Source organism: Streptomyces sp. NPDC001933 (genome assembly GCF_042890955.1).
In the GTDB taxonomy this organism is placed as follows: domain Bacteria; phylum Actinomycetota; class Actinomycetes; order Streptomycetales; family Streptomycetaceae; genus Streptomyces.
In genome coordinates this window covers 363,784-462,795 of record NZ_JBIASS010000006.1, presented here as the reverse complement: position 1 = coordinate 462,795, position 99,012 = coordinate 363,784, and the positions used below count along the sequence as shown (strand labels likewise).

Sequence of the window (99,012 nt, the reverse complement as noted above, 5' to 3'; positions counted from 1 at the left end):
CACGGTCGTCACGACGGTCGTTGGAGCGGAAGCCACCCGACGGACGGTCGTCACGACGGTCGCGGTTGAACGACGGACGGTCGTTGTCACGGCGGTCGAAGGAGCGGCCACCACGGTCGTCACGACGGTCGTTGGAGCGGAAGCCACCCGACGGACGGTCGTCACGACGGTCCCGGTTGAACGACGGACGGTCGTTGTCACGGCGGAAGCCACCGGACGAACGGTCGTCACGACGCTGGAAGCCACCACGGTCACCACCGCGGTCGTCCCGGCGATCGTTGGAGCGGTAGCCACCACGGTCGCCGCCACGGCTGTCCCGGCGGTCGAAGTTGCCCCGGTCGTCGCGACGGTCGTCACGGGCGGCGGGCTGCTCCGGCACGGAGACGGCGGCCTCGATCGCGGCCTCCGCCTCGGCGGCGACCTCGGCCACGGCGGCCTCGGGGTCCTCGCCCCGCTCGCGGGCGGCACGGGCGACGAGGCGGTCGGCCTCCTCGCGCAGCTCACCGGCGCGGCGCTGGACGCGCTCCAGCTGCTTGGTCAGGTCGGCGACCTCGCGCTCGGCCTGCTTGGCGGCGTTGTTCGCGGAGTCGGCCTGGACCTCGGTCAGCGAACGGGCACCGGTGATCTCGGCGACCTCGGGGTCGAAGGCGCCCGCGCCGCCGACGATGTGGCGCGAGGCGTCGACGCCCGCGTCCTCCATCAGGCGGAAGATCTGACGGCGCTGGTGCGGCAGCGCCAGCGAGACCACGACACCGGACTTGCCGGCGCGGGCGGTACGGCCCGAGCGGTGCAGGTAGTCCTTGTGGTCACCGGCCGGGTCCACGTTCAGCACCAGGTCGATGCCGTCCACGTGGATACCGCGGGCGGCGACGTCGGTCGCGACGAGCGCGTTGACGTAGCCGTCCTTGAAGTCGGCGAGCACCCGGGTACGGGCGCCCTGCGTCATGCCGCCGTGCAGCGCGTCCGCCTTGACGCCCGCCTCGACGAGCTGCTCGGCGATACGGTCGGCGCCCAGCTGGGTGCGGACGAAGATGATGGTGCGGCCCTTGCGGGCGGCGATGGCGGAGGTGACCGGCGCCTTGTCCTTCGGCTTCACGACGAGGACGTGGTGCGTCATGGTCGTGACGTTGCCCTGGGCGCTGTCGACCTCGTGGCTCACCGGGTTGTCCAGGTAGCGCTTGACCAGCGTGCCGATCTCGTTCTCCATCGTGGCGGAGAAGAGCATGCGCTGACCGCCGACCGGAACCTGGTCGAGCAGCTCGGTGACCTCGGGCAGGAAGCCCAGGTCGGACATCTGGTCGGCCTCGTCGAGGACGGCGACCTGGACGTTCTCCAGGGAGCAGGCGCCCCGGTTGATGATGTCGCGCAGCCGGCCCGGGGTGGCGACGAGGATGTCGACACCGCGCTCCAGCGCGTAGATCTGGTTGCCCATCGACGTACCGCCGCAGACGACCTTCATCTTCAGGCCGAGCACGTCGCCGTACGGCTGAAGCGCGTCCGCGACCTGCATCGCGAGCTCACGGGTCGGGGTGAGGATGACCGCGCGGGGCTTCTTCTTCTCGGTGTGGCCGCCGGCCAGCGTGGCCAGGGTCGGCAGACCGAAGGAGAGGGTCTTGCCGGAGCCGGTACGGCCACGGCCCAGGATGTCCTTGCCGGCCAGGGCGTCCGGGATGGTCGCGGCCTGGATCGGGAAGGGCGCCGTCACACCGTTCTGCGCGAGCTTGCGGACGATGCCCTCGGGCAGACCCAGGTCGGCGAAGGTGATGGTCGGCTCGGCGTCCGCGTCGGCCTCTGCTTCGGCCTCGGCGGAGTCGATGTCGGCCTGCTCGGCCTGGGGGGCGTCGGCCTCGACGGAACCGGCGGACTCGGCGATCACGGCCTCTGCGGCCTCGACGAGCTCGTCGTTCTCGATGTTCTCGGGCATGACGGTGTGGTCAGAACTGGAAATTGACATGCGAAATGCGAAACCTTCCGGAGTCTCGGCACGCGCCCGTAACTCCGTGATTCGCAATTTCGACCGCCTCAATGCGGTCCAGCCACGGCAAGGGAGAGTACGCGCCACACGGCGCGCTTCTGTTTCGGCGCCGGGCAATGGGATCAAACGATCTACTACCATACGCACTCCACCCCACATCGCGCAAACCGGCCCTCTCCCACCCCCCGCTAGACCGGCCCCACCTGCGGCGATACCTCGGGAGTCCGCAGCGGACGCGACACCTCCGACGCCTCCATCGCCTCGTTGCGGAGCTGTGCGGCCGGCGAGGCGGACGGCTGCGGCGACGCCTCGGAGGGCTCCGGCTCGGGCGTGTCCGGCGGCTCGGGGGTCGCCGGCCCGGACGGCGTGGGCGAAGCGGGCTGCTCCGGCACCCCGGGACCGGGCTGCGAGGCGGAGGGCGTCGGCACCGGACCACCCCGGCCCGGCTCGGCGCCCCCGCCCTGCTCCCCGCCCGGCCGTACGTCACCGGGGGCGGCCGGGGCCCCGGCCGAGCCGCTCGGCTCCGGCGACTCGGCGACCTCCCGCTCGGAGTGCGCCTCGGCCCTGCCGCCACCACCACGGACCCTGCCGGTACCCGCCACGGTGCCGCCGTCGGGCCGGGCGGCGCTCCCTGCGTGCTCGGGCGACGGAGAGGGCGACGGTGCCGGTTTCCCCCCGTCGTCGCCGATGCTCATGCAGCCGGTGGACGCGGCGACCGTCGCGGCGACGACGGCCGCCCATCGGACGGGGACGGACAACTGGCGCACGAGAGGCACCTCCGGGGGTACGAAGAGGGGGCGGAGCGGTACGGGAGAAGAGGGGGGCTCCGTGCCCAACTCCCTTTGTCCCACCGGGGACACGCCCCACTCCCGTCCCGCACACCACCCGCACGCCTCCCACGGCGTTTCCGCACGCACACCACCGAGCGGGCTGCGGCTCCGGCGGGGAGCGGTCCGGCGGGGAGCGGTCCGGCGGGGAGCGGTCCGCTCACCCGTAGCCGAGCGCGTGCAGCCTCGCGTCGTCGATACCGAAGTGGTGGGCGATCTCGTGGACGACCGTGATCTCGGTCTCGGCGACGACGTCCTCGCGGGACTCGCACATCCGGAGGGTCGGCCCGCGGTAGATGGTGATCCGGTCCGGCAGCACCCCCGCGTACCACTCGCCGCGATCGGTCAGCGGCGTCCCCTCGTACAGCCCGAGCAGCTCGGGATCCCCCGGGTCGGGCTCGTCCTCGACGAACACCGCGACGTTGTCCATCAGCCGCGTCAGCTCCGGCGGGATCCGGTCCAGCGCCTCGGCGACCAGTTCTTCGAACTCTTCGCGCGTCATCTCCAGCACCCCGCCATTGTCCCGTACCGACGGTCCCGGCGCCCCGGTCCGGACGGCCCGTACCAACATCTCCGCGACGGGGCAGGCACCCCTGCCGGGTGCTCGCGTAAACCGTTTTGGCGATAGCCGCCGCCATCCCATATGCTTCTCACGTCCCCGACGCGCTGGAAAGCGCGCAGGTGGGCCCTTAGCCCTCATCGTCTAGTGGCCCAGGACGCCGCCCTTTCAAGGCGGTAGCACGGGTTCGAATCCCGTTGGGGGCACGCTTAACCGTGTGCGAGACTTGTCTCGCACATTAGCTTGGTCCTGTGGAGCAGTTTGGAGTGCTCGCCACCCTGTCAAGGTGGAGGCCGCGGGTTCAAATCCCGTCAGGACCGCTGCAGCCCTTATGAGCTGCGTGGCTGGGTAGCTCAGTTGGTACGAGCGATCGCCTGAAAAGCGATAGGTCGCCGGTTCGATCCCGGCCCCAGCCACCACCCGAAGGCCCCGTCCGGTGGACGGGGCCTTCGCCGTGTCAGACCTCTTCCCGGTCCGCCGGGTTCACGCCCGCACGGCCGCGCCACGCCCGTACCGCCAGAACCAGCAGCACCACCGCGGCCACGGCCACCAGCGCCATGGCGTCCGGCACGTGCTCGCCGATGCGCTGGGTCCACTGCTCCACGGCGAACGAATCGTCCACGTCCAGCAGTCCGGGCAGCGCCGTCGTCCCGTCGTACGCGAGGAACAGCGCGCCGAGCGCGATGAAGAAGAGCCCGGACAGCAGGGTCGTGGTGTGCAGCTCGAAACGGCCCAGCCGGAAGGCGCGGCCGCGCAGCCAGGCCCGTCGGCCCAGGTCGAAACGTTCCCAGAGCAGTGCGAGCAGGAAGAGCGGGACCGCCATGCCCAGGGCGTAGACCGCGAGCAGCAGTCCGCCGTAGACCGGGCTGCCGCTGACCGCCGCCACGGTGAGGACGCTGCCGAGGATCGGGCCCGCACAGAAGCCGGCCAGCCCGTAGACGGCGCCCAGCGCGTAGACCGATACGGCGGTGGTCGGGCGGATCCGGCCGCTGAGGGCGGCGATCCGGCGCGAGGCGAAGCCCAGGCCGATGATCTGCGCGATGCCGAGCGCGATGATCAGCCAGCCCGCGCCGAGGACCAGCGCGTCGCGGTGCTGGTAGAAGAGCCGTCCGGCGTACGAGCCGGCGGCGCCGAGCGGCACCAGGGTGGTGGCCAGACCGGCGTAGAAGATGCCGGTACGGGCCAGCAGGCGCGAGGCGGAATCGATGGAGTAGGCGAAGAAGGCGGGCAGCAGCAGCGCGCTGCACGGGCTGACCAGGGCGAGCAGCCCGCCGAGGAAGGCCGCGAAGTAGCCGATGTCAGCGGTCACTTCGCATCGTCCCCGGAGCCCTGGGAGCCCTTGCCGCTCTCGGCGGCCTTGCTGCTCTTGGCGTCATCGGTGTTGCGGGCCTGCTCGGCCGCCGCCTCGATGGCCGAGGTGAAGGTCTCCATGGGCTGGGCCCCGGCGATCGGGCGGCCGTTGATCAGGAACGACGGGGTGGACGTCGCGCCGATTCCGTACCCCTGTTCCTGGTCCTTGCCGACGGCGGCGGAGGCGGCGGCGCTGTCCGCGTCGCGGGCGAACCGGTCGAGGTCCGCGACTCCGGCCTGCCGGGCGAGCTCCTTCAGGCGGCCCTTGCCGAACCCCTTCTCCTTGGCCCCCTCGGCGTACGCGGCGGCGTGGAACTGCCAGAAGCGGTCCTGCTGCCCGGCGGCCCAGGCGGCGCGGGCGGCGGCCTCGGACTCGGCGCCGAAGATCGGGAAGTTGCGCCACTCGATGCGCAGGGTGCCGTTGTCCACGTACTTCTTGACCAGGGCGGGTTCGGTGTCGCGGGCGAACTTGCCGCAGTAGCCGCACTTGAAGTCGGCGTACTCGATGAGGACCACGGGTGCGTCGGCGCGGCCCTGCGCGAGTTTGTCGCCGGCGTCGCGACGGGCGAGCTTCGCCAGCTCCGGGTAGACGCCGGCGTCCGGGTCGGCGGTGACATCGGCGACCGAGGAGGAACCGGAGCCCGAGTGGTCGGGGGTGGTGGCCTTGTAGGAGACGAAGCCGAGCAGGGCGGCGGCGAGGACGACTCCGGCGCCGTAGATCACCGGCTTCCTGGAAGCGGGCTTGCGCGAGGACGTGGACGGGGACTTGGACATGCGGAACTCCGTGCTGGTGAGGCGGAAGGGAAGAGGGTGGCCGGGCGGGCGGGCCGGCTACACCCTCAGCACGGAGAGTTCGACGGGAGTGGGGGCGGCGGGCGCGGGGGTGCGCAGCTTCAGCCGCACGGGTGGGTGGACCGGTCCGGGCCCGGTGGCGGCGGGCAGGCCCCACTCGGCGAGGCCGGGGGCCTGGTCGTACGCGGCACGGGCCCGGCCCGGGAGCGCGGGCGTGTCGTCGGGCTTTCTCGTCCTGCCGCATCCCGGCGTCGGATGCCGGTCGGAGTCCGTCGCCACCACCGGGGCGTCCGTGTCCGCAGGGCCGTCCGAGCTGGCCGTGGTGGCGGCCACGACCATGGCAGCGGGCGAGGCACCGCCGCCGGTCACCGCCGTCGCCGGTCCGCAGAACAGCCCCAGCACCACCGCGAGCACCGCCGTCAGGCAGCACCACTGCGTACGGGACACGGCGACCGGCCTTTCCGGACAGGGGCAACGGGTGGTCAGCTGCCCGAAATGGTACGTGCTGTGATCCCGCGGCTCCGCGCGGTGCCCGGGTGGTGACCCGGACCGCACGAAATATGTTCGCCGTTCGTCGGGCCCGGGTGAGATCCTGGGCTCCGTATGTCTACTTCCTTCGCTGATCTCCAGAACCGGCTCGGAGAGATCTCGCTCCGCGATGCGCACCGGCTCGGCCGCCGTCTCGAAGGGGCGCGCCGCATCCGTAAGCCCGAGGCCAGGCAGTCCGTGCTCGACGAGATCGCCGCCGAGGCCGCAAAGGCGGCCGAGCGGCTCTCGCTGCGTGCCGCGCGGATGCCCGCCCTGTCGTACCCGGAACAGCTCCCGGTCAGTCAGAAGAAGGACGAGATCCTGGAGGCGATACGCGACCACCAGGTCGTGATCGTCGCCGGGGAGACCGGCTCCGGCAAGACCACACAGATCCCGAAGATCTGCATGGAGCTGGGGCGCGGTGTCCGGGGCATGATCGGGCACACCCAGCCGCGCCGGATCGCGGCCCGTACGGTCGCCGAGCGCGTCGCGGACGAGCTGAAGACGCCGCTGGGCGAGGCGGTCGGCTGGAAGGTCCGCTTCACCGACCAGGTGAACCCCGACGCGACGTTCGTGAAGCTGATGACGGACGGCATCCTGCTCGCCGAGATCCAGACGGACCGCGAGCTGCGCGCCTACGACACGATCATCATCGACGAGGCCCACGAGCGGTCGCTGAACATCGACTTCCTGCTCGGCTATCTGGCCAGGCTGCTGCCCAAGCGCCCGGACCTGAAGGTCGTCATCACCTCGGCGACGATCGACCCCGAGCGGTTCGCGCGCCATTTCGGCGAGGCGCCGATCGTCGAGGTCAGCGGGCGTACGTATCCGGTCGAGGTGCGGTACCGCCCCCTCCTGGAGGAGGAGGGCGACGACTCCGACCGGGACCAGATCACCGCGATCTGCGATGCCGTGGACGAGCTCCAGACGGAGGGGCCCGGCGACATCCTGGTCTTCCTCTCCGGCGAGCGGGAGATCCGCGACACCGCGGACGCGCTGAACAAGCGCAACCTCCGCCACACCGAGGTGCTCCCCCTCTACGCCCGGCTCTCGCACGCCGAGCAGCACCGGGTCTTCCAGCGCCACACCGGTCGCCGGATCGTCCTGGCGACCAACGTCGCCGAGACCTCGCTGACCGTCCCCGGCATCAAGTACGTGATCGACCCGGGCAACGCCCGGATCTCCCGCTACAGCCACCGCACCAAGGTCCAGCGGCTGCCGATCGAGCGGATCTCGCAGGCCAGCGCCAATCAGCGCAAGGGCCGTTGTGGTCGTACGTCGGACGGCATCTGCATCCGGCTGTACTCCGAGGACGACTTCCTGACCCGTCCGGAGTTCACCGACCCGGAGATCCTCCGTACGAACCTGGCCTCCGTCATCCTCCAGATGACCGCGGCCGGCCTCGGCGACATCGAGAAGTTCCCCTTCATCGACCCGCCGGACCACCGCAACATCCGCGACGGCGTCCAGCTCCTCCAGGAACTCGGTGCGCTCGACCCGGACGAAAAGGATCCGAAGAAGCGGCTCACCCAGCTCGGCCGGAAGCTCTCGCAGCTGCCCGTCGACCCGCGGCTGGCCCGCATGGTCATCGAGGCCGACCGCAACGGCTGTGTCCGCGAGGTCATGGTCATCGCCGCCGCGCTCTCCATCCAGGACCCGCGCGAGCGGCCCTCGGAGAAGCAGACCCAGGCCGATCAGCAGCACGCCCGCTTCAAGGACGAGACCTCCGACTTCCTGGCGTTCCTGAACCTGTGGCGGTACATCCGCGAGCAGCAGAAGGAGCGCGGCTCGTCCAGCTTCCGCCGGATGTGCAAGCAGGAGTACCTGAACTTCCTGCGCATCCGCGAATGGCAGGACATCTACGCGCAGCTGCGTACGGTCGCCAAGCAGATGGGCATGCAGATCGAGGATCCCTCGGCGGGCACAGACGCCCCCGAGCAGTCGGTGCACACCTCGCTGCTGGCCGGGCTGCTCTCGCACATCGGGCTGAAGGACACCGAGAAGAACGAGTACCTGGGCGCCCGCAGCGCCAAGTTCGCGATCTTCCCCGGTTCGGCGCTCTTCAAGAAGCAGCCGCGGTTCGTGATGTCGGCCGAGCTGGTCGAGACGTCCCGGCTGTGGGCGCGGGTCAACGCCAAGGTCGAGCCGGAGTGGATCGAGCCGCTGGCCCAGCATCTGCTGAAGCGCACCTACAGCGAGCCGCACTGGGAGAAGGACCAGGCGGCGGTGATGGCGTACGAGCGGGTCACGCTCTACGGGGTGCCGATCGTCGCCCAGCGCAAGATCAATTTCGGCCGGATCGACGCCGAGACCTCCCGCGATCTGTTCATCCGCAACGCCCTGGTCGAGGGCGACTGGCGCACCCACCACCAGTTCTTCCACGACAACCGCAAGCTCCTCGGCGAGGTCGAGGAGCTGGAGCACCGCGCCCGGCGCCGCGACATCCTCGTGGACGACGAGACGCTCTTCGACTTCTACGACCAGCGGATCCCCGAGCACGTGGTCTCCGGGGCGCACTTCGACTCCTGGTGGAAGCACAAGCGCCGGGACGAGCCGGACGCGCTGGACTTCGAGCGCTCGATGCTCATCAACGAGAAGGCCGGGGCCGTCACCAAGGACGACTACCCGGACTCCTGGCGCCAGGGGAAGCTGAAGTTCAAGGTCACGTACCAGTTCGAGCCCGGCGCGGACGCCGACGGTGTGACCGTCCACATCCCGCTCCAGGTGCTCAACCAGGTCACCGCCGAGGGCTTCGACTGGCAGATCCCCGGCCTGCGGGAGGAAGTGGTCACCGAGCTGATCCGCTCGCTGCCCAAGCCGATCCGCCGGCACTACGTCCCCGCGCCGAACTACGCGGACAAGTTCCTGGACCGGGCCGTACCGCTGCAGGAGCCGCTGCCGGTCACGCTGGCCCGGGAGCTCCAGCGGATGGTCGGTGTCCCGGTCTCGGCCGACGACTTCGACCTGAGCCGCGTCCCGGACCACCTGAAGATCACGTTCCGGATCGTCGACGAGCGGCGCCGCAAGGTGTCCGAGGACAAGGACCTGGAGGCGCTGAAGCTCCAGCTGCGCCCGAAGGCCCGTCAGGCGCTCTCCAAGGCCGCCGCGGCCACCGCGGGGCCCTCGGGCGAGTCCATCGAGCGTTCGGGCCTCACGGACTGGACGATCGGCACGCTGAACCGCGTCTTCGAGACCCGGCGGGCCGGTCAGCCGGTGAAGGCGTATCCGGCGCTGGTGGACCAGGGCGGGACCGTCGCCGTACGGCTCTTCGACACCGAGGCCGAGCAGTTGCAGGCGATGTGGCTGGGCACCCGGAAGCTGATCATGCTGAACGTCCCGGTGAACCCGGCGAAGTTCGCCTCCGACAAGCTGACGAACCAGCAGAAGCTGGCCCTGTCCCGCAATCCGCACGGCTCCATCCAGGCCCTCTTCGAGGACTGCGCGACGGCGGCCGCCGACCGGCTGATCGGCGCGCACGGCGGGCCTGCCTGGGACGAGGAGTCGTTCCGGAAGCTGTACGACAAGGTGCGCACCGACCTCGTCGCCCTGACCGAGCACACGGTCAAGCAGGTCCAGCAGGTGCTGGCCGCCTGGCAGGCCTGCGAGCGGCGCCTGAAGGCCACCAGCAGCCTGGTCCTGGTCAACAACGTCACCGACGCCCGGGACCAGCTCGCGGCCCTGATGCCACCGGGGTTCGTCACGAAGACCGGACTGCGCAGGCTGCCCGACCTGATGCGCTATCTGGTCGCCGCGGACCGCCGGCTCCAGCAGATGCCGACGGCCGTCCAGCGCGACACCACGCGCATGGAGAAGGTCCACGAGATGCAGGACGAGTACGCCTGGCTGCTCGAACAGATGCCGCAGGGCAGGCCCGTACCGCAGGAGGTCCTGGACATCCGCTGGATGATCGAGGAGCTCCGGGTCAGCTATTTCGCCCACGCGCTGGGGACGGCCTACCCCGTCTCCGACAAGCGGATCGTGAAGGCGATCGACGCGGCGGCGCCGTGAGGCGGCCCCGGACGGGCGGCTTCCGCAACCGTGACGGAGCCGCCACCCACAGTGAGTTCGACCGCACCCTCTGACCTGCTGTACAGTCTGGTTTCGCAGCCAGCCGCAAGGAAGGCAGCGAAAACCTGGTCCTGTGGAGCAGTTTGGAGTGCTCGCCACCCTGTCAAGGTGGAGGCCGCGGGTTCAAATCCCGTCAGGACCGCAGTAACGAAAGCCCGGATCCTTCTGGATCCGGGCTTTCGCGCGTCTTGACTCGGGCAACCGCCGACGAGTACTCAGACAGCAGAGGCCGCCCCTGATTTCCCGGCGCGGGGCGGCGGTCCACCGGGAGGTGGCGCGCATGACAACGTCCGCCACGCACGAGACCCGCGCGCTCCTGCGCGCCCATCTGGCCGCCTCTTCCGGCCGCCCCCATCTCACCCGCCACTGCGCGGTCTGTCATCGGCTCCTGCGGCTCGCCATGGAGCCCGCGACGGCCCGCCGGACCTATTCCGCCCCCGAACCGCCGGCCCCGCGCACAGAGCGCCTGGAGGGCACCCCCGGGGCCGAGGACGAAAGTCCCTCGGGTGAGTGACCAATGGCGGGGCTTTTCGCTTCCCGGCGGTGGCAGGCTCGTACTTGGCAAGACTCTCGCAGTGTGACGGGAGTCACCGAAAGAGTTTTGAGAAGGGGTGACTTTACACCCTTCCTACAACTGGCGAATTTAATATGTGCAATTGCACCACCCGGACGGGAGTACCGCGAGACCATGTGAACCGGGCTCGCCCGGCCTCCCCGGGCAGTCCGGAACAGTCCCGCACAGACCCGCTCAAGCCCGCACGGCACCCCGGCCGGACCCGACCGGACGCGCGGTTTCCGGCGCTCCCGACAAGGGCCCCGCGCGGCCCCGGGGCGGGGCCGCGCGAGCACAAAAAAGATCGCGCTGGACCCGGCGGAGTCCAGCGCGATCGAACGACGCACCCGTATTGCACAGGTATGGCGCCCGTTGGGGCGGGCGCCCGTCATTTGGAGCTATGGGTGGGCCTGTACGGGTTGGGGGACCCGGAAGCCCGGTTGTTCTGCGGCGACAGGGGGTGTGTCAGGCCTCGCTGCGCTGCTGCGGAATACCCGCAAGCAGTGCGCGGACCTCTGCCTCGCGGTACCGGCGATGTCCACCGAGCGTGCGGATGGACGTGAGCTTGCCGGCCTTGGCCCAGCGGGTAACCGTCTTCGGGTCCACGCGGAACATCGTGGCAACCTCAGCCGGGGTCAGCAGCGGCTCGGCATCAGGGGTGCGAGCGGTCATGAGCGGCCTCCTCGGGAGAACCGAACCATCTCGGTTCTTTCCTCTAAATTCTGCACCTTGACCCGCGTTGCCCGAAATGGCGGACGCGGGCCGAGTCGGTTATAGGACGAACGGCTTGTCCTCGGCACTACAACTACACCATCCGTCCAGCCACGTCGGCCAAACCGATGGAATTGCCCTCCCAGGTGTTCATCAGCGACGGAAGCCGATGGACCATGCCATAGCGGACAGTCACTCCGCCGTGACGATCAGTCACAGAGCGATCAGGGGCCATCAGACCCCCCATAGAGTGCAATGCAGAGCATTCCGCCCTTAGTTGGACGGACGGAGTCCTCCCCGGGCTCCTTGTCCTATTTTGGCATGAGGAGTAGGGAAGGGCGCAAGAGCCCAGTTAGTGCTATCCATCACGCTTGAGGCAAAGGCCCGGTTCGGGACGTAGGTCCTAGGACCACAGAAGTACCGTTCCGCCTCTTTGTTCTCACGCGTCACACAGCACACAGGGACAGACGCAGAAACCGCGCGGTCAGTTCGCGAACTGACGATCTCTCACGGCCCGCCAGCGCTCCGCCAGCCGGCCGTACGCCTCGCTCGCCCCCTCCGTGTCACCGGCCTGCAGCGCCGCGATGCCCTCGGCCACATCGGCGGCCGACCGGTCCCCGGCGAGCTCCTTCGCCGGCAGCGCGTGCACCAGGCCCGCGTAGTCCAGCTCGACCAGCGCCCGGGGATGGAACTCCTCCAGCCAGCGCCCGACGTCCACGAGCCCCTCGGTCAGCGGCCCCTCGTCCACCGAATCCCGCAGCGCCCTCAGCGCGCGGGCCAGCCGGCGACGGGCCTGCACCATCGGCGTCCGGTAGCGCAGCACGGGCCCCGCACCGTCCTCGCCCGCCGCCGCGTACTCCCGCTCCTCGTCGGAGAAGAGCACGAACCACCGCACCGGCACCTGCCACACCGAAGTACGGATCCACGGCCTGGCGTCCGGATTCCGCTCCGCCCACCGCTCGTGGTCCGCGACCGCCTGCCCCCGCACCACCGGCGGCAGCACCGCGTCGAGCACCGGCCCGGGGAACATCTCCGCCAGCTCCTCCAGCGCCAGCCAGCCGCGCAGCCTGGTCCGCCACGGACAGACGCACACCACCCCGTCGACCTCGGCGACGAAGGCGTCCGCGCTCTCGTGCACCGGCACGGCGACCGGCGGCGTGGCGGCCAAGTCGGCGAGCGAGCGGCGCAGTTCGTCCTGGGCCGTGGGGGTCCGGGTCCGCCCGGCGTACCGGGCCCAGTGGGCACGCTCGGGCTCCGGGAAGGCGGCCAGGGGCTCGTACACCCGGAGGTAGGACGCATAAGGGACGAGCACCGAAGACACCACCGACATGCAGCAGATCGTGTCACGCCCGTACTCCGCAGGGGGGTGATCCTGGGCACGGGAACAGATCTACGTCCAGGTAGGACTTACGCTCTTGCCCAGTCGGACCAGCCATGTCGGCCGGTCCGCGGCCCTCCCCACCTTCAGGAGGGTCTTCGCCGCTTCGTACTTGGGAGTCACCACAGTGACCGATCTGACCGACGGCGTCCTGCACACCCTGTTCCAGTCCGAACAGGGTGGCCACGAGCAAGTCGTGCTCTGCCAGGACCGTGCCAGCGGCCTCAAGGCCGTCATCGCCATCCACTCCACCGCCCTGGGCCCGGCCCTCGGCGGCACCCGCTTCTATCCGTACGCCTCCGAGGAAGAGGCCGTCGCGGACGCGCTGAACCTCGCGCGCGGCATGTCCTACAAGAACGCCATGGCCGGTCTCGACCTCGGCGGCGGCAAGGCCGTCATCATCGGCGACCCCGAGCAGATCAAGTCGGAGGAACTGCTGCTGGCCTACGGCCGGTTCGTGGCCTCGCTCGGCGGGCGCTACGTGACCGCCTGCGACGTCGGCACCTACGTCACCGACATGGACGTCATCGCCCGCGAGTGCCGCTGGACCACCGGCCGCTCCCCGGAGAACGGCGGCGCCGGCGACTCCTCCGTCCTCACCGCGTTCGGCGTCTTCCAGGGCATGAGGGCCTCTGCGCAGCACCTCTGGGGCGACCCGACGCTGCGTGGCCGAAAAGTGGGGGTCGCCGGAGTCGGCAAGGTCGGGCACCACCTGGTCGAGCACCTGCTCTCCGACGGTGCGGAGGTCGTGATCACGGATGTGCGGGAGGAATCCGTACGCCGGATCACCGACAAGCACCCCGGCGTCGCCGTCGCCGCGGACACCGAGGCGCTGATCCGTACCGAGGGTCTCGACATCTACGCGCCGTGCGCGCTCGGCGGTGCGCTGAACGACGACAGCGTCGCGGTGCTCACGGCCAAGGTGGTGTGCGGCGCGGCCAACAACCAGCTCGCGCACCCCGGCGTCGAGAAGGACCTCCTGGACCGCTCGATCCTGTACGCACCGGACTACGTGGTGAACGCGGGCGGGGTCATCCAGGTCGCCGACGAGCTGCACGGCTTCGACTTCGACCGGTGCAAGGCCAAGGCGTCGGAGATCTTCGACACCACGCTGGCCATATTCGCACGTGCGAAGGCTGACGGCATTCCGCCGGCCGCAGCGGCCGACCGGATCGCCGAGCAGCGGATGGCCGAAGCGCGCCGCCGCTGACGGTGACGGACGCATCACCACGCGTCCGTACCGCCCTGTGGTCCCCCGACCCGCCGACCGGCGAGACAAGACTCACGCCGGTCGGCGGGTCGCGTGCCAAGAAGAGGTTAAAATCGCAGTTGACCAGCGAGGACGGGGCTTCTCGCCGGTCTCCTTCCGGGGCGCGTGATGCGGGCGGCGTACCGTATGGCCGCGGAAGCAGGTACCGTTAAAGCCCTACGGGCACGGTCTCTCATCCGAGGGTCCGTCCTGAAACATGAACGCGTGTCAAGACTCTGGGGCCGTCGAGCCCCGTCACCGAGGGGGTCGAGCCATGGGGCGCGGCCGGGCAAAGGCCAAGCAGACAAAGGTCGCCCGCCAGCTGAAGTACAGCAGCGGCGGGACTGACCTGTCGCGTCTGGCCAATGAGCTGGGCGCATCGCCTTCGAGTCAACCACCGAACGCAGAGCCGTTCGAGGACGACGACGAGGAAGATGACCCGTACGCACAGTACGCGGATCTGTACAACGACGACGAGGACGAGGACGAGGACGACAAGTCCGGTCCGTCGTCACAGCGCCGCGGCGCTTGACCTCGCGCTGACACATCAACCCGGTCCGGGCCTGTCCCGGACCGGGTTCTGTGCTGTCCCGGCCCGGTCCGGCCGCTCACGCGGAATCCGGTTACCCGATTCTTCTCCCCGGCCGCCGGAACTGCTGGAGCTCCGGCGGCCGGGCAGGTAGCGGCCATCGGGTCGCCCCGGTGTGCCCGCCTCGTGTCTATCGCGCGTATCCGCCGACGAGCTCCGCGCCCGAGGTGTGTGCCCCGCGCTCGGTGATCTCGCCCGCGACCCAGGAATCGATCCCGCGGTCGGCGAGGGTCGTCAGTGCCGCGTCCACGGACTCGGCCGGGACGATCGCGATCATGCCGACGCCCATGTTCAGCGTCTTCTCCAGCTCCAGCTGCTCGACCTGTCCGGCCTTGCCGACCAGGTCGAAGACCGCGCCGGGGGTCCAGGTGGAGCGGTCGACCGTGGCGTGCAGTCCGTCCGGGATGACCCGGGCCAGGTTGTTGGCCAGGCCGCCGCCGGTGACGTGGCTGAAGCCGTGCACCTCGGTGGTACGGGTGAGCGCCAGGCAGTCCAGCGAGTAGATCTTGGTGGGCTCCAGGAGCTCCTCGCCGAGCGTGCGGCCGAACTCCTCGACCTGGCGGTCCAGCGACCAGCCGGCCCGGTCGAAGAACACGTGCCGGACGAGCGAGTACCCGTTGGAGTGAAGACCGGACGACGCCATGGCGATCACGGCGTCCCCCTTACGGATACGGTCCGGGCCCAGCAGCCGGTCGGCCTCGACCACGCCCGTTCCGGCGCCGGCGACGTCGAAGTCGTCCGGGCCGAGGAGGCCGGGGTGCTCGGCCGTCTCGCCGCCGACCAGGGCGCAGCCCGCGAGGACGCAGCCCTCGGCGATGCCCTTCACGATGGCCGCGACACGCTCGGGGTGCACCTTGCCGACGCAGATGTAGTCGGTCATGAAGAGCGGCTCGGCACCGCAGACGACCAGGTCGTCGACGACCATGCCGACGAGGTCGTGGCCGATGGTGTCGTACACGCCCATCTTGCGGGCGAGGTCGACCTTGGTGCCGACGCCGTCGGTGGCGGAGGCGAGCAGCGGACGCTCGTAGCGCTTGAGGGCCGAGGCGTCGAAGAGTCCGGCGAAGCCGCCGAGGCCGCCGAGGCCCGCGACCTCGGGGCGCTGCGTCTTCTTCACCCACTCCTTCATCAGCTCGACGGCACGGTCGCCGGCCTCGATGTCGACGCCCGCTGCCGCGTAGGAAGCACCTGTTGTCTCAGACATTGCCTGGGATCTTTCGTGTGGAAATACGGGGCTGGTGGCCGGAGGTGTGCGGCTGGGCCGTCACGGACGACGCAGTGCGTCGGCCGCGGCGGTCGCCGCAGGGCCTGCTGCCAGCTCGGTCTCCAGCAGCTGCTTGCCGAGCAGCTCCGGGTCCGGGAGTTCCATGGGGTACTCACCGTCGAAGCAGGCGCGGCACAGGTTGGGCTTGGCGATCGTCGTCGCCTCGACCATGGCGTCGAGCGAGATGTACGCGAGCGAGTCCGCGCCCATCGACGTGGAGATCTCGTCGACCGTCATGCCGTTGGCGATCAGCTCGGCGCGGGTCGCGAAGTCGATGCCGAAGAAGCAGGGCCATTTCACCGGCGGGGACGAGATCCGGATGTGGATCTCGGCGGCACCGGCCTCGCGGAGCATCCGGACCAGTGCGCGCTGGGTGTTGCCGCGGACGATCGAGTCGTCGACGACCACCAGGCGCTTGCCCTTGATGACTTCCTTGAGCGGGTTCAGCTTGAGGCGGATGCCCAGCTGCCGGATGGTCTGGGAGGGCTGGATGAAGGTCCGGCCGACGTAGGCGTTCTTCACCAGACCGGCGCCGAACGGGATGCCGCTGGCCTCCGCGTAACCGATGGCGGCGGGGGTGCCGGACTCCGGTGTCGCTATGACCAGATCGGCCTCGACCGGGGCCTCGGCGGCCAGCTTGCGGCCCATCTCCACCCGGGAGAGGTAGACGTTGCGCCCGGCGATGTCGGTGTCGGGGCGGGCCAGGTAGACGTACTCGAAGACGCAGCCCTTGGGCTTCGCTTCCGCGAACCGCGAGGTGCGCAGGCCGTTCTCGTCGATGGCGACGAGCTCGCCCGGCTCGATCTCGCGTACGAAGCTGGCACCGCAGATGTCGAGGGCGGCGGACTCGGAGGCCACCACCCAGCCGCGCTCCAGCCGGCCGAGGACCAGCGGGCGGATGCCCTGCGGGTCGCGGGCGGCGTAGAGGGTGTGCTCGTCCATGAAGACCAGCGAGAAGGCGCCCTTCACCTCGGGAAGCACCTTGGCGGCGGCCTCCTCGATGGTGAGCGGTTTGCCGTCCTCGTCGGTCTGGCCGGCGAGCAGCGCGGTCACCAGATCGGTGTCGTTCGTCGCGGCGACCTGGGTGGCGCGGCCGTCCTTGCGGGGAAGGGCGGCGACCATCTCGGCGAGCTTGGCCGTATTGACCAGGTTGCCGTTGTGACCCAGGGCGATCGAGCCGTGCGCGGTCGCACGGAACGTCGGCTGCGCGTTCTCCCACACCGAGGCACCGGTGGTGGAGTAGCGGGCATGGCCGACCGCGATATGGCCCTGGAGAGATCCCAGAGACGTTTCGTCGAAGACCTGCGAGACCAGTCCCATGTCCTTGAAGACCAGGATCTGGGACCCGTTGCTCACTGCGATGCCCGCGGACTCCTGTCCACGGTGCTGCAGGGCATACAGTCCGAAATAGGTGAGCTTGGCGACCTCTTCGCCCGGAGCCCAGACACCGAAGACGCCGCAAGCGTCCTGGGGGCCTTTCTCTCCGGGGAGCAGGTCGTGGTTGAGTCGTCCATCACCACGAGGCACACCACCGAGTGTAGGCGAGATCGACCACTGGTCCGAATTCGAGATACCGGCCCGGACCACCGGGGAAGCGTCCCCGGGAACGGTCCGAGGGGGGTTCCGGCCGGTCACGCGGAGTGATCATCCTCGGGGTTCGGTGGAGTACGGATCGGGCCACGGGGCGGCGGTCGCCCGGATCAGCGCCCGGTTACCGTCGAGTTCCGGCCACTCGGGCCACGGGGTCCACCGGGCCGGATGGTGGCGCTCGGTGAGGTGGTCGGTGGTCCGGTGGGAAGTCCGACCGAACGCGCGTTTCGTGGCGAGCCTCACACCGCGATGCGCGGGATGCGGTCCTCGATGCCCACGATGCGCCCCTCCGGCCCACGGGGTGCGGCCTGCCGATCCACGGAGTGCGGCCCGCCGGCCCACGAGGTCCGCAGTGCGAGACCGCCGTTGACTCGCGCATGTCCGGTTGGCAGGCTCCAGCACCATGCAGACCCGGCCCCTCGGTGACCGCTCGGTCACACTCGTGGAGCGCCGCCACGTCGATCTGGGACGTGTCGCGAGCGCCATCTGTCGCTGCGCCTGACTCCGACGGCGCGCTCTCGGCTGCCTCTGGCCTCTGCGTCTCCCCGCTCTCGCGGTGGTTCGACACGGCTTTCACGGCTCTCACCTATCCGTCGCGCGCCGCCCTGCCCGCCTTCGCCGCCGCGCGCGGCCGAGTCCTGCACCGGAGCAGTCATGCCTTCTCGTCATGCGAACAACCAGTCCAACAATTCCGATCGGTCCCTGACCAGGCGGGCCTTCGGGACCGCTGTCGGCGCGACCGCCGCCACCGCCGCCGTCGGCCTCCCGGCAGCCGCCCCCGCGGCAGCCGCCGAACCCGTGGCCGGCCGGATACAGGAGCGGCCCTTCCGGGCGGCCCGTGGAAAGCACGCCCGGCGGCCCAACATCCTGTTCATCCTCGGCGACGACCTCGGCTGGGCCGACCTGTCCTCGTACGGGTCGCCGGACATCCACACCCCCGACCTGGACCGGCTCGGGCGCCAGGGCGTGCGGTTCACCGACGCCTACTCCGGGTCCGCCACCTGCTCCCCCACCCGGTTCAGCCTCTACACCGGGCGCTATCCGGGCCGTACGAAGGGCGGGCTCGCCGAGCCCATCGCGGACCGGTCGGTGGGGCTCGAACCCACCCATCCCACGCTCGCCTCGCTGCTGCGCGGCGCCGGATACGCCACCGCGCTGATCGGCAAGTGGCACTGCGGCTATCTGCCCGACTACAGCCCCACCAGGTCGGGCTGGGACGAGTTCTTCGGGAACTTCGGCGGGGCGCTGGAGTACTACTCCAAGCTCGGCCTCGGCGGCGAGTACGACCTGTACGAGGGCGACTCCGAGTACAAGGACCTGCGCTACTACACCCGGATCCTGACCGAGCGGGCGAGCGAGTACGTACAGCGCGACCACGAGCGGCCGTGGCTGCTCAACCTGAACTTCACCACCCCGCACTGGCCGTGGATCGCGGAGGGCGACACGGCCGAGAGCGCGGAGATCGTCCGCAGGATCAAGGAGGGCGGGCTCGGGGGGCTCTTCCACGCCGACGGCGGCTCGATCGAGAAGTACAAGCAGATGGTGGAGGACCTGGACCGTTCGGTCGGCGAGGTGCTGAAGGCGCTGAAGAGGTCCGGGCAGGAGGAGGACACGCTCGTCTTCTTCGCCAGCGACAACGGCGGCGAGCGCTTCTCGTACCAGTGGCCGCTCTCCGGCAACAAGAGCTCGCTCCAGGAGGGCGGCATCCGGGTTCCGGCGGTGCTGCGCTGGCCCGCCAGGATCGATCCGCACCAGGTGAGCGATCTGCCGGTGTTCTCGCCCGACTGGACGGCAACCCTGCTGGAGCTCGGCGGCGCCCGGCCGGACCCGGCGTATCCGCTGGACGGCGTCAGCCTCGCCGGATATCTGCTGCGGGGCGAGCAGCCCCGGGAGCGCGATCTGTTCTGGCGGGTGCGCGGGGAGCGGGCGCTGCGCCGGGGCGACTGGAAGTACTACCGGGGCAAGGGCGGGAAGGACCAGTTGTTCCAGCTCGCCCACGACCAGCGCGAACAGGCCGACCGGGCGGCCGCCGAACCGGAGCTGCTGGCCGAGCTGCGGGCGTCCTGGGAGCGGACCGACGCCGGACTGCTGCCGTATCCGAAGGGGGCCTGAGCGGGACGGCGCGCGGTGGCCGGTCCCGTACGCCCTCACCCCATCAGGGGCAGCAGGGCGGCGAGGTCGGCCCGCTCCCCGCTGGCGCCGACCTTCGCCTCGTCGAGCGCCCGCGCCCACTCCGTACGCCCGGTGGCGAGTCGGATCCAGGTGAGCGGGTCGGTCTCGACGACGTTGGGCGGCGTACCCCGGGTGTGTTTGGGGCCCGGCACGCACTGGACGACGGCGAACGGCGGGACCCGCACCTCGACCGAGCCGCCCGGCGCCTTCTCCGCGAGGGCGTCGGCGAGCAGCCGGGTGCAGGCGGCGAGTGCCTGTCGGTCGTACGGGATGTCGAGGCCGGCCGCCTCGTTCAGGTCGTCGGTGTGCACGACGAGTTCGACGGTACGGGTGACGAGGAGGTCGGCCAGCCGCATCACCCCGACCCGCGTCGCCACCAGCCGCTCGTCGCCGGCCCCGGGCACCAGATCCTCGAACCGCCCCGCGACCTCCTCGTACAGCGCCTCCAGGTCGGGACGGTCCACGGCGAGCGTCCTGGTGTCGTCGGCGATGCCGGCCGCCCGGTCCGCGGTCGCGAGCGGCCACTGGACGAGCGTGAGGCCGGCTTTCGCCGCGGCGGGTTCCGGCAGCTCCAGATGCCGGGTGAGGCCGGAGAGCGCCATGGTCAGGTGTACGGCCAGTTCGCGCACGGTCCAGTCACCGAGCCGGGTCGGCTGCGCGAGCTGTTCGGGCGTCAGGGTGCGGACGGCTTCCCGGACATGGGTGAACTGGGCCAGCACCGCGGCACGGGTCTTGACCGGGTCGTAGCGGCGGGCACGTTTCTGGGACGGCGGCATGTCCGCGAGCCTAAGTGCTGCCGAGCGGGGCGGGCGGCCTCAGCGCCGGATCGCGAAGTCGCCCAGGCCGCCGGCGAGCAGGGCGAAACCGCGCTCGGCGAGCGCGGCGGCGTCCGCGGCGATCGCGTCCGCCGAATCCCCCGCCAGCAGCCGCTGCTGGTTCGCGTGGATGAGGGCATTGCGGGTGCCGATCAGCTGGGCGCCCGCGACCCGCGCGATGGCGGGCTCCTCCCCCTCCTCGACCAGCACTTCGGCGAGCAGGTCGAAGGAGCGCATGGAGAACGCATGGGCCCGGGTGAGCAGCGCCGGGGTCTCCTGGATCAGCCGGCGCACTCCGAGTACCACCGGCAGGTCGCTCATTCCGACCGAGGGATCGCGCTGCTCGACGGCGGCCAGGAACTGTCCGCGCACGGCGGCCAGGGCGGATTCGCCTGGGGCCCGGTCCCGTACCGTGCGCGCGACATCGCCGACGTGCTCCTCCATGGGAGCGAGGACCAGGTCCTCCTTGCCGGCGAAGTAATTGAAGACGGTCATCTTCGATACCTCGGCCGCCTCCGCGATCTCGGCGACCGAGACCTTGTCGAAGCCGCGCTCGGCGAAGAGTTCGGTGGCCGCGGCCAGCAAGCGGTGCCGCGTCTGGAGCTTCTTTCGCTCGCGCAGGCTCATCCCCTCGGTCATGGCGTCACTGTACCAGGATGAATGTTGATCTCAGATTAATTATTGACTCGATACATTTTTATGGGCCATGGTGGTGCCCGGCCACAGCGGCACCACGCCGCTCCGGAGGGGGAGCCCGTCATGCCCACAGTCAGATCAGCAGCCATGACCCACCGTCAGCGCGTCATAGGGTTCGTGCTCTGCATCGCCACGATCCTGCTGGCCGTGCTCGACACGAACATCGTCTCGGCGGCGACCGTGCCGATCGTCAGTGATCTCGACCCGGTGCACGGCGTCGACAAGATCCCCTGGCTGATCGCCGCCTATCAGCTCGCCGCGACCGCCGCGCTGCCGCTCTACGGAAAGCTCTGCGACGTGATCGGCGCCAAGAAGGTCTTCATCGCGACCGTTCTGGCGACCCGGCTGCCGTCCCGGCGGGAACCGGAACCGAAGCCGGAACCGGAGCCGGAAGCGGCGGACGCCAATACCGCCGAATTCACCACGCCGCAGCAACCGACGGAGCCACTCACGCCGCTCCACCGATGAAAACGGAATTCCGCCGGAATTTCCGCACCTGACGATACGAGGACGGACCCGCCCATGAACAGGGCGGGGCCGTCCTCGTCAGGAACGGGGTACGTCAGGCGAGCAGAGCCGGAATGGTCGCCTCGTGCGCCGTGCGCAGCTCGTCCAGCGGAATGCTGAACTCACCCTGCACCTCGATCTCCGCGCCGTCCACGACACCGATCCGGGCGACGGGCAGACCCCGCGCACCGCACATGTCGTTGAAGCGGAGCTCCTCGCTCCGCGGCACCGAGACGACCGCGCGCCCCGCCGACTCGGAGAAGAGGAACGTGAACACGTCCAGACCGTCCGGCACGACCAGCCGGGCACCCTTCCCGCCGCGCAGGCAGGACTCGGTGACCGCCTGGATCAGACCGCCGTCGGAGAGGTCGTGCGCCGCGTCGATCATGCCGTCGCGGGAGGCCGAGATCAGGATCTCGCCGAGCAGCTTCTCGCGGCCCAGGTCGACCTTGGGCGGCATGCCGCCGAGGTGGTTGTGAATGACCTCGGACCAGGCCGAGCCGCCGAACTCCTCACGCGTGTCGCCCAGCAGGTAGAGGAGCTGGCCCTCTTCCGCGAATGCGACCGGCGTACGCCGGTTGACGTCGTCGATCACGCCGAGCACGGCCACGACCGGCGTCGGGTGGATCGCCGTCTCACCGGTCTGGTTGTACAGCGAGACGTTGCCGCCGGTGACCGGGGTGCCCAGCTCCAGGCAGCCGTCCGCGAGACCACGGGTGGCCTCGGCGAACTGCCACATGACGTCCGGGTCCTCGGGCGAGCCGAAGTTCAGGCAGTCCGAGATGGCCAGCGGCTTGGCGCCGGAGGCGGCGACATTGCGGTACGACTCCGCCAGCGCGAGCTGCGCGCCGGTGTACGGGTCGAGCTTGGCGTACCGGCCGTTGCCGTCGGTCGCCATGGCCACGCCCAGGTTCGACTTCTCGTCGATCCGGACCATGCCGGCGTCCTCGGGCATCGCGAGCACGGTGTTGCCCTGCACGAACCGGTCGTACTGGTCCGTGATCCAGGACTTCGACGCCTGGTTCGGCGAGGCGACCAGCTTGAGGACCTGCTCGCGCAGCTCCGCGCCGTTCGCCGGCCGGGCCAGCTTGCCCGCGTCGTCGGCCTGGAGCGCGTCCTGCCAGGACGGGCGGGCGAACGGACGGTGGTACGTCGGGCCCTCGTGGGCGACGGACCGCGGCGGCACGTCGACGATCTGCTCGCCGTGCCAGAAGATCTCCAGCTGGGAGCCCTCGGTCACCTCACCGATGACGGTGGCGATGACGTCCCACTTCTCGCAGATCTCCAGGAAGCGCTCGACGTGCTGCGGCTCGACGATCGCGCACATGCGCTCCTGCGACTCGCTCATGAGGATTTCCTCGGGCGAGAGGGAGGAGTCGCGCAGCGGCACGGTGTCCAGCTCGACGCGCATGCCGCCGGATCCGGCGGAGGCCAGCTCGGACGTGGCGCAGGAGAGCCCGGCGCCGCCGAGGTCCTGGATGCCCGCGACGAGCTTCTCCTTGAAGATCTCCAGGGTGCACTCGATGAGGAGCTTCTCCTGGAACGGGTCGCCGACCTGGACGGCCGGGCGCTTGGCCGGGCCGGTCGACTCGAAGGTCTCCGAGGCCAGCACGGAGACGCCGCCGATGCCGTCGCCGCCGGTGCGGGCGCCGTAGAGGATCACCTTGTTGCCGGGGCCCGAGGCCTTCGCCAGGTGGATGTCCTCGTGCTTCATCACGCCGATGCAGCCGGCGTTGACGAGCGGGTTGCCCTGGTAGCAGGCGTCGAAGACGACCTCGCCGCCGATGTTCGGCAGACCCAGGCAGTTGCCGTAGCCGCCGATGCCCGCGACGACGCCCGGCAGGACGCGCTTGGTGTCGGGGTGGTCGGCCGCGCCGAACCGCAGCGGGTCGACGACGGCGACCGGGCGGGCACCCATGGCGAGGATGTCGCGGACGATGCCGCCGACGCCGGTGGCCGCGCCCTGGTAGGGCTCGATGTACGAGGGGTGGTTGTGCGACTCGACCTTGAAGGTGACCGCGTACCCCTGACCGACGTCGACCACACCGGCGTTCTCGCCGATGCCGACGAGCATCGCGTCGTTGGCGGGGACCTTCTCGCCGAACTGCTTGAGGTGGACCTTGCTGCTCTTGTACGAGCAGTGCTCGGACCACATCACGGAGTACATGGCGAGCTCGGCGCCGGTGGGACGGCGGCCCAGGATCTCGCGGATCCGGGCGTACTCGTCCTCCTTGAGGCCGAGCTCCTTCCAGGGCTGCGCGACGTCCGGGGTCTCGGCCGCGTGCTTGACCGTATCCAGGCTCATGCGTTGACCAGCTTCTTGATGATCGAGGTGAAGAAACCGAGACCGTCGGTGCGGCCGGTTCCGATCAGCGGCTCGACGGCGTGCTCCGGGTGCGGCATCAGGCCGACGACATTGCCCGCGGCGTTGGTGATGCCGGCGATGTCCCGCAGCGAGCCGTTGGGGTTCATGTCCAGGTAGCGGAAGGCGACCCGGCCCTCCGCCTCCAGCTCGTCGAGCACCCGCTCGTCGGCGACGTAGCGCCCGTCCATGTTCTTGAGCGGTACGGAGATCTCCTGGCCCGCGGAGTAGTCCGAGGTCCAGGCGGTCTCCGCGTTCTCGACGCGCAGCTTCTGGTCACGGCAGATGAAGTGCAGGTGGTTGTTGCGCAGCATCGCGCCGGGCAGCAGATGCGCCTCGGTCAGGATCTGGAATCCGTTGCAGATGCCGAGGACCGGCATCCCCGCCTTCGCCTGCTCGATGACGGTCTCCATGACCGGCGAGAAGCGGGAGATGGCTCCGGCCCGCAGATAGTCGCCGTAGGAGAAGCCGCCCGCCAGGATGACCGCGTCGACCTGGTGCAGGTCCTTGTCGCGGTGCCACAGCGATACGGGTTCGGCGCCCGCGACCCGCACGGCCCTCAGGCTGTCCTTGTCGTCGAGCGTGCCGGGAAAGGTGACGACTCCGATACGAGCAGTCACTTCGACTCCTCGGCCTTCTCCACCTTCACGGTGAAGTCCTCGATGACGGTGTTGGCGAGGAAAGTCTCGGCCATCTCGTGAATACGGCCGAGGGCGGCGTCGTCGACCGGCCCCTCTACCTCGAGCTCGAAACGCTTTCCCTGACGTACGTCCGCGATTCCCTCGAAGCCGAGACGGGGCAGTGCACGCTGCACCGCCTGTCCCTGCGGGTCGAGGATCTCGGGCTTGAGCATGACGTCGACTACGACGCGTGCCACTGGCACTCCCGGTGGTGGTGTGGTGCGGCTGTTTCTCCGGGGGGCTCCCCAGACCCCCGCAGGTCCCCTCAGCCTACCTGGCCAGAAATTCTACGCGGGTAGATATCAAGAACCTTGATCACACCCAGATATCGGACGCGACAACACATGGGGAAAGTCCTGCAAAAAAAATCCCCACCACCAGCACACATAGAAGGCTGACACGCGGAGGTAATTGCGTGGACTTCACAATGCGGCACCCACCGCTGTACAAATGATTACCGGGGAATGCAGCATCGACCCTAAACAGTCGGCAACCGTCGACGCCGTATCCGCCTACCAGCCGGAAGGCCGGTATCAGCGCACACCTGACGCGCCGATACCGTAGGAAAGGACCGATATCCGTGGCTCAGCGCGTAGTGGTCACGCTCTCCGACGACATCGACGGGGGAGCAGCGGCGGAAACGGTCACCTTCGCCCTGGACGGGAAGTCGTACGAGATCGACCTCAATACGTCCAATGCCAAGAAACTGCGCAAGGCCCTCGCGCCGTACATGGCGGCGGGCCGAAAGCAGACAAACGCCGGCAAGCACGGCAGGACGCCCGTGTCGTACCGGCACACTTCCCTCGCTCCCGACCCGGCGGCCGTGCGCGCCTGGGCGCGCTCGCACCAGATGGAAGTGCCGGCCCGCGGCCGGATCCCCAAGAAGGTCTACGAGGCGTTCCGCGAAGCGAGTTGACGGGCCGACAGGGCCCCCGGCACCCCCGTCGGCGACACCCTGCGGGCACCGACTTGCGCTACACCCCCGCAGGTCGGCTAAAGTCTGGAGCACGCCGAGGGGCAAGGCCGCAAAGCCGAACCTCACGCAGCGTGCGGGTGTAGTTCAGTAGCAGAACATCCCCCTTCCAGGGGGAAGGCGCAGTGTGCAATTCCTGTCACCCGCTCTGCATCGTTCTTATCGACCACTCCGGTGGATCGGGTAGAGTGATGCTCGCACCGCCCGACGAACTCCTTTCGAGGAGTACAATGAGCGGCAGCAATGCGGACGTGGCTCAGTTGGTAGAGCATCACCTTGCCAAGGTGAGGGTCGCGAGTTCGAATCTCGTCGTCCGCTCTTGATCGAATTGAAGGCCCTGGTCGATATCGACCAGGGCCTTCGTCGTGTCTGCCCTCACATGACGTTTGTCATGAGCAGTGATGACAGCTCGCACTGATCCCGTCGCCGGTCCCGCGGAAATCTGTAGTCATGACCAGCGACGACATCCCAGGCAACCGCGCGGACCGGACCGTGGCACCCGACGCATCCGCTTCCGTCTCCACATCCGCATCCGCTTCCGCTTCCGCTTCCGACGTGACCGCCTCCGGTGCGGTGATCGAGGCGGCCGGCGTGCGGCGGCGTTATGCGGGCGGCTTCGAGGCCGTGGCCGGTGTCTCCTTCTCGGTGGCGCGCGGCGAGCTCTTCGCCCTGCTCGGTACGAACGGCGCCGGGAAGACCTCCACCGTCGAGCTGCTTGAGGGCCTGGCCGCGCCCGACGCCGGCACGGTCCGGGTGCTCGGGCACGACCCGTTCCGCGAGCGCGCCGCCGTCCGGCCGCGGATCGGGGTGATGCTCCAGGAGGGCGGCTTCCCGTCCGAGCTGACGGTCACCGAGACGGTACGGATGTGGGCGGGCTGCACCAGCGGCGCGCGCCCGACCGGTGAGGCGCTGGAGCTGGTCGGGCTCGGCCACCGGGCGCGGGTGCGGGTCAAGCAGCTCTCCGGCGGCGAGCGGCGTCGTCTCGACCTGGCGCTGGCCCTGCTGGGCCGGCCCGAGGTGCTGTTCCTGGACGAGCCGACCACCGGGCTCGACGCCGAAGGGCGGCGGGACACCTGGGAGTTGGTGCGCGAGCTGCGGGACGGCGGCACCACCGTCCTGCTCACCACGCACTACCTGGAAGAGGCCGAGACGCTCGCCGACCGGCTGGCGATCATGCACCGGGGGCGGATAGTGACGGCGGGCACCACCGCCGAGGTGACGGCCGCCCGCCCCGCCCGCATCCGGTTCGAGCTGCCGGAGGGAGTGCCGGCGGCCCGGCTTCCGCTGGGGCTGCGGGCCGCCGCCGAGGGCCACCGGATCGAGATCCGTACCCACCGCTTGCAGGAGTCCCTGGACGAACTGCTGACCTGGGCAAGGGAGTCGGACGTCCGGCTGCTCGGCCTCGATGCCCGCTCGGCCTCGCTCGAAGAGGCGTTCCTCGACATCGCGCAGAGCGCGTCGGAATCCGAAAAGGTGGCTGCGTGATGACGACCACGACGACCGGCACGACGACTGGTGCGACCAGCACGACTGGTGCGACGACCGGCACGGCAGGAACGAGCGCAACGGCCGGCACTACGCTCCGGGGCCGGCTGACCGCTCTCGGGCGCGCCGAGGTCGCCCTGCTCGCCCGCAACCGGACGGCGGTGTTCGTCTCGCTGCTGATGCCCGCCGCCATGGTCCTTGCGATGAAGTCGACGCTGAAGCAGTCCGTTCTCGACGGGACCGGCCTGTCCGTCGCCGCGGCTGCGCTCAGCGGCGGCATCGGCATCGTGCTGATCCAGGCCGTCTACATGAACCTGGTCTCGTCCTATGTGGCGCGGCGCGAGGACCTCGTCCTGAAGCGGCTGCGTACCGGCGAGGTCACCGACCGGGAGATCCTCATCGGGACCGCCCTTCCGTCGGTCGCGCTGGCCCTGGCCCAGACCGTGGTGATCGTGGTGGCGGGGACGGCCTTCTTCGGCCTCGCCGCGCCGCAGCGGCCCGAACTGCTCCTGGCGGGCCTGCTGCTGGGCGTGGTGCTGCTGGCGGCACTGGCCGCGGCCACCTCCGCGGTGACCCGCACCGTGCAGACCTCGCAGCTCACCACCCTCCCGCTCTTCTTCATCTCGATGATGGGCTCGGGGCTCTTCGTGCCGCTGGAGATCATGCCCGGCCCGATGGCGTCCGTGTGCGAACTGCTGCCGGTCACCGGAGTGATGACACTCGTGCGGACGGGCTGGCTGGGCGGGACCGGCGGCTCCGACCTGCTCGTGGCCGCTGTGACCGGGCTGGCCTGGACCGGGTTCGCCGTGTTTGCTGTGCAGCGGTGGTTCCGCTGGGATCCGCGACGCTGAGGGGGACATGCCGTGTCGGTGCTCATGCGGGGCTGGCGCCGCAGTTGGCAGAAGCGCAGCAAGCTGGAGCGGATCGATCTGTACTCGCGGGTGACCCTCTCGGTGATGCCCTGGCTCTTCACCTTTACGTGGCAGCTGGCCCCCTTCGAGTCGGACATCCGCCATGCGCCGCTGCCGATCGCCCTGGGCGTGGCACTGCTGCTCGTGAGCCTGGTGCAGTGCCTGCTGAGCAACCGCAACGTCCAGCTGTCGTTCGCGCACTATCTCGGCACCGCCGTCTTCCCTCGGCGGCGGCAGCTGCCGCCCCTGGTGCTGCTGATGGTGAGCCTGGGGCTGCTGGCGACGATGGCAAGGATGGACGGGATCGACGATGCCGGCCTGCTCATCATGCTCTCGAACGCGCCGGTGGCGTTCGCGATAACGCAGACCCTGCTGGTGCCGGTCCGCACCTTCCTCGTCCAGTCGCTGACCGTCACCGCGCTGGGCGTCGGCGTCTTCGCCGCGGTCGGGGTGCGGGGCGGGACACTGGCCGGGGTGGTGCCGGCCTCGCTCTTCGGCTGCGTGCTCGTCCTGATCTCCGTACGGCCCAGCGCCTGGAGCCTGAGTGTGATGTGGCAGGCCGAGGAGGCCCGGGATCTTCAGGCCCGGCTCGCGGTCGCCGAGGAGCGGCTGCGGTTCGGGCGGGACCTGCACGACGTACTGGGCCGCAATCTCGCCGTGATCGCGCTGAAGAGCGAGCTGGCCGTGGAGCTGGCCCAGCGCGGCAGGCCGGAGGCGGTGGACCAGATGGTCGAGGTGCAGCGGATAGCCCGCACCTCGCAGCAGGAGGTGCGCGATGTCGTACGGGGATACCGGGAGGCCGATCTGAGTACGGAACTGGCCGGCGCCCAAGGGGTGTTGAGAGCGGCCGGGATCGGGTGCGAGGTGACGGGCGACGCCGGCGACCGGCTGCCCGCGCCCGTGCAGTCCGCGCTCGGCTGGGTCGTGCGGGAGGCGGCGACCAATGTGCTGCGGCACGGTGATCCGCGCCACTGCACGATCCGGCTCAGCGCCTCGGCGGACGCGGTCGTGCTGCTGGTGGAGAACGACGGGGCGGCGGTGGCCGACGCGGGGCAGGGCGGGAGCTCCGGGGCGGGCGACGGCTCCGGACCGGGCGGTTCCGGGCTCGCGGGGCTGCGGGAGCGGTTGCGGGTGGTCGACGGTTCGCTGGACGCGGGCCCGGCGGGGAACGGCCTGTTCCGGCTCACGGCTACGATCCCGCTCGGCCCGGGAGCGTCTCCGCTCGGCGCGGGGGCGGCGTCTTTGGCCCGCCTCGACAAGCCGCCTGCTGCCCGGGAGGCACCCGCCCTTCAGGAGGAACGACGATGACGACCGTACGGGTGCTGCTCGCCGACGACGAGCACCTGATCCGGGGCGCGCTGGCCGCGCTGCTGGCTCTGGAGGACGACCTCGTGGTGGTCGCGGAGGCCGCGACCGGCCCGGAGGCGCTGGCCATGGCTCGGGCCCACCGGCCCGATGTGGCGGTCCTCGATCTGGAGATGCCGGGCGCCGACGGTGTGAGTGTCGCCACATCTCTGCGGGCCGAACTGCCCGGCTGCCGGACGATGATCGTGACCAGTCACGGCCTGCCCGGACACCTCAAGCGGGCGCTCGCGGCGGGCGTGCGGGCCTTCGTGCCGAAGACCGTCAGCGCCCGGCAGCTGGCCGGGATCATCCGCACCGTGCATGCCGGAAACCGTTACGTGGACCCGGAGTTGGCGGCTGACGCGATCTCCGCCGGGGACTCTCCGCTGACCGCGCGGGAGACCGAGGTACTGGAGCTGGCGGCGGACGGGGCACCCGTCGCGGAGATCGCGGAGCGGGCTTCGCTGTCGCAGGGAACCGTACGGAATTACCTCTCCGCGGCCGCCTCGAAGCTCGGAGCGGAGAATCGCCATGCCGCGGTGCGTCTCGCACGGCAGCGCGGATGGGTATAGTGGTTCTCGCGCTTCGGCGCTTGCGGACGTAGCTCAGTTGGTAGAGCGCAACCTTGCCAAGGTTGAGGTCGCCAGTTCGAACCTGGTCGTCCGCTCGGTTCAGCAAGAAGCCCCCGGCCTTCCGGCCGGGGGCTTCTTCGTGTTCGCCGGGCAGTCCTACTGCCAGGGCGTACCAGTGAGGAGTTCGTACGCCTCCAGGTACTTCGCCCGGGTCGCGTCCACGATCTCCGGGGGCAGCGCCGGCGGCGGCTGCTCGCTCTTGCGGTCCCAGCCGGAGGCCGGCGAGGTCAGCCAGTCGCGTACGAACTGCTTGTCGTAGCTGGGCTGGGCCCGGCCCGGCTCCCAGGTGGCCGCGGGCCAGAAGCGCGAGGAGTCCGGGGTCAGCACCTCGTCCGCGATGATCAGCTCCTCGCCGCCGTCGGCGGTGGGCGCGAAGCCGAACTCGAACTTGGTGTCGGCGAGGATGATGCCGCGCTCGCGCGCGATGTCACGTGCCCTGCCGTAGACGTCCAGCGTGGCGCTGCGCAGCCGGTCGGCGGTCTCCTCGCCGATCTGGCGGGCCACTTCCTCAAAGCTCACGTTCTCGTCGTGGTCACCGACGGCCGCCTTGGTGGCGGGGGTGAAGATCGGTGCCGGGAGCTCGGAGCCGTCGACGAGTCCCTCGGGCAGCGCGAGACCGCAGACCGTGCGGGACTCGTTGTACTCGACGAGGCCGGAGCCGGTGAGATACCCGCGGGCGACGCACTCGACCGGGACCATCCGCAGCGACTTGCAGATCAGGGTGCGGCCGGCCCAGTCCGCGGGGGCCCCGGCGGGGAGCTCCGTGGACAGGACGTGGTTCGGTACGAGATCGGCGAGCTGATCGAACCACCAGAGCGAGAGCCGGGTGAGCACCCGGCCCTTGTCCGGGATCTCGGTCGGCAGGACCCAGTCGTACGCGGACATGCGGTCGCTGGCGACCATGACGAGGTCGCCCGCCTCGTTCCGGTACAGGTCGCGCACCTTGCCGGTGTGCAGGTGGGTGAGGCCCGGGACCTGCACCGGCTCGGGCTTTTCTACAAATCCGGACACGCTGCCTCCGCGTAGGTTGATCCAGGAGTCGTTCCGATTCTCCCGTATCGGGGTGCGGTGGGATGGAGCGGGGGCGTCCGTGGCGCCGACTTCCGTGACCCCGGCCCGCGTTGTGGCGAGCCGGGTTCAGTCGCGCTTGCAGATGCGGTCGAGGAGGTTGGCGGTGGCCCGCTGGATGCGGGCGTCCACATGGCCGGGGCGATCCAGCGCCGGGGACCAGGCAAAGGTGCCCGAGGCGAAGACGATCGCCCCGGACGGGGCGCGGTACACGGATGTCTCCTGGTGGCGTTTGACGCCTTCGCTGTCCAGGTACGGGGAGTGGGCGAGCAGGATGCGGTTCTCGTGTTCGGGGAGCGCGGTGCGCGGGAAGTAGCGGTCGGCCTCTCCGGCGACCAGGCCGTCGAGCTCGTCGCCCTCGCCCGCGCCCGTCGCCTCCCAGAGCCAGTGCTCGGCGTTCCGTACGACCAGGGGGTGCGGATCGGGGACCCGGCCCGCGTACTGGATCCCGAGGAGCTGCTGCTCGGGGCGGTCGATCTCGCGCCACAGGGCGGGTTTCCCGGGGCCGCGGCGCTTGCGGCAGGTGAGCAGGCGGTCCGGGACGCCGGAAGGCGACGGGGAGAGGCTGACCTGCCAGTACATGGTGTTGGCGGAGAGGAAGACCAGCGAGGTGCCGCCGTCTCGGGCGCTTTCGACCGTACGGCGCATCGGCACCGACCAGTACTCGTCGTGGCCGGGGAAGACCAGGCCCCGGTAGCGGGCCGGATCGACGCGGCCCGCGTGCAGGTCCCGGGTGTCGGCGTACGCGAGGTCGTAGCCGTACCGCTCGGCCCAGCGGATGAAGTCGTAGGCATGACCGACGTGGAGCGGCAGGCCGGCGCCCGCGTAGGGGCGGTCGAAGGAGACGGTGACCGCGGCGTCCTCCTCGCCCAGGAGACAGCCCTGCTCGTCCCAGGCGTGGTAGAGGCTGGCGCCGGTGCGGCCGTCCTCCGGATAGAGGTTGTACGCCTGCCAGGTGATGTCCGGCAGGACCAGCAGCAGATCGGCCGGCTGGTCGTCGCGGACCGTGAACGGGATGTGGGAGCGGTATCCGTCCACGGTGGTGAGCACGGCGACGTACGCGCCGATCGACCAGTACGTGGGGATCTGGAGCCGCCAGGACTGCCACCAGTGGTGGCAGGAGACCGTGCGGTCGGCGGTGAGCGGCGCGGGCTGGACGATGCCGGAGAGCCGGGGGCTCGTGGTGATCTGGGCGGCGCCGTCGCCGCCGTAGTGGCCGATGCGGTAGATGTCCACGGAGAACTGCTGGGGCGGGTCCACGGTGATGTGGAAGTCGATCGCCTCGCCGGGGGCCGCGGCCCCCGTGGAGATGAAGCCCTTGATCTGACGGTGCACGTCGTCGGCCGTGCGCGTGCCGCCGTCGGGGGAGCGGGCCAGGGCGGGGTCGGCGTACCAGGGGACGACGTGCCCGGTGTCGTCGAAGTAGTTCTCGCTGCCGCGCAGCCAGGGCAGGGGGCCCTGGCCGAAGGGGTCGGAGACGGCATGCGCGAGGGCACCCGACTCCCATCGTCGAATCTGCTCCGTCCCCATACCGTTTCCCTCCCTCAAGTCCCCCGAGACAACAGTGGATGGTCGGTGGCCGACGGGCGGTCCTTGGCGGTCGATCGCCCGTGGTCATGCGTCATCAATGCGCCAACAGCGATGCGCCGACCGTCAACGTCAATCCCCAGCACATCACATAACGCACGCACTCCGTCACCGTTCGTCGCGAATTGACGTGAACGGAACGTAATATTCCGGACGTTGGGGTGTCTGTGGTGCTTGTGGTGTGACAGCCGGGGCCTGTGGTTCAGACGAGGCGGACGGGCTTGTCGGTGCGTACACCGATGGAAGCGAGCCAGGACCGCAGCGGTTCCGCGTCCCCGTCCTCGACCAGACTCAGGACCGGACTGCCCAGGTCCGCCCGGCGCTCGCCGTCGATCAGCAGTGCGGGGCCGTCGAGCCAGTCGAGTCCGGGCGCCGCGCCCGCCGTGTCCACCGCGGCGCAGCAGACCATGGCCGCGACGTGGTCGGCGAGCAGCTCCGTACCCGTGCGGGGCGGCTGGAGCGGGAAGAGCGGGAGGGGGTCGGGGCCCCAGACGTCCAGGACGTCCCCGTCCGGGCCGGCGGCGGACGGGGCGCCCGCCCGGCCGGAGGCGGCCGCGGCCCGGTGCTGCTGGGCCGCGGCCTCCTCACGGGCCACTGCGGCGCTGATCCCCGCTGCAAGTTCCTCGCTGCCCCCGGCCCGGTCTGCCAGATGCTCGACGACGCGGGCCAGCGTGGGCATCCCGGCGTCGACGGAGCAGACGACGGGGCGGGAGGGGGCGCCGGGACTGCCAGGGGTGGGACCTGTCGTGGGCGCGGCAGGGGTGCCGGGGATGTTGCTGGAGGGTTGGCGGTCGTCACGCGGGGCGCGGGAGCCATCGAAGCGGTCGGGGGTGCCGGGGCTGCCGGGGGTGGGATCTGTCGTGGGCTCGGTGGGTGCGCCCGGCAGGGTAGGTGCGCCAGCCGGGGTGGGTGCGCCCGGCAGGGTAGGTGCGCCGGCCGGGGTGGGTGCGCCCGGCAGGGTAGGTGCGTCGGCCGGGGTGGGTGCGGAAGTCATCGCGTCGAGGACGCGGTGCAGGCGGGCGGCCTCGATACGCCACTTACGGTCGACGACCTCTTCCGGGTACTGCTGCCAGTCGACCGGCGACCAGTCCGGACCCGTACAGGCCGGGCCGCCGTGGAACAGGCGGGCCGCCAGCAGCGAAGCCGCCTCGTCGGCCGCGCCCGGCTCCTCCAGGAGGTCGCAGGCGGGGCGCTCGCCGAGCCGTGAGGCGAATCCGTCGGCGAGCCGGTCGCGCCGGGACAGCTCGGTGAGGGCGGACACCACGCCCGCGTCCAGCCGGGACGGCCAGCGGCCCATCCGCCAGGCGGGCAGGGCGACCCGGGTGAGCAGCCGGTCCCAGCCCGCGTAGGCGAGGCCGACCTGCTCCTGGGCGACGATCCGCAGACCGTAATCCACACCCTGTGCACGGACCGACGCCGCGGCGGCGACGCTCCGCTCCATCTCGGCGGCGTGGTCTCGGCAGCTGCGCAGCAGCAGCCTGGCGATCCGGCCGACGAAGGCGCGGGGCACTCTGCGCAGCCCGGCCAGCGGACCCGGCACGGGCGCGGCGGCGTCGGCGACCGCGCCGTCGAGTCCCCGTAGGAAACGGCGGGCGGCGGCTATGTCGGGATGCGCGGACGGGCCGGTGCCCGCGACGACCGGGGCGAGCACCGCCCGTAGCTCGGCGACCCGCATCCACCACAGGAACGGCGAACCGATGACCAGCACCGGAGCCGCCTGGATCCGGCGGCGCGACCGGGCCGCGGAATGCGCGGCCAAATCGGGGCCGGTGCCTGCCAGGAGCTGCGCCGAGGGGTGGGTGCGGTCCTCCAGCCAGCTGTCGCAGTCGGGCGTCAGGGCTATCGCCGAGGGCGCGGGAACCCCGAGCCGGTCGGCCAGGTCCTTGACCAGGCGGTAGAGATCGGGGGCGGCCTTCTCCGGGAGCGGGACGGTCGGGCTGACCGCCGGCCTCGCCCGTACGACCGCGACCGCGACCGCTGCGGCGATGACCAGCACGACGACCGCGAAGGCCGTCACGGCCCAGCGCGCCGTGTCCCAGCCGCTGCCCACGGCGAGGCCCTGGGCACCTGCCACGAGCAGCACGACGGCCACCGCCGCCGGCAGGATCGCCGCGGCTGCTGCCCTGCCGCGGATGCGCAGCACGGCGTGAGCTCGGGCACGCGCACTCAGCGCACCCAGCTCCTCACTTGTACCGGTACCGGACACGTCCGGACGTCACCCCCTCTGCCCCCGCGGCGGTGTTGTTCACTCCCCCACTGTGGCACCCGTCACTGACAGCGCAATGCCAGTGGGCCAAGTGCCGGAATGCTTGCGCCGCACCCTAGTTGGGGCCTCGGCGGGCGTCATCCGGATGGCGCAGCCGTCACTCGATGGAATGGCTTTGGGTAAAGGTGCTGACGCGCCGCTGTCCATGGGGCAGCGGCGCGTCGGTGCTTGTCAGCGCGTCGCAGGCACGCCGGTGCGTGCGACGCGGAGAGGCGTACTGTCGGCTCCCGGTCCCTCCGGAGCCCCGGAGGGCGGGATCAGCCCTCTGCGGCCTTCCGGGCAATGTCCGTACGGAGGTGCGAGCCGTCGAGGCGGATGCGGGCCGCCGCCGTGTAGGCGCGCTCCCGGGCGCCCGCGAGGTCCTTGCCGGTCGCGGTCACGGACAGCACCCGGCCGCCCGCGCTGACGATCGTGTCGCCCTCCCGCCTGGTGCCCGCGTGCAGGACGTACGCGTGCGGGGCGTCCTGCGCCACCACGTCGTCGAGCCCCTCGATCGGGTCGCCCGTGCGCGGCGTGCCCGGGTAGTTGTGCGAGGCGATGACCACGGTGACGGCGGCGTCGTCGCGCCACTTGAGCGGGGGCAGCTCGTCGAGCGTGCCGTTGGCGGAGCCGAGCAGGACACCGGCCAGCGGGGTCTTCAGGCGGGCCAGGACCACCTGGGTCTCGGGGTCGCCGAAGCGGGCGTTGAACTCGATCACCCGGACGCCGCGCGAGGTGATCGCGAGGCCCGCGTACAGCAGCCCGGAGAACGGGGTGCCGCGGCGGCGGAGTTCGTCGACGGTCGGCTGGAGCACCGACTCCATGACCTCGTCGACCAGCTTGGGGTCGGCCCACGGGAGCGGGGAGTACGCGCCCATTCCGCCGGTGTTCGGGCCCTCGTCGTCGTCCAGGGCGCGCTTGAAGTCCTGCGCGGGCTGGAGCGGCAGCACGGTGGTGCCGTCCGTGATCGCGAAGAGGCTCACCTCGGGGCCGTCGAGGAACTCCTCGATGACCACGCGGTCGCAGGCCAGGGCGTGGGCGCGGGCCGCCTCGACGTCGTCGGTGACGACGACGCCCTTGCCGGCGGCGAGACCGTCGTCCTTGACGACGTACGGGGCGCCGAAGGCGTCGAGGGCGGCATCGATCTCGGCGGGGGTGGTGCAGACGTAGCTACGGGCGGTCGGGACGCCGGCCCCGGCCATCACGTCCTTGGCGAACGCCTTGGAGCCCTCCAGCCGGGCCGCCTCGCCGGAGGGGCCGAAGCAGGGGATGCCCGCGGCGCGCACGGCGTCGGCGACCCCGGCGACGAGCGGCGCCTCCGGGCCGACGACCACCAGCTCGGCGCCCAGGTCGGTGGCGAGGCGCGCGACGGCGTCGCCGTCGAGGGCATCGACCGGGTGCAGTTCGGCCACCTCCGCGATACCGGCGTTGCCGGGAGCGCAGTACAGAGCGGTGACGTCGGGGTCGAGGGACAGAGAGCGGCACAGGGCGTGTTCGCGGGCGCCGCCGCCGATGACGAGGACCTTCACGGGGTGCAGCCTAGCCGCCGGGGCGCGGCGCCCTTGACGGACGCCGCTACGTGGACACCCCGGGCCGCCGCGGCGGGAGCCACGGCCCGCCGGAGCGCGCCCCCGCCGTTCGCCGCTGCTCTCCGCCATTCGCTCGCCGCTATTCGTTGGTGAACTCCTCGACGACCGTGGCACCCAGCTCGCGGACGATCAGGTCGTGCCCGGAGAGCGCCGAGTCGACGAGGTCCGGGTCGTCGGCCTCGGGGGTGTCGTCCTCGGGGGCGACCGCACGCGGGGGCTCGGGCGCGGAGTACTGCTGTTGCGGTGGTGCGGAGTACGACTGCGGAGCGGGCGCCGCGGCGGGTGCGGAACCCGGCTGCTGCGAGTGGCCCTGCTGAGGCTGGTGCTGCTGGTGCTGTTGATGCGGAGAAGCGGCCGGCCGGGACTCGTAACTCTGCTGGGGCGCAGGGGCCTGGTACTGCTGCGCGGGCGGGGCGGCGGGGCGGCCCCCGCCGGCCTGCACAGGTGCGCCGACGCCGCCCGACGGGTCGACGACGGCCTCGATCTTCCACTGCGCGTTGAACCGCTCGGCGAGTGCCTGCCTCAGCACTTCCTCGCTGCCGCTGCTGGCGAAGTTGTCACGCGCGCCCGCGTTGAGGAAGCCGATCTGGAGGGTGGTGCCGTCGAAGCCGGTGACCTGGGCGTTCTGACTGAGCAGGATCCAGGTGAAGCGGCGGCGGTTCTTCACCGCCTCCAGGATGTCCGGCCACATGTTCCGCACCTGGCCGGCGCCCTGGGTCATTCCCGGGCTCGGCTCGGCGGCGGGGACCGGCGCCGAGGGCGCGGCCTGGGCCGGCGCGGCGGCCGGGGCGGGCTGCGGGACGGGCGACTGGCCCGGGGCGGAAGCGGTCGGCCAGCCGCCGGGGCGCCGTCCCGATTCCGGGGCGGCGGCGGTGGGCCAGGCACCGGGGCGCTGACCGCCCGCGGGAGCCGGGGCCGCCTCGGCGGGCGGCTGCGGTGCCTCGGGGGCCGCCTGCGGTGCCGGGACGGGGGCGGGCGGCGCCGCCTGGACCGGTGCGGGAGCCGGGGCCGGGGCTTCGCCCCGTACCGCCGCGCGCGCGACGGCCGGGCCCGTGCCGGGCTGCATGACGGGGGCTGCGGGCGCCATGGGTACGGGTGCGTGGGCCAGCGCCTCCGGACCGGGTACGTACCCCATGGCGGGCCCCGGGCCCGTGGTCGCGAAGGAGGCGCCCCGCTCCAGCCGGTCGAGCCGGGCCTGCAGCGAACGCTCGTCGTCGAAGGCCGCGGGCAGCAGCACCCGGGCGCAGATCAGCTCGACCTGGAGACGCGGCGAGGTCGCCCCGCGCATCTCCGTGAGCCCCTCGTTGACCAGGTCGGCGGCGCGGCTCAGCTCGGCGGCGCCGAAGACGGACGCCTGGGCCTGCATCCGCTCGACGACATCGGCGGGGGCGTCGATCAGCCCCTTCTCCCCGGCGTCCGGCACGGCGGCCAGGATGACCAGGTCGCGCAGCCTCTCCAGGAGGTCCGCGACGAAACGGCGCGGGTCGTTGCCGCCCTCGATCACCCGGTCCACGACCTCGAACGCCGCGGCCCCGTCGCCCGCCGCGAAGGCGTCCACGATCGAGTCGAGCAGCGAGCCGTCCGTATAGCCGAGCAGCGAGGTCGCCATGGCGTATGTCACACCGTCGTCGCCCGCGCCGGCCAGCAGCTGGTCCATCACCGACATCGAGTCACGCACGGACCCGGCCCCGGCCCGCACGACGAGCGGCAGCACGCCGTCCTCGACGGGGCTGTTCTCCCTGCCGCAGACCTCGGCGAGGTAATCGCGCAGCGTCCCCGGCGGCACGAGACGGAACGGGTAGTGGTGCGTACGCGACCGGATCGTGCCGATGACCTTCTCGGGCTCGGTGGTCGCGAAGATGAACTTGAGGTGCTCCGGCGGCTCCTCGACCACCTTCAGCAGGGCGTTGAACCCCGCCGAGGTGACCATGTGCGCCTCGTCGATGATGTAGATCTTGTAACGACTCGACGCGGGCCCGAAGAACGCCTTCTCCCGCAGATCACGGGCGTCGTCCACGCCACCGTGCGACGCGGCGTCGATCTCGATCACGTCGATCGAACCCGGTCCGTTGCGCGCGAGGTCCTGGCAGGACTGGCACTCCCCGCACGGCGTGGGCGTCGGCCCCTGCTCGCAGTTCAGACAGCGGGCCAGGATGCGCGCGCTGGTCGTCTTGCCACAACCGCGCGGACCGCTGAACAGGTACGCGTGATTGACCCGGTTGTTCCGCAGCGCCTGCTGCAGCGGTTCAGTGACATGCTCCTGCCCGATGACCTCGGCGAACGACTCGGGGCGGTAGCGGCGGTACAGCGCAAGGGACGACACACATACGAGGTTATCCGGGCGGACCGACAACCGGCCCCGGACCGGTCGAAGCCCCGCCCCGCACACCCGGGAAGCGCAGGGCCCGGAAACCGCAAGGCCGGACCGCAGGCCCCGGAACCCCCGGAAACACAAGGGCCCCCCACGCACCCGCCAGAGCCGACCTACCCTTGCTGCCTTCCGGCCCTGGGGGAGTTCAGTCAGATAGCGCCACGTGAGGGGCTGACGCCCACCTTAGCCGATCCCCACCCCTGCCGGTCCACTCCCCCCACCTCCGGAACCGCCCCGGACGACCGCGGAGCGAGCCCGAACCGATCTCAGGGGGAACGGGTTCGCGAGCACTCCTCAACGTCTTGTATTGTTTGCCGCGGAGGATTCGCCTAGTGGCCTAGGGCGCACGCTTGGAAAGCGTGTTGGGGGCAACCCCTCACGAGTTCGAATCTCGTATCCTCCGCCAGTGCCTCACCGGGCACGTTGTCGAAGGGCCCCACCGTTCGCGGTGGGGCCCTTCGACGTGTGTGGTCTCAGTTTTGGTCTCAGTTGCGCGCTGGACCGCACACCTGACCGCCAAGCAATCGGTTGCCAGCCACCCGCGGGCCGCCGCCACAACGTCGAACGCCTGATCATCCAGGATGAGCTTCGGCAGAATGGCGACGTTTTCCAGGTTCACCGCCGCGTCTCCCCACCGACGCCTGCGGTCTCGGCAGAGGGAAGGAGGAGGGCGCCTCACGCAGAGCCCAGACTCGATGCGCATCCAAGCTTCGGATACTCAATGACCCTCTGGAGATCGCCAACAAGCATGCCCCGGACAAGCTCTTCGTCGCCGATGGACTTCACGTAGTCGTCGAACTCCAGCGGCTCCGACGCACAGAGGGTCTCGGCGTCGGACCACAGCTTGCGGACGGTTGCAAACGACCCTCGTTCCAAGTAGGGCTTGGAGATCAGCATCACCGTCGTCGGGTGGCGTCGGCGGCGGCGAGGACCTATCGGGAGAAGGTGACGTTCTGCCCGGTGTTACCGGCCTCCGGTTCCAGCAGGATCACCTCGCGGGGACGCCGAGGTCGATGGCGTGCTCGCGGAAGTGAACGGCCTCGCCGCGCGGTAGGACCTTGGCGGTGGTGGGGCGGTTGCCGCCGACGAAGACCAGGGTCAGGAACAGCCCAGCGCGGTACAGCTCGGCGGAGTGAGTGGCGGCACCGAGGTCGTGGCTGCCCAGCCCGGTCGCCACGTCGCCCTGCGGTCCGGCAGCCCCGGCCCAGCTCACCTCCCGGCATAGCCGCTATCCATCGTCCAGCTGATTGATCAGGCGCAGGCCGGTCTCATTTCTGGTCTCGTTCGGACCCGTTCAGCACCGCCCGACATCCGCCCGAACCCTCATTCCACCGCAGGTCAGGACACGGCTGGACCCCTCAGAACCCCCATACGAACATTTGGAAAGCGTGTTGGGGGCAACCCCTCACGAGTTCGAATCTCGTATCCGCCGCAGCCGCCTGGACAGCTCACCACCGGGGGAGTCCGCACCCATACGGCGTCCACGGATCGCAGAGGTAGGCCATCCTGAAACCTGCGGCGGATCTGCCGGCTGCCATGGTTGCGAATCGCGAGGTGTCCCAGCATGAAGTCCGGATCGACGCTGGCGACGTGGCTGGGCAGCCTCGACGGATGTCGCCTGGCACGCGTGCTCGAAACGCGGAGAGACGCCACGGCCGCTCCGGAGCCGCGCTCGGTGGGGGAACTGGCCGACCGTCTTCAGCGCCCGGGATCGGTGGCGCTTGTCCTGCCGCAGCTCGCACTGCCGCATCTCCAGGTCGCCGAAGCGCTGGCGACGCTGCCTGCGCCCGCGTCGCGCGATGCCCTGGCGGAGCTGCTGGGAGTCGCGGACGACGACACCACCCGCGAACTGGAAGCCGTGCTGGAGACGCTGGCCGATCATGCTCTGGTCTGGCCGGACGGTGCGAAGAAGCTCCGCATGGCCGGACCGCTGCGGCAGGCGTGGGACGCGCCTCTGGGACTGGATGCCCCGCTGGAGCTACTGCTCGCGGGCACGACCTCCGACGAACTGCGCGGCATGCTCGCGGCACTGGGCGTCAAGCCGCCGGGCGGCAAGTCGCAGCGGCTGGCCGCCCTGGTGGAACACCACAGTGCCCCGGAGCGGATCGTCTCCGTGGTCGGCAAGGCCCCTGCGGCGGCCCGGAAGCTGCTCGAAGGCCGAGCCGGGGCCGGGCCGGCGCGGCCCCCGCGGTTCATCATGTTCGGGAGCCCGGGCCCCGATCTCGAACCGGGCGCTCGATGGGCACTGGAACGGGGACTCCTGATCCAGGACCGTCACCGCTACGGCCAGGCCCGTATGCCTGCGGAGGTCGCGGTCGCGCTGCGCGGGCCCGGCTGGCGTGCGCCGTTCCAACCCGTCCCGCCTTCCGAGCGATCGGCGTCCGTCACCCCGGCGGAGGTGGACCGCGAAGCGTCGGCCGCGGCCGCGGCGTTCGCCACCCACGCCGCCTCGGTCCTGTCGGCCTGCTCGACCACCGCGCCGGCCCGGCTGAAGTCCGGCGGGATCGGTGCGCGTGAACTGGCCCGGATCGGCAAGGCGGCCCAGGCCGACGACGCCGTCGTACGCCTCACCCTGGAGACCGCGTATGCAGCCGGGCTGCTGGCCCGGGACGGCGATCGTGTGGCCCCCACCGAGGCTTACGACGCCTGGGCGGAGCATGAACCTCCGGAGCAGTTCGCCGTACTGCTCCAGGCATGGCGGAACCTGCCGCTCACCCCCACCCAGGCGCGTGACGAGAGCAACAAGGCTCTCCCCGCCCTCGTCGGCGCACCGCCCTGCAACGGCTGTGTGCATGCCCGCCACGGGCTGTTGGCCGCAGCCGCGCGGCTCCCGGCAGGGCACGGCGTGCGGGTCGCGTCGGATCTGGGGCCGCTGATCGCCTGGTACCGCCCCCTCGCCGACTCGTCACCGGACGGACCGCCGTTCGCCACCGTGATCCGCGAGGCCGAACTCCTCGGCGTACTCGCGCGAGGCGCCCTGTCCACCATCGGCATCCACCTGCGGACCGGCGACGCCGAGGGGCTGGGAATCGAGTGCCGACGGCTGCTGCCCGCCGCCACCGCGACGGCCCGGATCGGCGCAGACCTCACCGCTGTCGTCACCGGCACACCGTCCGCGCGGCTGGCCGCACTCCTGGACTCCGTCGCGGACCGGGAGGCCAGCGGCACGGCGTCGGTGTGGCGGTTCAGTGCCGACAGCGTCCGCCGGGCTCTGGACGCCGGCCGTACCCACGAGGACATCACGGCCGACCTGGCCGCTGTCGCCGCCGGGCCACTGCCACAACCGCTGTCGTACCTGATCGCCGACACCGCACGGGGCCACGGGCGGGTACGCATCGCCCCCGCCTCCTGCGTCCTCCACGGCGACGAACCCGCACTCCTGGCGGAGCTCACCGCCCACCGCGGGCTCACCAAGCTCGGACTACGACAGCTGGCACCGACCGTGCTGATCAGCCGCAGCCCGATCGACGCGACTCTCGCCGCGCTCCGGGCCGAGGGATACGCCCCCGTCGCCGAGACCGCCGAAGGCACGGTACGCATCGAAAAGGCCCGGCCTCGGCGGGCCGGCGCTGCCGTTCCGGCTCCGCGCGGCTCCAGGGCGAGGGGCGGGGGCCGGAACGCCACGAGCACGGCGAAGGAATCCGCCGCCTTCGACCCGAGCACCTTGGCGGTCCAGCTGCTGACGGCCCCGCCTGCACCCGAACCGGCGCCACTCGACGGTGGAGTGCCCTTCGCCACGGACACCGAGGAGATCGTCGCGGGATGGGCGAAGCACCTTCCGTACAGCGACGTCCGCCAGCTCGCTCATGCCATCGACGCCGGTCAGGCCATCACCGTCGAGTACGTCGCAACCTCGGGCAGCCGGACCGTGCGCACCCTCAGCCGCCTGGACCTCGATCCGCCCTACCTCGAAGCCTGGTGCCACCTTCGGGACGCCGAGCGCGTTTTCACCCTCTCCCGCATCCGCAGTGTCATGAGCGTCGCACCTGAATGAGGAAGAATACTATCGACAGCGATACTATCTCTGTCGATAGTATTATTCATGGGAGGCTTCCATGCGGCGCTTCATCGGACGGGATCGCGAGCTGAACGTGCTCGGCAATGCCTTGCAGTCGGTTCACGATGCCGTCGGGTCGGTGAAACCGGGGCAGTGCATCCTCATGCGTGGACGGCGGCGGGTCGGCAAGTCCAGCCTCGTCGAAGAGTTTCTCCGGCGCACCGAGGTGCCGTACCTGTTCTTCACCGCGGCGGGCGGCACGGCGGAAGACGAGCTGACGGAGTTGCTCGACGCCGCCGCAAGATCCACCCTGCCGGAGCGGGAACTGTTCTCGGAGGAGGCTCCAGAGCAATGGAATGCGGCATTGAGGCTGCTCGCGGAGAGCCTTCCCGACGACAACCCGAGCGTGGTCGTCATGGACGAGGTTCCGTACCTGATGGACCGCATCGACGCCTTCGAGGGCATGCTCCAACGGGCATGGGACCGTCTGCTCAGCCGCAAACCCGTGCTCCTCCTCCTGGTCGGGTCCGACCTGTCGATGATGGAGGTGCTGAACAGCTACGACCGCCCCTTCCATCAAAGGGGCCGGGAAATGGTCGTGGGGCCGCTGAACCCGGCCGACATCGGCGAGATGCTCGGTCTTGAGCCGGCGGCCGCCTTCGACGCCGCCCTGATCACGGGCGGACTTCCGCTGATCTGCGCAGAGTGGCGGCCCGGGGCCGACGTCCGGGAGTTCCTCCGCGACTCGCTGGATAACCCGATCTCGGCGCTGCTGGTCTCCGCCGAGCGGTCACTGGCCGCGGAGTTTCCACCACAGGCGATGAGCAGGGAAGTCCTACGGGCCATCGGAAGCGGGGAGAGGACCTTTACCAACATCGCTCGCGCGGCGGGCGGTATCGCCCACACCACTCTCACCCGAGCCACTGACGTCCTGGCCGAGAAACGGGTGGTGGCAGCCGAGCTGCCCCTCTCGCTGAGGCCGTCGAAGGAACGCCGCTACCGCGTGGCCGATCCCTACCTCCGTTTCTGGCTCGCATTCCTGGATCCGCACATGGCGGAGATCGAGCGGATGCGGGGAGACCTCACACTGAGCCGGATCCAGGAGCAGTGGACGAGCTGGCGTGGCCGTGCGATCGAACCCCTCGTCCGGGAATCCCTCGCCCGCCTCCTGCCGGACGAGCTCCTGCCCGCCGCCCCCGCGATCGGCGGGTACTGGACCCGCAGCAACGACGTCGAAATCGACTTGGTCGGCGCCGACCGGCAGCCCGTGGCCAAGGAGTTGCTCTTCCTCGGTTCGGTCAAGTGGCTGGAGAACTCCGCGTTCGACAGCCACGACCTGGCCGCGCTCCAGAAGCACCGAGCCGCGATCACCGACGAGCCGGTACCGCTCGTGGCGGTCTCGCGCAACGGGACGATCTGTTCCGGGCTCCAGGCAGCGTACGGGCCCGAGGAACTGCTGGGCGCCTGGCGCAGGGCGTGATCAGGGGCCGACTCCTGCGGTTGCAGTTCTGGTTGCAATCGCCTCCGCCCTGACCGTACGAACATTTGGAAAGCGTGTTGGGGGCAACCCCTCACGAGTTCGAATCTCGTATCCTCCGCCATTGCTCTCACCGGGCAATGCGTCGAAGGGCCCCGCAGCTTGCTGCGGGGCCCTTCGACGTTCGTGCTCCGCGGCGGGTTCAGCGGCACAGGGCGGTGTCCACGACGCGTTCGAGGGTTCGCCGGCCCGGCTCGTCGGTGAGCTGCGTGGTGACCGTGACGTTGGCGGCGCGGCCGTCGTCGGTGGCGCCGCCCCGGGTCTCGTAGCCCGGGAAGCTGCCGCCGTGGCCCCAGGAGAGGCCGCCGCACGGCAGCGGCCTGCTGACCAGGCCGAGTCCGTAGCGGGCGCCGGGGCCGAAGGTCGCTTCGGCGGGGACGGTGGAGCGCATCCGGGCGAGCTGGGCCGGGGGCAGGAGGCGGCCGGCCAGGAGTGCGCTGAAGAAGCGGTTGAGGTCGGAGCCGGTGGAGATCATCTGGCCTGCGGCCCAGCCCCAGGAGGGGTCGATCTCCGTGATGTCGCGCAGCGGTCCGTCCGCCGATTCCCGGTAGTAGCCGTGGGGGTGCGGCTCCCGGATGGTCACGTCGCCGGGGGCGGGGAAGTAGGTGTGGCGCAGCCCGATGCGCTTGATGACGCGCCGGTCGATCTCCTCGGCCAGGGGGCGGCCGGTGACCTTCTGGACGATCAGGCCGGCAAGCACGTAGTTGGTGTTGCTGTACTTCCAACTCGTCCCGGGGGCGAAGTCGGCCGGGTGCCGGAGGGCTGTGGCGAGCAGTTCGCGGGGGGCGTAGTACCGGACGTCGTCCCCGAGGTGGTTGCTGTAGTTCGGGAGTCCGCTGGTCTGCTGGAGGAGCTGGCGGACGGTGATCCGGCGCCCGTCGATCCCCTCCCCGCGGACGAGGCCGGGCAGGTAGGTGTCGACGTCGGCGTCCAGGGCCAACCTCCGCTCCGCGACGAGCTGGAGGACGACGACCGCGACGAAGGTCTTGGTGTTGCTGCCGATGCGTACCTGCCCGTCCCTGGGCACCTTCGAGCCGGTGGCCAGGTCGGCGACTCCTGCCGTGTAGGTGCGGGTGTGGCCGTTCCGGTGCTTGACGCTCGCCAGCGCGGCCGGCATCCCGCCGTCTCGCACCAGTGCGTCCAGGGGCTGCTGGACGGCGTCCGGCCTGGCGGAGGCGGATACGGAGGCGGATGCGGATGCGGATGCGGATGCGGATGCGGGCGGGACGAGGGTGCCCGGTGTCATGACGGCGATGGCCATCGCGGCCGCGGTGGTCAGGGCCCGTCGCCGGGTGCCCTGTCGGCGGCCGGGCGAGCGAAGTCCTTGCCGTGTCTGCGCACGCATGAGTCAACTCCTGGGGAATCGCTGGATCGTTGGATCGCTGGGCCGTTGGATCGCTGTTCGGGTTGCGGGCGCGGGTTGCGGGTTGCGGGTTGCCCGTGCGTGGTTCATCCGCACAGCGCGCGGTCCACGGCGTCCTTCACGTGCTGCACTGCCGCCTCGTCCGTCGGGATGCTGGTGACCGTGACGTTGGCGGCGCGGCCGTCGTCGGTGACGCCGCCCCGGGTCTCGTACCCCGGGATGTCGCCGCCGTGGCCCCAGTAGACGCCGCCGCACGGCAGCGGCCTGCTCGTTAGCCCCAGCCCGTAGCGGAGGCCGGAGGTCCCGGCGGGAACGGTCGTGCGCATCTCGGCGAGCTGGGCCGCCGGGAGGAGGCGGCCGGCCAGGAGCGCGGTGAAGAAGCGGTTGAGGTCGGAGTTGGTGGAGATCAACTGGCCTGCCGCCCAGCCTGCGGAGGGGTCGATCTCCGTGAAGTCGCGCAGCGGTCCGTCCGCCGGGCTGCGGTGGTAGCCGTGGGGATGCGGCCCCCGGATGGTCACGTCGCCGGGGGCGGGGAAGTAGGTGTGGCGCAGCCCGATGCGCTTGATGACGCGCCGGTCGATCTCCTCGGCCAGGGGGCGGCCGGTGACCTTCTGGACGATCAGGCCGGCCAGGACGTAGTTGGTGTTGCTGTACCCCCATGTCTCGCCCGGAGCCGCGTCGGCCTTGTACCGGAGGGCGATGTCGATCAGCTCGCGCGGCTCGAAGTACCGGTGCCGGAGCTCGTCGTCGTCGATGTGCATGCCGTACTCGGGGAGTCCGCTGGTGTGCTGGAGGAGCTGGCGGACGGTTATGCGGCGCCCGTCGATCCCCTCCCCGCGGACGAGGCCGGGCAGGTAGGTGTCGACGTACGCGTCGAGGCCGATCTTCCCCTCGCCGACCAGCTGCAGGACCACGACCGCCGTGAACGCCTTGGTGTTGCTGCCGATCCGAATCCGACCGTCCCTGGGCACCTTCGAGCCGGTGGCCAGGTCGGCGACTCCCGCGGTGTAGGTGCGGGTGTGGCCGTTCCGGTCCTTGACGCTCGCCAGCGCGGCCGGCATCCCGTCGCCGCGCACCAGCGTGTTCAGGGCCTGCTGGACGGCGTCCGGCCTGGCGGTGACGGTGGTGGTGGCGGCGACAGAGGTGGAGGAGGCGGGTGGGGCGAAGGCGGCCAGTGTCATGGCGCCGATGGCCATCGCGGCCGCGGCCGACACGGTTCGTCGCCGCCCGCCGCCGCCGCGCTGCCTGGTCGAGGTACGAAGGCCCTGCTGGTTCCGAGCACGCATGAGTCAACTCCCGGGAATCGTTCGGTCAGGGCACGATCCTGGTTTCCGGGGACCCTCGACCGCATCGCGGCAAGGCGGGAGAAAACGCTCCCCCGATCGGGGGAGGCTGCCGGTGGGCCGCCCGGTGATACTGACGCCCATGACCTGGGGAATCCGGCCGCTGCTGCGCGGCTCCACGTACACGGGTGTGCTGTTCGCCTATTGCGGCGCGCTGGTGAGCCTTCCGCTGCTGCCCTTCGCCCTGCTGCCCGCGGCGTTGTGGCCGTCCGCACCCGAGAGCGTGCAGATCGTCCTGGTCCTGCTCGTCTGGGCGGCTCTGGTCGGCTCGGCCGGGCTGGTGCGCCCCGTACGGCGGGCGCTGGTCGTGGCCGCCCGTCGGTTGCTGCGGGTGCCGCTGCCGGATCCGGTGGCCGGTCGCCGGACCTCCGGTTCACCCGGCCTCGACCGCTGGCGGACCCCGCTCTGGCTGGTGCTGCACGTGGCCGTCGGGTGGATGGGGGCGCTGGCGAGCGGGGTGCTGTTCGTCATGGGCATCGCGCTGCCGGGGAACTGGATCGGCGGCGAGGCGCGGCTGAGCCTGTTCGGTACGTCGGTCCAGGCGTCGGGCGGGTGGAGCTGGGTGATGGCGGCCGTGTTCATCGTGCTGGCGGTGGCCATCTGCGTACTGGTGACGAAGGCCCTGCGGTGGTCGGCGCCGCGGCTGCTGGGGCCGTCGGCGGCCGAACGGCTCGCGCTGGCCGCCGAGCGCGAAATGCTGCTGGCCGAACGCAACCGGATCGCCCACGAGTTGCACGACTCGATCGGCCACACACTGACGGCGGCCACCATCCAGGCGGCGGTGGCGGGCGAGATGCTCTCCGCCGATCCGGCGGCGGCGCGGGCCGCGATGCGCAGCATCGAGGAGTCGACGCGGGCGGCGCTGGAGGATCTGGACTACGTACTCGGAGTGCTGCGCGAGGAGCAGTCGGGGACGGCGCCGACCCGGACCCTGGCCGACCTCCCCGGGCTGCTGGACCGGCTGCGGCACGCGGGGGCGGTGGTGGAGCCGGAGCTGTCGGCCGGGCTGGCGCAGGTGCAGGGGACGCTCTCCCGGGCGGCGTACCGGATCCTCCAGGAGGGGCTGACGAACGCGCTGCGTCACGGGGCGGGCGGCCCGATCGGCATCAAGGTGGCGGCCGGGCCGGACGCGCTGGACCTCACGGTGGTCAACCGGACCGGGGCACGTACGGACCCGGGCGCGGGTCCGGGGGCCTTCCCGACCTCCGGCCACGGCCTGTCCGGACTGGCCGAGCGCGTCCGGCTGCTGCACGGTGAGTTCCGGGCCGGCCCGGACGGGACGGAGCACTGGCGGCTGGCCGTCCGGCTGCCGGTACGGATGTCGGCGTGAACGCATCCGACGCGGGCGATGCCGCGGCCCTTCCCGCCGTCAGCCTGCTGATCGCCGACGACGACGAGGTGACCCGCAGCGGACTGGGCATGCTGCTCGCCGCACAGCCGGGGATCACGGTGGTCGGCGAGGCGTCCGACGGCGTCGAGGCGGTCGAACGGGCGCGGAGCCTGCGGCCGGACGTGGTCCTGATGGACGTCCGGATGCCGCGCCGCAACGGGATCGAGGCCACCCGCCAGCTGCTGGCCGAGGTGGCCGACCCGCCGAAGGTAGTGGTGATCACCACCTTCGAGAACGACGGCTACGTCACCGCCGCCCTCAGCGCGGGCGCCAGCGGCTTCGTCCTCAAGCGGCTCCCGGTCCGCCGGATCGCCGAGGCGGTCCGCGTGGTGGCGGCGGGCGAGGCGGTCCTCTTCCCGGCCGCGCTGGGCCGCATGGTCGCCGCCCGCCCGCTGGGCTCCGCCGAGGCCCTGCCGCACGCCGACCTGACCGGCCGGGAGGAGGAGGTGCTGCGCCTGATGGCCACCGGCCTCTCCAATCCGGAGATCGCGGAGTCCCTCACGGTGAGCCTGGAGACGGTCAAGACCCACGTCGGGAACGTACTGACCAAGCTCGGCGCGCAGAACCGGACCCACGCGGTGGTGATCGCGTACGAGTCCGGCCTGATGGTCCCGGGCTTCACCGGCTGACCGGCTTCCGCCCCTCTTCCACGGCGTGGGTGCACACATGCAGTCCCCGGTAGTCCTTCTCGGTGCCGGGACTTTCAACCGTCGCTGAAAGCTCCGGATCCGGAGGATCTGCCGGGGGCCTGGCCAGAGCCAACGAGTGGGTCACGCGGGTCGGCGGACGTCTCTGCCGACGGTGCGGCTCGCTCTGGTTTTCTGGTGTATTGATGATTTTCCTCCTAATTTCTCACTGGTCAAGGGTTTTGGTGCCTATTTCTCCTGCGCGACTGGATGTCGGTGGTCAGGGCGTCCGGGCGCGCCACGGTCCGGGGTCGTGTGATCACCGTCACCCGATTTCTTCGGGTTCCGTGTCATCCGGATGAGGGGTGCCGGGCGTATGCCGGGTGAGACCGAGGAGATCCAGGAGTTGTTTGTTGACCGTCGAGGAGTTCGAAGAGTTCTACGCGCAGACGGCCGCCCGGCTGACAGGGCAGTTGTTCGTGATGCTCGGCGACCAGCACGAAGCGCAGGACGTGGTGCAGGAAGCGTTCGTCAAGGGGTGGAGCCGGCGGCGTCAGCTCGATCGTGACGGGCAGCCCGAGGCATGGATCCGCACGGTCGCCTGGCGGCTGGCGGTGAGCCGGTGGCGGGGGCGGCGGCGGGCGGCGGATGCCTGGCAGCGCAGTGGTGCGCCTCCCCATACGGAGCCGCCCGGGCCGGAGACGGTGGCCCTGGTGGAGGCGTTGCGGGAGCTGCCGTCCAAGCAGCGACGCACGCTGGCGCTGCACTACGTCTGCGATCTGACCGTCGAACAGATCGCCTTGGAGACCGGTCTGGCGGCCGGCACCGTCAAGACGCACCTGTCCCGGGGCCGGGCCACGCTCTCTCATCGTCTGCAGGATCCGCGTACCGAGGAGGGGCCCAGTGTCTGAAGCCCACGACCCATTGAGGTCCCTGTTCAAGGAAGCCGCCGCCGCCGGTCAGTCGCGGGCGCGTTCGGCGCCTCCGTCGTACATCGCCGAGCGGGGCGAACGCGTACGCAGGCGCCGGATCGTCGCGCTGACCGTGGGGGCCTGCCTGGTCTTCTCGGGTACGGGCGCTGCCGTGGCCTCGCTGGTGCCGGACGGCACGGGCACGCCCGTCCCCGCCACCACTCCCTCGCCCGTTCCCTCGCCCCGGCTCTCGCCCTCGCCGAGCTCGCCGGCCTCGCCGAGTTCCACGCCCTCCTCGCCGCGGACCAGTCTGCCGCCGACGAGCCCCCCTTCCGAGAGCCCGTCGACATCGCCGGCGACACCCAGCCTGAGCGCCACGTTGCCGCCCTCCTGAACCTGACCGACCGACCTGCTGCCCGTTCCCGACCGGGCTGTTCGGTGTGCGCTGAACCGACGCTGGAGATTGTGCTGTGAGCCTTTCCACCGCCCGACGGCCACGGCCGCCGCGCGAGCATCCGCCCCGCGGGGCCGAGGCCGCTCCCGGCGCGCCCCGCGACGCCCCGGCACCGGGCAGGAAGCCCTCGGCCCGGCCGGTGCTGCGGATCGGGCCCGCCGACCGTGAGGTGCTGTGGCTCTACCTGCTGACCCGGGTGGGCATCTGGACCACCGCCTACTGCACCCAGTGGCTGTTTCCCGACCGGGAAGGGACGCGTCACGCCGGCTCCCTCCTCTCGTCGTGGCAGCGGTGGGACTGGTGGCACTACCTGCACATAGCCCAGTCCGGTTACTTCCCGGACGGGACCGGTCCCTGGACGGCCGACTGGGACAACCGGGAAGCCTTCTTCCCCGGCTTCCCGTTCCTGCTGCGGGCCGTGCACACCGTCGTGCCGAGCTGGGCGGCCGCCGGCGCGCTGATCTCCTTCGTCGCCGGAGGGGTCGCCGTACTGGCCCTGGGCCGGATCGCCCGGCTGCACCTGCCGCAGGGCGGTGCGGGGCCGCGCGCGGCGATGTTCTTCCTGCTGTCCCCGTGCGCGGTCTTCCTCGCCGCCGGCTACACCGAGGCGCTCTTCCTCGCCTTCGCCCTCCCGGCCTGGCTGGCCGCCCAGCGGCTCAACTGGCCACTGGCGGCCGTACTCACGTGTCTGGCCACCACCGTCCGGGTCAGCGGGCTCTTTCTCGCGGCGGCCCTCGCGGTCCACTTCCTGGTGACCGCCCGTACCCCCGCCCACTGGCGCCGTCTCCCCTGGCTGGCGCTGCCCGCCCTGCCGCCGCTGCTCCACAGCTGGTACCTCCACGCGCACACCGGCGACTGGATGGCCTGGAAGCACGCCGAGGAACGCGGCTGGTACCGCGACTTCCACACCCCCTGGGAGGCGTGGCGGAACACCTGGCACGCCGCCTTCGGGCACTCCCAGGCCACCGGGTACGCCCTGATGTGCCAGGCCGAACTCCTCACCATGGTCGTCGGCCTGGTGCTGTGCGGCCTGCTGCTCCGGCGGCGGCGCTGGGCGGAGGCGGCGTACATCGCGCTCAGCCTGTGGGCGCTGGGCACGTCCTACTGGTACACCTCCATGCCCCGGGCGACCCTGCTGTGGTGGCCCCTGTGGACCGGGCTCGCCGCCTGGAGCCTGCGGAGCCCGCGCGTCAGGACCGTCTACCTCACCGTCGCGGCGCCGCTGACGACGATCGTCGCCGTCACCTTCCTCTCGGGGCGGTGGGCCGGCTGACCCGGCCCACCGCCCCGAGGTCGGCCGAGGCTCTTCCAGAACCGGTCGTGGTGGTCCCGTGCGAAGTCCGCGCGCTGCCAGGTGTCCGAGGCCAGGGTCTGCACATGTCCGTCCGCGCCGCGGAAGCCTGGCCAGTCCGTCCGGCCGGACTCGGCGAAGCCCACCCAGGTGCTGATCACCCCGCTCACCCTCCCGCCCGGTCCAGGTGGCACCGGAGCCCGCTCGGGGGCTTGCTGGTCCCGGGGGTGTCGGGCCGGTGACGGCCCCGGAGCCGGAGGAGGCGAGCGGACGCCCATGGAGCCGCGACCGGAAACACGATCGGACGACCGGGGCCGGGCCCTGCGCACCCCGCGGGCCGCGGGAACGGCCGGGGTCGTCTTCGCCCTGCTGCTCGCTGCCGCCATCGTCATGATCCGGCTGGCGATTCCGCTCGAGCCGGGCAAGGGCTCCGGCGAGTGGCTCACCGATCCCTCGCGCCGGCGCACGGTGCAAACGGCGCTCGAACTCGTCCCGTTCGCAGGCATCTCCTTCCTGTGGTTCATGGGGGCCGTGCGCTCACGCATCGGGGACGCCGAGGACAAGTTCCTCTCCACCGTCTTCCTGGGCAGCGGCCTGGTCTTCGTGGCGACCCTCTTCGGGTCCGCGGCGGCGGCCGGCAGCCTGCTGGCGACGGCCGGCTCGCCCGGGGCCGAACGCGGGGGTCAACTGTGGGTGTTCGGCGGGCACTTCACGTACGGCCTGCTGACCACCTACTCGATGCGCATGGCCGCGGTCTTCATCTTCTCGACCTCCGCCATCGGGCACCGGCTCGGCGTCCTGCCGCGCCCGCTCACGGTCCTCGGCGCCCTCACCGGTCTGACCCTGCTCTTCGTGACGAACAGCGTCGCCTGGTCCGAGCTGGTGTTCCCCCTGTGGGCACTGGGCGTCGGCCTCCACATCCTCGTGGTGGGTGCCGCGAGTCCGCCGGTCAGACAGTGACCCCGCCGGCCCGCCGATGACTCCGCCGGTCCAGCCGTACTCCATCGGTCCGGCGATAACTCCATCGGTCCGTCTGTGCTCGCGGATCCGGAACGGCCCTCGCACGCTGAGCCGGGAGTGCTCGGAGTACTACTGGAAGGGCGGCCCATTGATGAGGCTTGTCGTCGATCTCAACCGGTGCCAGGGGTACGCGCAGTGCGCCTTCCTGGCACCCGATGTCTTCGCCATGCACGGCGAGGAATCCCTCCTGTACAACCCCCACGCCGACGAGGCCCAGCGCGAACATGTACTGCGTGCCGCCACCGCGTGTCCGGTGCAGGCCATCCTGGTGGAAGGCCTGGACGAGGCACCGGCCGCGGTGGGAGAGGGGCTGTCCGGTGTCCGGTGACCACGCCCTGGAGTGGCTGAGGCGCGAGGGGCGGATCGTGATCGTCGGCGCCTCCCTGGCCGGTCTCCGGGCCGCGGAGACGCTGCGGAAGGAGGGCTTCGCCGGTTCGCTCACGCTGATCGGCGACGAGCCCCACGAACCGTACGACCGTCCGCCGCTCTCCAAACAGGTGCTGCTGGGCCACGCGTCCGCCGATCGCACCGAGCTGCCCCGGCGGCGCGGGATCGACGCGCAGTGGCGGCTCGGGGTCGCCGCCACCGGGCTGGACATGGCGGCCAGGCGGGTGCGGCTCGCCGACGGCGGCGAGGTGGAGTACGACCGGCTGCTGATCACCACCGGGGTACGGGCCCGGCCCTGGCCGCATCCGACGGAGGCCGAGCTGGACGGGGTCTTCGTGCTGCGCACCCGCGACGACGCGGCCCGGCTCCAGCGGCGGCTGGCCGCGTCGCCGCGCCAGGTGCTCGTCATCGGCGCGGGCTTCACCGGCTCGGAGATCGCTTCGGCCTGCCGCGAGCGCGGGCTGCCGGTGACCGTCGCCGAACGCGGGGCGGCGCCCCTGGTGGGCGCGCTCGGCGGGGTGGTCGGCCAGGTGGCCGCGGAACTCCAGCGCGCACACGGGGTGGACCTGCGCTGCGGAATCATGGTCACCGGTCTTGAGGGCGACTCGGCGGGCCGGCTGCGGCGCGCCCACCTGTCCGACGGCACCACCCTCGACACGGATGTCGCCGTCGTCTCGCTCGGCGCGACCCGGAACACCGAGTGGCTGGCCGGATCCGGGGTCGGCGCCGGTCCGCGCGGAATCGCCTGCGACGCGGGGTGCCGGGCCTTCGACGTCCGGGGCATCGTGACCGACGACATCTTCGTCGCCGGTGATGTCGCCCGGTCCCCGCACGCGATCTTCGGGTACCAGTTCCTCTCCCTGGAGCACTGGGGCAACGCCGTCGCGCAGGCCGAGACCGCCGCGCACAACATGATCAGCAGCAGTTCCGAACGCCGCCCCCATCTGTGGGTACCGGCCTTCTGGTCCTCCCAGTTCGGCGTCAACATCAAGTCGGTCGGCGTCCCCTCGCTGGGCGAGGAGGTCATCGTCGCCCAGGGCTCGCTCGCCGACCACCGCTTCACCGGCGTGTACGGGTACCAGGGCCGGGTCATCGCCGCGGTCTCCTTCGACCAGACGAAGTGGCTGGAGTTCTACCAGCGGCAGATCGAAACGGCCGCTGCGTTCCCGCCCGAGTACCCCTCGGTGGACCGCCGCCCCGAAGGCCTGCGGCCGGTCCCGGCCGACTTCCCGGACCCCTCCCTGCCCACCCACGGACCCTCCGTCACCGTCAGCGGCTACTCACCGACCGACCAGCGGATCACCTTCACCCCCGCCCGGGCCTGACCCCAGCAAGGACCCCGCCACCATGACGCAAGACACGCTCCTGCGGCAGATCATCGACTACGCCAACCGTGCCGACCCGTACCCGCTCTACACCGAACTGCGCAAGAAGCCGGTACGGCAGGAGGGCGACGAGCTGTTCGTCGTCAGCACGTACTGGGAGATCAAGAGTCTGCTGCACGACCCCCGGATCAGCTCGGACGCCCGCAACCTCTCCCCCGGCGCCGCGGGCACCCTGCTCCAGGAGGAGGAGGACTCACCGCTGCCGCCCGCCTTCCTGCGGCTGGACCCTCCCGAGCACGACCGGCTGCGCCGGATGACGATGCGCCCGTTCGGGCCGCCGGAGACGCCCCGGCGCGTGGACGGCATGCGCGGCGAGCTGGCCCGGATCGTCGACGGCCTCATCGACGGGTTCGGGGACCGGAAGCAGGTCGACATCGTCGACGACTTCTCGTACCCCTTCCCCGTCACCGTGATCTGCCGGCTGCTGGGCGTTCCGCGCGAGGACGAGGCACGCTTCCACGCCTGGGCCGACACCATCGCCGCCGGGCTCGACCCGGACCCGGGCGGGGACCCCGGTGCGCAGCGCCGCGCCACCCACGAGGCCCGCACCGAGCTGGGGATGTACCTCTCCGGGCTCATCGACGAACGCAGCGGTGCCCCCGGCGACGACATGCTCTCCGCGCTGGTCACCCAGCACGGCCCGGACGGGCAGATGACCCGGATTGAAGTGCTCAGCACCGCCGCGCTGCTCCTGATCGCCGGTCACGAGACCACGGTCAACCTCATCACCAACGGGACGCTCACCCTGCTGCGCAACCCCGACGTCCTCGAACGGCTCCGCGACGACCCGCGGTTGGCCGTCCCGCTCGTGGAGGAGCTGCTGCGCTTCGAGCCGCCCGTGCAGTTGCTCCCGCAGCGCACCACCCTCGCGGACATCGACATCGGCGGCACCACCATCCCCAAGGGCGCCTCCGTCTGGCTCGTCCTGGCCGCCGGGAACCGGGACCCGAAACGGTTCCCCGACCCCGACCGCTTCGACCCCGACCGGCCGGACATCCAGCACCTCGGCTTCGGCAGCGGCATCCACAACTGCTTCGGCGCACCCCTCGCCCGGCTGGAGGCCCAACTCGCCCTGACCGCGCTCGCCCGGCGGCTCGACGCCCCACGGCTGGTGGAGGACCCGCCCCCGTACCGGCAGAACGCCGTGCTGCGCGGGCCCCGTCATCTGAACGTCTCGTTCGACGGGCTCCGTTCCTGAAGCCGGCCCGACAGGCTCCGTTCCTGAAGCCGGTCGTCCGGACGATGATGGGCGGATGCCGACGCACGAACCGGACCGGCACGAGACCGGGCCCTCGCTGGAGCAGATCCTCGGGCTGATCGACCCCGGAATGCTCGATGTCGTCGTGGCGCCGCGCGGCACCGGTGTGCCGGTGACCGATGTGGTGCTGCTCGACCCGGGCGAGGTGCGGGAGGACGAAGGCGGCGCGGAGTGCGAGGACGGTGCCCCGGAACGGCTCGACGACGCGTGGGCGGCGGCCGGGCCGGTCCTGCTCGCGGTCGGTGTGGAGGTCGCCTCGCCCGAGGCGGTCGACGTGCTGCGCGCCGCCGACCGGGCCGGGGCGGCGGCCGTGGTGATGCGGCGGGGCGCCCGGGGGCCGCGGGCCGCGCTGCTGGAGGCCGCGGGCCGGGGGCGTACGGCGTTGCTGGCCCGGCGGCCGGGGCAGGGGTGGACGGAGGTGCTCGGCCGGCTGCGGACCGCTCTGGTGCACAGTGCCCCGGCCGGGGCCGCCGGAAGTGCCGGGGTGGGGGCGCTGCGGCTCGGCGACCTGTCCGGGCTGGCCAATACGGTGGCGGACCTGGTCGGCGGGGCCATCACCATCGAGGACCCGCAGTCGCGGGTGCTGGCCTATTCGCGGCTGGACCACGAACCCGATCCGATGCGCCGGCTGACGATCCTCGGGCAGGAGGTCCCGCGCTGGCGGGTCGTCGAGCTCCGCGAGAGCGGCTTCTTCCAGGCACTGTGGAGCACCGAGGACGTGGTGCGGCTGCCCGCCGACGCGCGGTACGCCGAACGGCTGGCCATCGCGGTCCGCCACGGGCCCGAAGTGCTCGGTTCCATCTGGGCCGCCGCCGACGGACGGCCGCTCGCCGGGGACGCGGAGGCGGCGCTGCGCACCGCGGCGCGGGCCACCGTGCCCCATCTGTCCCACCACCAGACCTGGGGCCGGGCGGCGGCCAGGGCCCGGGAAGGGGCGGTGCACACGCTGCTGAAGGGGAACGTCCGGGCCGCGCACGAGGCCGGAATCACGGCGGACCGGCCGTACGCGGTGGTGGTCGCGGAGGCGTACGACGTGCACGGAGAACAGGCCCTCTCCACCGCCACCGCCGGGCAGCGGGTGCTGGATGTGCTCGCGCTCCAGGCCGCCGCGTACCGGCCGGGGTGTGTGACCGCGCGGTCCGGGCGGCAGCTGTACGTGCTGGTCCCGGCCGGGGACGGGGAGGCCGACCCGTCGCGTCCCTTGCTGGCGACCGTGCGGTCGGTGCCGCGCGACGTGGTCCTCGCGGGTGCCGGGCCGGTGGCGGCCGGGCTGTCGGGGCTGCCCGCCTCGCGGGAGGCCGCGGAGCTGGTGGTGCGGGTGCTGCGGGAGCGGGCCGCGAGGCGGCCGGCCGGGGAGGTGGTGTCGGCGGTGGCGGCGTACGACGAGGTGGTCCCCGAGGCGACGGTGCTCCGGCTGCTCGACCGGGTGGAGCCGTTGTGGGGGGCGCTGTCGGGGCCGGTGCACGCGATGGTGGAGCACGACCGGGCGCACGGTTCGGCGTACGGCGACTCGGTCACCGCGTACCTCGACGCGTCCTGCGACGCGGGCGCGGCGGCGCGGTGCCTCAATGTGCACCCCAACACCCTGCGGTACCGGCTGCGCCGGGCCCGGGAGCTGTTCGGCGTCGATCCGGCCGACCCCGCCGTGCGGCTGCTGGCGGACATCGGGCTGCGGCTCGCGGCCCGTCGGCCGCCCGGTACGGACCGTACGCGCCGCCGTTGATCGTTCGGTTGTCCGGAAGGGCAAAGGATCCGGGCAGGCGTCGTCGTGTCGGTCGAAGACGCGCCGGGCCCCGCGCGCCGAAGCTGTCCGTAGGTGACGGCGAGACAGACGGAGGGGCGTTGTGGTGGTTGGTATGACTTCAGGCTCGGCGGCCGGGCGGCGCGGTGACCGCCGCACGGTGGCGCTGACGCGTGCCGTAGGGGACGGGCTGCTCGGTCCGCACTCGCCCGTGGTCGGTCTGCTCGACGTGGACGGTGTACTCGCCGCGGTGGACGCGCTGAACGAGGCGTTCGAGGGGCCGTTCGAGGGGCCCGCCCCGGTGCAGCACACGTTCGCGGCCAAGGCGTGCGGCCTGGTGCCGGTGCTGCGGCTGCTCGCGGACGCGGGGATGGGGTGCGAGGTGGCCTCGCCCGGTGAGCTGGAGCAGGCCCTCGCCGCCGGGTTCCCGTACGAGCGGCTGGTCTTCGACAGCCCCGCGAAGACGGTCGAGGAGCTGGAGTTCGCGCTCGCCCATGGCATCGCGGTCAACCTGGACAACTTCCAGGAACTGGCCCGGGTGGACGCCCTGCTGGCCGGCCGGGAAGCCGCCGGACCCATCGGCCTCCGGGTGAACCCGCAGGTCGGGGCCGGGGCCATCGGCGCGATGAGCACCGCGACCGCGACCTCGAAGTTCGGCGTCGCGCTGCGTGACGCGGGGGCCGAGGACGCGGTGATCGAGGCGTTCGAGCGCCGCCCCTGGCTCAACCGGCTGCATGCGCACGTCGGTTCACAGGGCTGTCCGCTGCCGCTCGTCGCCGAGGGCATCCGCACGGCGTACGAGCTGGCCGAGCGGATCAACGCCCGGCTGGGCCGGGCCCGGATCACCGGGATCGACATCGGCGGCGGCCTGCCCGTCAACTTCGACGGCGAGGAGGACCGGCCCACGTACGCCGAATACGTCGCCGGACTCCGCGAGGCCGTACCGGGGCTCTTCGACGGCCGCTACACCCTCGTCACCGAGTTCGGCCGCTCGCTGCTCGCCAAGAGCGGAACGATCGGCACCGTCGTCGAGTACACCAAGTCCGCCGGGGGGCGGCGGATCGCGGTCACGCACGCGGGCGCCCAGGTCGCCACCCGTACCGTGTTCATGCCCGGCTCCTGGCCGCTGCGCGTCGGGGTCTTCGACGCCTCGGGCCGCCCCAAGCAGGGTCCGGCCGAGACCGTCGACATCGCGGGACCCTGCTGCTTCGCCGGGGACCTCACCGCGACCGCGCGTGAACTCCCCGCCGTCGAACCCGGCGACGTGGTGGCGCTGTACGACACCGGGGCGTACTACTTCTCCTCGCACTTCTCGTACAACTCGCTGCCCCGGCCCGCCGTGTACGGCTACCGCACCGACGCCGAGGGGCGGGTGCGGTTCGCGCTGGTGCGCGAGGCGCAGAGCGTGCGCGAGGTCGTCGAGGAGAGCGGTCTCGCGCAGGCGGACAACCTGGTGGCGCTGTCCGCCGGATGAGCCCGCGTCAGGGCCTGCGGCCTCAAGGTCTGCGGCCTCAAGGTCTGCGGCCTCAAGGTCTGCGGCCTCAGGGCCTGCGGCTTCAGGTCCTCCGGCCGAAGAACTCGATCTCGGCGACGGCGAGCCGCCGGCCGGGGCCCGCTCCGTACGTGGTGTCGGTCGTGAGCCGGGCCCTGACGATCTCCGAACCGCGCAGGTCGAAGGTCTGCTGGCCCGGCTGGTCCTTGACCCGCAGCTTCCTGCTGACGCTGGTTCCGTCGGCGGAGGTGAGCACAACGGTGACCTTGGCCGGACGGGCCTGGGTGAGGAACTCGTCCATCTTGGCGGACGTGCCCGAGAAGACCACCAGCTTCAGTACGCGTACCGGCGGCTCGAAGTCGCACTCCACGTACTGGCCCGCCCCGGTGTCGGGTCCGGCGGCCGAGGGCGCCCAGTAACGGTTGTTGAAGCCGTCGAACGCCGCACCCGCCGGGTGCCCCGGAGCCGTGCTGGAGGCCCGGAACCGGGTCGGCGGCACCGCCTCCGGCGTCCCGGTCTCGTCCTTGGCGAAGCCGAACCAGGCGGACAGGTGCGGAAGGGCGAACCAGACGCCGCACGCCAGCACGATCAGCACGATCGGCAGGGCCAGACCGGGGCGGCGCCACAGCCGGCGCCTCGGCCGGGTGCCCGCGGTGGGCGCCTGACGCGGTCGCCGCCGGAAGATCCGGCGCCACCAGGGCGGCCGCACATCGGGCGGCGGGCCCGGGTCCAGGAGCAGCGCGCAGCGGATGCACAGGGTGCGGTCCGGGGCGTTCTCCGTACGGCAGTTGGGGCAGCGGACGGGCACGACGGGTGACGGGCCCGGGGGTGTGTTCGCGGTCTCGGGCGGTACGTCGGGCAGCGCCTCGGGCCCCGGCACGGGCTCGCTCGTCTCGTCACCGGGGCGACGCGGGGCGGCGGTCGCGGCAACGGGGGGCTGGGGTGAGGGCGGCGGGGACGGCTGAGGCTGGGAGGACGGCTGAGGGGACGGCTGAGGCTGAGGGGACGGCTGAGGCTGCGGCGCCGGGGCGACCGGAGGAACGTGGGGAGCCCAATGTGCCCGGGGCGGCCGAGTGGTGGAAGGCGCCGGGGTCCCGCTGTCCGGCTCCTCCCACTCCAGGAACGCCTGGCACGACGTACAGAACTGCGTCCCCGGCGCGTTGTTCTGGCCGCACGACTCGCAGATCACAGGACCTCCAGGTCGAAGCCCACATGTGCCGGGATCTCCGTACGGATCAGCTCCTCCAGCCGCACCCGGTCGACCTGGTACGGCTGCGCGGCCCGGACCCGGACCGTCACCCACGGCCGCGGGCCGCCCGGGAACCGGGTGTGCGGCGTCGTCGACCACGCCGTGCCGCCGCTCTCCACGATCTCCGGCTCGATCCCGGTCTCCAGGAACACCGCCTCCGCGAGACCGCGCCGGGTGCCCCGCCTGCTGTGCCGCTCGACCGCGCCGCGCACCGTCGCACGCCGCTGCTCGACCGGATGGTCCGAGCGGGTGTCGACGGCCACCCACTGGGCCAGCCAGGCGAGGAAGTCCTCGGGCGCGCTGCGGGGGTCGAGGTGGGCGGGCAGGTTGTCGATGGAGAGCAGGACCGGGGCGAGCACGTCGTCGAGCGCCGCGAGGAACCGCTGGAGGAAGTCCTGCTCCAGGTAGACCGCCGGGAGCTGTTCGATCAGCGGGTGCGGTGTCGGCAGGCCGGTCACGGCTGTGCGCATGGCGGTCAGGCCTCCCGTACCCGGAGCTGGTGCTCGTAGCTGAAGACCAGCGCGTGCCGGTCCAGCGCGATCTTGGTGGTGGGCTCGCCGCGCTGCCCGTTCACCGGGTCGGCGGGGAAGAGGCGTACGTCCTCCACCAGGTCCACGCCCGCCACCTGCTGCAGTACGGCGAACGCCTCGCCCGACTGGATGGGCCGCCCGAACGGCCAGCCGTCGCGGCCCGGTCCGCCGCTCAGCGGGTTGAAGTAGCTGTAGAGGGCGGTCAGCGCCTCCTCGCGCACGCGCTCCAGCACGGCACCCCTGCGGGCCTGGACCGTGGCGACCACCGTGACCCCCTGGTAGAAGGGCCGCTCGACCACCAACCGGGCCCCGATCGGCCTCCGTTCGTCCAGATGGCCCGCGATCAGGGCGAGGGTGTGCTGCGGCGGGACGAGTTCGTCGAACCGGATCCGGCCCTGCTCGTCGCTGCGCCCGGCCGGTACGACGAGCAGCCGCACGCCGCCCGCCTCGACGGCCGAGTCCTCGCCGGCCGGGATGCACTGCACCCGGGCCGCGTCGGGTGCGACCTCGCGGGCCAGCAGTTCGTAGTCGTGCGGTACGACGGCCCGGTGCAGGGTCCGCAGCGTCATCGGTCCGCGCACCCGGGCGCTCTCCACCGTCTCGCCGTCGACCCCGCCCAGCGCCGGGCTGCGGTTCTCCACCCGGGCCACGTACGGGATGGCGCTGCGCAGCACCCGGAGGGTGGAGCGGGCGACATTGCCGCGCACGCCCCCGCCGGTGCGGTACGAGCGCACGCGTACGGTGGCGCCCTTCGGCGGCACCTTCCCGTAGTAGCGGATCGAGCCGTCCCGCTCCCGCACCGCCGGACCGAACTCGACCCGCCCCGAGTTGGGGTCGAGCGTGATGTGCCGGTCCTCCGGGCCGGAGTGCGCGAAGTCGTCGACCCGGGTCCATTCCGTGTCCTGCGGGCCGCCTCCCGACGGGTCCGCCACCTCGACGACGAAGTCGCCGGGTACGACGGGCGGGCGGCTGATCGTGAAGGTCTGGCCGGGTACACCTTCGGCCGGGCCGAGCACCTCGTCGGTGACGGTCTCGGCATGCACCGCGCCGACGGTCGCGCCGATCGTGAACGCGGTGATCCGGCGGACCACCGGGGGCGCCATGTACGTGGGCTGCCCCGGGTCCGCCTCCACCAGGCGGCAGCGCAGCCACCCGCCGGTCCGGCGCACGACGACGGCGGGTGTGTGGCCCTGCGGCAGATGCAGGATCAGCTCACCGGACCGGTTGAAGCCGCCGGTGTCGTCCTTCTCGACCTCGCAGGCCGCCCAGGCGCTGCCGTCCCACGCCTCCCAGACCAGCGGCGGCCGCAGCGGGTCCACGCCGACGCCCTCGACGGCGCAGTCCAGCCGGAGCACGACGACCCCCGAGGGGACGGCCGCGGACAAGCCCACGTAGAGCGCGTCGCCGGGCGCGGGCGTGGTACCGAAGCAGGGTACGGACCGGCCGAGCGCGAGCTCCTCGGTACGGTCCAGGGCGTCGCCGGACGTCGGCCAGGTGGCGAGGTGCGCGAACTCGCAGGGCACGATGGACAGTTCACCGACGGTCGTGAAGACGACCGCCTCCTCGGTCTCGGTGCGTACGGTCGCGACCTCCGTGCCGGCCCGCACCCGTACCGGATCGGGCTGCGGCGCGGAGAGCCGGAACGTCACATCGGTGTGGGCGGCCGTGGGCGGGTGGAGGCGGACGCCGATCAGGTCGAGGAAGGTCAGATAGCTCTTCTCCGGGACGCGGTTCACCCGGTAGACGAGCTGGTCGACCATGGTCGCGAAGGCCTCGATGAGGGTCACCCCGGGGTCCGACACGTTGTGGTCGGTCCACTCGGGGCAGCGCTGCTGGACGAGCCGTTTCGCCTCGTCGACCAGGCCCTGGAAGCGGCGGTCGTCCAGATACGGGCTGGGCAGCGTCACGCGCCGTCCACCTCCTCGTGCTGCGGGATCACATAGAACGGGAAGACCAGGTTCCGGGGGTCGTTGGCGCCCCGCACGGTGTAGCCGATGTCGATGTACAGGACGCCGTTGTCCGCCTCGTCGAACCGGACGACGACCTCGGTGACCTCGATCCGGGGCTCCCACCGGTCCAGCGCGAGCCGTACCTCGTACGCGAGCTGCCCGGCCGTGCCCGCGTCCGCCGGGGCGAACACGTAGTCGTTGACGGCGCAGCCGAACTCGGGCCGCATCGGCCGCTCGCCCGGTGACGTCGCCAGGATCAGCCGGATCGACTCCTCCAGCTCGTGCTCGCCGCGCACCAGGGCGATGGACCCGGTGGCGTCGGTGCGCGGCGGGAAGGCCCAGCCCGCGCCGATGAACTCCTGTCCCATGGCCGCTCAGCCTCCGATCAGCACCGTCGGGCACCCGGACACGATCGGTGCGCCGCAGGCGGCCCGGTCCCCGACCCGGGCGGCGGGCCGCCCGCCGATCAGCACCGTGGTGCTGCCTGGCGGGGCGATCACGGACGGGGCGTGCACCGCGGGCGGCGGCGACGCGCACAGGTGCGGGGTGCCGACCGTGGCGGCGGGGAGCCCGCCGATCAGCACGGACGGGACGCCGGGAGGCCCGACCGTGCCGGGGTGTCCGGTGGGGTCACCGACCCGTGCGGCTGCCGCCGCGGCTGCTGACATGGCAGTGCGTTCCTCTCGATCGGCGCGTCCGCGCGGTCAATTGATCTTCACCATGGGTGCGTTGACGGACAGGGACGAGCCGCCCTTGATGTCGGTGCGCTGCGTTCCGTCGACCGCGACCTGGGCGCCCCGGACCGTCACCGTGCCGCCGGTGGCGAGCTTGACCTCGCCGTTCCCGCCGTCGACGCTCACTCCGCTGCGGGACTTCAACGTGACGCTGTCGCCGCTCAGTTCGAGGGTTCCCTGCCCGCCGTCCAGCGCGACCCCGCGGGCCGCCTTGATGGACACCTGCTGCTTGGCCTCGATGTTCACGCTGCCGTCGCTGTTGATCACGATCACGGTGCCCTTGCGGTCCAGATCGATCTTCAGCTTTCCGTCGCCGGTGAGCAGGCGTACGCCCTGCGGGCCGTTGGCGTCGTCCAGGATCTCCAGCTGGTTGCCGCTCTTGGAGGCGACCGAGCGACGGTTGACGGCCCCGCTGGTCGGGTCGACGAGCGGGGCTCCCGGGGCCGGTTCCGAAGCGGGTCCCGAGGCGGACGACTCGCCGGTCACGGCTCCGGCCACGGCCCCGGCCACGCCGCCCGGCCCACCGCCGGCCGGTCCCCCGCCACCGCTTCCGCCCCCGCTGCCGCTTCCCTGGGACGGCCGGTCCTTCCCGTTGTACAGACCGGCGAGGACGTACGGACGGTCCAGGTGCCCGTGCTCGAACCCCACCAGCACCTCGTCCCCCACCTCGGGGATGAACGCCTCGCCGCCGCTCGTCCCGCCGGACTGCGCCGTGCGCGCCCAGTCGCTCGCGTACTCGTCCGACAGCCAGGGGAACCGCACCTTGACCCGGCCCGAGCCCTCCGGGTCCTGAGTGTCCGTGACCGTCCCGCTGACCAGCCCCGCGCACCGCGACCCGCCCCCGCCACCGGCCCCGCCGGAGCCCGGCCCGCCGCCGGTCAGCCCGAACAGCGAACGCTCCTGCTGACCGGAGACGGTGAGCCAGGTCTCGTACCCGCGCACCGGGTCGAAGACGTGCCGGGACGACGTGACCGTGTACCGCCCCTCGAACGGCGCCCCCACCGCGTTGAGCGCCACCGCGCTGCCGGCCCGCACCTCCGGGTTCCCCCGGATCACCGCCTCCAGCTCCGCGAACGACCCGGCGATCCGCTCCGCCAGGGCCTTCGCCGCCTGGTCCACCTGCGCCTGGGCCCCGTACGCCGCGTCCGTGACCACGAAGCGCGCCTCGCCGAACGGGGCGGTCACCTCGGCCGCGCTCACCCCCAGCTCCAGCGTCGCCGACTTCCCGGCGGGCGCCCGCCCGACGAGCGGCTGCTTGGCCTTGACGTCCCAGCCGCGCACCTCGACCTCGGAGACCTGCTCGGCGGACGACACCCCGGCCCGGCAGCGCAGCAGGTTGCTGCCCATCTCCAGGACCAGCGGATCGCGGTCGGCGCGCGCCGAACCGTCCGGTGCGCCGCTCGCCTCCGCGGGCCGGGTGATGTGCAGCCGGCCGTCGAGCACATACGCCTGGGCGCCCGCCTCCTCGGCCAGGTCCCGGATGAACTCCCAGTCCGTGACGTTGGGCTGGGCGATGTGTTCGAGCACCGGACCGGCCACGTCGACCGTGCCCGGCTTGAGTCCGGCGCGCTGGGCGACCTGGGCGCAGATGTCGGCGAGCGTCATGTTCTGGTAGCTGGCCACCCGGCGTCCGCGGAACAGCCGGTGCGACTCGTCGAGCCCGCGTACGACGGTGAACGTGCCGGTCTCGTCGAGTTCCACCTCCAGGGCGGTGACGACCCCCTTGAGCAGCGGTTTCGGTGCCGAGTCGCCGCCCGCGCGGGCCAGCAGCCGGGCCTCGCTGCCGATCTTCAGCCCGGTCTGCTCCAACAGCACCCGGTCCGGGTCGCGGAACCGCAGGAGGAACAGGTCGGGCAGCGTCCGGCTGTCGTCGACGTACCCCTCGACCAGCGTGTTCACGAACTTCGGCGGCAGCGGGCTGCCGCCGAACTCCACCACCAGCGCCGTCGCGACGCCCGGCTGCGCCATCAGGACCGCCCTCCGTCCCTGGCCTCTTCGAGCCGGTTCAGCTCGTCGAGCGCGGGGAGCAGCAGCTGCCGTCCGGGGGTCAGCCGGAGCGGGTCGTCGATCCCGTTCGCCTCCGCGATCACCCGCCAGGCCGCCGGGTCGCCGTACTCGCGCTGGGCGAGCGAGGGCAGCGAGTCCCCGGCGCCCAGCCGGTGCACCCGCCGGGCCGCGAGCGCGCCCGAGGTCGGGTTCTGGCCCGGGGTGTCGCCGCTGATCTCCTCCATGGTCACCTGGCAGACGGCCCGGATCGGCACGCCCGACGTGGTGAACAGGGTGTACTTCGCCTGTACTTGGCTGACGTAGCCGGGGAACCCGGTAAGCCCGCCCCAGTGGAAGACCACCCACGGCGGCGAGGACCGCTGCTGCTGCCGGGTCTCGTTGGTCGGCACGCAGCAGGCGAAGAGCTGCTCCACGGAGGTCACCACCCGGGTGTCCTGGGTGTCGCTGGCGTCGAAGAACATCTCCACTGTGAGCTTGCTGGGCTGCGAGCCCTGGTACTCCGGCGGGCCGGAGCTCTTCGCGCCCTTGGCCGGACTCCGCTTCCAGGAAGCGGCCTTGGTGAGGCTGAGCTCCTTGGGGTTGAACTGGAAGTCGATCCGCCCGCACGGGCCGCCGGGGGTGAGGCCGCCGCCGGTCGGCGGGGTCCGCAGTTCCAGATAGGCGTGCTCCAGCTTGGGCCGGGCCGAACCTCCCCTGCCCGCCTTCGCGGCCGATGCCCCCGACGTACCGGCGGCGCTGAAGGCGATGGGACCCGCACCGCTCACGACGCTCAGCCCTCCATCACATAGCCGTGATGGGCGATCTCGATCGTCTCCATCGCGACCTTGGGCGATTCGGGGGAGAAGGAGGGCCCGGTCCAGCGGACCGGCACGACCTCCAGCAGTCCCCACTGGGCCACCTTCTGCCCGTCCCCGGTCCGCGCCTCGATGTGCGCCGTCTTGCGGCTGAACCCGGTGGTCATGGTGGCGAACCAGCGCGCGACCTTCTCGGTCTCCTTGGTGAGCGGCCTGGACAGCTTGACGTTCGAGTACTTCAGGCGGGTCGGCAGCTGCCACAGATGCCCGTTGTTGCCGCCCTCCTCCCGTGTTTCGAGCACCACTTCACAGCCCAGTCCGTCGCATGTGTTGAACGATCCGAGCTCGATGTCGTCGATCGTGACGACGAAGCAGACACTGACGGCGGGGTCGTTCTCCTGGGCGGTGGCCATGGTCCGTACCTCTCGATCTCAGTGCCTGGTGTTGATCCCAGTGCCTGGTGTGGATCTCAGTGCCTGGTGTTGATGAGGAATCCCGCTCGTTCGCGTTCCAGCCGCAGATCGGCCTTGAAGAGCCTGCTGAGCGGCGCGTACAGGGCGCGCACCAGCTCGTCGGTGACGACGGGCGCTCCACCGGCGGCGGAACCGGGGGCGGAGGTGACTGCGGAAGCGCCCGGCGCACCGTGGGCGTCGGCCGTGGGGCCGGGTTCCGGTTCCGGCTGGGACTCGGCTTCGGCCACGGCCTCCTGGGGCGGATCCGGAGGCGGTGGCTCCTCGCTCTCCGTCTCGCGCTGCACGACGGGCGCCGAGTACGACGGCGGCGGCGACCCGAAGACGACGCTGCCGTCCGCCATCCGCTGGGCGACCCCGGCGGCCACGGCGGCCGTACCGGCCGTGGTGAAGGAGGTCGGCTCCGACACGGAGGCGGTGGACGGCGCGGCCCGGCTACCGGAACCCGGCAATGAACGCGGCACCGGCGGCCCCCCGGCTGCCTGACGCTGCAGGGCGGGAGGCGACGGGGCGGGCGGAGGCACGGCGGTACGTTGCAACGCCGCCGGAAAGGACTCGGCCGGCGTCACCGAGGGCACGCCCTCCCGGTCGGACGTCCAGCGCACCGGAACGGAGTCCGGCGCGGACGACGCCGAAGGGAACGCCGACGAGCCCGGCGCCCCGGACATCGGCCCCGAACCGGCCGGAGGCCCCCCTGCCGCCCCGTCCACGGCCGAACGCTGTACGGTGCCGCCACCTGCACCGCTGCCCGGCCCGGCCTGGAGCGTCACGGGCCGGTCGGCGAGCAGGGGCGCGACCGGGCCGGTGGGCGGGGGCGGCGAGAGGGGTGCCCACGCGGGCACGGCGGACGTCCGCTGCACCGCCGGTTCGGGGACCGCCGGTACGGACTCCGACGCGGCAGGCAGCAGAGGCGAGTCGCCGAGCAGCGGCGCGGTGGGCCCCCCGGCGTCGGCGGCCGGCTCCGGCACCCCGGACGCCCCGGAGAACACAGCGGTCCCAGCGGCCTCAGCGTTCTCAGCGGCCTCGGCGCCCCCGGTCACCTCACCGGCTCGCCCGCCCGTCCCCGCCGTCTCCGGACCGTCGTGGGCAGCCTGCCGCTGCGCCGTGGGCGGCAGCGCGGACATCGGCGCACCGAGACCGGGCGCCCGCCGGGGCCGGTCCGGGGCCGCAGGCAGCGCCGAACGCTGAACGGGCGGGGCCGCGGACGGCGACGGGACATCGGACTCCGGCGCCGGCTCAGGAGCCACGGCCGGTACGAGCGGCTGCTCGCCCACCAACCTCCGCACCGGCAACTCCGCCACGGCCGACTCCCCGGCCGACGTCATCGCGGGCGCACCCCCCGCGACAGCACGCTGCACAGCCATGGGAACGGGCACGGACACGGACAGGGGTACGAACCCGGTCCGGACCGGCGGCTCCCCCGGTCGCTCCACGGACCGCTGCACCGGCGACGGGCGCTCCGCGGTGACCGGGGCGGCCGGGGCGGTGATCCCGTGCACCAGCCCGGTGGGCGCGTCCGGGCTGACCAGGTGCCCGAGGGGCGTACCGAGCGAGGTGTCCTGCCGGGTGGAGAGCGACCCCTGGAAACCGGCAGGATCGATCACCAGATCCTGAGCGCCCAAGGTCCGCTGAATGGGCGGCAGTTCGGCCGGATCGACCCGCTCGCGCGGCGCGGCCACCGGACCGGCGCCCGCACTGCCCGTCGCCGAACCCGTCCCCGCCCCCGCACCCGTCTCCGTACGCCCGCCGCCGCGCAGCCAGGACATCAGGCCCATGGATTTTCCCGCCCTCCCTGCGCTGTTCGCTACTGCCCGTTGAGGCGAGCGACCTGTGCGACGAACCTCAGTCGTTCCGGGTGTTCCAGGTCCAGCAGCTCATCGAGCGGCCAGTGGAAGTGATAGGCGAGGTACGCGACCTCCTCGTAGAGCAGGTCGGCCGCGTACGTCACGATTCCCCCAGGCGGCCACCGGCGAGATTCACCGCGAACTCCTCCTTGCAGGCCGGGCAGGAGACGGCGGCACGGGTGTGTCCCTCCGCATTGATCCGCCGGTAGAAGTCCTGGAGGAAGGCCAGGTCGGAGGCGAAGAGGTCCTCGATGATGCCGGGGTGGATGTCGTCGATCGTGCCGATCCGGGTGACGACCCTGGCGATGAGCACGACCGAGAGGTAGGCGGAGTTCTCCCGCACCCGGTCGTCCCGCAACGGCACGAGTTCGTCGCGCGCGGTCGCGAGCCGCATGACGCCCGTGTGGTGCACGGCGCCCGTCTCGTCGACGTACCCGCGCGGCAGCTCGAAGGTGAACTCGGTGCGGAGCGGCTCCCGTTGACCGGACCGCCGTTCCGTCCCCCCGGCCGGGTCCGAGGCCGGGGCCGGAGCGGGCGTCTCTGTCGTACGTCGCATCAGTCGAGTTCCATGCTTTCGTACGTGATCGCGAGCTTCTCCGTCAGGACCGAGGTGTCACCGGCCTTGAGGGTCCCGATCTCCAGGGACTTCGGCCAGGCGTTGATGAGCTTGTAGCGCTTGATGGCGATGCCCTCGTGGTCGTACACGATGACCGCACCGTTGCGGCGGGCCGCGGTCATCCGGCCGAACCGGGAGTCCTTGATCCACCGTTCGAAGCTGTTGTCCTCGGTGAGACCGCGGGTCACGGTCACCTCACCGGCCTTCGGCCTGCCGGGGAGCTTCTTGATGGCGTACCGGCCGTCGGCGGTGTTCTGCTTCAGCTCGATGACGTCCTGCTCCATCTTCAGACCGCTGACCTCGGTGATCTGCTTGATGACGACGCTGTCGAATTCGAGGCCGAAGGAGGCCCCGACGGTGCTGTCGAGATCGGGAAGTGGCACAACAGGCTCCTTTACGGCTCTTACCGCTTGGTGGACCTAGGGGGACCAGGCCTCGCTACTCGTCGACGCCGCCGGTGCCCCCGGTCAGCTGGGAGAGGCGGAAGACCACGAACTCGGCCGGCCTGACCGGTGCCACCCCGATCTCGCAGATGACCTGACCTGCGTCGATACTCTCCGGCGGGTTGGTCTCGCGGTCACACTTGACGTAGAACGCCTCTTCCGGGGTGAGCCCGAACAGCGCCCCCTTGCGCCATTCGTTGACCAGGAACGCCGACACCGTGCGCCGGATACGGGCCCACAGCGCGTCGTCGTTCGGCTCGAAGACGACCCACTGCGTACCGGCGAGGATCGACTCCTCCAGGTAGTTGAAGAGGCGCCGGACGTTCAGATAGCGCCAGGCCGGGTCGGAGGCCAGCGTGCGCGCGCCCCAGACCCGGATGCCGCGCCCGGGGAAGGACCGGATGCAGTTCAGTCCGATCGGGTTGAGCAGATCGTGTTCACCCTTGGTCAGCTGGGTCTGCAGGGCGACCGCACCGCGTACGACCTCGTTGGCGGGAGCCTTGTGCACCCCGCGCGACTCGTCGTTGCGGGCCCAGACCCCGGCGATGTGGCCGCTCGGCGGTACGAGCCGGGCGCGCCCGGACGAGGGGTCGGCGACCCGGATCCAGGGGTAGTAGAGCGTGGCGTACTTGGAGTCGAAGTTGGCGCGGTCGGTGCGCCAGGCGCGGATCTGCTGCGGGCTCAGTCCCGGCGGCGGGTCGAGGACGGCGACCCGGTCACCCATCAACTCGCAGTGGCTGATGAGCCCTTGCTGAACGGCGATGACCGACTCCAGGTCCAGCAGCCCGCGTTCGTACGCGCTCATCAGGTCCGGCACGGCGATGGTCGTGACCTCTTCGACCGCTTCGAGCCCGCCGAGCCCGGTCCGCCGGTCGGGATCGCCGACGTACAGCTCGGGGGTCAGCGCCCCGGCGGCGGGCGATGCGGGTGCGGCCGGGGCCAGTGTCACGCTCTGCGTCGTGGGCCTGGCCGGAGCGGCACCGCGCCCGGTCTCGCGGATCTCGATGAGCTCCGACTTGGCGTTGACCCGGGTGGCGACGTTCTCCTTGCTGCGCTTGGTCGTGACGCTCGCGTACGTCTCCGCGACCTGACCGTCCCGCTTCACGACCAGCTGGAAGACGTCGGAGGGCGGATCGTCCCCCTCCACCTCGGCCACCTCTACGGTGATCTCTCCGGCCACGCCGGGGCGGGGCCTCACCGCGTACGGCCCGAGCTGCGTCTCCGCCCCCGCGGGCAGCTGCCCGGCGCCCCCGTCCCTCTCGCCCTCGTCCTCGGCAGGGAGCTCGGTGCCGTCATCAATACGCACCACGTAACAGACGCCGCCACCGTTGGCGAAGAACCCGTACACGGCGGACGCCAGATACGTACCGTCGACGAAGTCACCGAACGTGCCGGCGAACTGGCTCCAGTTGGTGATCAGCGTCGGCTCGTCGAACGGGCCCTTGCGGGCGAAGCCGACGAAAGCGGCGACCGAGGTGCCCACCCCTTCGATCGGCCGGGATCCGGACTCGATCTCTTCGACGTAGACGCCCGGGGACAGGTACGACGGCATGTGAGTCTCTCCTTGGCCGGGAACGCCCGCAATTCTCGCGACACCGGCGATCACCGGGAACGGACACACGGCCGCCCACCCGTGCACCGGCCCCTGCCCGATCAGGCAACGCCGTCGTGCTGTACGTGCCGCGGGGCGCTGCCCCGGACCGCGGTGCGCCTGCCCTGCGTACCCCGCGAGCACTGCGCACACCCTGGGACACCGACAGGGCACATGCGCGGCCGGGAGGGCGGATGAAGGCGGTTCCGGAGAAGGACCCCGCCTCCGCGTCCGACGGCAGAGGTACCCCCCATCGCGAGAACGTGACACTCAAGCCCGAAGTGTCACGTTCCCAAACGCCCCCACCCCACCGCCCGCCGGCCGACCGCCCGGCCCCCGACCCCCGCAGCGTGCAACGCCTGCAACGCGCGGCGGGCAACAGGGCCGTCTCCCGCCTGGTCGCCCAGCGCTACACGGCCCCGGTGAAGCCGTCCCCCGCCCAGGCCCCCGGTTTCCGCAAGGTCAAGTCCGACGTGGCGGCCAAGAAGGTCCGCCTGGCCGCACACGCCCCCGCCGCCACCGAGTCCAAGTCAGCACAGGACGCGGCCGTCGCACCCCCCGACGACAAGGAGGCCCAGGGCAAGGCGGCCAACGCCGAGAAGATGAACGCCGCGAAGCCCGGCGAGTTCAACAAGCAGGCGTTCATCGACGCGGTGAACAAGGCCATCGACGCCCAGGCCCCGAAGAACCTCGACCAGGCCGACAAGTTCTCCAAGTCCGGCAAGGCCGACCAGATCAAGGACGAGGTCGACGGCAAGGTCAAGGACGGCAAGGACTCCTCCGCCAAGGACATCGACACGGCCACCAAGGCCCCACCGGACACGGCGGCGGCCAAGGACAAGCCCGTCACCCCGATGACCCCCGACCAGCCGCCCGCCAACCCCGGCGCCCCGTCCGCCGCAGACGCGGTCCCGGACAAGCAGCCGGCCTCGGTCACGGACTTCTCCGAGGGCCCGGCCGCCAACGACCAGGCGATGGCGGACGCCGAAGTCACCGAGGACCAGCTCGCCAAGGGCAACGAGCCGGAATTCGACCAGGCCCTCTCGGCGAAGAAGACCGCCGAGACCGATTCCGCGAAGGCTCCCGCGAAGGGCAAGGCGGCCGAGGCCCAGCAGCTGAGTACCGCGAAGGCCGGGGCGGCGGCCTCCGGGGCGCAGGCCATGAACGCGTTGACCGCAACCAGGACCTCGGCAGGCAAACAGGTCGACGGCGGCAAGGGCGAGACGAAGTCCAAGGACGAGAAGAAGCGCGCCGAGGTGACCGCCAAGCTCCAGAAGGTCTACGACGGAACGAAGAAGGACGTCGAGGAGACCCTGTCCGGCCTCGACAAGAAGGTCGACGAGGCATTCACCTCGGGCGAGAAGGCGGCCCGCGACGCGTTCACCGCCGACCACAAGCGCCGCATGAAGAAGTACAAGGACAAGCGCTACTCAGGCATGTTCGGCCCCGCGAAGTGGGCCAAGGACAAGCTGATGGGCATGCCGAAGGAGGCCAACGACCTCTTCCAGGAGGCCCGCAAGCTCTACGTCTCCCAGATGCAGACGGTCATCTCGTCCGTCGCCGACATCATCGGCACCGAACTGGGCAAGGCAAAGGCCCGCATAGCCAAGGGCCGGACGGAGCTGAAGGCCGAGGTGGACAAACTCCCCGCAGACCTGCGCGAGTTCGGCCAGGAGGCCGCCACCGACTTCGCGGGCAAGTTCGACGACCTGGAAGCCACGGTCAACGAGAAGTCCGAGCAGCTCGTCCAGGACCTCGCCCAGAAGTACACCGCCGCCCTGAACAAGGTCGACGAGGAGATCAAGAAGCTCCAGGAGGCCAACAAGGGCCTGGTCGACAAGGCGAAGGACGCGATCGTCGGCGTCATCAAGACGATCAACGAACTGAAGAACCTCCTCCTCGGCATCCTCGCCAAGGCCGCCTCCGCGATCATGAAGATCATCAAGGACCCCATCGGGTTCCTCGGCAACCTGGTCAAGGCAGTCGGCGCCGGCCTCAACCTCTTCATCACCAACATCGCCGAGCACCTCAAGATCGGCGTCGTCTCCTGGCTGCTGGGCACCGCGGTCAAGGCGGGCCTGGAGCTCCCCCAGAAGTTCGACCTCAAGGGCATCATCCAGCTCATCGGCTCCCTCCTCGGCCTGACCTGGGACAACATCCGCGCCCGCATCACCCGCAAGGGCATCCCCGACCAGGCCATGACCGCCGTCGAGTCCTCCGTCCCCGTCGCAAAGAAACTCGCGACGGAAGGCCCCGCAGGCGCCGTCAAGGAAATCGAGTCCGAGGCCGGCGACCTCAAGGCCACCATCCTCGAAAAACTCACCAGCTACCTGATCCCCACCGTCATCGTCGCCGGGATCACCTGGATCATCTCCCTCCTCAACCCCGCCTCCGCCTTCGTCCGCGCGGTCAAGGGAATCATCGACATCGTCACGTTCATCGTGAACCAGGGCGCCCAGATCGTGGAGTTCGTCAACGCCGTCCTGGACGCCGTCATCGCCATCGCCAACGGCGGCTCGGCAGGCGTCCCCAAAATGGTCGAAACCGCCCTCGCGGCCAGTGTGCCGCTGTTGATCGGCTTCCTCGCCTCACTCCTCGGCATCGGATCCCTCGCCAACAAGGTCAAATCCGTCTTCCACGCCGTCGCCCGACCCGTCAACCGCGCCATCGACAAAATCGTCAACTTCATCGTCAAAAAAGGCAAAGCCCTCTGGAACAAACTCAAGGGCAAGAAGGGGGATCCTCACGATCCCAAGGCCGGGAAGTCCCAGAAAGAGCTTGCACAACTGGCCCGCAAGGCGGCAGAGGAGGCCACCCGCCGGGTCGCGGGCGGAGTTTCGCCGACCCAGGCGAAGTCCATACTGCGCGAGATAGAGAGCCGCTACAAGCGCCAGGGACTGACCAGCCTTTCGTTTGTCACCGGAACCCACGGTAAAACTTCCGTTCGCATTCGAGCGAAGGTGAACCCGGAATACTCTGCCGACGACGTGGACACCGTTTCGCAGCCTGGAGACAAATTCGCAGAACTCCCATGGATCCATGAGATAAGAGGCTGGGCAACACTGAACCAGGCTGCGGCAAAGATGGAAATCAATCCCGCCGGAGGCGCTGACAAAAAGAAGGAGTGGGCGCCGCCCACCTATGCACGAGGCATCATTTCCTGGAGCGGAAAGAGTGCGGCACAGAGCAGGAACACAAAGACATTCGAGAGCAGCAACATGGAGGCTTCGGACAAGAAGTTCATGCGAAGTTATTCCGAGGCGCATGGAGAGGAGAAGGTTATTCAGGCGTTCGACCGGCTGCTCTGGGGAGACTACGGAGAGGGCAGCCTTGAAGGCGTCGTCATCAATATGGACCTGTTCATCAACAGAAGCTCCTGCGTGAACTGCGCAGACTTTATCGCAGAGTTTGTCAGGAAACTTGAGAAGCGCGGGGCCACTGTCACCGCCAAGGCCAACGTAACAGCTCCGTACAGGGGCGGGTCAGTCATCAGCGAAGAGGTGAGGCAGCGGAACGGTGACCTCATCAAACAGTTTGCCAGCAAATCACTTGTCACTCACGAACAGCTTGAGAAGGCCCGCGCCGAGGCACAGAAGAAGAATCCGTCCAAGCCGCCGCCGGAGCCGAAGGTCAGGCGTTTCTGGGGAACCAGCGAGGAGGAAACGCGCAAGCGCATCGAGGAAGTTCAGAAAGAATACAAAAAAGCGCAGAAGGATATAGCCGAGCAAACCGGAGGGAGCCCCGGTGCCGCCACACCGCCGCCGGTCCCGGACGAACTGCGGTGGCATCAACTGCGCGGGACGAATGATACGCAGAAGTTGGGCGTGGCAATCCTGGAAAAGGCGGGCGTGCAAGTACACGCGATAACCCTTGATTCGATGCGCTCAACCAACTTCAGCGATCAAGAGATTTCCGCCTTCGATAGCAGTGCCGACTCCTCTGCAGCGGAGATCGCAGAGCTCGCGGCTCGACGGCCGGACTACCAGTCCCTGGACACGAACGGCGGGGTCGATAAAACGGAGCAGCAGATGAAAATCCTCCGCAAGCAACTCAAGGATCGCGCAAAACAGGTGAACGACCTGGTGGCCGACGAGCGGATTCAGGAAATCCGAAAACAGGCCCAAGAGCGCAAGGAAGCGGAACAAAAGGCGGCAGAGGATTTGATGTCAGGCGGGTGAACCCGCACATCAGAATACGCGATAGTCGTCGGCACTGATCTGCTCGATGATCCAGCGCCAGAACGAGGAAGCGGTGCCCCAGGCAGCCTCATCGGATTCCCGCAGCACATCGGAAAGTTCCTCGCGCTGGATTACTACATCTTCTTCGTCGAGAAAATCGAAACGTTCACGTTCCGCCTCCAGCGTGCGAAGACCCTCGACATACTTGTCGACCGACGTGTTGATCCGGCGAATGATGTCGGCTTCGGGGACTGCGTAGTAGACATCTCCGGTGGCAGGCTCGACAAGGATGTCTCCGGTGCCCGCGAAGCCGATCCGATACATTGCTCGAATTCGCTCATCCGATTCGATACCGACTTCTTCGCAATGCTCGCCGTACGTTTTCACTCCCTCTTCCAGGCCAGGCACGGAAGAGATCGCATCCAGCAAGTTCATGGGAAGTCCGGTGTGCATAAGGGTTTGACCGGCAGGCTGCCGCCGGAGTTCCTCCGGGACCGCCTCCGCGGGAAGGAGGACCGTATCTTCTCCGAAAACTTCTACGAGACGTTCGCGGGAGACCATTTCCGCCCTTCTGGTGCATTCCGTCGAACTCGGAGTGAAAGGGGGATAAAGCGGCGTACGGGTAGTCCCGTGCTCCATCACCACCACGGCACGCCGACTGCTCGGCGGCCCGATTTGAGTGTAGTCAGATGCTGCCCCTCCGGAACAGAGCAGGGATACCGGGCCGACAGTTCCCCCACTGCGGCCCCCGGGCAGGGCTGACACGAAGTCCGAACCTGCCCCGCGCGAGCACCCGGGCGCCCGCCCCACGGTCGAGCCCCTCAAGCGCCGGGCCGGACCGCAGGAGCGCGCAGGAACATCTGTGCCTACGCCGCCGGCGCACCGGCGCCGAAGCTCAGCGGCCCTGCGACCGCCTGCTGTCCCGGACTTGTCCCGGACGTGGATTCAGTTACCCGACATCGGCAAGCACCTGGTTCTGTGGTTTCAGGCACACCGCTGGTCCTGGACTCCTTGAGTGAAATGCAGCGTGATCGCAAACCTCCGCACGCAGTCTCGGGGACGCGCTGCGCTCACCTGCTGCACAAAGTCTCGGGGCCGGATGCCGCCAATTCAGACGAGTGACCACGTCTACTCGTCTGCCGGCCGCTCGACTAGAAATTTCGTGAGGGAATGAGAATGAAGAAAGAAATGGTGCACCTCGGTGAGCGCTGCAGGGCGACTGGCGGAAGGTTCCTTTCCGCGGGGCGCTGTCCCTGGGGTCGGAAGGCCGTCTTCCCGAACCGGGTGGCGATGGCGATCGGCCGATGCGGAGCTGGTTCCACGATGCCGGCCCGGGACGCGGACCGGCTGTCAGGCGCCGGCCACACGCACGGGCAGCGACTTCAGACCGTTGATGAAGTTCGACACCAGGCGCCTCGGTGAACCCGCAGGTTCGAGCGGTGCCGGAAGAACGCGGCACACCTCCTCGTACAGCGCCCTCAGTTGCAGCCGCGCGAAGTGGGCGCCGAGGCAGACGTGTGGGCCGTCGCCGAAGGAGACGTGGGGGTTGGGGGTGCGGGTGAGGTCCAGAACGTGCGGGTCCGGGAAGACGCGTTCGTCGTGGTTGGCGGAGGCGTGGAAGACGACCACCTTGTCGCCGGTACGGATACGGGTGCCCGCCAGCACCGTGTCCTCGCGGGCCGTGCGGCGGAAGGTGAGTACTGGGGGGTGGCGGCGGAGGAGTTCGTCGACGGCGGTCGCGAACCCCACCTCGCCCTCGCGCAGGCGGCGGTACGCCTCGGGGTTCTCCGCCAGGAGGTGCAGGCCGCCGGGGGCCGCGCTGCGTACGGTGTCGTTGCCGGCGATCACCAGCAGGAAGAAGAACATCTCCATTTCGGGAGCGGTCAGTTCGGGGTCCGTGGCCAGGGACGTCATGACGTCGTCGGCGGGGTGGCGGCGCTTGTGGGCGGCCAGGGCGTGGGCGTAGTCGAACATGTCGCGCAGGGCGGACGGGGAACGGGGGTTGAGCGGTTTGCCGTCCGGGCCGAGTTCCGGGGTTCCGGCCTCGTCGGGGTCCTGGTAACCGATGACGCGTCGGGTCCAGTGGAGGAGGAGCGCGCGGTCGGTGTCCGGTACGCCGAGCAGGTCGGTGAGGTTGAGCAGGGCGTAGTCGTCGGTGACCCGGGTGACGAGGTCGCAGGTTCCGTCGCCGGACCGCGCCTCGGTGACCGCGCGGGTGAGCAGGGAGCGGGCGCGTTCGCGGACGACGGTCTCGAAGCGGTCGATGCGCTTCGGGGTGAAGGCGCGGCTGACGAGTACGCGCAGGCGTCGGTGGTGCGGCGGGTCCTGGTTGAGCATCATGCGGCGGATGAACGGCAGGTCTGCGGGGTCCGGGTCGCGGATCTGGGTGGCGCCCACGTACGAGGAGTACGTCGCGGAGTCCTTCAGGACCCGGACCACGTCCTCGTGCCGGGTGACCGCCCAGAAGCCGGGGCCCGCCGGCCAGCCGAGCACCTCCGGTTCCTCCTGCCAGGCCACGGGGTGGTGGTCGCGCAGGTGGCGGTAGTGGGCGTGGGGGATGCCTCGCCCGTACTGCCTGGGGTCGAAGACATTCGGTACGGGCGCGGCCCCGGGCTCGGACCCGGTCATGCCTTCGCCTCGCCGTCCTCCTCCGCGTCCGCCCGCAGGAAGTCCTCCACCACGCGGATCAGGTCGAGCGGGGCCTCGTCCATCGCGTAGTGGCCGCACGACGGCAGCTCCACCAGTTCGGCCCGGGGGAACCAGCGCATCCAGGTGGCGCGCTGCAACTCGGCGGAGAGGGCCGGATCCAGCGCGCCCACGACGGCGAGGGCGGGCACGGGTGAGCCCTCGACCTGGTCGTGGAAGTCCTCGCCCGCCCAGGAGTCCAGCCAGGCCCGGAACGCCTTCGCGTCGCTGCACGCGACCGAGCGGCGCACCATGCGGTCCAGCCAGCCCGCCGGGCGCCGGCCTCCGGTGGTGGTGTCGAGGATGATCCGGCGGTTCTGCGGGGTGTGCGACGCCGCGGCGAACAGTTCCCACTGCTCGGGCGGGAGCGGCAGGCCGGACGCGGGGACGGGTGAGACCCCGACGATCCTGCGTACCCGGTCCGGCGCGGCGGCCAGTGTCCGCTGGATGACGGAGCCGCCCATCGAGTGACCGATCAGCGAGAACCGCTCCCAGCCGAGCCGGTCGGCCAGCGCGAGCACGTCCTCGGCCCCCTCCGCCGTGGTGTACGCGCCGCCCGTGTCCCGGGCCTCGCCGTACCCCCGCAGGTCCACCACCGCGTACTGGAACGCACCGAGGTCGAGATCCGGCAGCACGGGGGCGTACGCGGAGCGGTCGGCGAGCCAGCCGTGCACCGCGATCACCTTGTGCGGGCCGTCGCCGTGCAGTTCATGGGGCAGAACAGGCAATGCGGTCACGCTGACTCCCGTCGCCGTACGGAGAGGAACCGGGCGATCACCGACCGGCCCTGACCACGGTGGCGGCAACCCCGATTTCGCGCAAGGCTCTCTACGGACAGGCGCGATTCCAGGGCGCTCAGGTCAGCAGCTCCAGGTACGGGCCGAACTCCGACGCCAGGGTCAGCCGGCCCAGCTTCTGGTACTCGCGCTGGATCGCATGGATCAGCGTCGGCATCGTCACCGCCTCGCCCGTGTCCGCCGCCAGGTACGCGGACGTCACCGCGATCGAGCGGATGTTGCCGCCCGCCAGCTCGAAGTTCTCCGCGCAGAAGGCGAGGTCCAGGTCCTTGCCCCGGGGGAGCACGGGGCCCAGGCAGCGCTCCCAGAGGACCAGGCGCTGTTCGGGGTCCGGGACCGGGAAGTCGATGACGAGGTCCAGGCGGCGGGTGAACGCGTCGTCCAGGTTGGCCCGGAGGTTGGTGGCGAGGATCGCCAGGCCGTCGAAGGACTCCATGCGCTGGAGGAGGTACGCGCTCTCGACGTTCGCGTAGCGGTCGTGGGCGTCCTTCACGTCGGAGCGTTTGCCGAAGATCGCGTCCGCCTCGTCGAAGAGCAGGACGCCGTTCACGCCTGCGGCTTCCGAGAAGATGCGTTCCAGGTTCTTCTCCGTCTCGCCCACGTACTTGTCGATCACCGTCGCCAGGTCGACCGTGTAGAGGTCCAGGCCCAGGTCCGCGGCGATGACCTCCGCCGACATCGTCTTGCCGGTGCCGGAATCACCGGCGAAGAGGGCGGACACGCCCCGCCCGCGGCCGCCGCCGGGGCGCATGCCCCACTCCCCCAGGACCCGGTCGCGATGTCTCGCGCGGGCGGTGAGCTCGCGGAGCTGGGCGTGGGTGTCGGGCGGGAGGACCAGGTCGTCCCAGGTGACGGTGGGTTCGATGCGGCGGGCCAGGCGGTCCAGGCCCGCCGCGTTCTGGGCGCGGGCGCCCTGGCGGACGTGGTCGGGGGTGAGGGTGCCGCCGTCCAGATGGGTGGTCTGGGCGGCGCCCCGGGCCGCGCGGGTGATCTGTTCCGGGGTGAGGAGGAACGGTGCGAGCAGCCGGTCCACGTCGACGGTCCCGGGCACGGGGGCGTCGTACGCGTCGGTCCAGAGGGCCGCCCTGGTCGAGGGTTCCACGCGTGGGGCGTGCAGGAGCAGGGGCGGGGCGGCGGACCAGGCCGCGTCCCAGGGGGCCCGGCCCACCAGGATCGTGGGGACCGGGGTGCCGGTGAGCAGCCGGAGGAGCTCCGGGTGTTCGCGGCAGACCGCGTCGATCGGGGCGCAGACCACGCCCGCACCGGTCAGCCTGGCCTCGCGAACCAGGGAGCGGACCGCCTCGGCCGGTGACGGGTCCTCGGCGAGGCGCGCCAGGTCCAGGCCCAGGACCCGGTGGCCCGCACGGGTCAGCGCGGAGGCCGCGAGGGCGGTGCCCGCACCGCCCTGGTCCTCGCGGAGGTAGGCCAGCGAGGCGCCGTGGGCGAGGGCCCCGGCGAGCGGCGCCGGGTCTCCGACGCCCGGTACGGCGTGCCAGGGGGCGAGGAGGTCGGCCAGCCGGGGGTCGGGGGTGTCGTCGCCGAGGAGGTGGGCGGTGACCCTGTCGGGGACGCGCAGTGCCCGGCTCAGGAACGGGCGGTCCAGGTCTTCGACCAGGAGGAGGCGGCCCTCGCGGAGCGGGGCGCGGGCCGCGAGCCGGCCGCGCGCCACCTGGTCGGCGGGGGAGAGCCCGCACAGGCCCAGCGCCAGGCCGATGGACGGGCGGCGGCGGGTGACGTCGTCGTTCAGGTAGCCGTAGAACGCCTCGAAGCGGTCGTCGAGATCCGGTACGAGCGCGATGAGGAGAATCTCGACGTCGAGGGCGGTGAGGCCGAACTCGGCGGCCAGGGACGTGAGTCCGGTCTGTTCCGCGGGCGCCTCGACGGGGTCCGGTACGGGGTACGGGAAGGCGCGGGCCTCGTCCTCGTCCAGCAGGCGGGCGATGTTCTCGTCCGTGAGGTAGAGGCCGCGGAAGGCGTCGTCCGGGTCCGGATCGGTGAGCTGCCGGGCCTCGACCGCCCGTCGGATGCGCTGCTCCACCGCTACCGCGCGGGCGAGGAGGTGACGCAGGTTCGGATCGCCCGCGGTGGTCATTCGGCGCTGTCCTCCGTAACGGCCTTGTGGGACTTCGTACCGGACTCGCGGGACCCCGCACCAGTACCGGACTTGCGGGACCCCGCACCGGACTCGCGTGGGTCCCCGCCGGCGCCCCGGGTCTCCACGATCCGGAGGGACAGGCCCCGTCGTCGTTCCGCGTCGGGGATGCGCGAGGTGGTGCCCCCGCCCGGCCGCCCCGGGCGTCCGCCGTAGACCGGGAGGCCCCCGCGGCCCGGCATCGGCTCCGATACGGGCTCGGTCGGCTCGGGTACGTCCCCGAAGCGGGTCTGCAGCCCCTCGTCCCCCACCGGAGGACCCACCACATAGCTCGGCGAAGCCGTCACCGGCACGCTGACCACCAGGTCGAGCGAGGGCTTCAACTCGCCGCCCAGCGCGCTCCACACGTCGGCGAACGAGCGGTCCTCCGGCGGCGGCAGCGCGATCGACATCGGTACCGGCGCCCCGATCTCGGCCAGGGTGCCCGCCAGCCGCTCCGGGGGCAGCGCCTCGTAACGGAGCAGGCAGCCGAGCAGCGAGGAGAGCAGCCGGTGTTCGTCCTCCGGGCGCTTCGTCCATGCCGTGATCAGGTACGACAGCTTGAAGAACCGGGGCGGACGGCGGCGGGCGATGATCGTGCCGCGCTCGTCGTAGTCGTTGTGCAGACCCCGCTCGCGCCTGCGCATGTCCTCGCGGATGTCGTAGAGATACAGGTTGACCATGGGCGCGTTGACCTTCGCCGCCCATTCCCGGGTCGGGGCGTCGAAGACCACCGCGATCTGGCCGCCTTCGAGTACCTCCGCCCTGATCAGCGCCCGCAGTACGTCGTCGACCTCGTGGATCACCCGATCACTCCCGTGCGGTCATCAGCCATGCGGCTACCGGTCGTGCGTTCACCGGCCCTGCGGTCATCGGCCGTACGGTCACCGGCACTCATGCGCGGCCCGCGAAGTCCGGTGGCTGGAGATTCCGCTGCACCACCAGGACCGGTTTCTTCAGCCGGGCGAGGTCACGCGAGTCCGCCCGCAGCTCGCGCGGGCCGAGCTTGTCCTTGCGCAGGACCAGGACCTGGACCTCGAAGGTGCCGTCGCGGCCCACCGTGGCCGTCGCTCCTCCGGGGGTGATCCCGATGTTCCACGTGAAACGTACGGTCGCGCCCGGCGGATAGTCCTTGCCGCGGGCCAGCACCGGCTGTCCCGGCTTGGCGACCTGCGGGGTGACGGTCAGCGAGGGTTTCAGGACGCGCAGCCGGTCGGTGTCCTGGTTGTTGGCCTTGCGGCGGTCCGGCAGCGTGCCGCGCACGGTGGCCCGTACGTCCCCGGTGACCGCCGCACGGTACGTACCGGTCTGGGTCACCTCGATGCGGCCACCGGCCGGGATGGTGCACGGGTTCGCCGCTGTGCACCGGGTCAGGGCGGGCAGGCTGCGGTCCTCCCCATTGGACGGCTTCGGCCAGGTGGAGCCGATGACCACGCCGGTCGCCGGGTCCGGACCGGCATTGGTGACGACGAAGCGGGCACGGGCCGGGCGGCCGGTGTACGTACGGTCGGGGCCGACGTCGACCTTCATCGCCACATCCGTCGAAGGCGGGACGGGGGCCTCCAGGACCTCGATCTCCGCCGTGTCCGTCCCCGTGTTGCCCGCCGAGTCCGTCGCCGAGCAGGTCACCGTGGTCCGGCCGACCGGGAAGAGCGAACCGGAGGCAGGGGCGCAGGTCACCGGGAGCGTGCCGTCGGTGGCGTCCTGGGCGGTGGCGGCGTACGTCACGCGCGCGCCCTCCTTGTCCTTGGCCCGGACGGTCAGATCGTCCACGGTGACGACCGGCGCGTCGATGTCGTTCACATCGATGTTGATCTGCTCCTGGAAGTCGGGATCGGCCGCCGCGGCCGGCCCGATCGTCTCCGCGCCCGGGGCCTGGGTGCCCATCAGGAACTGGACGGTGCAGCTCAGCCGGGTGCCCTGGGGGGCGTCCGCGGAGACGTCGATGTTCTCCGCGAAGTGCGCGGTCTCCCCGCTGGTGAGCTGCTGGGTGGGCGGGTCGAGGCTGACGGACAGATGCGGATCGCAGTTGTCCAGGCGGTAGCTCACGTTGGTGGGAAGGTTGTTGAAACCTTCGATGATGGCTTCGGTGACACCATCGCCGGGAATTCCGTTCAGCATGCGGCCGTTGGTGGCCTCGGCGATCCGCTTGGCCTGGTCGGGCTCGTGGTACGGGTCCTGGTAGGTCGGGCTGCTGTATCCGTTGCCGTTGAGCCCGTCACCGTCCTCGGTGGTCACGTCGACGGCGATGACCCGTACCCCCTTGTCCTGGAGCGCGAACACCGCTTCCTCGTAGGGGATCTTGTTGCTGGGGTTGTGGCTCGACGCGTCGCCCACCAGGACCACGACCGGACTGGCGCCCTCGCGGAAGACCGTGCCGCCGTCCGCGCCATTGGCCACTTTCCACAGCGCGTAGATCCAGTCCTCCGACGGACCTTTGCTCTTGTACCCGCGGGAGGTGTCCAGTTTGCCGACACCCGTCTGCACGTCGTCCAGGTTCGTTGTCAGCCCTTGGAGGACAGCGAACTCCGCCGTCGGGTCGTCCTTCTCGTCCCCGTAGGTGGCCACCGCGAAGCGGGAATCCGGCTGCTGTGCGCGGACCTTCGCCGTGATGTCCTTCAGACCATCCTTCACATCGCCGATCGGGACGCCCATGCTGCCCGTGCCGTCCACCAGCAGGACCACGTCCGGCCTCGGCGGGATCGCCGGTGTACGCACCTGCTTGTCCACGCCCGTGGAGCCGCCCGGGTCCACCGCGTCGGTGAACTCGGCGGGCGTGACCCAGGGTTCGGGCACCGCCACCGCCGGCGCACCGGATGTGACGGCCGAGCCGGGGGCGATGCCGCTGACCACGAGAAGCAGTGCGAGGGCCGGGATCCGGAGCGCGGTGAGGGTGCGGCGCGAGGCGGACGGCCGGGCCCGGACCGATCCGTCCCGCCGCGACCGCGGCGCCCGCCGAAGCGGCTGGTACCAGCGCACGGAAGTCCTCCCCCACCCTCGCCCGATCCGGCACACCGGACGTCAGGGTCCTGTACCGGCCGCGGACGCGCAGCGGTGCGGGAGTCACACCCTCGGGAAGCCCCCGCTGCCCGAAAGGGCAGCGGGGGGATCTGCCGGAGCTGCGGGTCGGCTCAGATCAGCCCCTGCCGCATCGCGTACGCCACCGCATGCGATCTGTTCCGCAACTGCAGCCTGGTCATCACCGAGTGCAGCACGTTCTTTATGGTGCGCTCGGAATAGGCCAGCTTCGTCGCGATGTCCGCGGTGTCGTACCCCTCCGCGACCAGCCTCAGCACATCCACCTCGCGCGCCGCGAGACCGGTGAAGTGCAGCCCGCGCGGGCCGAGCACCTGACCCTGGAGACGGCCCACCTCCTCCAGCAGCCGTCCCAGCAGGTCGGACGGGAGATGGCCCTCGCCCCGCGCCACCGTCCCGATGACCTGCACCAGATGCTCCGGGGTCGCTTCGGAGCGCCTGACCACACCGGCGACACCGCACTCCGCGGCGCTCACCAGCTTCTGCTCGTCGATGTCCGTGGTGACCAGAACGGTGCGTGAGGTGCTGGTGCGCTGGATGTGGCGCAGCATCGTCAGCACCGCCTCGTCGACCGCGTCCACGACGACGACCACGATCCGGGGAGAGGCCTCGCCCTCCCCCCACTCCGTCACGCTGACCTCGGGCCGGGTCCGTAACTGGCTGGCCACGCCCGCTTGCGAGATCGGATCCTGGGCCCGTAATGCAACAGTGATGCGCTCCATGGCAATGCTCCCCCTGGGCAACAGCCGATGGCGTCACGTCGATCACAACCAGCACGGCTGTTTTCGTATGCCTCAATCGTCTGAGGCGGTCAAAAGATGCCCGCGTATCCCTACAGGGAAACAAAAAAGCCGATCCGGGCACAGAATCTGCCCGGAAGTGTTCCTTCACGGCCGATGTCGGCGTTCAACGGCGAACCTACGGTGCCGCCTATGAGTCTCACGGCAAGCCTCGACGATTCGTCCGTCACTGCCGCACCGGGCGAGGAGACGGCCCTCCCCCTGCGGATCCTCAACTCCGGCAGCACCGTCGAGGAGTACCGCTTCGAGGTGGTCGGCGCCTGTGCCGCCTGGTCGACGGTCGAGCCGGCGACGCTCTCCCTCTATCCGGGCGACTCGCAGACAGTCTCCCTCGTACTGCGTCCGCCCCGGGACTCGACCGTACCGGCGGGCGAGACGCCCTTCGGGATACGGGTGGTGCCCACCAGCGAGCAGGGCGACACGGTGGTGCCCGAAGGGCGGGTGACCGTACTCCCCTTCACCGGGACGACCGCCGAACTGGTACCGCGCAGCTCGCACGGCGCCTGGCGCGGCAGGCATCAGCTCGCCGTCGACAACCGGGGGAACGCCCCCCTCACCGTGCGGCTGGGAGCCCAGTCGGGCACGGAACGGGCACGGGTCTCGTTCGCGGCGGACACACTGGTGATCGCGCCCGGCCGGGCGGAGTTCGGGAAGGTATGGATCCGGCCCGCCAAGCGCGTGTGGCGCGGCATCCCGGTCACGCATCCCTTCCAGCTGGTCGCCACCCCGGAGGTGGCCGAGGGCGAGGCCCCGGTCGCACCCGTGGTCGTCGACGGCTCGTACCAGCAGGAACCGATCCTGCCGCGCTGGCTCCCCCGGGCGCTGATCACCGCGGCCGTTCTGCTGATCGCGCTGGTGGGGCTCTGGTACGCGCTGCTGCGCCCGGCCGTGAAGTCGGCGGCCCGCGAGGCGATCACTCCGGACGCGGTACGGTCCGCCGCCGCGGCCGACAAGAGCAAGGCGCCCGAGAAGGGGTCCTCGGCCGGTGCGGCGTCGGGCGGGGGCGACTCCTCCGGGGCGAACGGGGGCTCGCCGAAGCCCAGCCCCTCACCGAGCCCCGGTGCGGACTCCGACGCGTCGGCCGCCGCCCCGACCAGTGCTCAGGTGCAGGTCAGGGACTCGGTGGGCGGCGGGTCGAACACCTCGACGGCCCTCCAGGTGCCCGCCGGGCACACGTTCCAGCTGACCGACATCGTGGTCCAGAACCCGCAGGGCGACGCGGGGACGCTCGTGGTCTCCTCGGGCCGGGACGCACCCGTGCTCCGGCTGGCGCTGGAGAACTTCCGGGACTCGGACTACCACTTCGTCACGCCGATCCTGGTGCCCGCCGGGGGCAAGGTCACGATGACCGTGGACTGCCGGAAGATCGGCAAGCCGGTGAACGCGCCGACGCCTTCGCGGTGCTCGGAGTCGCTGTTCCTCGGCGGCACGATGAAGACGGAGACCGCGGACTGACGGGGCGGGGCGGTGCGGAACCTGATCGGACAGGCGGGGCAGCGCGGCCCGCAGCAGTAGGCGCCGCCCACCCGGGCGCTGCCCACCGGAGCCCGGCCCACCGGAGCCCCGCCCCGTCCCTCCCTCACTCCGGCGGAGCCTCTTCCTCCTCCTCGGCCCCTTCCTCCGCACGCTGCACGAACGAGCCCTGCACATCGGCCGGTTGCTCGTCCTCGTCCTCCGTCGCCGCCCGCTGCACGGACGCCGCCGAAGCCGGGGCCGAAACGGGAGCCGAATCCGAAGCGGGGGCCGACGCCGGGGCCGGGTCCGACAGCACCCGGTCGGCATTCGCGACGGCCTCCCGCTCGAACCGGTCGGAGGGGTCGCTCACCCGGATCCCGCCCGCCGCCTCCGTACCGTCCACCGGGCCGTTGCGCTGCTGGATCACATGGGTCAGCTCATGGGCCAGCGTGGTGCGGCCCTGCGGCGAAGACGGGTCGTAGGCGTCCCGCTGGAAGACCACGTTGTTGCCGACGGTGTACGCGTGGGCGCCCACGCCCTTCGCGGACTCGTGGGCGGCGGAGTCCGTGTGGATGCGTACGTCGGAGAAGTCCGCCCCCATCCGCCCCTCCAGGTCGGCGCGGGTGTCGGTGTCCAGCGGCTGCCCGCCGCCCGACGAGACCACGTCGTGCACGGGGGAGCGCTCTTCCTCCTCCTTGCGCTGGAGCATCGACCCCACGGCGCTGTTGCCGACCGCCCGCTGGAGCACGCTCATGCCGCCGGCCCCGACCACATCGGGCCGCCCGGACGCCGCCGCACGGTAGAGGTGCGGGGTGCCCGCCGGCTCCCGGCCCTCGGACGCCCGCGACGCGTGCACCGGCTCGTCGTGCTCATGCCCGTGCCCGTGATCCCGCTCGTGGTCGTGTTCCTGGTCCCATTCCGGTGCGTGCATCGTCATCTCCCCTGACCGCGCCCCGGTCGAAGGCGCGTCGTGATGGCCTCACCACTCCACCTTCACGACGCCCCACTGCCCCGTCCAGCCCGGACCCCGCCGGCCGGGGGCAGCCGGTGCTGCCCCTTCGGGCAGCCGCTCCGTCCGTACGGCAAACGGCTGCACCGGCGGGCAGTGGAGTGGCCGGGCCGCACCGCCGTCGGGATGATCGGTGGCATGACCAAGAGCGACGTGGCCAAGAACGACAAGGGCAGCGACAACGACAGCCACGAGGACAGCGGCAAGGGCCAGGGCATCACCCTGCGGATCGCCCAGGAGCCGATGGCGGACGAGCTCCTCGCGCGCAGCCCGCTCGCCGCGCTGGTGGGCATGCTGCTGGACCAGCAGGTGCCGATGGAATGGGCCTTCTCCGGCCCGTACTCGCTGGCGCAGCGGATGGGCGGCGACGATCTGGACGCCCATGAGATCGCCGTCCACGACCCGGAGGCGTTCGCCGAGCTCTTCACCACGAAGCCCGCCCTGCACCGCTATCCCGGCGCCATGGCCAAGCGGGTCCAGCAGCTGTGCCAGTACCTGGTGGCGGAGTACGACGGCGACGCGAGCGCGGTGTGGTCCGATGTCTCCGACGGTGCCGAGCTGCGGAAACGGCTGAACGCGCTGCCCGGGTTCGGTACCCAGAAGGCCCAGATCTTCCTGGCGTTGCTGGGCAAGCAGTTCGGGGTCCGGCCGAAGGGCTGGCGGGAGGCGGCGGGACCGTACGGCGAGGCGAACTCGCACCGGTCGGTCGCCGACATCACCGGCCCGGAATCGCTCGCCGAGGTCCGCGCGTACAAGCAGCACGCGAAGCAGGCGGCCAAGGCCGCCAAACGCGCCGCCGGAAAGTAAACCCCCGCCTCCCTCTCCTACCGCCTGCGGCGCGCCGTGCCGAAGAGCGACCGCGAGATCTCCCGGCCCAGCTGCGTACCGACGGACCGGGCCAGCGACCGGAACATCCCGCTCGCCACCACCTGCTCGACCAGCGAGGCATCCTCCTCGGCCGCCTTCCCGGCCCCGCGCGCCCCCTCACCACGGACCGCCCCCTCCACAGCGGCCCGGTCCGCGGCCCTGGCCGCCGCCTCCGCCTCGGCCTCCTGACCGGCGCTCAGCTTCTCGTACGCCGACTCCCGGTCCACCGCCTGCGCATAGCGCCCGTACAACGACGACCCCTTCACGGCCGCTTCGAGCTCCGCCGCCGGCCACGGCCCCATCAGCGACCGCGGCGCCCGCAGCCGGGTCGCGGCGACCGGCGTCGGCGCACCGTTCTCGCTCAGCACCGTGATCACGGCCTCGCCGATGCCCAGCCGCGTCAACAACTCCTCCAGGTCGTACTGCGAATGAGGGAATGTCTTCACCGTCGACCGCAGCGCCTTCGCATCGTCCGGGGTAAAGGCGCGCAGCGCGTGCTGCACCCGGTTCCCGAGCTGCGCCAGCACCTCCGCCGGCACGTCGCGGGGCGTCTGCGTGACGAAGAAGATGCCGACGCCCTTGGACCGGATCAGCCGCACCGTCCGGGTGATCGACTCCAGGAACGCCTTCGAGGCCCCGTCGAAGAGCAGGTGCGCCTCGTCGAAGAAGAAGACGAGTTTCGGCTTTTCGAGGTCGCCGACCTCCGGCAGGTCGTGGAAGAGGTCGGCGAGCAGCCACATCAGGAAGGTGGAGAAGAGCTGGGGCTTGTCCTGCACCGCCGCCAGCTCCAGTACGGAGACGAGCCCGCGCCCGTCCGGCGCCCGGCGCAGCAACTCGGCGGTGTCGAACTCCGGTTCACCGAAGAAGTCGCCCGCACCCTGCTGCTCGAAGGCGGTGACCGACCGCAGGATCACCCCGGCGGTGGCCGTGGACAGGCCCCCGATGCCTTTGAGTTCGGCCTTTCCGGTGTCCGAGACGAGGAAGGCGACCACGGCCCGCAGGTCCTTGAGATCGATCAGCTCCAGGCCCTTGGAGTCGGCGTAATGGAAGATCAGGCCGAGCGACTGCTCCTGCGTCTGGTTGAGCTCCAGCACCTTGGACAGGAGTACGGGGCCGAAGCTGGTGACCGTCGCGCGCAGCGGGATGCCGGGGCCGATGCCGCCGAGCGCGTAGAACTCGCACGGGAAGCCCTCGGCCTCCCACACCTGCCCCACCTGCCCGGCCCGTTCGGTGACCCGGTCGCCCGGGGCGCCGGGGGCCGCGATGCCCGAGACGTCGCCCTTGATGTCGGCGAGGAAGACGGGGACACCGCCCGCCGAGAGCTGCTCGGCGATCAGCTGGAGCGTCTTGGTCTTTCCGGTTCCGGTGGCGCCCGCGACCAGTCCGTGCCGGTTGAGCATCGCCAGCGGGATCCGGATCTGCGCGTCCGGCAGACAGGTTCCGTCCCAGAGCAGAGCGCCCAGATCGAGGGAAGCCCCGGAAACGGTGTACCCGGCGGCGATCTCCCGGGCCGGCTCCGGCAGCACACCGGCGCTTTCGGCCGTGTTCTCGCTGTCACTCATCAGGGCCCCATTCCGAATTGCATGGATTTGCGGCATTCTTACCAGGATCGCAGTACTGCCCCATGGCTGCGCCCGGAGGCTCTTGCCCGGTAGGCTTTCCGTGTGATCTTCAAGCGCATCGGAAATGGGCGGCCTTATCCCGACCACGGCCGGGAAAGCACCCGGCAGTGGGCGGATGTCGCGCCGCGCCCGGTCCGCCTCGATCAGCTGGTGACCACCAAGGGCAACCTGGACCTCGAAACCCTCCTCGCCGAGGATTCGACGTTCTACGGTGACCTGTTCGCGCACGTCGTGAAGTGGCAGGGCGACCTCTATCTGGAGGACGGACTGCACCGCGCGGTCCGCGCCGCGCTTCAGCAGCGCCAGGTACTCCACGCCCGCGTGCTCGAACTCGGCTGACCGGAGCGAGTCCCGTCCACGGACCCGGCTGTCCCGTCAACGGACCGTCCCGCCCATGGACCGTCCCGTCCCTGTGCGGCCCACGGGCCGCTCCGGGGTTCGTTCGGGTGCTTTCGCACCCGGACGGGTGCGATCCATTGATCATTTAGTAGGCATCATCACCGGGCCGCACTACGCTGCGCCCATGAGCATGCTCACTCCCCCCGGCATGGGCGGAAAGTACCGCATCACGGGCGACAAGTACCCGCGGATGCGCCGTCCCCGGCGTCGCGGCAAACTGATCCTCGCTGCCACCGCCTCCGTGGTCGCCCTCGGGCTGGCCGGATGGGGCACGATGCAACTCATCGACGTCTTCACCGGCGGCAACCGGAAGGCCAGCGCCGCCGACCACAAGACGGACTGCCCGACCGCCAAACCGTCCGCACCCGCGAAGGCGCTGCCGAAGCCCGCGAAGATCACCGTCAACGTCTACAACGCGACACCGCGCAGCGGGCTCGCCAAGAAGGCGGCCGACGAGCTGAAGAAGCGCGGCTTCACCATCGGCAAGGTGGGCAACGCCCCGGCCGCGTACGACAAGAAGGTCCCGGGCCCCGGAGTGCTGCTGGGCGCCCCCTCGGCCACGAACGGCCCGTTCCCGGTCCTCGGCACGCAACTGGTGGGCGCCACGCCGAAGACCGACGCCCGCAGGACGGCGGACGTCGATCTGATTCTCGGTACGAAGTTCAAGACGTTCAACACGCCCCAGTCGGCGGCCGCGGCCCTCGCCGCCCTGACGAAGCCGGCCCCCGCACCGTCGTCCTGCTGACGGCTGACGGCTGCCGGGCGACCCGGCTGCCGTCAGCGCGAACCACTTCGGCCCTAGTCGGCCGTGCCGTACATCCGGTCACCCGCGTCGCCGAGGCCGGGGACGATGTAGCCGTTCTCGTTGAGCCGCTCGTCGACCGAGGCGGTGACCACGGTCACCGGCGTACCGGCCAGCTCGCGCTCCATCACCTCGACGCCCTCGGGCGCGGCGAGCAGCACGACCGCGGTGACGTCGTCCGCGCCACGCTTGATCAGCTCCTGGATGGCCGCGACCAGCGTGCCGCCGGTGGCCAGCATCGGGTCCAGGACGTACACCTGGCGGCCCGAGAGGTCCTCCGGCATCCGGGTGGCGTACGTCTCCGCCTGGAGCGTCTCCTCATTGCGGATCATGCCCAGGAAGCCCACCTCGGCGGTCGGCAGCAGCCGCACCATGCCGTCGAGCATGCCGAGGCCGGCCCGCAGGATCGGTACGACCAGCGGCCGCGGGTGCGACAGCTTCACACCGGTCGTCGGTGTGACCGGGGTCTCGATGTCGACCAGTTCGGTGCGCACGTCCCGAGTGGCCTCGTAGGCGAGCAGGGTGACCAGCTCGTCGGCGAGCCGCCGGAAGGTCGGGGAGTCGGTGCGCTTGTCGCGCAGGGTGGTGAGCTTGTGCGCGACCAGTGGGTGGTCGACGACGTGGATCCGCATGGGCTCAACAGTAACCGTGCCTCCCGCACCCGTGCGCTGGCATCAACCGCATGTTCGGGGGGAAGGTGGGGGCATACGGACCCAGCCTTGGGGTGATGAGCCGATGCCGGACGGGGAAAAGCGGAAGCGGGACCAGCGGGACCGGCAGGACGCGCCGGACCTGCGGGACCGGCAGGACGCGCCGGACCTGCGGGACCGGCAGGACGCGCAGGTCCAGCAGGACCCGGAGGAGAGCGACGCGGCGCGCCGCAGGCGGCGCGCCCAGTTCCTGCGCGAGCTCCACGAGGCGAAAGCCCTCCGCGACCGGGTGCAGCCCCGCCGTGCCAGGGCGGCCCGGATGCGCCAGGCCATGCGCATGCGCACCTTCCGCTGGTAGCCGGCGACCGTCCTCCGACACCCCCGGCGACGGCACCCCGTCATTCCCCGCTGACAGCACCCGGCACCCCCGGCGACAGCGCCCGGCATCCCCCTGGTGGCGGCGTCCGGCAGAACTGATGGCCGACTCAGCGGCCGAACTCCTCTCGCGAAGCCCTTGTTTCTGCCACGATTCCGATGGGCGGGACCCAGGACAGCCGGACCACCGACTGCCCTCCCGCCGGACCGACACCCCTAAGACCAGTGGGAGAGTCACGGTGTACTTCGCCGCACTGCTCGCGCGCACCGAAGACGGGTGGGAAGCGAGCGACACGGAGCTCGACGATGTGGAGACCCTGTCCGACTTGACGGATCTGGCCCGTGAGGCCTCGGTGGACGAGGACACGGTGCTCGTCTTCATCGAACAGGAGGACGCCTGGTTCGGCGTCGTCCGGGTGGACGGCGAGGACGATCCCCGGATCTTCGTCTCCGACGCCACCGCCGCCGCACGCTCCTCGTACGGGGAGATCCTGCTCACCGACGAACTGCTCGGCCGCGAACCCGGGGCCGAGGACACGATCGCCGCCCTCGAAGAGCTCGTCGGCCTCGACGACCCGGAGGACGGCGACCCGGACACCACCCCCGACAACAACAACGCCGACACAGACGACAACGACAACGATGACGACGGCTTCGACGCCGACGCCGTACCGGCGGGCCCGCTCGGCGACACCCTGATCCTGGCCGACCTCGGACTCCCCGAGGCGGAACTGCTGATGCTGCGCACGGACGCCATGGTGGAGATCGCGGACGCGCTGGGCGCGGCCGAGGTCCTGGAGACCGTCCGTTAGGGTCCGCGGGTGAGCGAACCACCGCACCCGCAAGGACCACCGGAACCGCACGATCCCGTACGAGACCCGTGGCGGGCGCACATGCGCCGCGCCCTGGCCGAGGCCGAGCTGGCGGCGGCGGCCGGCGATGTGCCGGTCGGCGCCGTCGTGCTCGGCCCGGACGGCGGACTGCTCGCCACGGGCCACAACGAACGCGAGGCCACCGGCGACCCGACCGCCCACGCCGAGGTCCTCGCCGTCCGCAGGGCGGCGGCTGCCCTCGGGCAGTGGCGCCTGACCGGCTGCACCCTGGTCGTCACCCTGGAGCCCTGCACGATGTGCGCGGGCGCCCTGGTCCAGTCCCGCGTGGACCGGGTCGTCTACGGCGCCCGCGACGAGAAGGCGGGCGCGGCGGGCTCCCTCTGGGACGTCGTACGCGACCGCCGCCTCAACCACCGCCCCGAGGTCATCCACGGGGTCCTGGAGCAGGAGTGCGCGAGCCTCCTGACGTCCTTCTTCCGCACCCCCTGAGAACCGATTTCTGTCCACGGCCCGCCATGGTCTAAGCTCTCTCTCGGTAGCGTGTCCGAGCGGCCGAAGGAGCTCGCCTCGAAAGCGAGTGTGGGGAAACTCACCGAGGGTTCAAATCCCTCCGCTACCGCCATCGACGCCCTCCCGAACTGCGGAAACGCAGTACGGGAGGGCGTTCGCGCGTCATGGGAACGGCGAGACCGCCCCACCGGCTGCCGCGTGGAGGATGCGCGCCCCGGACCCTTGCACACGACTATGGCCCCGCACGACGGATGTCGTGTCGGGGCCACGGTTCCCCCGGTTCCTCCACGCTCAGGTCGGGGGAAGCGGCATCGGGGGGACAAGCCGCTTCCCCCGGTGAGAACGGGCCTCCGGCCCTCGTCGTGGTCAGGGGGGTGACCCGCGACGGGGATCCCACAGTGGGGCCCGTTCCGAGCCCTTCGGATTCCTGCCGTGTCCGCCGGGCTCACCGTCCATCCTGCTCCGGCTCAGTGGTCATGCGGGTGGGCAAAGGGCCTTGATCGCCGGGTCCTTGGTCCTTAAAGGCTGTGTGAGTGGTCGGAAACCTCCCCGGGAGGCGGTCATTCGTGTGGATAGACTCGCCCGACTGCACAAAGGATCGAAACAGGGGATCGAAGGGGAGGCGGGGGCTGATGGTGCAAGCGAAGAAGATAGCTCTCTACGTGATAGTTGTCTTCGTGGCGTACACGATCATCACGTCCCCGGAACGGGCAGCGGATCTCGTCCAGGTAGGGTTCGAGGGCGTTTCGAGTGCCGCACAGGGCGTCGGAGACTTCATGTCCGAGCTCGTGAAGTAGGAGTACACCGTGATCCGCCATCTGGTCCTGTTCAAGCTGAACGACGGCGTCGAGCGGGACGACCCGCGGGTCGTCGCCGGGGTGAAGGCATTCCAGGAGCTGGAGGGTCAGGTCCCCGAGCTCGCGTTCTGGGAGTGCGCCTGGAACATCACCGACCGGCCGATCGCGTACGACTTCGCCATCAACTCCGCGGTCGCCGACCAGGACGCCCTGAAGCGGTACATCGAGCATCCCGCGCATCAGGCCGCCGCCGGGCAGTGGCGCGAGTTCGCCACCTGGGTGATCGCCGACTACCCATTCTGATCCGGCCCGGCCCGGCGTACGGGCCGGACCGTACCGCCACTGAGCCCCTCACCAATGCGGTGAGGGGCTTTTTTGGTGTTTAAACCAAGTTGAACCCAACACGACGCTATACGGTGCTTGCACACAGTGGACATGTCTTGTGATGCTATGACCGCTTTTGACGGATGAGTTGACCGAAGTTGACCGCAAAGGGGTGGCCCCATCGTGCCGGCCAGTACAGCGCCTCAAGTGCCTCCCCAGTCCGTCCAGACCGAGGCGCCCGACAGTACGACGACGCCCGCCAGGACCCGCGGCGCGGACACCCGGGCGCTCACCCAGGTGCTCTTCGGCCAGCTCAAGAGCCTGGAGCCGGGAACCCCGGAACACGGCCGGGTGCGGGCGGCCCTCATCGAGGCGAACCTCCCGCTGGTGCGGTACGCCGCGGCGCGGTTCCGCAGCCGCAACGAGCCGATGGAGGACGTCGTCCAGGTCGGCACGATCGGGCTGATCAACGCCATCGACCGGTTCGACCCCGAACGCGGCGTCCAGTTCCCGACGTTCGCGATGCCCACCGTGGTCGGCGAGATCAAGCGGTACTTCCGGGACAACGTACGGACCGTCCACGTACCCCGGCGCCTGCACGAGCTGTGGGTCCAGGTCACCGGCGCCACCGAAGACCTGACGACTGCTCACGGCCGCTCGCCCACCACCGCGGAGATCGCCGAGCGGCTGAGGATCTCCGAGGAGGAGGTGCTCGCCTGCATCGAGGCCGGCCGCTCCTACCACGCGACCTCGCTGGAGGCCGCCCAGGAGGGTGACGGGCTGCCCGGACTGCTGGACCGGCTCGGCTACGAGGACCCGGCGCTCGCCGGGGTCGAGCACCGCGACCTCGTCCGGCATCTGCTCGTACAGCTGCCCGAGCGCGAGCAGCGCATCCTTCTGCTGCGCTACTACAGCAATCTGACGCAGTCCCAGATCAGTGCCGAACTGGGTGTCTCCCAGATGCATGTGTCAAGACTGTTGGCCCGAAGCTTCGCCCGACTTCGATCCGCAAACAGGATCGAGGCCTAACCGGATCGGGTAGAACACCGGAAGTCCCGTTCCCAGCGGCCCGAATGGCCCACACCCCCTGTTAACTGCGCAGACGTCACAAAGACTTGTCGACATGTCACTACAGCGTGTTGCCGACATGTGACATTCTGCGGGAACCGCGTTTGCCGTGGCCTCGCCTCCGGTATTCAGGTGGAGGCTGCGTTCCTCCGATGGTCGCGGCTCGACGCGACCGTCCGCGACCTCAAGGGGGTGGCATGTCCGCAGAACAGGGCAGCTCGAAGGTGCTCACGCTCACGAAGAGCGAACCAGCACCCGTTGTGCTCACCAGCTCGCCGGAAGCCATCGACACCCGCACTCTGTCCCGCTCCCTGTTCCTGCGGCTCGCCGCGCTGGGGCCCGCACCCGGCCCGGATGGAACGGACAGTCCGGAGCGTGCCTACGTACGGGACACACTCATCGAGCTCAACCTCCCACTGGTGCGGTACGCCGCGGCACGGTTCCGCAGCCGCAACGAACCGATGGAGGACATCGTCCAGGTCGGCACGATCGGCCTGATCAAGGCGATCGACCGGTTCGACTGCGAGCGGGGCGTGGAGTTCCCGACGTTCGCGATGCCGACCGTCGTCGGAGAGATCAAGCGGTTCTTCCGCGACACCTCGTGGTCGGTGCGTGTCCCGCGCCGGCTCCAGGAGCTGCGGCTCGCGCTGACCAAGACCAGCGACGAGCTCGCGCAGAAGCTCGACCGCTCGCCGACCGTGCCCGAGCTGGCCAAGGCGCTCGGGGTCTCCGAGGAGGACGTGGTCGACGGGCTGGCCGTCGGCAACGCCTACACCGCCTCCTCGCTGGACTCGCCCTCGCCCGAGGACGACGGCGGCGAGGGCTCCCTCGTGGACCGGCTCGGCTACGAGGACTCGGCCCTGGAAGGCGTCGAGTACCGCGAATCGCTCAAGCCGCTGCTGGCCAAGCTCCCGCCGCGCGAGCGCCAGATCATCATGCTGCGGTTCTTCGCCAACATGACCCAGTCGCAGATCGGCGAGGAGGTCGGCATCTCGCAGATGCACGTCTCGCGCCTGCTGACCCGTACGCTCGCCCAGCTCAGGGAAGGACTCATCGCCGACTGACCGCCGTGGACTCCCGTACCGGAGCACAGGGGTTCCGATTTGACGGACCGTCAGCCACACTGGCGCGATGCGACGTCAGATGCTCGGCTCGAACGGCCGCCGGGGCACCGTGATCGCCGCCTCGGCGGCTGTGCTGTGTCTGGGTGGCGTGCTGGCCGCCTGCGGCGGAGGCGCGACGGACGAGGGCTACGTGGCGCTCGGCGCGGCGGGAACGGACACCGGGAGAACGCCGGGCGGGGCGGTGGCGCCGTCGGGGAAGGTGACGCTGATCCCGCTGGACCGGGACGGGAAGGGCCGCGACCCGGATGGTGACCGCGGCCGCGATTCCGGCGCGGGGCGCCGACCCGGCGAGAGCCGCGATCCCGGCAGCGGTGATGGCGGGGGTGGGGGAGGCCGGTCTCGTGGCTCCGGGGACACCACCGGTGCGGCTCCCGGGCCGTCCGGCTCGCCTGCCGCACCCGGCACACCCTCCGCACCCGGCACATCCGGACCCGGAGGCGGATCCACCGGGCCCGTGACCCCTTCTGCGCCCGGATCCGGCACACCCGCAGGGCCCGCCGTGCTGGCGGTGGGCGACCCCGTGCGGGCGGCCGCGGACAAGCGCTGGTGCGAGAAGGTGACCGTGGAGTTCCGGAACACCGGAGGATCACCGGCGCGGGCGGGGACCGTCACCTTCGCCACGCATGTGATCGGCGCGCTGGGGGTCGACTGGGCGACCATCGAGTCGACCGGGCCACTGCCCGCGCCGATCGGCGCGGGAGCGGCGCGGACGGGGACGTACACCGTCTGTGTGGACGCCTGGCGGGTGCCCCTGGGGATGCATGTCGAGACCCGGGACGTGACCGCCGTATTGAAGTGACGGGTGGATGGGGGCGGGGTTCGGTGACCGGCGGCGCCGGTCAGCCGAGCGCGAGCCAGGCGACCGCCGCGAGGGCGACGATCACCACGACGACGGCGGCGATCACCCCGACGCGCGGTCCGGACGAGGCGGCGGGCGGCTGCTGACGGCGCTGCGGCTCGCCCTCGTCGACGAAGGCGCGGAACATCTGGGTGCTGCCGGCCGGGTCGTGGTTGCCCTCGGGGCCCTGCGGGGCGTGGGGGTTATGTGCCATGGGCCAGGACCCTAGCGAACTCGGCGTTGCGGCCCAACCCCCGGGTCGGGGAAGGGCCGAGGCCAGGGCCGGGGGCCGTGGAGGAAGTGGCTGGTACGCCGCTGCCGAGCGGGGTCCTGCGCAGTGGGCCGCGGGGGTGTGCCGGGGCGGATTCAGGCACGTACACAGGCCAGTTGCGGGATCCGGCGCGGGCGGCTTGCGGCAACTCGCTCTGCCTGTGCGGCACTTGCGGTGCGCGCCGCTCCCGCGCGGGGCATGCGGGGCGCTCACCGCGCACACGGAGTGCTCGCCCCTTCACGCAGCGCCCCCCGTCCGGAGCGGGCCCCATCCGCCCCGCCTGTGGCATGACACACACCCCGCACCACCCGCACCCCGCACGCTGGGGCTTTGACCCGAGCCGTACACACCCTTTTGCTTTCCTTTACTTCTGCAAGCCTCTTTTCGTTTGCCTGCAGCAACCAACGGCTTCTATGGTTGCCCTAAGCAACAAGATGCACCGGTGAGATGTCTGGGGGTCCCATGGCCGCACGGAGTCAGTACGAAGAACTGGCCCGGCAGCTGAGCGCCGTAGGGGCTGTCAAAAGGGGTCTCGCCCGTATCCTGCCCGCCGAATGTCCGGGTGGCTCCGCCGCCGTGCTGGCTCTTCTCAGGCAGCACGGCGAGATCCGGATCACCCGGCTGGCCGAGCTGATGGACGTCGACATGTCGGTGACCAGCCGTCATGTCGCCCATGTGGCAGAGCGTGGCTGGATCGAACGGTCCCCTGATCCGGCGGACAAGCGGTCCCGCATCCTGCGGCTGACCCCCGACGGACACGACGTGCTCGGCGACCTGAACCGGCGGACCACCGAGATGATCGCCCACAACCTCTCCGACTGGTCGGACGACGATGTCGGCCAGCTCAACACGCTGTTGGCCCGGCTGCGCGACAGTTTCGTCTGTCGCGCGCCCAGCGGGTGCGGCCCCGGAAAGCACAGCGGCGACTGCCGTTCCCGGCACCCCCACAGTGACAACGCCGCACACACCCGTACACCTGTGTAACAGAAGCAAAGACAAGGACTTAAATGGCTACGACCACACCAACCGGTGTGCGGGGCGGCCACGCCAAGCACGGGGGATCCTCCGATTCCTCGTCCGGCGCGCCGATGACACACCGGCAGATCATGGAGGCGCTGGCCGGGCTCATGCTCGGCATGTTCGTCGCGA

Annotated in this window: 85 protein-coding genes, 9 tRNA genes, 1 other RNA gene and 2 pseudogenes (1 of these 97 only partly in view); 48 read left to right on the top strand and 49 right to left on the bottom strand. The window is 70.9% G+C overall.

Going from position 1 to position 99,012, the window contains the following annotated elements:
* From ACFYY7_RS18545 to ACFYY7_RS18535, 3 genes are all read right to left on the bottom strand, one after another.
* On the bottom strand, positions 1-1,924 hold a 1,924-nt coding region (locus ACFYY7_RS18545; protein WP_388662609.1), incomplete at its 3' end, for a DEAD/DEAH box helicase.
* Positions 1,925-2,163: 239 nt separating this feature from the next.
* On the bottom strand, positions 2,164-2,742 hold the full coding sequence (locus ACFYY7_RS18540; RefSeq protein WP_388662607.1) for a hypothetical protein: 579 nt from the start codon (positions 2,740-2,742) through the stop codon (positions 2,164-2,166).
* Between the two features lie 220 nt (positions 2,743-2,962).
* The gene (locus ACFYY7_RS18535) at positions 2,963-3,313 is read right to left on the bottom strand and encodes a metallopeptidase family protein (RefSeq protein ID WP_206433537.1); all 351 of its coding nucleotides are present in this window, start codon (positions 3,311-3,313) and stop codon (positions 2,963-2,965) included.
* Between the two features lie 181 nt (positions 3,314-3,494).
* Between ACFYY7_RS18535 and ACFYY7_RS18530 the strand changes: the two genes are divergently transcribed.
* From ACFYY7_RS18530 to ACFYY7_RS18520, 3 genes are all read left to right on the top strand, one after another.
* Positions 3,495-3,567 (top strand) — tRNA-Glu (locus ACFYY7_RS18530).
* A 39-nt stretch (positions 3,568-3,606) separates the two neighbouring features.
* A tRNA-Asp gene (locus ACFYY7_RS18525) sits at positions 3,607-3,681 on the top strand.
* A 22-nt stretch (positions 3,682-3,703) separates the two neighbouring features.
* A tRNA-Phe gene (locus ACFYY7_RS18520) sits at positions 3,704-3,780 on the top strand.
* A gap of 38 nt (positions 3,781-3,818) precedes the next feature.
* Here ACFYY7_RS18520 and ACFYY7_RS18515 read toward each other — a convergent pair.
* From ACFYY7_RS18515 to ACFYY7_RS18505, 3 genes are read right to left on the bottom strand one after another with little or no spacing between them, the layout of a single operon-like run.
* Positions 3,819-4,670, bottom strand: coding sequence for a cytochrome c biogenesis CcdA family protein (locus tag ACFYY7_RS18515; protein WP_388662605.1), 852 nt, complete (start codon positions 4,668-4,670; stop codon positions 3,819-3,821).
* Positions 4,667-5,485 carry a DsbA family protein gene (locus ACFYY7_RS18510; RefSeq protein ID WP_388662603.1) on the bottom strand — a complete coding sequence of 273 codons (819 nt, stop codon included), beginning with the start codon at positions 5,483-5,485 and terminating at the stop codon, positions 4,667-4,669. The genes ACFYY7_RS18515 and ACFYY7_RS18510 overlap by 4 nt, the downstream gene beginning before the upstream one ends.
* A gap of 57 nt (positions 5,486-5,542) precedes the next feature.
* Positions 5,543-5,950: a hypothetical protein gene (locus ACFYY7_RS18505; protein WP_388662601.1), complete on the bottom strand. Its 408-nt coding sequence runs from the start codon at positions 5,948-5,950 to the stop codon at positions 5,543-5,545.
* A gap of 156 nt (positions 5,951-6,106) precedes the next feature.
* Here ACFYY7_RS18505 and hrpA point away from each other — a divergent pair, with 156 nt between their 5' ends.
* The 3 genes from hrpA (at position 6,107) to ACFYY7_RS18490 (ending at position 10,613) form a co-directional block, all read left to right on the top strand.
* A complete protein-coding gene (gene hrpA / locus ACFYY7_RS18500) occupies positions 6,107-10,039 on the top strand; it encodes an ATP-dependent RNA helicase HrpA (RefSeq protein ID WP_388662599.1) in 3,933 nt (1,310 codons plus the stop codon).
* A 127-nt stretch (positions 10,040-10,166) separates the two neighbouring features.
* A tRNA-Asp gene (locus ACFYY7_RS18495) sits at positions 10,167-10,241 on the top strand.
* Between the two features lie 138 nt (positions 10,242-10,379).
* The gene (locus ACFYY7_RS18490) at positions 10,380-10,613 is read left to right on the top strand and encodes a DUF6274 family protein (protein ID WP_351262207.1); all 234 of its coding nucleotides are present in this window, start codon (positions 10,380-10,382) and stop codon (positions 10,611-10,613) included.
* Between the two features lie 504 nt (positions 10,614-11,117).
* Here the strand turns inward: ACFYY7_RS18490 and bldC are convergent.
* Together bldC and ACFYY7_RS18480 are read right to left on the bottom strand one after the other, a co-directional pair.
* Positions 11,118-11,324, bottom strand: coding sequence for a developmental transcriptional regulator BldC (gene bldC, locus ACFYY7_RS18485; protein WP_003949541.1), 207 nt, complete (start codon positions 11,322-11,324; stop codon positions 11,118-11,120).
* Between the two features lie 523 nt (positions 11,325-11,847).
* Positions 11,848-12,693, bottom strand: a complete 846-nt coding sequence (locus tag ACFYY7_RS18480) for a hypothetical protein (protein WP_388662597.1) — start codon at positions 12,691-12,693, stop codon at positions 11,848-11,850.
* A gap of 175 nt (positions 12,694-12,868) precedes the next feature.
* Between ACFYY7_RS18480 and ACFYY7_RS18475 the strand changes: the two genes are divergently transcribed.
* On the top strand, positions 12,869-13,951 hold the full coding sequence (locus ACFYY7_RS18475) for a Leu/Phe/Val dehydrogenase (protein ID WP_388662596.1): 1,083 nt from the start codon (positions 12,869-12,871) through the stop codon (positions 13,949-13,951).
* Positions 13,952-14,264: 313 nt separating this feature from the next.
* The gene (locus ACFYY7_RS18470) at positions 14,265-14,522 is read left to right on the top strand and encodes a DUF3073 domain-containing protein (protein WP_072488579.1); all 258 of its coding nucleotides are present in this window, start codon (positions 14,265-14,267) and stop codon (positions 14,520-14,522) included.
* Between the two features lie 187 nt (positions 14,523-14,709).
* On the opposite strand, the gene purM is transcribed toward ACFYY7_RS18470, so the two are convergent.
* The gene (gene purM, locus ACFYY7_RS18465) at positions 14,710-15,783 is read right to left on the bottom strand and encodes a phosphoribosylformylglycinamidine cyclo-ligase (protein ID WP_351262198.1); all 1,074 of its coding nucleotides are present in this window, start codon (positions 15,781-15,783) and stop codon (positions 14,710-14,712) included.
* Between the two features lie 60 nt (positions 15,784-15,843).
* On the bottom strand, positions 15,844-17,370 hold the full coding sequence (purF, locus tag ACFYY7_RS18460; RefSeq protein WP_266731070.1) for an amidophosphoribosyltransferase: 1,527 nt from the start codon (positions 17,368-17,370) through the stop codon (positions 15,844-15,846).
* Positions 17,371-17,836: 466 nt separating this feature from the next.
* On the opposite strand from purF, the gene ACFYY7_RS18455 reads away from it, so the two are divergent.
* Positions 17,837-17,935, top strand: a complete 99-nt coding sequence (locus ACFYY7_RS18455; RefSeq protein WP_351262194.1) for a putative leader peptide — start codon at positions 17,837-17,839, stop codon at positions 17,933-17,935.
* A 152-nt stretch (positions 17,936-18,087) separates the two neighbouring features.
* Positions 18,088-19,545 carry a sulfatase gene (locus ACFYY7_RS18450; protein WP_388662595.1) on the top strand — a complete coding sequence of 486 codons (1,458 nt, stop codon included), beginning with the start codon at positions 18,088-18,090 and terminating at the stop codon, positions 19,543-19,545.
* 35 nt (positions 19,546-19,580) lie between these two features.
* On the opposite strand, the gene ACFYY7_RS18445 is transcribed toward ACFYY7_RS18450, so the two are convergent.
* Together ACFYY7_RS18445 and ACFYY7_RS18440 are read right to left on the bottom strand one after the other, a co-directional pair.
* Positions 19,581-20,381 carry a sterol carrier family protein gene (locus tag ACFYY7_RS18445; protein WP_388662594.1) on the bottom strand — a complete coding sequence of 267 codons (801 nt, stop codon included), beginning with the start codon at positions 20,379-20,381 and terminating at the stop codon, positions 19,581-19,583.
* 39 nt (positions 20,382-20,420) lie between these two features.
* Positions 20,421-21,059, bottom strand: a complete 639-nt coding sequence (locus ACFYY7_RS18440) for a helix-turn-helix domain-containing protein (RefSeq protein WP_351262185.1) — start codon at positions 21,057-21,059, stop codon at positions 20,421-20,423.
* A gap of 144 nt (positions 21,060-21,203) precedes the next feature.
* On the opposite strand from ACFYY7_RS18440, the pseudogene ACFYY7_RS18435 reads away from it, so the two are divergent.
* Positions 21,204-21,455: pseudogene (locus ACFYY7_RS18435) on the top strand (MFS transporter); the annotation flags it as partial.
* Positions 21,456-21,678: 223 nt separating this feature from the next.
* Here the strand turns inward: ACFYY7_RS18435 and purL are convergent.
* From purL to purS, 3 genes are read right to left on the bottom strand one after another with little or no spacing between them, the layout of a single operon-like run.
* Positions 21,679-23,928: a phosphoribosylformylglycinamidine synthase subunit PurL gene (gene purL, locus ACFYY7_RS18430; RefSeq protein WP_388662593.1), complete on the bottom strand. Its 2,250-nt coding sequence runs from the start codon at positions 23,926-23,928 to the stop codon at positions 21,679-21,681.
* Positions 23,925-24,605, bottom strand: a complete 681-nt coding sequence (purQ, locus tag ACFYY7_RS18425; protein ID WP_072488574.1) for a phosphoribosylformylglycinamidine synthase subunit PurQ — start codon at positions 24,603-24,605, stop codon at positions 23,925-23,927. Before purQ ends, purL begins: the two co-directional genes overlap by 4 nt.
* Positions 24,602-24,862 (bottom strand): phosphoribosylformylglycinamidine synthase subunit PurS, encoded by a 261-nt coding sequence (gene purS, locus ACFYY7_RS18420; protein ID WP_037695153.1) that lies wholly within the window; start codon positions 24,860-24,862, stop codon positions 24,602-24,604. The genes purQ and purS overlap by 4 nt, the downstream gene beginning before the upstream one ends.
* Positions 24,863-25,245: 383 nt before the next feature.
* Here purS and ACFYY7_RS18415 point away from each other — a divergent pair, with 383 nt between their 5' ends.
* The 8 genes from ACFYY7_RS18415 (at position 25,246) to ACFYY7_RS18380 (ending at position 30,045) form a co-directional block, all read left to right on the top strand.
* On the top strand, positions 25,246-25,581 hold the full coding sequence (locus ACFYY7_RS18415) for an Lsr2 family protein (RefSeq protein WP_266731079.1): 336 nt from the start codon (positions 25,246-25,248) through the stop codon (positions 25,579-25,581).
* Positions 25,582-25,714: 133 nt separating this feature from the next.
* Positions 25,715-25,786 (top strand) — tRNA-Gly (locus ACFYY7_RS18410).
* A 97-nt stretch (positions 25,787-25,883) separates the two neighbouring features.
* A tRNA-Gly gene (locus ACFYY7_RS18405) sits at positions 25,884-25,956 on the top strand.
* A 132-nt stretch (positions 25,957-26,088) separates the two neighbouring features.
* Positions 26,089-27,123 (top strand): ABC transporter ATP-binding protein, encoded by a 1,035-nt coding sequence (locus ACFYY7_RS18400; protein ID WP_388662592.1) that lies wholly within the window; start codon positions 26,089-26,091, stop codon positions 27,121-27,123.
* Positions 27,123-27,974 (top strand): ABC transporter permease, encoded by an 852-nt coding sequence (locus ACFYY7_RS18395; RefSeq protein ID WP_388662591.1) that lies wholly within the window; start codon positions 27,123-27,125, stop codon positions 27,972-27,974. Before ACFYY7_RS18400 ends, ACFYY7_RS18395 begins: the two co-directional genes overlap by 1 nt.
* A gap of 18 nt (positions 27,975-27,992) precedes the next feature.
* Positions 27,993-29,342 (top strand): sensor histidine kinase, encoded by a 1,350-nt coding sequence (locus ACFYY7_RS18390; protein WP_388662689.1) that lies wholly within the window; start codon positions 27,993-27,995, stop codon positions 29,340-29,342.
* Positions 29,339-29,950 (top strand): response regulator transcription factor, encoded by a 612-nt coding sequence (locus ACFYY7_RS18385; RefSeq protein ID WP_072488568.1) that lies wholly within the window; start codon positions 29,339-29,341, stop codon positions 29,948-29,950. Before ACFYY7_RS18390 ends, ACFYY7_RS18385 begins: the two co-directional genes overlap by 4 nt.
* A 22-nt stretch (positions 29,951-29,972) precedes the next feature.
* Positions 29,973-30,045 (top strand) — tRNA-Gly (locus ACFYY7_RS18380).
* Positions 30,046-30,106: 61 nt separating this feature from the next.
* On the opposite strand, the gene ACFYY7_RS18375 is transcribed toward ACFYY7_RS18380, so the two are convergent.
* The 6 genes from ACFYY7_RS18375 to ffs all read right to left on the bottom strand — a co-directional run bounded on the left by ACFYY7_RS18375 (position 30,107) and on the right by ffs (position 39,046).
* The gene (locus ACFYY7_RS18375; RefSeq protein ID WP_358946425.1) at positions 30,107-31,021 is read right to left on the bottom strand and encodes a phosphoribosylaminoimidazolesuccinocarboxamide synthase; all 915 of its coding nucleotides are present in this window, start codon (positions 31,019-31,021) and stop codon (positions 30,107-30,109) included.
* A 126-nt stretch (positions 31,022-31,147) separates the two neighbouring features.
* Complete coding sequence (locus tag ACFYY7_RS18370) at positions 31,148-32,608, bottom strand: N,N-dimethylformamidase beta subunit family domain-containing protein (protein WP_358946424.1); 1,461 nt, start codon at positions 32,606-32,608, stop codon at positions 31,148-31,150.
* Positions 32,609-32,867: 259 nt separating this feature from the next.
* Positions 32,868-34,871: a hypothetical protein gene (locus tag ACFYY7_RS18365; RefSeq protein WP_388662588.1), complete on the bottom strand. Its 2,004-nt coding sequence runs from the start codon at positions 34,869-34,871 to the stop codon at positions 32,868-32,870.
* A gap of 317 nt (positions 34,872-35,188) precedes the next feature.
* Positions 35,189-36,439: a phosphoribosylamine--glycine ligase gene (gene purD, locus ACFYY7_RS18360; protein WP_356088706.1), complete on the bottom strand. Its 1,251-nt coding sequence runs from the start codon at positions 36,437-36,439 to the stop codon at positions 35,189-35,191.
* A gap of 139 nt (positions 36,440-36,578) precedes the next feature.
* Positions 36,579-38,822, bottom strand: coding sequence for a DNA polymerase III subunit gamma and tau (locus ACFYY7_RS18355; RefSeq protein ID WP_388662586.1), 2,244 nt, complete (start codon positions 38,820-38,822; stop codon positions 36,579-36,581).
* A 127-nt stretch (positions 38,823-38,949) separates the two neighbouring features.
* An RNA gene (ffs, locus tag ACFYY7_RS18350) (signal recognition particle sRNA small type) lies at positions 38,950-39,046 on the bottom strand.
* A 142-nt stretch (positions 39,047-39,188) separates the two neighbouring features.
* Between ffs and ACFYY7_RS18345 the strand changes: the two genes are divergently transcribed.
* Positions 39,189-39,276: transfer RNA gene (locus ACFYY7_RS18345), tRNA-Ser, on the top strand.
* Positions 39,277-39,566: 290 nt separating this feature from the next.
* Here the strand turns inward: ACFYY7_RS18345 and ACFYY7_RS18340 are convergent.
* Positions 39,567-40,083, bottom strand: a pseudogene (locus tag ACFYY7_RS18340) (YdcF family protein); the annotation flags it as partial.
* Positions 40,084-40,434: 351 nt separating this feature from the next.
* Here ACFYY7_RS18340 and ACFYY7_RS18335 point away from each other — a divergent pair.
* Positions 40,435-42,864 carry a helicase C-terminal domain-containing protein gene (locus ACFYY7_RS18335; RefSeq protein ID WP_388662584.1) on the top strand — a complete coding sequence of 810 codons (2,430 nt, stop codon included), beginning with the start codon at positions 40,435-40,437 and terminating at the stop codon, positions 42,862-42,864.
* A 61-nt stretch (positions 42,865-42,925) separates the two neighbouring features.
* Positions 42,926-44,347: an ATP-binding protein gene (locus ACFYY7_RS18330; RefSeq protein ID WP_388662582.1), complete on the top strand. Its 1,422-nt coding sequence runs from the start codon at positions 42,926-42,928 to the stop codon at positions 44,345-44,347.
* 199 nt (positions 44,348-44,546) lie between these two features.
* On the opposite strand, the gene ACFYY7_RS18325 is transcribed toward ACFYY7_RS18330, so the two are convergent.
* On the bottom strand, positions 44,547-45,749 hold the full coding sequence (locus ACFYY7_RS18325; RefSeq protein ID WP_388662580.1) for a serine hydrolase domain-containing protein: 1,203 nt from the start codon (positions 45,747-45,749) through the stop codon (positions 44,547-44,549).
* A gap of 104 nt (positions 45,750-45,853) precedes the next feature.
* Positions 45,854-47,053, bottom strand: a complete 1,200-nt coding sequence (locus ACFYY7_RS18320; protein WP_388662578.1) for a serine hydrolase domain-containing protein — start codon at positions 47,051-47,053, stop codon at positions 45,854-45,856.
* 139 nt (positions 47,054-47,192) lie between these two features.
* Here ACFYY7_RS18320 and ACFYY7_RS18315 point away from each other — a divergent pair, with 139 nt between their 5' ends.
* The 3 genes from ACFYY7_RS18315 (at position 47,193) to ACFYY7_RS18305 (ending at position 50,037) form a co-directional block, all read left to right on the top strand.
* Complete coding sequence (locus tag ACFYY7_RS18315) at positions 47,193-48,440, top strand: sensor histidine kinase (protein WP_388662576.1); 1,248 nt, start codon at positions 47,193-47,195, stop codon at positions 48,438-48,440.
* On the top strand, positions 48,437-49,129 hold the full coding sequence (locus ACFYY7_RS18310; protein ID WP_388662574.1) for a response regulator: 693 nt from the start codon (positions 48,437-48,439) through the stop codon (positions 49,127-49,129). The genes ACFYY7_RS18315 and ACFYY7_RS18310 overlap by 4 nt, the downstream gene beginning before the upstream one ends.
* 410 nt (positions 49,130-49,539) lie before the next feature.
* Positions 49,540-50,037 carry a SigE family RNA polymerase sigma factor gene (locus ACFYY7_RS18305; protein WP_388662572.1) on the top strand — a complete coding sequence of 166 codons (498 nt, stop codon included), beginning with the start codon at positions 49,540-49,542 and terminating at the stop codon, positions 50,035-50,037.
* A 48-nt stretch (positions 50,038-50,085) separates the two neighbouring features.
* On the opposite strand, the gene ACFYY7_RS18300 is transcribed toward ACFYY7_RS18305, so the two are convergent.
* On the bottom strand, positions 50,086-50,415 hold the full coding sequence (locus ACFYY7_RS18300; protein ID WP_388662570.1) for a hypothetical protein: 330 nt from the start codon (positions 50,413-50,415) through the stop codon (positions 50,086-50,088).
* Positions 50,416-50,507: 92 nt separating this feature from the next.
* On the opposite strand from ACFYY7_RS18300, the gene ACFYY7_RS18295 reads away from it, so the two are divergent.
* The 7 genes from ACFYY7_RS18295 to ACFYY7_RS18265 all read left to right on the top strand — a co-directional run bounded on the left by ACFYY7_RS18295 (position 50,508) and on the right by ACFYY7_RS18265 (position 59,047).
* On the top strand, positions 50,508-51,764 hold the full coding sequence (locus ACFYY7_RS18295) for a mannosyltransferase family protein (RefSeq protein WP_388662568.1): 1,257 nt from the start codon (positions 50,508-50,510) through the stop codon (positions 51,762-51,764).
* A gap of 294 nt (positions 51,765-52,058) precedes the next feature.
* Positions 52,059-52,742, top strand: a complete 684-nt coding sequence (locus ACFYY7_RS18290; RefSeq protein WP_388662566.1) for a hypothetical protein — start codon at positions 52,059-52,061, stop codon at positions 52,740-52,742.
* 151 nt (positions 52,743-52,893) lie between these two features.
* Positions 52,894-53,130, top strand: a complete 237-nt coding sequence (locus ACFYY7_RS18285) for a ferredoxin (RefSeq protein ID WP_388662564.1) — start codon at positions 52,894-52,896, stop codon at positions 53,128-53,130.
* On the top strand, positions 53,120-54,514 hold the full coding sequence (locus ACFYY7_RS18280) for an NAD(P)/FAD-dependent oxidoreductase (RefSeq protein ID WP_388662562.1): 1,395 nt from the start codon (positions 53,120-53,122) through the stop codon (positions 54,512-54,514). Before ACFYY7_RS18285 ends, ACFYY7_RS18280 begins: the two co-directional genes overlap by 11 nt.
* A gap of 22 nt (positions 54,515-54,536) precedes the next feature.
* The gene (locus tag ACFYY7_RS18275) at positions 54,537-55,772 is read left to right on the top strand and encodes a cytochrome P450 (protein ID WP_388662561.1); all 1,236 of its coding nucleotides are present in this window, start codon (positions 54,537-54,539) and stop codon (positions 55,770-55,772) included.
* 55 nt (positions 55,773-55,827) lie between these two features.
* A complete protein-coding gene (locus ACFYY7_RS18270; protein ID WP_388662559.1) occupies positions 55,828-57,555 on the top strand; it encodes a PucR family transcriptional regulator in 1,728 nt (575 codons plus the stop codon).
* 133 nt (positions 57,556-57,688) lie between these two features.
* Positions 57,689-59,047: a diaminopimelate decarboxylase gene (locus ACFYY7_RS18265; RefSeq protein WP_388662557.1), complete on the top strand. Its 1,359-nt coding sequence runs from the start codon at positions 57,689-57,691 to the stop codon at positions 59,045-59,047.
* An 82-nt stretch (positions 59,048-59,129) separates the two neighbouring features.
* Here the strand turns inward: ACFYY7_RS18265 and ACFYY7_RS18260 are convergent, their stop codons facing one another.
* The 13 genes from ACFYY7_RS18260 to ACFYY7_RS18200 form a co-directional block, all read right to left on the bottom strand.
* The gene (locus ACFYY7_RS18260) at positions 59,130-59,945 is read right to left on the bottom strand and encodes a discoidin domain-containing protein (protein WP_388662556.1); all 816 of its coding nucleotides are present in this window, start codon (positions 59,943-59,945) and stop codon (positions 59,130-59,132) included.
* A 305-nt stretch (positions 59,946-60,250) separates the two neighbouring features.
* The gene (locus ACFYY7_RS18255) at positions 60,251-60,784 is read right to left on the bottom strand and encodes a phage tail protein (RefSeq protein WP_266731116.1); all 534 of its coding nucleotides are present in this window, start codon (positions 60,782-60,784) and stop codon (positions 60,251-60,253) included.
* 5 nt (positions 60,785-60,789) lie between these two features.
* Positions 60,790-62,751 (bottom strand): putative baseplate assembly protein, encoded by a 1,962-nt coding sequence (locus tag ACFYY7_RS18250; protein ID WP_388662554.1) that lies wholly within the window; start codon positions 62,749-62,751, stop codon positions 60,790-60,792.
* On the bottom strand, positions 62,748-63,161 hold the full coding sequence (locus ACFYY7_RS18245) for a GPW/gp25 family protein (protein WP_124720016.1): 414 nt from the start codon (positions 63,159-63,161) through the stop codon (positions 62,748-62,750). Before ACFYY7_RS18245 ends, ACFYY7_RS18250 begins: the two co-directional genes overlap by 4 nt.
* A 6-nt stretch (positions 63,162-63,167) precedes the next feature.
* Positions 63,168-63,461, bottom strand: a complete 294-nt coding sequence (locus ACFYY7_RS18240; RefSeq protein ID WP_351264752.1) for a PAAR domain-containing protein — start codon at positions 63,459-63,461, stop codon at positions 63,168-63,170.
* 36 nt (positions 63,462-63,497) lie between these two features.
* Positions 63,498-65,495, bottom strand: a complete 1,998-nt coding sequence (locus ACFYY7_RS18235) for a VgrG-related protein (protein WP_388662552.1) — start codon at positions 65,493-65,495, stop codon at positions 63,498-63,500.
* Positions 65,495-66,298 carry a peptidase M23 gene (locus ACFYY7_RS18230; protein WP_388662551.1) on the bottom strand — a complete coding sequence of 268 codons (804 nt, stop codon included), beginning with the start codon at positions 66,296-66,298 and terminating at the stop codon, positions 65,495-65,497. The genes ACFYY7_RS18235 and ACFYY7_RS18230 overlap by 1 nt, the downstream gene beginning before the upstream one ends.
* A 5-nt stretch (positions 66,299-66,303) precedes the next feature.
* Positions 66,304-66,741: a phage tail protein gene (locus ACFYY7_RS18225; protein WP_266731122.1), complete on the bottom strand. Its 438-nt coding sequence runs from the start codon at positions 66,739-66,741 to the stop codon at positions 66,304-66,306.
* A 56-nt stretch (positions 66,742-66,797) separates the two neighbouring features.
* Positions 66,798-68,573, bottom strand: a complete 1,776-nt coding sequence (locus tag ACFYY7_RS18220) for a hypothetical protein (protein WP_388662549.1) — start codon at positions 68,571-68,573, stop codon at positions 66,798-66,800.
* 29 nt (positions 68,574-68,602) lie between these two features.
* Complete coding sequence (locus ACFYY7_RS18215; protein WP_093549683.1) at positions 68,603-68,746, bottom strand: DUF6760 family protein; 144 nt, start codon at positions 68,744-68,746, stop codon at positions 68,603-68,605.
* Positions 68,743-69,198 (bottom strand): hypothetical protein, encoded by a 456-nt coding sequence (locus tag ACFYY7_RS18210; protein ID WP_351264738.1) that lies wholly within the window; start codon positions 69,196-69,198, stop codon positions 68,743-68,745. Before ACFYY7_RS18210 ends, ACFYY7_RS18215 begins: the two co-directional genes overlap by 4 nt.
* On the bottom strand, positions 69,198-69,641 hold the full coding sequence (locus ACFYY7_RS18205) for a phage tail protein (RefSeq protein WP_072488539.1): 444 nt from the start codon (positions 69,639-69,641) through the stop codon (positions 69,198-69,200). The genes ACFYY7_RS18210 and ACFYY7_RS18205 overlap by 1 nt, the downstream gene beginning before the upstream one ends.
* 55 nt (positions 69,642-69,696) lie before the next feature.
* Entirely contained in the window at positions 69,697-71,253 is a 1,557-nt protein-coding gene (locus tag ACFYY7_RS18200; protein ID WP_388662547.1) for a phage tail sheath family protein, read from the bottom strand.
* A gap of 389 nt (positions 71,254-71,642) precedes the next feature.
* On the opposite strand from ACFYY7_RS18200, the gene ACFYY7_RS18195 reads away from it, so the two are divergent.
* A complete protein-coding gene (locus tag ACFYY7_RS18195) occupies positions 71,643-75,470 on the top strand; it encodes a hypothetical protein (protein WP_388662545.1) in 3,828 nt (1,275 codons plus the stop codon).
* 9 nt (positions 75,471-75,479) lie between these two features.
* Here the strand turns inward: ACFYY7_RS18195 and ACFYY7_RS18190 are convergent, their stop codons facing one another.
* The 7 genes from ACFYY7_RS18190 to ACFYY7_RS18160 form a co-directional block, all read right to left on the bottom strand.
* Complete coding sequence (locus tag ACFYY7_RS18190) at positions 75,480-76,031, bottom strand: SUKH-4 family immunity protein (protein WP_388662543.1); 552 nt, start codon at positions 76,029-76,031, stop codon at positions 75,480-75,482.
* A gap of 789 nt (positions 76,032-76,820) precedes the next feature.
* A complete protein-coding gene (locus tag ACFYY7_RS18185; protein WP_388662541.1) occupies positions 76,821-78,098 on the bottom strand; it encodes a cytochrome P450 in 1,278 nt (425 codons plus the stop codon).
* Entirely contained in the window at positions 78,095-78,892 is a 798-nt protein-coding gene (locus ACFYY7_RS18180) for an alpha/beta fold hydrolase (protein ID WP_388662539.1), read from the bottom strand. Before ACFYY7_RS18180 ends, ACFYY7_RS18185 begins: the two co-directional genes overlap by 4 nt.
* Before the next feature lie 118 nt (positions 78,893-79,010).
* Positions 79,011-81,044, bottom strand: coding sequence for an ATP-binding protein (locus ACFYY7_RS18175; protein ID WP_388662537.1), 2,034 nt, complete (start codon positions 81,042-81,044; stop codon positions 79,011-79,013).
* Positions 81,041-81,889: a DUF4255 domain-containing protein gene (locus ACFYY7_RS18170; protein ID WP_388662536.1), complete on the bottom strand. Its 849-nt coding sequence runs from the start codon at positions 81,887-81,889 to the stop codon at positions 81,041-81,043. The genes ACFYY7_RS18175 and ACFYY7_RS18170 overlap by 4 nt, the downstream gene beginning before the upstream one ends.
* A gap of 88 nt (positions 81,890-81,977) precedes the next feature.
* On the bottom strand, positions 81,978-84,062 hold the full coding sequence (locus ACFYY7_RS18165) for a VWA domain-containing protein (RefSeq protein ID WP_388662534.1): 2,085 nt from the start codon (positions 84,060-84,062) through the stop codon (positions 81,978-81,980).
* 152 nt (positions 84,063-84,214) lie between these two features.
* Positions 84,215-84,841, bottom strand: a complete 627-nt coding sequence (locus ACFYY7_RS18160) for a response regulator transcription factor (RefSeq protein ID WP_266731142.1) — start codon at positions 84,839-84,841, stop codon at positions 84,215-84,217.
* Between the two features lie 210 nt (positions 84,842-85,051).
* On the opposite strand from ACFYY7_RS18160, the gene ACFYY7_RS18155 reads away from it, so the two are divergent.
* Complete coding sequence (locus ACFYY7_RS18155; protein WP_388662532.1) at positions 85,052-86,374, top strand: hypothetical protein; 1,323 nt, start codon at positions 85,052-85,054, stop codon at positions 86,372-86,374.
* Between the two features lie 124 nt (positions 86,375-86,498).
* Here the strand turns inward: ACFYY7_RS18155 and ACFYY7_RS18150 are convergent, their stop codons facing one another.
* Positions 86,499-87,311 carry a DUF4157 domain-containing protein gene (locus ACFYY7_RS18150; RefSeq protein WP_388662530.1) on the bottom strand — a complete coding sequence of 271 codons (813 nt, stop codon included), beginning with the start codon at positions 87,309-87,311 and terminating at the stop codon, positions 86,499-86,501.
* Positions 87,312-87,521: 210 nt separating this feature from the next.
* On the opposite strand from ACFYY7_RS18150, the gene ACFYY7_RS18145 reads away from it, so the two are divergent.
* Positions 87,522-88,190, top strand: coding sequence for an HhH-GPD-type base excision DNA repair protein (locus tag ACFYY7_RS18145; RefSeq protein WP_388662528.1), 669 nt, complete (start codon positions 87,522-87,524; stop codon positions 88,188-88,190).
* Between the two features lie 17 nt (positions 88,191-88,207).
* Here the strand turns inward: ACFYY7_RS18145 and ACFYY7_RS18140 are convergent, their stop codons facing one another.
* Complete coding sequence (locus ACFYY7_RS18140) at positions 88,208-89,812, bottom strand: helicase HerA-like domain-containing protein (protein WP_388662527.1); 1,605 nt, start codon at positions 89,810-89,812, stop codon at positions 88,208-88,210.
* A 102-nt stretch (positions 89,813-89,914) separates the two neighbouring features.
* On the opposite strand from ACFYY7_RS18140, the gene ACFYY7_RS18135 reads away from it, so the two are divergent.
* Both ACFYY7_RS18135 and ACFYY7_RS18130 read left to right on the top strand, forming a co-directional pair.
* The gene (locus ACFYY7_RS18135; protein WP_072488263.1) at positions 89,915-90,211 is read left to right on the top strand and encodes a type II toxin-antitoxin system VapB family antitoxin; all 297 of its coding nucleotides are present in this window, start codon (positions 89,915-89,917) and stop codon (positions 90,209-90,211) included.
* A gap of 208 nt (positions 90,212-90,419) precedes the next feature.
* The gene (locus tag ACFYY7_RS18130) at positions 90,420-91,016 is read left to right on the top strand and encodes a LytR C-terminal domain-containing protein (protein WP_388662687.1); all 597 of its coding nucleotides are present in this window, start codon (positions 90,420-90,422) and stop codon (positions 91,014-91,016) included.
* Between the two features lie 53 nt (positions 91,017-91,069).
* Here ACFYY7_RS18130 and upp read toward each other — a convergent pair whose 3' ends face one another.
* Positions 91,070-91,705 (bottom strand): uracil phosphoribosyltransferase, encoded by a 636-nt coding sequence (gene upp / locus ACFYY7_RS18125; protein WP_388662525.1) that lies wholly within the window; start codon positions 91,703-91,705, stop codon positions 91,070-91,072.
* Positions 91,706-91,808: 103 nt separating this feature from the next.
* On the opposite strand from upp, the gene ACFYY7_RS18120 reads away from it, so the two are divergent.
* The 9 genes from ACFYY7_RS18120 to ACFYY7_RS18080 all read left to right on the top strand — a co-directional run bounded on the left by ACFYY7_RS18120 (position 91,809) and on the right by ACFYY7_RS18080 (position 97,553).
* On the top strand, positions 91,809-92,081 hold the full coding sequence (locus ACFYY7_RS18120; RefSeq protein WP_388662523.1) for a hypothetical protein: 273 nt from the start codon (positions 91,809-91,811) through the stop codon (positions 92,079-92,081).
* 256 nt (positions 92,082-92,337) lie between these two features.
* Positions 92,338-92,910 carry a hypothetical protein gene (locus tag ACFYY7_RS18115; RefSeq protein WP_388662521.1) on the top strand — a complete coding sequence of 191 codons (573 nt, stop codon included), beginning with the start codon at positions 92,338-92,340 and terminating at the stop codon, positions 92,908-92,910.
* Positions 92,911-92,991: 81 nt separating this feature from the next.
* Positions 92,992-93,420 (top strand): tRNA adenosine(34) deaminase TadA, encoded by a 429-nt coding sequence (gene tadA, locus ACFYY7_RS18110; RefSeq protein WP_388662685.1) that lies wholly within the window; start codon positions 92,992-92,994, stop codon positions 93,418-93,420.
* A gap of 45 nt (positions 93,421-93,465) precedes the next feature.
* Positions 93,466-93,553: transfer RNA gene (locus ACFYY7_RS18105), tRNA-Ser, on the top strand.
* Between the two features lie 421 nt (positions 93,554-93,974).
* The gene (locus ACFYY7_RS18100; protein WP_388662695.1) at positions 93,975-94,238 is read left to right on the top strand and encodes a hypothetical protein; all 264 of its coding nucleotides are present in this window, start codon (positions 93,975-93,977) and stop codon (positions 94,236-94,238) included.
* Between the two features lie 9 nt (positions 94,239-94,247).
* Positions 94,248-94,541: a Dabb family protein gene (locus ACFYY7_RS18095; protein WP_356481986.1), complete on the top strand. Its 294-nt coding sequence runs from the start codon at positions 94,248-94,250 to the stop codon at positions 94,539-94,541.
* A gap of 204 nt (positions 94,542-94,745) precedes the next feature.
* A complete protein-coding gene (locus tag ACFYY7_RS18090; protein ID WP_388662520.1) occupies positions 94,746-95,591 on the top strand; it encodes an RNA polymerase sigma factor SigF in 846 nt (281 codons plus the stop codon).
* A gap of 236 nt (positions 95,592-95,827) precedes the next feature.
* Entirely contained in the window at positions 95,828-96,694 is an 867-nt protein-coding gene (locus ACFYY7_RS18085; RefSeq protein ID WP_266731161.1) for an RNA polymerase sigma factor SigF, read from the top strand.
* Between the two features lie 67 nt (positions 96,695-96,761).
* Positions 96,762-97,553: a hypothetical protein gene (locus ACFYY7_RS18080; RefSeq protein ID WP_388662518.1), complete on the top strand. Its 792-nt coding sequence runs from the start codon at positions 96,762-96,764 to the stop codon at positions 97,551-97,553.
* Positions 97,554-97,593: 40 nt separating this feature from the next.
* On the opposite strand, the gene ACFYY7_RS18075 is transcribed toward ACFYY7_RS18080, so the two are convergent.
* Positions 97,594-97,806: a hypothetical protein gene (locus ACFYY7_RS18075; protein ID WP_358940868.1), complete on the bottom strand. Its 213-nt coding sequence runs from the start codon at positions 97,804-97,806 to the stop codon at positions 97,594-97,596.
* A 519-nt stretch (positions 97,807-98,325) separates the two neighbouring features.
* On the opposite strand from ACFYY7_RS18075, the gene ACFYY7_RS18070 reads away from it, so the two are divergent.
* Together ACFYY7_RS18070 and ACFYY7_RS18065 are read left to right on the top strand one after the other, a co-directional pair.
* Complete coding sequence (locus tag ACFYY7_RS18070) at positions 98,326-98,847, top strand: MarR family winged helix-turn-helix transcriptional regulator (protein ID WP_388662516.1); 522 nt, start codon at positions 98,326-98,328, stop codon at positions 98,845-98,847.
* Positions 98,848-98,870: 23 nt separating this feature from the next.
* A protein-coding gene (locus ACFYY7_RS18065) for an MFS transporter (protein WP_388662515.1) crosses the window boundary here: on the top strand, positions 98,871-99,012 show its 5' end (the start). The gene runs 2,348 nt beyond the window's last position; the window shows 142 of its 2,490 coding nt (coding positions 1-142); its start codon is at positions 98,871-98,873; the stop codon falls past the right edge of the window.

What these genes read in the sequence shown, in the direction of transcription:
- ACFYY7_RS18510 (WP_388662603.1), bottom strand. Translation starts at nt 5,485, where the DNA reads ATGTCCAAGTCCCCGTCCACGTCCTCGCGCAAGCCCGCTTCCAGGAAG.
- hrpA (WP_388662599.1), top strand. Translation starts at nt 6,107, where the DNA reads ATGTCTACTTCCTTCGCTGATCTCCAGAACCGGCTCGGAGAGATCTCG.
- ACFYY7_RS18490 (WP_351262207.1), top strand. Translation starts at nt 10,380, where the DNA reads ATGACAACGTCCGCCACGCACGAGACCCGCGCGCTCCTGCGCGCCCAT.
- bldC (WP_003949541.1), bottom strand. Translation starts at nt 11,324, where the DNA reads ATGACCGCTCGCACCCCTGATGCCGAGCCGCTGCTGACCCCGGCTGAG.
- ACFYY7_RS18480 (WP_388662597.1), bottom strand. Translation starts at nt 12,693, where the DNA reads ATGTCGGTGGTGTCTTCGGTGCTCGTCCCTTATGCGTCCTACCTCCGG.
- ACFYY7_RS18470 (WP_072488579.1), top strand. Translation starts at nt 14,265, where the DNA reads ATGGGGCGCGGCCGGGCAAAGGCCAAGCAGACAAAGGTCGCCCGCCAG.
- purM (WP_351262198.1), bottom strand. Translation starts at nt 15,783, where the DNA reads ATGTCTGAGACAACAGGTGCTTCCTACGCGGCAGCGGGCGTCGACATC.
- ACFYY7_RS18455 (WP_351262194.1), top strand. Translation starts at nt 17,837, where the DNA reads ATGCAGACCCGGCCCCTCGGTGACCGCTCGGTCACACTCGTGGAGCGC.
- ACFYY7_RS18450 (WP_388662595.1), top strand. Translation starts at nt 18,088, where the DNA reads ATGCCTTCTCGTCATGCGAACAACCAGTCCAACAATTCCGATCGGTCC.
- ACFYY7_RS18445 (WP_388662594.1), bottom strand. Translation starts at nt 20,381, where the DNA reads ATGCCGCCGTCCCAGAAACGTGCCCGCCGCTACGACCCGGTCAAGACC.
- ACFYY7_RS18440 (WP_351262185.1), bottom strand. Translation starts at nt 21,059, where the DNA reads ATGACCGAGGGGATGAGCCTGCGCGAGCGAAAGAAGCTCCAGACGCGG.
- purL (WP_388662593.1), bottom strand. Translation starts at nt 23,928, where the DNA reads ATGAGCCTGGATACGGTCAAGCACGCGGCCGAGACCCCGGACGTCGCG.
- ACFYY7_RS18400 (WP_388662592.1), top strand. Translation starts at nt 26,089, where the DNA reads ATGACCAGCGACGACATCCCAGGCAACCGCGCGGACCGGACCGTGGCA.
- ACFYY7_RS18395 (WP_388662591.1), top strand. Translation starts at nt 27,123, where the DNA reads ATGACGACCACGACGACCGGCACGACGACTGGTGCGACCAGCACGACT.
- ACFYY7_RS18385 (WP_072488568.1), top strand. Translation starts at nt 29,339, where the DNA reads ATGACGACCGTACGGGTGCTGCTCGCCGACGACGAGCACCTGATCCGG.
- ACFYY7_RS18370 (WP_358946424.1), bottom strand. Translation starts at nt 32,608, where the DNA reads ATGGGGACGGAGCAGATTCGACGATGGGAGTCGGGTGCCCTCGCGCAT.
- ACFYY7_RS18335 (WP_388662584.1), top strand. Translation starts at nt 40,435, where the DNA reads ATGAAGTCCGGATCGACGCTGGCGACGTGGCTGGGCAGCCTCGACGGA.
- ACFYY7_RS18330 (WP_388662582.1), top strand. Translation starts at nt 42,926, where the DNA reads ATGCGGCGCTTCATCGGACGGGATCGCGAGCTGAACGTGCTCGGCAAT.
- ACFYY7_RS18325 (WP_388662580.1), bottom strand. Translation starts at nt 45,749, where the DNA reads ATGCGTGCGCAGACACGGCAAGGACTTCGCTCGCCCGGCCGCCGACAG.
- ACFYY7_RS18320 (WP_388662578.1), bottom strand. Translation starts at nt 47,053, where the DNA reads ATGCGTGCTCGGAACCAGCAGGGCCTTCGTACCTCGACCAGGCAGCGC.
- ACFYY7_RS18315 (WP_388662576.1), top strand. Translation starts at nt 47,193, where the DNA reads ATGACCTGGGGAATCCGGCCGCTGCTGCGCGGCTCCACGTACACGGGT.
- ACFYY7_RS18290 (WP_388662566.1), top strand. Translation starts at nt 52,059, where the DNA reads ATGGAGCCGCGACCGGAAACACGATCGGACGACCGGGGCCGGGCCCTG.
- ACFYY7_RS18285 (WP_388662564.1), top strand. Translation starts at nt 52,894, where the DNA reads ATGAGGCTTGTCGTCGATCTCAACCGGTGCCAGGGGTACGCGCAGTGC.
- ACFYY7_RS18275 (WP_388662561.1), top strand. Translation starts at nt 54,537, where the DNA reads ATGACGCAAGACACGCTCCTGCGGCAGATCATCGACTACGCCAACCGT.
- ACFYY7_RS18270 (WP_388662559.1), top strand. Translation starts at nt 55,828, where the DNA reads ATGCCGACGCACGAACCGGACCGGCACGAGACCGGGCCCTCGCTGGAG.
- ACFYY7_RS18265 (WP_388662557.1), top strand. Translation starts at nt 57,689, where the DNA reads ATGACTTCAGGCTCGGCGGCCGGGCGGCGCGGTGACCGCCGCACGGTG.
- ACFYY7_RS18255 (WP_266731116.1), bottom strand. Translation starts at nt 60,784, where the DNA reads ATGCGCACAGCCGTGACCGGCCTGCCGACACCGCACCCGCTGATCGAA.
- ACFYY7_RS18245 (WP_124720016.1), bottom strand. Translation starts at nt 63,161, where the DNA reads ATGGGACAGGAGTTCATCGGCGCGGGCTGGGCCTTCCCGCCGCGCACC.
- ACFYY7_RS18240 (WP_351264752.1), bottom strand. Translation starts at nt 63,461, where the DNA reads ATGTCAGCAGCCGCGGCGGCAGCCGCACGGGTCGGTGACCCCACCGGA.
- ACFYY7_RS18235 (WP_388662552.1), bottom strand. Translation starts at nt 65,495, where the DNA reads ATGGCGCAGCCGGGCGTCGCGACGGCGCTGGTGGTGGAGTTCGGCGGC.
- ACFYY7_RS18225 (WP_266731122.1), bottom strand. Translation starts at nt 66,741, where the DNA reads ATGGCCACCGCCCAGGAGAACGACCCCGCCGTCAGTGTCTGCTTCGTC.
- ACFYY7_RS18220 (WP_388662549.1), bottom strand. Translation starts at nt 68,573, where the DNA reads ATGGGCCTGATGTCCTGGCTGCGCGGCGGCGGGCGTACGGAGACGGGT.
- ACFYY7_RS18210 (WP_351264738.1), bottom strand. Translation starts at nt 69,198, where the DNA reads ATGCGACGTACGACAGAGACGCCCGCTCCGGCCCCGGCCTCGGACCCG.
- ACFYY7_RS18200 (WP_388662547.1), bottom strand. Translation starts at nt 71,253, where the DNA reads ATGCCGTCGTACCTGTCCCCGGGCGTCTACGTCGAAGAGATCGAGTCC.
- ACFYY7_RS18190 (WP_388662543.1), bottom strand. Translation starts at nt 76,031, where the DNA reads ATGGTCTCCCGCGAACGTCTCGTAGAAGTTTTCGGAGAAGATACGGTC.
- ACFYY7_RS18185 (WP_388662541.1), bottom strand. Translation starts at nt 78,098, where the DNA reads ATGACCGGGTCCGAGCCCGGGGCCGCGCCCGTACCGAATGTCTTCGAC.
- ACFYY7_RS18175 (WP_388662537.1), bottom strand. Translation starts at nt 81,044, where the DNA reads ATGACCACCGCGGGCGATCCGAACCTGCGTCACCTCCTCGCCCGCGCG.
- ACFYY7_RS18160 (WP_266731142.1), bottom strand. Translation starts at nt 84,841, where the DNA reads ATGGAGCGCATCACTGTTGCATTACGGGCCCAGGATCCGATCTCGCAA.
- ACFYY7_RS18155 (WP_388662532.1), top strand. Translation starts at nt 85,052, where the DNA reads ATGAGTCTCACGGCAAGCCTCGACGATTCGTCCGTCACTGCCGCACCG.
- ACFYY7_RS18150 (WP_388662530.1), bottom strand. Translation starts at nt 87,311, where the DNA reads ATGACGATGCACGCACCGGAATGGGACCAGGAACACGACCACGAGCGG.
- ACFYY7_RS18145 (WP_388662528.1), top strand. Translation starts at nt 87,522, where the DNA reads ATGACCAAGAGCGACGTGGCCAAGAACGACAAGGGCAGCGACAACGAC.
- ACFYY7_RS18140 (WP_388662527.1), bottom strand. Translation starts at nt 89,812, where the DNA reads ATGAGTGACAGCGAGAACACGGCCGAAAGCGCCGGTGTGCTGCCGGAG.
- ACFYY7_RS18130 (WP_388662687.1), top strand. Translation starts at nt 90,420, where the DNA reads ATGGGCGGAAAGTACCGCATCACGGGCGACAAGTACCCGCGGATGCGC.
- upp (WP_388662525.1), bottom strand. Translation starts at nt 91,705, where the DNA reads ATGCGGATCCACGTCGTCGACCACCCACTGGTCGCGCACAAGCTCACC.
- ACFYY7_RS18120 (WP_388662523.1), top strand. Translation starts at nt 91,809, where the DNA reads ATGCCGGACGGGGAAAAGCGGAAGCGGGACCAGCGGGACCGGCAGGAC.
- tadA (WP_388662685.1), top strand. Translation starts at nt 92,992, where the DNA reads ATGCGCCGCGCCCTGGCCGAGGCCGAGCTGGCGGCGGCGGCCGGCGAT.
- ACFYY7_RS18085 (WP_266731161.1), top strand. Translation starts at nt 95,828, where the DNA reads ATGTCCGCAGAACAGGGCAGCTCGAAGGTGCTCACGCTCACGAAGAGC.
- ACFYY7_RS18080 (WP_388662518.1), top strand. Translation starts at nt 96,762, where the DNA reads ATGCGACGTCAGATGCTCGGCTCGAACGGCCGCCGGGGCACCGTGATC.
- ACFYY7_RS18075 (WP_358940868.1), bottom strand. Translation starts at nt 97,806, where the DNA reads ATGGCACATAACCCCCACGCCCCGCAGGGCCCCGAGGGCAACCACGAC.
- ACFYY7_RS18070 (WP_388662516.1), top strand. Translation starts at nt 98,326, where the DNA reads ATGGCCGCACGGAGTCAGTACGAAGAACTGGCCCGGCAGCTGAGCGCC.